General features: G+C 68.2%; 89 protein-coding genes, 1 pseudogene and 1 riboswitch (2 of these 91 running past the window's edge). Of the genes and pseudogenes, 35 read left to right on the top strand and 55 right to left on the bottom strand.

Going from position 1 to position 115,343, the window contains the following annotated elements; all coding sequences use genetic code 11:
• Positions 1-95, bottom strand: partial view of a hypothetical protein gene (locus NUG20_RS15570; RefSeq protein ID WP_263395347.1) — the beginning only. It extends 403 nt beyond the left edge of the window; only the first 95 of its 498 coding nucleotides appear in the window; the start codon lies at positions 93-95; its stop codon lies off the left edge, out of view.
• 61 nt (positions 96-156) lie between these two features.
• Entirely contained in the window at positions 157-1,053 is an 897-nt protein-coding gene (locus NUG20_RS15565; protein ID WP_263395346.1) for a beta propeller repeat protein, read from the bottom strand.
• Positions 1,054-1,596: 543 nt separating this feature from the next.
• Here NUG20_RS15565 and NUG20_RS15560 point away from each other — a divergent pair.
• From NUG20_RS15560 to NUG20_RS15550, 3 genes are all read left to right on the top strand, one after another.
• Entirely contained in the window at positions 1,597-2,337 is a 741-nt protein-coding gene (locus NUG20_RS15560; protein WP_263395345.1) for a hypothetical protein, read from the top strand.
• 315 nt (positions 2,338-2,652) lie between these two features.
• Positions 2,653-3,477, top strand: coding sequence for a DUF5694 domain-containing protein (locus NUG20_RS15555; RefSeq protein WP_263395344.1), 825 nt, complete (start codon positions 2,653-2,655; stop codon positions 3,475-3,477).
• A 257-nt stretch (positions 3,478-3,734) separates the two neighbouring features.
• Positions 3,735-4,874 carry an MGDG synthase family glycosyltransferase gene (locus NUG20_RS15550; protein ID WP_263395343.1) on the top strand — a complete coding sequence of 380 codons (1,140 nt, stop codon included), beginning with the start codon at positions 3,735-3,737 and terminating at the stop codon, positions 4,872-4,874.
• 1,066 nt (positions 4,875-5,940) lie between these two features.
• Here NUG20_RS15550 and NUG20_RS15545 read toward each other — a convergent pair.
• The 18 genes from NUG20_RS15545 to NUG20_RS15460 form a co-directional block, all read right to left on the bottom strand.
• Positions 5,941-6,189, bottom strand: a complete 249-nt coding sequence (locus NUG20_RS15545) for a SymE family type I addiction module toxin (protein ID WP_309917834.1) — start codon at positions 6,187-6,189, stop codon at positions 5,941-5,943.
• 460 nt (positions 6,190-6,649) lie between these two features.
• A complete protein-coding gene (locus tag NUG20_RS15540; RefSeq protein WP_263395341.1) occupies positions 6,650-7,594 on the bottom strand; it encodes a 5'-nucleotidase in 945 nt (314 codons plus the stop codon).
• 70 nt (positions 7,595-7,664) lie between these two features.
• Positions 7,665-8,375, bottom strand: a complete 711-nt coding sequence (locus tag NUG20_RS15535) for a hypothetical protein (protein WP_263395340.1) — start codon at positions 8,373-8,375, stop codon at positions 7,665-7,667.
• 81 nt (positions 8,376-8,456) lie between these two features.
• Entirely contained in the window at positions 8,457-8,870 is a 414-nt protein-coding gene (locus NUG20_RS15530) for a hypothetical protein (protein ID WP_263395339.1), read from the bottom strand.
• Positions 8,871-9,067: 197 nt separating this feature from the next.
• Complete coding sequence (locus tag NUG20_RS15525; RefSeq protein ID WP_263395338.1) at positions 9,068-9,670, bottom strand: hypothetical protein; 603 nt, start codon at positions 9,668-9,670, stop codon at positions 9,068-9,070.
• 85 nt (positions 9,671-9,755) lie between these two features.
• A complete protein-coding gene (locus NUG20_RS15520; protein ID WP_263395337.1) occupies positions 9,756-10,019 on the bottom strand; it encodes a hypothetical protein in 264 nt (87 codons plus the stop codon).
• Between the two features lie 259 nt (positions 10,020-10,278).
• The gene (locus NUG20_RS15515; protein WP_263395336.1) at positions 10,279-10,476 is read right to left on the bottom strand and encodes a hypothetical protein; all 198 of its coding nucleotides are present in this window, start codon (positions 10,474-10,476) and stop codon (positions 10,279-10,281) included.
• 242 nt (positions 10,477-10,718) lie between these two features.
• On the bottom strand, positions 10,719-10,883 hold the full coding sequence (locus tag NUG20_RS15510; RefSeq protein ID WP_263395335.1) for a YodC family protein: 165 nt from the start codon (positions 10,881-10,883) through the stop codon (positions 10,719-10,721).
• 94 nt (positions 10,884-10,977) lie between these two features.
• Entirely contained in the window at positions 10,978-11,241 is a 264-nt protein-coding gene (locus NUG20_RS15505; RefSeq protein WP_263395334.1) for a DUF1652 domain-containing protein, read from the bottom strand.
• Positions 11,242-11,584: 343 nt separating this feature from the next.
• The gene (locus NUG20_RS15500; protein ID WP_263395333.1) at positions 11,585-13,432 is read right to left on the bottom strand and encodes a glycoside hydrolase family 35 protein; all 1,848 of its coding nucleotides are present in this window, start codon (positions 13,430-13,432) and stop codon (positions 11,585-11,587) included.
• A 138-nt stretch (positions 13,433-13,570) separates the two neighbouring features.
• Positions 13,571-15,913, bottom strand: a complete 2,343-nt coding sequence (locus NUG20_RS15495; RefSeq protein WP_263395332.1) for a GH92 family glycosyl hydrolase — start codon at positions 15,911-15,913, stop codon at positions 13,571-13,573.
• Positions 15,914-16,039: 126 nt separating this feature from the next.
• Positions 16,040-17,488 carry a glycoside hydrolase family 125 protein gene (locus NUG20_RS15490; protein WP_263395331.1) on the bottom strand — a complete coding sequence of 483 codons (1,449 nt, stop codon included), beginning with the start codon at positions 17,486-17,488 and terminating at the stop codon, positions 16,040-16,042.
• Between the two features lie 170 nt (positions 17,489-17,658).
• Complete coding sequence (locus NUG20_RS15485; protein ID WP_263398501.1) at positions 17,659-20,268, bottom strand: glycoside hydrolase family 3 C-terminal domain-containing protein; 2,610 nt, start codon at positions 20,266-20,268, stop codon at positions 17,659-17,661.
• 134 nt (positions 20,269-20,402) lie between these two features.
• A complete protein-coding gene (locus NUG20_RS15480; protein ID WP_263395330.1) occupies positions 20,403-23,102 on the bottom strand; it encodes a beta-mannosidase in 2,700 nt (899 codons plus the stop codon).
• 16 nt (positions 23,103-23,118) lie between these two features.
• Entirely contained in the window at positions 23,119-25,602 is a 2,484-nt protein-coding gene (locus NUG20_RS15475; protein WP_263395329.1) for a family 20 glycosylhydrolase, read from the bottom strand.
• Between the two features lie 39 nt (positions 25,603-25,641).
• Positions 25,642-26,697, bottom strand: coding sequence for a glycosyl hydrolase family 18 protein (locus NUG20_RS15470; RefSeq protein WP_263395328.1), 1,056 nt, complete (start codon positions 26,695-26,697; stop codon positions 25,642-25,644).
• A 13-nt stretch (positions 26,698-26,710) separates the two neighbouring features.
• Positions 26,711-28,405 (bottom strand): alpha-L-fucosidase, encoded by a 1,695-nt coding sequence (locus NUG20_RS15465; protein ID WP_263395327.1) that lies wholly within the window; start codon positions 28,403-28,405, stop codon positions 26,711-26,713.
• Positions 28,406-28,601: 196 nt separating this feature from the next.
• Positions 28,602-31,220 carry a TonB-dependent receptor gene (locus tag NUG20_RS15460; protein WP_263395326.1) on the bottom strand — a complete coding sequence of 873 codons (2,619 nt, stop codon included), beginning with the start codon at positions 31,218-31,220 and terminating at the stop codon, positions 28,602-28,604.
• An 875-nt stretch (positions 31,221-32,095) separates the two neighbouring features.
• Here NUG20_RS15460 and NUG20_RS15455 point away from each other — a divergent pair.
• Entirely contained in the window at positions 32,096-33,115 is a 1,020-nt protein-coding gene (locus NUG20_RS15455; protein WP_263395325.1) for a glucokinase family protein, read from the top strand.
• 288 nt (positions 33,116-33,403) lie between these two features.
• Here the strand turns inward: NUG20_RS15455 and NUG20_RS15450 are convergent, their stop codons facing one another.
• The 3 genes from NUG20_RS15450 to bioA all read right to left on the bottom strand — a co-directional run bounded on the left by NUG20_RS15450 (position 33,404) and on the right by bioA (position 38,625).
• Entirely contained in the window at positions 33,404-36,022 is a 2,619-nt protein-coding gene (locus tag NUG20_RS15450; RefSeq protein WP_263395324.1) for a TonB-dependent receptor, read from the bottom strand.
• Positions 36,023-36,511: 489 nt separating this feature from the next.
• The gene (locus NUG20_RS15445; RefSeq protein ID WP_263395323.1) at positions 36,512-37,243 is read right to left on the bottom strand and encodes a 16S rRNA (uracil(1498)-N(3))-methyltransferase; all 732 of its coding nucleotides are present in this window, start codon (positions 37,241-37,243) and stop codon (positions 36,512-36,514) included.
• A complete protein-coding gene (bioA, locus tag NUG20_RS15440; RefSeq protein WP_263395322.1) occupies positions 37,234-38,625 on the bottom strand; it encodes an adenosylmethionine--8-amino-7-oxononanoate transaminase in 1,392 nt (463 codons plus the stop codon). Before bioA ends, NUG20_RS15445 begins: the two co-directional genes overlap by 10 nt.
• A 74-nt stretch (positions 38,626-38,699) precedes the next feature.
• On the opposite strand from bioA, the gene nudE reads away from it, so the two are divergent.
• From nudE to gcvH, 9 genes are all read left to right on the top strand, one after another.
• Positions 38,700-39,254, top strand: a complete 555-nt coding sequence (nudE, locus tag NUG20_RS15435) for an ADP compounds hydrolase NudE (RefSeq protein ID WP_263395321.1) — start codon at positions 38,700-38,702, stop codon at positions 39,252-39,254.
• Positions 39,251-40,051, top strand: a complete 801-nt coding sequence (cysQ, locus tag NUG20_RS15430) for a 3'(2'),5'-bisphosphate nucleotidase CysQ (RefSeq protein ID WP_263395320.1) — start codon at positions 39,251-39,253, stop codon at positions 40,049-40,051. The genes nudE and cysQ overlap by 4 nt, the downstream gene beginning before the upstream one ends.
• A 281-nt stretch (positions 40,052-40,332) precedes the next feature.
• Positions 40,333-41,112: a nucleoside triphosphate pyrophosphohydrolase gene (mazG, locus tag NUG20_RS15425; RefSeq protein ID WP_263398500.1), complete on the top strand. Its 780-nt coding sequence runs from the start codon at positions 40,333-40,335 to the stop codon at positions 41,110-41,112.
• Positions 41,109-41,432 carry a YnfA family protein gene (locus NUG20_RS15420; protein ID WP_263395319.1) on the top strand — a complete coding sequence of 108 codons (324 nt, stop codon included), beginning with the start codon at positions 41,109-41,111 and terminating at the stop codon, positions 41,430-41,432. Before mazG ends, NUG20_RS15420 begins: the two co-directional genes overlap by 4 nt.
• A gap of 245 nt (positions 41,433-41,677) precedes the next feature.
• Complete coding sequence (locus NUG20_RS15415; protein WP_263395318.1) at positions 41,678-41,980, top strand: Mpo1-like protein; 303 nt, start codon at positions 41,678-41,680, stop codon at positions 41,978-41,980.
• A 65-nt stretch (positions 41,981-42,045) separates the two neighbouring features.
• Positions 42,046-43,014, top strand: coding sequence for an SPFH domain-containing protein (locus NUG20_RS15410; protein WP_263395317.1), 969 nt, complete (start codon positions 42,046-42,048; stop codon positions 43,012-43,014).
• A 3-nt stretch (positions 43,015-43,017) separates the two neighbouring features.
• Positions 43,018-43,449, top strand: coding sequence for an NfeD family protein (locus tag NUG20_RS15405; protein WP_263395316.1), 432 nt, complete (start codon positions 43,018-43,020; stop codon positions 43,447-43,449).
• Between the two features lie 362 nt (positions 43,450-43,811).
• Entirely contained in the window at positions 43,812-44,918 is a 1,107-nt protein-coding gene (gene gcvT, locus NUG20_RS15400; RefSeq protein ID WP_263395315.1) for a glycine cleavage system aminomethyltransferase GcvT, read from the top strand.
• Between the two features lie 99 nt (positions 44,919-45,017).
• Complete coding sequence (gene gcvH / locus NUG20_RS15395) at positions 45,018-45,413, top strand: glycine cleavage system protein GcvH (RefSeq protein ID WP_263395314.1); 396 nt, start codon at positions 45,018-45,020, stop codon at positions 45,411-45,413.
• A gap of 1,265 nt (positions 45,414-46,678) precedes the next feature.
• Here the strand turns inward: gcvH and NUG20_RS21865 are convergent.
• Both NUG20_RS21865 and NUG20_RS15385 read right to left on the bottom strand, forming a co-directional pair.
• A pseudogene (locus NUG20_RS21865) lies at positions 46,679-47,086 on the bottom strand (hypothetical protein); the annotation flags it as partial.
• A 1,249-nt stretch (positions 47,087-48,335) separates the two neighbouring features.
• A complete protein-coding gene (locus NUG20_RS15385) occupies positions 48,336-49,724 on the bottom strand; it encodes a serine hydrolase domain-containing protein (RefSeq protein ID WP_263395312.1) in 1,389 nt (462 codons plus the stop codon).
• Positions 49,725-50,004: 280 nt separating this feature from the next.
• Between NUG20_RS15385 and NUG20_RS15380 the strand changes: the two genes are divergently transcribed.
• Positions 50,005-50,901: a DMT family transporter gene (locus tag NUG20_RS15380; protein ID WP_263395311.1), complete on the top strand. Its 897-nt coding sequence runs from the start codon at positions 50,005-50,007 to the stop codon at positions 50,899-50,901.
• Positions 50,902-50,937: 36 nt separating this feature from the next.
• Here the strand turns inward: NUG20_RS15380 and NUG20_RS15375 are convergent, their stop codons facing one another.
• Positions 50,938-52,533 carry a GMC family oxidoreductase gene (locus NUG20_RS15375; RefSeq protein ID WP_263395310.1) on the bottom strand — a complete coding sequence of 532 codons (1,596 nt, stop codon included), beginning with the start codon at positions 52,531-52,533 and terminating at the stop codon, positions 50,938-50,940.
• 122 nt (positions 52,534-52,655) lie between these two features.
• Here NUG20_RS15375 and NUG20_RS15370 point away from each other — a divergent pair, with 122 nt between their 5' ends.
• A complete protein-coding gene (locus tag NUG20_RS15370) occupies positions 52,656-54,020 on the top strand; it encodes an NTP/NDP exchange transporter (RefSeq protein ID WP_263395309.1) in 1,365 nt (454 codons plus the stop codon).
• 90 nt (positions 54,021-54,110) lie between these two features.
• Positions 54,111-54,464, top strand: a complete 354-nt coding sequence (locus tag NUG20_RS15365; protein ID WP_263395308.1) for a DUF1304 domain-containing protein — start codon at positions 54,111-54,113, stop codon at positions 54,462-54,464.
• Between the two features lie 15 nt (positions 54,465-54,479).
• Here the strand turns inward: NUG20_RS15365 and NUG20_RS15360 are convergent, their stop codons facing one another.
• From NUG20_RS15360 to NUG20_RS15350, 3 genes are all read right to left on the bottom strand, one after another.
• Positions 54,480-54,956: a hotdog fold domain-containing protein gene (locus NUG20_RS15360; protein WP_263395307.1), complete on the bottom strand. Its 477-nt coding sequence runs from the start codon at positions 54,954-54,956 to the stop codon at positions 54,480-54,482.
• 115 nt (positions 54,957-55,071) lie between these two features.
• On the bottom strand, positions 55,072-57,552 hold the full coding sequence (locus NUG20_RS15355) for an acyl-CoA dehydrogenase (protein ID WP_263395306.1): 2,481 nt from the start codon (positions 57,550-57,552) through the stop codon (positions 55,072-55,074).
• Entirely contained in the window at positions 57,549-58,406 is an 858-nt protein-coding gene (locus tag NUG20_RS15350) for an alpha/beta fold hydrolase (RefSeq protein ID WP_263398499.1), read from the bottom strand. The genes NUG20_RS15355 and NUG20_RS15350 overlap by 4 nt, the downstream gene beginning before the upstream one ends.
• Before the next feature lie 202 nt (positions 58,407-58,608).
• Here NUG20_RS15350 and NUG20_RS15345 point away from each other — a divergent pair, with 202 nt between their 5' ends.
• Positions 58,609-59,220: a TetR/AcrR family transcriptional regulator gene (locus NUG20_RS15345; protein ID WP_263395305.1), complete on the top strand. Its 612-nt coding sequence runs from the start codon at positions 58,609-58,611 to the stop codon at positions 59,218-59,220.
• Positions 59,220-60,512 (top strand): aspartyl/asparaginyl beta-hydroxylase domain-containing protein, encoded by a 1,293-nt coding sequence (locus NUG20_RS15340; protein WP_263395304.1) that lies wholly within the window; start codon positions 59,220-59,222, stop codon positions 60,510-60,512. Before NUG20_RS15345 ends, NUG20_RS15340 begins: the two co-directional genes overlap by 1 nt.
• 48 nt (positions 60,513-60,560) lie before the next feature.
• On the opposite strand, the gene NUG20_RS15335 is transcribed toward NUG20_RS15340, so the two are convergent.
• The 5 genes from NUG20_RS15335 to NUG20_RS15315 all read right to left on the bottom strand — a co-directional run bounded on the left by NUG20_RS15335 (position 60,561) and on the right by NUG20_RS15315 (position 68,064).
• Positions 60,561-61,127, bottom strand: a complete 567-nt coding sequence (locus tag NUG20_RS15335; protein WP_263395303.1) for a 2OG-Fe(II) oxygenase family protein — start codon at positions 61,125-61,127, stop codon at positions 60,561-60,563.
• Positions 61,124-62,968 (bottom strand): tetratricopeptide repeat-containing sulfotransferase family protein, encoded by a 1,845-nt coding sequence (locus tag NUG20_RS15330; protein WP_263395302.1) that lies wholly within the window; start codon positions 62,966-62,968, stop codon positions 61,124-61,126. The genes NUG20_RS15335 and NUG20_RS15330 overlap by 4 nt, the downstream gene beginning before the upstream one ends.
• 77 nt (positions 62,969-63,045) lie before the next feature.
• Positions 63,046-65,925, bottom strand: a complete 2,880-nt coding sequence (locus tag NUG20_RS15325; protein WP_263395301.1) for a TonB-dependent receptor plug domain-containing protein — start codon at positions 65,923-65,925, stop codon at positions 63,046-63,048.
• 244 nt (positions 65,926-66,169) lie between these two features.
• Positions 66,170-67,033 (bottom strand): XOO1806 family protein, encoded by an 864-nt coding sequence (locus tag NUG20_RS15320; protein WP_263395300.1) that lies wholly within the window; start codon positions 67,031-67,033, stop codon positions 66,170-66,172.
• 116 nt (positions 67,034-67,149) lie between these two features.
• Positions 67,150-68,064, bottom strand: coding sequence for an Hsp33 family molecular chaperone HslO (locus NUG20_RS15315; RefSeq protein ID WP_263395299.1), 915 nt, complete (start codon positions 68,062-68,064; stop codon positions 67,150-67,152).
• Between the two features lie 63 nt (positions 68,065-68,127).
• Between NUG20_RS15315 and mtgA the strand changes: the two genes are divergently transcribed.
• From mtgA to NUG20_RS15300, 3 genes are read left to right on the top strand one after another with little or no spacing between them, the layout of a single operon-like run.
• Positions 68,128-68,865: a monofunctional biosynthetic peptidoglycan transglycosylase gene (mtgA, locus tag NUG20_RS15310; protein ID WP_263395298.1), complete on the top strand. Its 738-nt coding sequence runs from the start codon at positions 68,128-68,130 to the stop codon at positions 68,863-68,865.
• Positions 68,866-68,904: 39 nt separating this feature from the next.
• Positions 68,905-69,930: a glycosyltransferase family 2 protein gene (locus tag NUG20_RS15305; RefSeq protein WP_263395297.1), complete on the top strand. Its 1,026-nt coding sequence runs from the start codon at positions 68,905-68,907 to the stop codon at positions 69,928-69,930.
• Positions 69,890-70,318: a CBS domain-containing protein gene (locus NUG20_RS15300; RefSeq protein WP_184410723.1), complete on the top strand. Its 429-nt coding sequence runs from the start codon at positions 69,890-69,892 to the stop codon at positions 70,316-70,318. The genes NUG20_RS15305 and NUG20_RS15300 overlap by 41 nt, the downstream gene beginning before the upstream one ends.
• A gap of 90 nt (positions 70,319-70,408) precedes the next feature.
• Here NUG20_RS15300 and NUG20_RS15295 read toward each other — a convergent pair whose 3' ends face one another.
• The 4 genes from NUG20_RS15295 to NUG20_RS15280 form a co-directional block, all read right to left on the bottom strand.
• Positions 70,409-72,388 carry an AsmA family protein gene (locus NUG20_RS15295; RefSeq protein WP_263395296.1) on the bottom strand — a complete coding sequence of 660 codons (1,980 nt, stop codon included), beginning with the start codon at positions 72,386-72,388 and terminating at the stop codon, positions 70,409-70,411.
• Between the two features lie 49 nt (positions 72,389-72,437).
• Positions 72,438-73,082, bottom strand: a complete 645-nt coding sequence (locus tag NUG20_RS15290; RefSeq protein ID WP_263398498.1) for a PAQR family membrane homeostasis protein TrhA — start codon at positions 73,080-73,082, stop codon at positions 72,438-72,440.
• 130 nt (positions 73,083-73,212) lie between these two features.
• Positions 73,213-74,817: a peptide chain release factor 3 gene (locus tag NUG20_RS15285; RefSeq protein ID WP_263395295.1), complete on the bottom strand. Its 1,605-nt coding sequence runs from the start codon at positions 74,815-74,817 to the stop codon at positions 73,213-73,215.
• 46 nt (positions 74,818-74,863) lie between these two features.
• Positions 74,864-75,892, bottom strand: coding sequence for a M23 family metallopeptidase (locus tag NUG20_RS15280; RefSeq protein ID WP_263395294.1), 1,029 nt, complete (start codon positions 75,890-75,892; stop codon positions 74,864-74,866).
• A 132-nt stretch (positions 75,893-76,024) separates the two neighbouring features.
• Positions 76,025-76,143, top strand: a riboswitch (SAM riboswitch).
• A 70-nt stretch (positions 76,144-76,213) separates the two neighbouring features.
• On the opposite strand from NUG20_RS15280, the gene NUG20_RS15275 reads away from it, so the two are divergent.
• From NUG20_RS15275 to NUG20_RS15265, 3 genes are read left to right on the top strand one after another with little or no spacing between them, the layout of a single operon-like run.
• A complete protein-coding gene (locus NUG20_RS15275; protein WP_263395293.1) occupies positions 76,214-77,263 on the top strand; it encodes a homoserine O-succinyltransferase MetX in 1,050 nt (349 codons plus the stop codon).
• Positions 77,260-78,477, top strand: a complete 1,218-nt coding sequence (locus tag NUG20_RS15270) for an O-succinylhomoserine (thiol)-lyase (RefSeq protein ID WP_263395292.1) — start codon at positions 77,260-77,262, stop codon at positions 78,475-78,477. The genes NUG20_RS15275 and NUG20_RS15270 overlap by 4 nt, the downstream gene beginning before the upstream one ends.
• A gap of 32 nt (positions 78,478-78,509) precedes the next feature.
• Positions 78,510-79,565 (top strand): homoserine dehydrogenase family protein, encoded by a 1,056-nt coding sequence (locus NUG20_RS15265; protein WP_263398497.1) that lies wholly within the window; start codon positions 78,510-78,512, stop codon positions 79,563-79,565.
• A 105-nt stretch (positions 79,566-79,670) separates the two neighbouring features.
• On the opposite strand, the gene NUG20_RS21860 is transcribed toward NUG20_RS15265, so the two are convergent.
• The 4 genes from NUG20_RS21860 to NUG20_RS15240 all read right to left on the bottom strand — a co-directional run bounded on the left by NUG20_RS21860 (position 79,671) and on the right by NUG20_RS15240 (position 87,877).
• Positions 79,671-81,725 carry a glycosyl hydrolase family 18 protein gene (locus tag NUG20_RS21860; protein WP_317852725.1) on the bottom strand — a complete coding sequence of 685 codons (2,055 nt, stop codon included), beginning with the start codon at positions 81,723-81,725 and terminating at the stop codon, positions 79,671-79,673.
• A gap of 350 nt (positions 81,726-82,075) precedes the next feature.
• Positions 82,076-83,083 (bottom strand): alpha/beta fold hydrolase, encoded by a 1,008-nt coding sequence (locus tag NUG20_RS15250; protein WP_263395291.1) that lies wholly within the window; start codon positions 83,081-83,083, stop codon positions 82,076-82,078.
• A gap of 69 nt (positions 83,084-83,152) precedes the next feature.
• Positions 83,153-86,143 (bottom strand): ligand-binding sensor domain-containing protein, encoded by a 2,991-nt coding sequence (locus NUG20_RS15245; protein WP_263395290.1) that lies wholly within the window; start codon positions 86,141-86,143, stop codon positions 83,153-83,155.
• A 351-nt stretch (positions 86,144-86,494) separates the two neighbouring features.
• Positions 86,495-87,877 (bottom strand): L-serine ammonia-lyase, encoded by a 1,383-nt coding sequence (locus NUG20_RS15240; protein WP_263395289.1) that lies wholly within the window; start codon positions 87,875-87,877, stop codon positions 86,495-86,497.
• A gap of 90 nt (positions 87,878-87,967) precedes the next feature.
• On the opposite strand from NUG20_RS15240, the gene NUG20_RS15235 reads away from it, so the two are divergent.
• Together NUG20_RS15235 and NUG20_RS15230 are read left to right on the top strand one after the other, a co-directional pair.
• Positions 87,968-88,201 (top strand): glutaredoxin family protein, encoded by a 234-nt coding sequence (locus NUG20_RS15235; RefSeq protein WP_263398496.1) that lies wholly within the window; start codon positions 87,968-87,970, stop codon positions 88,199-88,201.
• Positions 88,202-88,277: 76 nt separating this feature from the next.
• The gene (locus tag NUG20_RS15230) at positions 88,278-89,882 is read left to right on the top strand and encodes an amidase family protein (RefSeq protein ID WP_263395288.1); all 1,605 of its coding nucleotides are present in this window, start codon (positions 88,278-88,280) and stop codon (positions 89,880-89,882) included.
• A 74-nt stretch (positions 89,883-89,956) separates the two neighbouring features.
• On the opposite strand, the gene NUG20_RS15225 is transcribed toward NUG20_RS15230, so the two are convergent.
• From NUG20_RS15225 to NUG20_RS15210, 4 genes are all read right to left on the bottom strand, one after another.
• Positions 89,957-90,523 (bottom strand): GNAT family N-acetyltransferase, encoded by a 567-nt coding sequence (locus NUG20_RS15225; protein ID WP_263395287.1) that lies wholly within the window; start codon positions 90,521-90,523, stop codon positions 89,957-89,959.
• A gap of 198 nt (positions 90,524-90,721) precedes the next feature.
• On the bottom strand, positions 90,722-91,288 hold the full coding sequence (locus NUG20_RS15220; RefSeq protein ID WP_263395286.1) for a YceI family protein: 567 nt from the start codon (positions 91,286-91,288) through the stop codon (positions 90,722-90,724).
• Positions 91,289-91,299: 11 nt separating this feature from the next.
• Positions 91,300-91,866 carry a cytochrome b gene (locus NUG20_RS15215; RefSeq protein ID WP_263395285.1) on the bottom strand — a complete coding sequence of 189 codons (567 nt, stop codon included), beginning with the start codon at positions 91,864-91,866 and terminating at the stop codon, positions 91,300-91,302.
• On the bottom strand, positions 91,863-92,522 hold the full coding sequence (locus NUG20_RS15210; protein ID WP_263395284.1) for a YceI family protein: 660 nt from the start codon (positions 92,520-92,522) through the stop codon (positions 91,863-91,865). The genes NUG20_RS15215 and NUG20_RS15210 overlap by 4 nt, the downstream gene beginning before the upstream one ends.
• Positions 92,523-92,760: 238 nt before the next feature.
• On the opposite strand from NUG20_RS15210, the gene NUG20_RS15205 reads away from it, so the two are divergent.
• Together NUG20_RS15205 and NUG20_RS15200 are read left to right on the top strand one after the other, a co-directional pair.
• The gene (locus NUG20_RS15205) at positions 92,761-96,366 is read left to right on the top strand and encodes a hybrid sensor histidine kinase/response regulator (protein WP_263395283.1); all 3,606 of its coding nucleotides are present in this window, start codon (positions 92,761-92,763) and stop codon (positions 96,364-96,366) included.
• Positions 96,367-96,550: 184 nt separating this feature from the next.
• Positions 96,551-100,132, top strand: coding sequence for a hybrid sensor histidine kinase/response regulator (locus tag NUG20_RS15200; RefSeq protein WP_263395282.1), 3,582 nt, complete (start codon positions 96,551-96,553; stop codon positions 100,130-100,132).
• 88 nt (positions 100,133-100,220) lie between these two features.
• Here the strand turns inward: NUG20_RS15200 and mdtD are convergent, their stop codons facing one another.
• From mdtD to NUG20_RS15175, 5 genes are all read right to left on the bottom strand, one after another.
• A complete protein-coding gene (gene mdtD, locus NUG20_RS15195; RefSeq protein ID WP_263395281.1) occupies positions 100,221-101,651 on the bottom strand; it encodes a multidrug transporter subunit MdtD in 1,431 nt (476 codons plus the stop codon).
• Between the two features lie 412 nt (positions 101,652-102,063).
• Positions 102,064-103,134: a uroporphyrinogen decarboxylase gene (gene hemE / locus NUG20_RS15190; protein WP_263395280.1), complete on the bottom strand. Its 1,071-nt coding sequence runs from the start codon at positions 103,132-103,134 to the stop codon at positions 102,064-102,066.
• A 10-nt stretch (positions 103,135-103,144) separates the two neighbouring features.
• Positions 103,145-103,399 (bottom strand): WGR domain-containing protein, encoded by a 255-nt coding sequence (locus NUG20_RS15185; protein WP_179566308.1) that lies wholly within the window; start codon positions 103,397-103,399, stop codon positions 103,145-103,147.
• A gap of 387 nt (positions 103,400-103,786) precedes the next feature.
• Positions 103,787-104,911, bottom strand: coding sequence for a 3-dehydroquinate synthase (gene aroB / locus NUG20_RS15180; protein WP_263395279.1), 1,125 nt, complete (start codon positions 104,909-104,911; stop codon positions 103,787-103,789).
• On the bottom strand, positions 104,908-105,450 hold the full coding sequence (locus NUG20_RS15175) for a shikimate kinase (RefSeq protein ID WP_263395278.1): 543 nt from the start codon (positions 105,448-105,450) through the stop codon (positions 104,908-104,910). The genes aroB and NUG20_RS15175 overlap by 4 nt, the downstream gene beginning before the upstream one ends.
• Positions 105,451-105,559: 109 nt before the next feature.
• Between NUG20_RS15175 and pdxH the strand changes: the two genes are divergently transcribed.
• Genes pdxH through NUG20_RS15160 form a run of 3 tightly spaced genes read left to right on the top strand, consistent with a single transcriptional unit; the run spans position 105,560 to position 107,401 of the window.
• Positions 105,560-106,159 carry a pyridoxamine 5'-phosphate oxidase gene (gene pdxH, locus NUG20_RS15170; RefSeq protein WP_263395277.1) on the top strand — a complete coding sequence of 200 codons (600 nt, stop codon included), beginning with the start codon at positions 105,560-105,562 and terminating at the stop codon, positions 106,157-106,159.
• On the top strand, positions 106,156-106,608 hold the full coding sequence (aac(6'), locus tag NUG20_RS15165; protein WP_263395276.1) for an aminoglycoside 6'-N-acetyltransferase: 453 nt from the start codon (positions 106,156-106,158) through the stop codon (positions 106,606-106,608). The genes pdxH and aac(6') overlap by 4 nt, the downstream gene beginning before the upstream one ends.
• A gap of 1 nt (position 106,609) precedes the next feature.
• Complete coding sequence (locus NUG20_RS15160; protein WP_263395275.1) at positions 106,610-107,401, top strand: cobalamin-binding protein; 792 nt, start codon at positions 106,610-106,612, stop codon at positions 107,399-107,401.
• 8 nt (positions 107,402-107,409) lie between these two features.
• Here the strand turns inward: NUG20_RS15160 and NUG20_RS15155 are convergent, their stop codons facing one another.
• Positions 107,410-108,780 carry an MFS transporter gene (locus NUG20_RS15155; protein WP_263398495.1) on the bottom strand — a complete coding sequence of 457 codons (1,371 nt, stop codon included), beginning with the start codon at positions 108,778-108,780 and terminating at the stop codon, positions 107,410-107,412.
• Positions 108,781-108,934: 154 nt separating this feature from the next.
• Here NUG20_RS15155 and soxR point away from each other — a divergent pair, with 154 nt between their 5' ends.
• On the top strand, positions 108,935-109,372 hold the full coding sequence (gene soxR, locus NUG20_RS15150) for a redox-sensitive transcriptional activator SoxR (RefSeq protein ID WP_263395274.1): 438 nt from the start codon (positions 108,935-108,937) through the stop codon (positions 109,370-109,372).
• Positions 109,373-109,500: 128 nt separating this feature from the next.
• Here soxR and NUG20_RS15145 read toward each other — a convergent pair whose 3' ends face one another.
• The 3 genes from NUG20_RS15145 to NUG20_RS15135 all read right to left on the bottom strand — a co-directional run bounded on the left by NUG20_RS15145 (position 109,501) and on the right by NUG20_RS15135 (position 111,601).
• Positions 109,501-109,956, bottom strand: a complete 456-nt coding sequence (locus NUG20_RS15145) for a DUF4426 domain-containing protein (RefSeq protein ID WP_263395273.1) — start codon at positions 109,954-109,956, stop codon at positions 109,501-109,503.
• A gap of 14 nt (positions 109,957-109,970) precedes the next feature.
• Complete coding sequence (proC, locus tag NUG20_RS15140) at positions 109,971-110,822, bottom strand: pyrroline-5-carboxylate reductase (RefSeq protein WP_263395272.1); 852 nt, start codon at positions 110,820-110,822, stop codon at positions 109,971-109,973.
• Between the two features lie 74 nt (positions 110,823-110,896).
• Positions 110,897-111,601, bottom strand: coding sequence for a YggS family pyridoxal phosphate-dependent enzyme (locus NUG20_RS15135; RefSeq protein WP_263395271.1), 705 nt, complete (start codon positions 111,599-111,601; stop codon positions 110,897-110,899).
• An 88-nt stretch (positions 111,602-111,689) separates the two neighbouring features.
• Here NUG20_RS15135 and NUG20_RS15130 point away from each other — a divergent pair, with 88 nt between their 5' ends.
• From NUG20_RS15130 to NUG20_RS15120, 3 genes are all read left to right on the top strand, one after another.
• Entirely contained in the window at positions 111,690-112,727 is a 1,038-nt protein-coding gene (locus NUG20_RS15130) for a type IV pilus twitching motility protein PilT (RefSeq protein ID WP_185815705.1), read from the top strand.
• 159 nt (positions 112,728-112,886) lie between these two features.
• Complete coding sequence (locus tag NUG20_RS15125; protein ID WP_263112813.1) at positions 112,887-114,017, top strand: PilT/PilU family type 4a pilus ATPase; 1,131 nt, start codon at positions 112,887-112,889, stop codon at positions 114,015-114,017.
• 88 nt (positions 114,018-114,105) lie between these two features.
• Positions 114,106-115,343 carry the 5' portion of a WD40 repeat domain-containing protein gene (locus NUG20_RS15120; RefSeq protein ID WP_263395270.1) on the top strand. Its footprint extends 94 nt past the window's final position, so only the first 1,238 of its 1,332 coding nucleotides appear in the window; it begins with the start codon at positions 114,106-114,108; the stop codon falls past the right edge of the window.

Below are 115,343 nucleotides of genomic sequence, written 5' to 3'. Positions count from 1 at the left end.
CGTCCCTCCGGGAATTGCACCCAACCGAAGGTGGGGTGGTCATGTAAGTCCATGCTCATCGTTCCCTGTCGGACGATCGGAAATTCTGACGTCATGCACCCATTGAAGGCAAGTAGCCTATCGGGGAAGGCCCATTGCTCAAAGCCAGACAGCTGCTCAAACGATCCTCGTCCATTCAGTGCCATCGAAAGACATAAGATCGGACTCGCCATTCGACCACATCACGTCACTGGTGGCGCTCAACTGGTAACAGGACGCTGGACGATCATCGCCGAAGTTCACAGGCTCTAATTGCGATTGTTTCAGCCGATAGACATTCGACATGGTAGAGGCGTAAAGGGTGTCGATAAACCATTCAAGATCCAAGATATCATCGGAGACTGCTATTTGATCGATGACGCTCCACATATCCTTGCGCCCTTGCAGCAGCACCCCGCGGTGGCCCGCTATGTACACCGTTCCATCAGGCGCGCACTTGACCGATGTGAGCGTCACCGCCGTTGGCGATTCGCAAGGGTGCCAGTCATGTCTGTCGAATCGCCATATCGCGCCATCCCGGCCGACTGCATAGATTTCTGTATTTGAAAAGCCATGAATCGCCTGCGCATCGAACGTTTCCGGTAGGCCATCATCGATCCGTATCCAGCGTTTGGGGCCGTCAAAGCGGTACACCATGCCCCTCAGGCCAACCGCAAAGGCTTGTCCGTTGATCGCCGCCACGCTGCGAATACCGCCGGCTCTTGGCGCTTGGGGTGCAGGTGTGCTGTCGTCGAATATGTCGCCGGCAGTGGTGCCGCTTGCCATGATGGCTGAGTAATAGCCGGCGCCAGATATGGCAATGAGTCCTAGCTCAGGCTGAGAAACAATGGCTAACGAATGGGCATCATAGTTGGCCTCACCTCTGGTAAAAGTGCCGTCCTTGTATCTGAACGTAATGGCATGTGGAATCTCATCGGCTTCTTTTTCAAGGTCTACGGCATAGATATAACCAAGGCCGGGTAGACGTACTGCCGCAGTGCGCATGATGAGGCCATTCAACGGTGTTTCAGGCATGTGGAGCTTCCTCGAAAATAAATCTTATAGGGCGGTGGTGCACGCTGTTGTCGCTTGCGCTGCACCGGCACGGCGTACAGCCGCCTGCTGCGAGCCGATCTTCCCGCGGGGGCCAAGATCGCGGCCCTAGGCTCAGGCGGAGCCCTTGACCGAAGGCACGCATATCCAGGGACGTGCGGTGGGCGGTGGGCGCGCCGATCTTGATGGCGCTGCCACAGTGGAAAGCGAGTGTTCGACCTTGGCGTGGTCCAGCCTTGAGCTTGCTCGCATCGTCCATTGGCAGCGGAAGAGTTTTGTATGCCGGTCAGCGGCTTGCCGTCGAGCAGCGAGGGATCGAGCAGCTTAGCGCACCGTCGGTCATAAGCGTAGTTGAGTACACTTCAAGGCAAACGCGCCAATAGATCCGAAGCCCTAGCGATGCGCACCACTACTTACCAGCACCCCCAGAGGCCGACATTTCTTCAGGGCTGCTTCTATTGGAAAGGGCATGGGTACCACTATTCCAACTCCGCACCTGAAGGGATGGTGTCGCCAGATGGATGCTTGAGCGACAATCCCTGGATCGCGCTTGCGTCGATCATGGAGTGTGCGAAGCATGGGGATTACAGTCACGTATCCCAGCTGAAAAAGTGGATAGTGGACAAGGACAACGATCCGACCCTGGTGTCGGCCTGCCTGGGTTTGACCGCCGATTCAGGGCTTGATGCGGACCTGGAGTTCCTCGCCGAACTCATGATCGACGGGCCCCGCTATCTGCGCATCGAGGCCAGCCTAGCGGCGCAATGGTCAGGGGTGCTCTGGTTGATCCCCTTCATGGTCGAAGCCTGGTGTTCGCTTGATCGGCGCGCCGACCGGGACGCCATCGAGGCGAACATATCCAACCTGCTCGATGTCCGTGAAGGCGAGCCAGCGTTCTTCGATACCGGCTTGGGCGAGGCCGACTACAGGCGGGCTGTCGAGGCGCGACTTGCCGCGTTGAGCGATACCCATGGCAGCGACCGAGTTGCAGTCCTGGCGGGCGAGCCCGTCGATATGGAGAAGCAGGTCTGGTTGATGAGAAAGGCGCTTGTTCCCAAAGGCAACGACGAGTGGATCGATTGGAGTGATTTCCTGCTCTGGCGGCGCAAGTTCGAGGTGTATTCGGGCGTCGATTGTTCGGGGTTCTACGGGGAAAGCGCCGAGTTCCTGCCGCGCAATGCGGCCACCATCCTGGACAAGTACATGTCCTCGCCCATGCGTTTCGATGTAGGGAAGCGCTACTTCTTTGGGAACCTGGTTCAATAGCAGGCAGCAAGCGCGCCTGGATGCCTACTAGCGCTAGGTGCCCTGCGGTGGGCACACCTGTGCAAGTGAAGTTTGTGGCTGGGTCGCTGAGCGGCGAGCGCGTGTTCTGTCGCCCTACGGATGCGCTGTGCGTGGGGTGGCAGTCGGCAAAGCGCTGAGTCCTTTGGACGTGGTAGCAGAAGCAGCAGCACAATGGCGAGGTCGTGTGCCGGCTTTTGTCTGCCCAAGCCGGCAATCAGCAACCCCTATGCCCAACGCTCAAACGGGTGCTCTAATGCCGGAGCCGCCATCGGCTTACCGTCCTGGAGCAAAACCTTGAACGCCCATCGTTTTTTTGTCGCAGCTCTGTCCGCTTGCCTGACCACGTTGCCCGGGCTCGCCGCCGCCGCGACGCAGGCGCCCGTCGCGCCGGCGACTGTGATGATGCTTGGCTCGTTCCACTTCGAGAATCCGGGGCGGGACATGGTGAAGTTCAAGGTCTCCGACGTGATGTCGAAAGACAACCAGGCCTACCTTGCGGGCCTTGCCGCACGGATCGCCGCGTTTCGCCCCACCGACGTACTGGTGGAGTGCGAGCCGTCCGAGCAGGCGAACTACGACGCCGCGTTTGCCCGCTACCGCGACGGTCAGTCGACCCTGCCGGCTAACGAAGTCCACCAGATTGGCTTCCGCGTCGCCAAAGCCTCGGGGATTGCGGGAGTGACGTGCTTCGACGAGGGCCAGGTCGGCTGGGAAGCCGATCCGATGTTCGATTTCATCAAGGCGAACGACCCGGCCATGCAGGCGGCGATGGATGCCACGTTCAAGGATCTTTCCGCGCGCGCCGATCGCGAGCAATCGACGTTGCCGCTGCACGAGCTGCTGCGCCTGACGAACGATCCCGCGCGCGACCGCGAAAACAAGAATCTCTACATCCGCACCAATGCCGTGGATGCCGGTGGCAGCTTTGCCGGTGCCGACGCTGCGGCCAGTTGGTGGCACCGCAACTTCCGCATGTATGCCAACGTGCAGAAGGCCGCCCAACCCGGCCACCGCGTGCTGGTGATTGCTGGATCCGGCCACACCGCGATCCTCAAGGACCTGCTGGCGATCGACATGCAGCGCACTGCCGAGGACGTGAGCGGGTATCTGGCGCCGTAAGTCGACCTGGCGTTAAGGGCAATGGTGGGGCTCGACAGTGGGGCCAGAGGAATATGTGCTTGAAACTGATATTTCCTCTGGCCGTTGTTGGCGATCCTCATTGGTGTGGTAACCGTGAAGATCGCGCCATGCGCGCGTTTTGCAGACCAACGCCGCTGCACGATGTTGATTGCCAAGAACTAAAGCTGGGGAAACCTCAAAATCTGCGCCCTGTTTTCCCAATTTAATCCCCCGACGCCAACCACCGACCTCCAGCCATGACCAAAGTTCTGATCCTCAGTGTAAGCGCCGGCAATGGCCACGTGCGCGCAGCGCAGGCGCTCGCTGCCGCCGCACACTCTCTCGCTCCCTCGTGCACGGCTGTACATATCGACGCCATGGCCAATGTGTCAGGGGCGTTCCGCAGTGTCTACGCCGATTGGTACATCCAGCTCGTGAATCGCGCGCCCGAACTCTGGTCGTATCTGCATCAGCGCAGCGACGTCACGCCGCACCACGCGGCGTCGCAGCGCTTGCGCCGCGGCATCGAGCGACTGAGCACCGGCGCGCTGCTGCGCGAGATTCGAAACGCGAAGCCCGATGCCGTGATCTGCACCCATTTCCTGCCGGCCGAGTTGCTGATGCGCGAACGCAGGAACGGTCGCCTCGACTACCCCGTCTGGTTGCAGATCACCGACTACGACCTGCACAACATGTGGCTCGTTCCCGAGATGACCGGCTACCTGGCGGCGAACGAAGAGGTCGCGTTCCGGCTTCGCGCACGCGGCATTCCGGCCGACCGTGTGCACGTCACAGGAATTCCGGTGATGCCGGCATTCTCGAAGCCCGACGCCCCTGCGCTGGAGCGCGACGCTTGCGCGGCCGCCCTGGGGCTGGAGCCATCGCATGCCACGCTTTTGATGGCGTCAGGCGGCGCTGGCGTTGGCGATCTTGCGAGCATGGTCGAACGTGCATTGGGCATGGCAAGCGATTTCCAGGTAATCGCCGTGGCGGGCCGCAATGCCGAAACGCACGCCAGACTGGCGGCGCTGGCGCTTCGCCATCCGGGCCGGATGATTGCGGTGGGCTTCACCGACGAGATGCACAAGCTCATGGCCGCTGCCGATCTGGTCGTCACCAAGCCCGGCGGCCTCACCGTGTCCGAATGCCTGGCGCTGGGCAAGCCGATGCTGCTGATCTCGCCGATCCCTGGCCAAGAAGAACACAACGCAGGCTTCCTGATGGAAGAAGGCGCGGCATGGCTGGCCTACGATGACATTGGCCTCGACTACAAGATCGAACGGTTGATGGCCGATCGGCCGAAATTGCGAACCATGGCCGCGTGCAGCCTTGCGCTCGGCAAGCCCCAGGCCGCAGCGACGGTGCTTCAACGTGTGCTGCAGAGCGTGCCCGCATGATGCGGGCTGCAGATAGAGCGCCCATCCGCCGCACACTGGTCTACCTGGCCTCCGAGGGGGCTGCCATCCCAAGAGAGTTCATCGACACTGGTTGTATCTCAGCCTAGCCGTTGAACCGCCGTATGCCCTCTAGCGCCTGAGTTAAGCCGGCCTGCGAAGCGGGTTCGGCTTGACTGAATTGTTAGGCAGCAGCAGCCCGAAAGCGCCGAGCTGCCCGCTCGAATGCAAACGCCAAACCTGGTTGAAGGTATGGCTTGCTCTCCGCAAACAGCCAAGATGCCAGCAGGTCAGGGGCAAAATCCGGCTCGCCACGTGATGTCAGAGAGAATAGCTGCCTGTGAACGCGATGTTGTATCTCATTGAGGTCGCGGAGCAACCTGGGGTTGGTGACGCCAGGGCCTTGGAACTCGTATGAGGAACGTCCAAGGATGGTGAGTTCGTGACCCAATAGCGTAAGGAATTGGGCTTGCTCTGCAGGCGAGAGGTTCGAAAGAAGCTTTTCACAGGCTTGCTGGGTCATTGCCGATTCTGCCTAACTACTGTTCGACGAAAAAATGTGTGTAAAACGGGCGTGTAATACTTCAACGAATTGTCAGGCACCAAATCCACCCACGAGAGGAGCGGGGAATGGGCCACGGTAGTCGGTGCCCGCAACGGGCTCAGCACGCCACCCGACGAAACCGCTAAGTGCCACGTGCTGAAGTTGAGCGACACATCCTAGGATGGTGCCAGGCTCGTCTGTGTCGTACAGAAACACCAGCATTCGGTCATGGGCATCGATGGCAGCCAGCTTGTCCCGATCCAGTGCGTAGTAGCTCCTGTCTCCGTTGCCCGCCCAGCCACAGGCATTGAAGTCGCACCAGACGAATGGCATTTGCTGGGTTGGTAACTGACCTTCCATTTAGGGCCTACTATTTGACGATAAAATGGTGTGAATCCAGCGGGTCGGGTTAGAGATTGCAGAGCGCATCGTGTGTAGCCTGGCGCCGCCTCTCTAAAAGCCGCGGCATATGCTGGGAGGGTATGTGGCCACACACAACGGGTGCCTCGGCGGGCGGCGGGCGATTCAATCCTTGCCGGCTGCCGTGACCACCAATTGGCCATCGCGCACTGTGATGCGCAGCGTGCTGCCGATGGTGAAGCCCAGTTCCTCCATCCAGCGGCCGCCCAGGCGCAGCGCCGGCGTGCGCTTGCCGTTGACGGAGTGGCCGCAGCCGACGGTGCACTGCTGCGGCGGGCGTGGGCGGCGGGGTGCGCGCGATGCGCGGGCACGATCGGCGGCCTCGGCGGCGGCGACCTGTTCGGGCGTCAGCATGGGGATGAGCGCCGATTCGGCGATCGTCCACTGTGGGCAGTGGCGATGCTTGTGCGACTTGCGCTTGCGGGGAGCGGCGGGGCGGGGTGACGGTTGACGCATGGCACAGCCTCCTTGGCAGACAGGAACCCGCGCCGAACGGCGACGGGATGTCGGGAGGCTAGAAACCGCAGAGAGCCGGCGGGCGTATTCCCCTTGCGGGTGTTGTATTAGCCGCCCTCCCGACGCAGACAGCGCGTCGGCTTGTCCCTGCGAATTGCAGGCACAAAAAACCCACCGGTTTGACGGAGGTGGGTACCGCTCTCTGAGGAGTTTCTAGGCTCCTTGGAGGGAATGGTGCTACTGGATTTTAGGAATGTCAACTGGATTCGAGGCTGTAACGCGAAGACGCGTTTTCAAGGGGGGCTGGCCTCGATATCTCTTTACGTCAGCTTAGACGAATTGTAAGCACGCATACTGCTTACTCGGCCAGCCGCGGCTGGTTAATGACGCCGAATGGTATATGGACAGATGGCACGACCGCGCTCGCTGATTTTAGATGGCCAGACTGATCATCGAAGAATATGTGGGGCTTGAGTACCCCAAGAATCTTGCTTTTCTCGATGCCGCCGAGAAAGAACGCATCGTTTGCCATGACGCCCCACTTCTTTAGCGTATTTAGGGCGCGCTCATGGGACGGCGCGTTTCGAGCCGTGACAATCGAAACGCGAATGCGATTCTCATAGTCTGGGTGAGACGCCTTGTACTTTTCCTCCGCTGACTGAATCTTCGACACCCTGACGAGAAACTCCTTCAATGGACCGGGGTTGTGTGCTTGCATGACGTTCCGAACTTCGTGCGCGTGGAACTCTGTTAGACCAGATTGCTGCATAACAGACTCCGATTCGTCGCCGGCCAAGACACCATCGAAGTCGAACGCGATACGAAGCGTCTTGTCTTCGTCGTCGTCGCTGAACTGCGAATCCAGGACTTGGCCCGCAGGGTGTCCCGCTTTGATAGCAGCGTCTACGTCATTTTTATTGGCGGAAAGGAAGAGCGCAATGTTGAGTGCGGGAATGTATTCGTAAGGAGATCGGCCCTGCATAAAAATGGCCCGTGTCATGCCGAGCCCGTAGTGCTCAATGGTTTTCATGACGCGGAGTCCGGTGTCCGGATCGTTGCGAGACAGTAGCACTACCTCTACAAAGGGGTCTGCTTGGTCGGGACTCAAGTCATTGATCGAAAGCAGCCGTTTGATAAAAGGGAAGGCGATGCCCTTCGGCAAAGCGACGTTGAGATTCTTCTCTTGAAACCTGCGGTATTCCTCTTCTCCGTGGCTCTTAAAAACGGTGTCAGAGTCCCCTAGGTCAAAGACCGCACTCGATGCCACGCCAATCACCAGCCGGTTGTCCAGTTCGTAAGGCATTATAATCTCTGTTCCGTTTGTTTCTGCGCGTTAATGTCTGAGGTGCGCCGCGTGCCGTAGGCACGTCGGGTTAGCCCGCGATCCGCTCAAAGATGAGAGGTAGCCCTTCATGCGACTTCCACATGGCCAGAGCAGATAGTGCCAGTGGAAAGAGCATGTCGAGCAACCAAAGACTGAGAAAGCGTGCCCTCAATCGCCAAGAGAGACGACTAGCCTTTGCTACCGTTAAGCGCCAATGTCCAATCAAAGGGCGCATCTCTTCGTGGAGCTGAGAAGTATGCTCCTGAATGGACGCGAGCTGACCCTTCGTATTTTTAATTGCTTCTTGGAAAGCAACCTGCGACTGCATGTCGCTCTCGATCACTATACTGCCCAACCTACTCGTGGCGTTGGTGACTTGCTCGCCGGTGGAATTCACGTGTGCTTCAAGCATCTTGACGAGTTCCAGGTATGGCGCAACCAAGAACCGCTCGCGTTTGAATTTCCAGGCAGCGTAGTCAACAGATGCATAAAGAACGAATCCAGCGAGAAAGTACAAAACAACGACACAGGCAAGGCCCTTCGTTATTACGACGCCAAGTGTTGAACCGGTAACAGTTTGAAGGCCCAGAAATCCGTTCACCTGCAGGTCGAGTGCAGCGATAAGAAGTGCTCCAAAGCTCGCTGCGACTAGGTTCCTCTTCGCCTTGCGCGCCTCATCACTAAATGGATCTTGAAAAACTACGTCATTGAGGTTGTTGTCGGTGATTGCTTTGTAGACGTCAGCACGAATAAATGACATGAGTTCCCTATGGCGGGTCAACGCCTAAATTAATCCAACTCAACAAAGGGTGCGGAGGAAATATGTGCTTGAAGTGGATGCTTACTCTGGCTGCTTTGTTGGCTGGTTATTAAACAGCCTTCCCAGAATTGAAGATTGAACGCTTGGGTGGAATTCCTCATACATTGTATTGAAGCGAACGTTGTTCTTTTCTTTTGGCTTTGGGATGCGAAATTGCTCGGTGACTAGCCACTTGATGTTGCGACCAGTAGCGACCAGCGGGCTGTTAGTTATAATTATCTCATCCGCGACAACGCCAATCGCTTTAACAAAGATATCAGGACTGGTTGGTGAGAATGACTTCAGATAAACTATATCGCCAACTTTAAGTGATCGGATGAACTGATGTAACTCAGGAGCTTTGGTGCAGTCCCAGCCAGGTCCCGCAATATTGCCTGAAATGAACGAATCGCTTACATCCTCGTCGTAGTAAGCGCCTATTCCAAAGATCGCCATAAGCTCCCATCCCTTCCTTGATTCTAACTTCTTAATTAAGCCGCGCCGCGAAGCGGGTCTGCTCGCATGTATTGTTAAGTGATTGAGTCAAGAAAATATCAGCCCAGCGTCAGTGGTTAGTGGTTCTGATCACGTTCGCGGTATCCTACGTGTAACGGGTCAGGTTCACTTAGGAAGTCAACCTGACCCCGTTTCTGCTAGGGGCGTTGCCCATAACGGCTGGCGACTGTTGAGAGCTCTTTCCAAGAAGCACCAGGCCCAAAGAAACGCGTGGCAATCTTATCTCCCACCTCTTCTACACGAGATAGCACGAACTTGCGTACCTTTGCTACTAGATTCATGAAATTTCGAACGGTTTGTTTGGAGTCGCATAAGAGAACAACTGAAATGGTCGCAAAGCCGTTAATTGAGCCCCCAATTGGAGCATGTAGGTAAATGTGTTCGCCCTCTTCATCGGCCACGGCGTGGGCAAAGAACGTATTGCGGATCGTCCTTATGCCGGCATGGGTCTCTAGGTTGGTGGGAGTTAAGTCGGAAATTGACTCAATGCGAAGGCGGCGATAGCGCCCCGGTGAGAAACAGCGCATATATGTAATTACCGCAAAACAGTAATTGCTTCGCGTAGAAGTGGTGCTTCCAATCCGTGCCACCCTGGAATTGCGAGCACGCCCGAGAGAGCTGTGAACTAGCTTAAGTGCCTGATCCACTTCTCTGAGCCGGTGATCAAGCAACAGCCATTCCTCAAGCTCGCGCTTGTGTGTGTCATCAAACTCGGTAATGGAGTATGGAGGTCGCTTCATACGTACCTAACGTCCAATCGGGGGTGGCTCAGAAATCGGGGCGAATCAACCTGACCTCGTTTTCGCATACTTTTTGCTGATCTTCTCAGTTTTGAATGCAGAGCCTCGACTTTTCAATTGTCTTCTTTAATGTGTATATCGCAATTTCAAATTCAACAGCGCCCTGGTTGATGAACCTTAATGCATCAAGGCTTTCAGATAGCTTAGGAAGGTCTTGTTTAAGTTCCGAACACGTCATTTCATCGAATTCAGCTTGAATTTCCTCTTGGGCTTGAATTAGGTTTGCTTGGTCGTCTGCAAATGCCGGGATGGATATTATAAGGGTTGTGAGAAAAATAATAAGTTTCATGGAATATCCTTTGATGGGGATGGTGAAGATATCACTTGGCGTCTAATTGGTGCCTAACGTTTGACTTAGGCTGGTTGCTATAGGTGGGTCTGCTTGAAGTGGGTGCTTGTCCATCTCTCGCATGCAAGCCAATATTGCTTGGTTATTCATTGTGCTGTTGCTCCGATGGCTTGGCGCCAGGCGGCTCAAAATCCTGATGGCAGAAAAAATTTATTCTGATGACTTAAGCGGACTGCCCTAGGGGCGCTTGAAGCAAGGATTAGTCATCGCCGGGAGGCTCCGGAGTAACAATCGTGAAGGCTTTACTGAGGGGAAAAATGTGCTTTGGAATGTCTGTAGGTTCATCAACAAGGCGAAGCTGGTTAAAGCGTGCACCGAACACTTCATCGATGACCAAAGGAACGAAGGTCTCGGCCTCCACCTCAATCGATTCACCGACTAACGGGGTCAGGTTCACTTATTTATCGGTTGAGTTGGATGATTTGCGCGGGCGGTATGCGGGCTTAATGCCTGCGAAGCACTGGGTTTTGGCTTGGATTCTGTAACTTGTCAGGTTCACTTAGGAAGTCAACCTGATCCCGTTTCTGGCGTGCAATTCTCGTAATCGAGGTTACTAGAGTTTCCCTGATAAGGCCTAACACCCAAGTTAAGCCGCGTCGCGAAGCGGCGTCGGCTTGGACGAATTGTTAGCGCCCGGACTCAGACACGCTCAAGCACGACAAGAGCGTACCGCTGACCGCGTGGCTCGCCCTTTGCATCAAACCACTCGCAGTAGGCGTCACCTTCTTCCACCCAAGCAACGGTCATCTTGGGGCCGCCACTCTTAAGCGACACGATGGATCCCGGAACAATGTCATTCGCCATTTGAAGCTCCTTGGTTGGGTGCAATGAAACTGGAAACGGGGGCTAACGCCTGAGTTAAGCCGACCCGCGAAGCGAGTTCGGCTTGAATGAATTGTTAGGTTGCGAGCAGCTTGATATCGGGCATCTGCCAAGGCTCAAGCTGGGAACCCATATGATGAGATAGATCGTCTCTGAGTCGGTGCAGTAAGGCGCCAAGTCGATCTGAATCGGTGAACTCGTCTTTGGCAATATCAGTCAGTTTGAGCAGACTTTCATCCGCATCATTCACGACGTTTATTCGCATCCTCTCGTCATAGTCATAGATCTCTGCACCGCAATGCAACGGGAAAAAAGCTCGTCGCACAATGTCGAGAGCCATCTGTCCTGATACTTGAGTCACGTCAATCCCTCCCTTGCAACCTAACTACTATTCGACGACAAAATGGTGTGTAAAACGGGTGTGTAGCGCGCCGATACCGTCACCTTTCGGAGCAGCACGCAGCCTGAATTCAATCTTTCGCCAGTTGCACTGCCGCATAATCCCTGCGTCTAACCCCACCGCCATCCCCAGTGCATCCCCGCACCAGGCCGACGCTATCACTTGTTGACGGCCGTCACAAGTTAAAGGCCGCTCGGCGTAACCGCCGGCGGCCCTAATTTGTAGACAAGTTGTTTGATGCCGCGCCACCCAGACTTACCGGATGGCGCATTCCACGAATAACTCAATTACCCGGCGTACTCCAAACCTGCCCCTTAACCCCACGCACCCTCGCATTCGCCGCACTATCCAGATCGAACACAATCACGCTGTTCTCGCCCTTACGCTGCATCGGCGCCGGGAAATACAACGCCCGCTGCGGCCCGATGTTCCAATGCCGCCCCAGGTTATGGCCGTTGGCCCAGGCGAAGCCTTTGCCGAAGGCCTGCATGTCCAGGAAGGTATCGGTGGGCGTGCCGATCTTGACGGTGCCGCGGTGGAAGGCGGGGCCGTCGACCTTGGCGGTGGTCCAGCCGGTGAGCTTGCTTGGGTCGTCCATCGGCAGTGGGAAGGTCTGCCAGCCGGTCAGCGGCTTGCCGTCGAGCAGGACGGGATCGACCAGGCCGGCGCGGCCGTCGGCCAGGTGGGCGCCGTAGTTGATGCGGCCGCCGTTTTCCACCAGCACGTCGATGGTGTGGGGGCCGGCGGGGATGTCCACGTCCACGGCCACCTGCTGCAGGCGGCGCTCGGCGCTGCCGGCCAACTGGCGATCCACGTAGACGCGGGCGTAGTCGCGCACGTCGCCCAGGTACAGGCTGCCCTTGCGCGGGCCGGTGACGGTGGTGCGGTAGAGGATGTAGCCGTAGGCCTGGCCGAAGCGCTCCATCGGTTGCGGGGTGTCGGTGGTGGCGGCCGGCGCGGGCAGGTTGTCCCACAGCGAGGCGGATTCGCGCAGCGGGGTGGCCGGCAGCTCGGCGAAGCGGATCGGCTTGGGCAGGGCGGGCGGTTGTACGCCGGTGACGCGGGCGATGGCGTCGCGGAACAGGGCGAACTTGGGGGTGGGGCGGCCGGCTTCGTCCAGCACGGCGTCGTAGTCGTAGCTGGTGGTCTGCGGGGCGTAGTGGTCGCTGGCGTTCTTCTGGAAGTTGGCGCCGTTCATGAAGCCGAAGCTGGTGCCGCCGACGAACATGTAGAGGTTGGCGGAATGGCCCTGGCGCAGGATCCATTCGAATTCGCTGGCCTGCTTGGCGCCATCGGTGGCGGCGTGCTTGGCGCCCCATTGGTCGAACCAGCCGGCCCAGTATTCGCCCACCATCTGCGGTTGGCCGGGGCGGAACTTGGCCAGGGCGTCGAAGGCGCTCTTGGCTTCGCCCGGGGCGAAATTCACGACGGCGAGGGTGTCGGGCAGGGTGCCGTTGGCGAGTACGTCGGCGCCGTCGGAGGTGAACAGCAGGGCCTGGTCGAAGCCGGCCTTGACGAACATGGCGCGGTTGGCCTGCATGTAGGCGTGGTCGTCGTTGTAGGAGCCGTATTCGTTCTCGACCTGCACGGCGATGATGGGGCCGCCGTTGCGGTTGAGCTTCGGCTTGACCTGCGCGGCGACGGCGTCGAGGTAGGCCTGGCTGGCGGCGAGGAAGCGCGGGTCCTGGCTGCGCACGCGCATGCCCGGTTCGGCGAACAGCCAGGCGGGGTAGCCGCCGGCTTCCCATTCGGCGCAGACGTAGGGGCCGGGGCGCAGGATCACGTTCAGGCCCTGCGCGGCGGCTTCGTCGATGAAGGCGGCGACGTCGTTGTTGCCGCTGAAGTCGAACCGGCCTTGGCGCGGTTCGACCAGGTTCCAGAACACGTAGGTCTCCACGGTGTTCAGGCCCATGGCGCGCGCTTTCTGCAGGCGGTCCTTCCAGTAGGCGCGCGGGATGCGCTGGAAGTGGATGGCACCGGAAATGATCTGGTAGGGCTTGCCGTCGCGGGTGAAGTGCTCGCCTTGGGTGGTGAAGGCGGGCCAGGGCGTGGTTGCGTGCGTCGGCTGTGCGAATGCCGGTAGGGAGAGCAGGAGCGACAGGGCAAGGGCGGACAGGGAGTGGCGCAGCATGTGGGGGTCTCTGGCGGGGGCGTTGGACTTTTGTAGGAGCGGCTCTGGGTGGCCTCGGGCCATTAGCCGCGACAGAGTGCTACCGGAGAGTCTCGGTCGCGGCTGAAGCCGCTCCTACAGGGGCGAGGAGGGTGCGCTTCAAACAAACGACGGCGGCAGGTCTTCCTTGGCGGCGCCGAAGGCGGGATTCGGCTTCGGGCCCATCTCCAGTTCCAGGGTGCCGCCGGCGGCGAGGTCGGCGTGGCGCAGCCAGCTGCGCGTGTACGGCTTGCCGTTCCAGCGGGCGCGCTGGATGTAGACGTTGGTGGCGCTGTTGCCGTGGGCGACGATGCTGAGGGTGCGGCCGTTGCCGACGTCGACGTCGGCGCGCTTGAACAGCGGGCTGCCGAGCACGTAGGTGGCGCTGACCGGGTCCACGGCGTAGAAGCCCAGGGCGCTGAGCACCATCCAGGCGCTCATCTGCCCGCAGTCCTCGTTGCCGGACAGGCCGTTGCGCGCGTCGTGGTATTGCTCGCGCAGCAGCCGCCGCACCATCGCCTGGGTCTTGTACGGTTGCCCGGCGTAGGCGAACAGGTAGGCGACGTGGTGGCTGGGTTCGTTGCCGTGCGCGTACTGGCCGACCAGGCCGTCGATGTCCGGCGGGGCGTCGGCCGGCAGTTCGGAGCTGGTGGAGAACAGTTCGTCGAGCTTGGCGACGAAACCGTCGCGGCCGCCGAACAGTTCCATGTAGCCGTACAGGTCGTGCTGGTTGAGGAAGGTGGCCTGCCAGGCGTTGGATTCGGTGAAGTCGCGCCATTTGGCGATGTGGCCCATCGCGCGTGGATCGAACGGGGCGGCCCAGTCGCCGTTGCTCAGCCGCGGCTGCACGAAGCCGCTGGCGCGGTTGAACACGTTGCGGTAGTTGCGCGAGCGTTCGCGCAAGGCGCTTGCGTCCTTGGCGGCGCCGGCGGCCTGCGCCAGGTGCGCCACCGCCCAGTCGTCGTAGGCGTATTCAAGGGTGCGGCTGACCGCTTCGTCCACCGTGTCGCTGGGAATGTAGCCGAGCTTGCGGTACTCGCCCAGGCCATGCTTGGTGTCGTCCATCGCGCGCTTGCGGTAGGCCGGCCAGGCGGCGGCGTAGTCGATGCCGGTGAAGCCCTTGGCGTGCGCTTCGGCCAGCACCACGGCGGAGTGGTAGCCGATCATGCAGCCGGTCTCCACGCCCTGCAGCGGCCAGATGCCGACGCCGTCCGGGCATTCGTTGGCGCCGCGCACCAGGCACTGCACCAGGTCGGGCACGCGTTCGGGCTGCACCAGGGTCAGCAACGGATGCAGCGCGCGGTAGGTGTCCCACAGCGAGTAGGTGCTGTAGTTGTGGTAGCCGGCGGGCGCCTGGTGCACCTGCAGGTCCATGCCGCGATAGCGGCCGTCGGTGTCGCTGAACAGGGTCGGCGCGAGCAGGCTGTGGTACAGGCCGGTGTAGAAGATGCGGCGTTGCGCGTCGTCATCGGTGTCGATGCGCACCCGCGCCAGTTCCTTCTCCCATGCGGCCACCGCGGCGGCGTGCACGCGCGCGAAATCGAAGTCGGGCAGTTCGGCGTCGAGGTTGGCCAGCGCGTTCTCGGCGCTGACCGCGGAGATGCCGACCTTGGCCAGCAGCGGCGCGTCGGACGCGTCGGGATAGTGCAGCGCCACCTTCAGGTGGGTGCCGTCGGCCTGGCGCGCGGCGGCGGCCAGCGGCTGGTCTTCGGCGTAGAGCTGCGCGTTGGCGAATGGACGCGACAGGCGCATCGCAAAGTAAATGTAGCGGCCCTTCGCCCATTGGTACACGCGGCGCCCGCCGGTGAGGGTGCTGGCGTCGACGATGCGCAGTTGCGCGTCGCTGACCCGGGTGGCGATCTCGGGCTTGTCCTGCATGCCGTGGCACAGGTCCAGCAGCAGGTGCGCCGGCTTGCCCTTGGGGAAGTGGTAGCGGTGCAGGCCGGCGCGCGCGGTGGCGGTTAGCTCGGCGTGCACGCCGCTGTCCTTCAGGCGCACGCGGTAGTAGCCGGGCGAGGCGGCTTCGTCGGCATGGTCGTAGCGCGAGCGGTAGCCGGCGTCGGGATCTTCCAGCGTGCCTGGCACCAGCTTGACGTCGCCGGTGGCGGGGACCACCAGGAAATCGAGCATGTCGCCGATGCCGGTGCCGGACAGATGGGTGTGCGAGAAGCCCATGATCGAGCCGTCGGACTCGTGGTAGCCGGAGCACGAATCCCACACCGCGTTGTAGGTGTCCGGGCTCAGTTGCACCATGCCGAACGGCAGCGTGGCGCCGGGAAAGGTGTGGCCGTGGCCGCCGGTGCCGATGAACACATCGACGTGGCGGGTGAGCGCGGCCTTGGCGCGCGCGTCGGCGGGCAGCGCGTAGCTGCCGGCGCGCGCCTGCGCCAGGCGGGCGATGCCGCTGCTGCCGAACAGGGCCAGGGCGATGGCGCCCTGCAGGAAACCGCGTCGTGTGGCCATGGTGCTGTCCTCGGGGTGTGCAGCGGAGAGGGAGGGTTTTCTGTAGGAGCGGCTTCAGCCGCGACCGTGGCGTTACCGGTAAGACCCGGTCGCGGCTGAAGCCGCTCCTACAGGGGGCGGTGGTGGTCAGGCTTTCAGCAGATGCGGCTTGCGTTGGTGCAGGTCGATGATCAGTTCGCCGAACAAGGTGTTGGCCCAGGCGAACCAGTCGCGGGTGAATTTGCTCGGGTCGTCCTTGTCGAAGGCTTCGTGCATGAAGCCGGTGCCGGCGTCGGTGTTCTTCAGCCAGGCCAGGCATTGGCGGATCTGCGCGTCGTCGTCGCTGGCCAGCGCGTATTGCATGATCGCCATCGGCCAGATCGTGCCCATGCCGCTGTGCGGGCTGCCCACGCCGGTGGCGGCGCGGCCCTGGTAGAAATACGGGTTGCGCTCGCTCCACGCCAGCTGGCGGGTGCGCAGGAACAGCGGGTCGCGGCGATCGCAGCAGCCCAGGTAGGCCAGGCTCAGCAGGCCCGGCGCGTTGGCGTCGTCGATGAACAGCTGGTTGCCGTAGCCGTCCACTTCGTAGGCCCAGAACGCCTGGCCGTCGGTATCGCGCATCTGCCCGAACTTACGCGTGGCGGTCTCCACTTCGTCGGCCAGCGCGCGGCACTCGGCGGCGAGGGCGGCATCGCGGTGCAGCGTCTCGCTCATCGTCGCCAGCTGGCGCAGCGAGGCTACCGCGAACAGATTGGCCGGCACGAACAGCGGATACACGCAGGCATCGTCGGACGGGCGGAACATCGAATGGATCATGCCGTTGGGCTTGGTCGGCTGGCCGTAGCCTTCCAGCACCAGGGTCTCGGTGGCCAGCGGCGAGGGGCGTTGGAAGCTGTAGGGGCCGCGGTCGTGCAGGCGCTGCTGTTCGCGGAAGGTCCTGACCACCACGTGCATCGCCGCGCGCCAGTCGTCGTCGAACGGGGCGGTGTCGCCGCTGGCGCGCCAGTACTCGTGCGCGAGCCGGATCGGATAGCACAGCGAATCGATTTCCCATTTGCGCTCGCCGACGCCGGGCTTCATCTCGGTGATGTCGGCCACCGACCATTTCAGGCGCTGGCTGGTGCCGTCGGGCAGGAACGCATTGGCGTAGGGGTCGAGCTGGATGCAGGCGGCCTGGCGCTGGATCAGGCCATGGAACATGCGCCGCAGCGCCGGGTCGCGCTTGGCGAGCGGGATGTACGGATGCACCTGCGCGGAGGAATCGCGCAGCCACAGCGCCTCGATGTCGCCGGTGATGACGAAGGTGTCCGGCTTGCCGTTGCGGGTGCCGGTGCGCACGGTGGTGTCGAGGGTGTTCGGGTAGCAGTTCTCGAACAGCCAGGCCAGGCGCGGGTCGCCGATGTCGGCCTTGACCGTGCGCAGGTGCTTTTCCACCGCGGCGCTGACGAAGTGGCGTTTCGCCGGCGGCGGGCGCTTGCTGGGCAGCGTGGTCGCCGAGGCGCTGGACGCGGCGGCGAAGCCGGGCACGGCGGTGGCGAGCAGGCCGGCGCCGGCGGTGGTGCCGAGCAACTGGAGAACATCGCGGCGGGAGGGCATGTGGAGCTCCTGTGTGTCGTTGTGCGTGGCGACGTGGCGACGTGGCGGTGGCTGTGCGTTGCGTTGCTTTCTGTAGGAGCGGCTTCAGCCGCGACCGGGTGTTACCGGTAACGCCCGGTCGCGGCTGAAGCCGCTCCTACAGAAGAGCAGTCGCGGCGTGCATCCGCTGGTCAGCGCGGCAGCGGTGCGCTGCCCTGGATCGAGAATGCAGCCTCGCCGCCGGGGGCGTCGGTGCCGGGCTGGCCGCCGCCGACGAACACGCGGTAGTCGCCCGGCTGCACCGTGCGCTGGCCGGCGCGGTCGACGTCGCTCAGCTGCCGAGGGTCGAGCGTGAACTGCACCTCGCGCGTTTCGCCCGGCTGCAGGTGCACGCGCTGGAAGCCGACCAGTGAGCGCAGCGGCGATTGCGGGCGTTGCGGATATTGCAGGTACACCTGCACGACCTCGTCGCCGGCGCGCGTGCCGCTGTTGCGAACCTGCGCGCTTACCTGCAGGTTCGCGCCGGCCTGCAACGCCGTGGTGGACAGTTGCGGCGCGGTGTAGGCGAAGCTGGTGTAGCTCAGCCCGCTGCCGAACGCGAACAGCGGTTCGCCCTTGAAGTAGCGGTAGGTGCGGCCCTTCATGTCGTAGCTGACGTACGCCGGCAGGTCCTTGGTGGAGCGGTAGAAGGTCACCGGCAGGCGGCCGCCGGGGTTGACGTCGCCGGCCAGCACCTGCGCGATCGCGGTGCCGCCGGACTGCCCCGGGTACCACGCCGCGACGATCGCGTCGGCGTGCTGCTTGGCCCAGTTCAGCGCCACCGCGCTGCCGCTCATCAGCACCACCACGAGCGGCTTGCCGCTGGCCTTGGCGCGTTCCAGCAGCGCCTGCTGCGCCGCGGGCAGGGCGAGGTCGTTGCGGTCGCCGCCGTCGAACCCGGGCACGTCGATGCGCAGTTCCTCGCCTTCCACGTCCGGCGACAGGCCGACGAAGGCGACCACCGCATCGGCCTGCGCCACCGCGCGTTCGGCCTCGGCCAGTTGCGGCGCGGCCGGCGCCAGCCATTCCAGGCGCAGGCCCTGGTCCTGGCCGCGGTGCTCCAGTTCCAGGCGGATGCGGCGCGGACGCGTGTCGTCGAAATGCAGCACGGTCTCGACGTTGCGGCCGTCGGCGTTGTGCATGCCGGCCGGCAGGTGCTTGTCCTCGGCGTTGCCGGCGACCACCAGCTTGTCGTCGATGTACAGCCGCACCGGATCGTGGCCGGTGCAGTCGAAGCAGCGCGCCACGCGCACCGCCAGGGTGTAGTCGCCCGGCCCGGGCGGCAGCAGTTCGCCGCTCCAGCGCACCGAGTAGCGGTCCTTGTCCACGCCCTTGGCCGGCGCCACGTGATCCCAGTTGAAACTGACCACGCGATCCTGGCGCTGCGTACGCGGCTTGCCGGCCAGATCGACGTTGTCGAAATACTCGCCACGCAGGCCGGGCTTGCCGTCGCTGCGCAGGGCGGTCTCGGGGATCATGCCCGGCACGCCGGCGGCGAGTGGCGCGCCTTGCGCGTAGCTCACGATCGCGGCGCCGAAGCGCTCGCGCAGGCCCAGCAGCGGCGTCACCGGCGCGGCCGAGGTGCCCTGGTAGTTGGCTTCCAGCGCGGCCAGCGCGTCGGCGTTGGGGCCGAGCACCGCCAGCCGCACGCCCGGCTTCAGCGGCAGCGTGGCGTTGCGGTTCTGCAGCAGCACGATCGACTGCTGCGCGGCCTGCAGCGCCAGCGCGCGGTGCGCGGCGCTGTCCACGTCCTTGGCGCCGAGCCGCGCGTACGGGTCCTTGCGCTGCGGCTGCAGCTCGCCGAGCCGGTAGCGCGCGGCGAACAGGCGCACCAGCGATTGGTCGAGCAGGGCTTCGTCGGCGTCGCCACGTTCGATCGCCTGGCCCAGTTCGCTGTAGGCGTGGCCGCAGTTGAGGTCGTGGCCGGCCTTGAGCGCGGCGGCGGACGAGCCGGCGTTGTCGGCGCGGAAATAATGGAACTGGGTCATGTCGTCGACCGCGTCGCAGTCGGAGACGACGAAGCCCTTGAAGCCCCAGTCGCCGCGCAGGCGGCCGTTGAGCAGCCAGTCGGCGGCGCAGGCCGGGGTGCCGTGCAGCGAGTTGTAGGCGCACATCACCGAGCCGGCGCGGCCGTCGACGATGGCGGCGCGGAACGCGGGGGTGTAGGTCGCTTCCAGGTCGCGCGGCGATACGTCCACGTCGAAGCCATGGCGGCCGGGTTCCGGGCCGCTGTGCACGGCCAGGTGCTTGGGCGTGGCGATGGTGCGCGGGTGGCTGAGGTCGTCGCCTTGCAGGCCGTGGATGAAGCCCACCGCCAGTTGCCCGGTGAGGTAGGGATCCTCGCCGTAGGTCTCCATGCCGCGGCCCCAGCGCGGGTCGCGGAAGATGTTGATGTTCGGCGACCAGATGGTCAACCCGGCGTAGCGCGGGTGGTCCTTGCCGGGGCGGCCGGCGAGGTTGAACTTGGCGCGCGCCTCGGTCGAGGTGACGGTGCCGACCTGCTCGAGCAGGGCGGTGTTCCAGGTCGCGGCCAGGCCGATCGCCTGCGGGAACACGGTGGCGTAGCCGTTGCGGGCGATGCCGTGCAGGCCCTCGCTCCACCATTCGTAGGCCGGTATGTCCAGGCGCGGAATCGCCGGCGCATCGTTCATCGCCTGCGCCACTTTTTCCTCGCGGGTCATCTTCGCCACCAGCGCGGCGGCGCGGTCCTCGGCGTCGTCGGCATGGGCGAGCGGCGCAGCGGCCAGCCCAAGCAGACACAGCCCCTGCGAAATCCCCTGTAGGAGCGGCTTCAGCCGCGACCACCCGCTATCCGCATCGCGCCGCACGCAACCGCTCGCATTCCCACGGATTTCATTGCGCAGCGACGCAGGCCGGCCGATCTTCGCCACCCGCATCACTTCGCCTCCGCCGGTTCGGCCGGCGCGCCGGCCAGCGTGGCGGCCAGGTCGCGGACCTGCAGTGCCGCACGCAACTGCTCCAGCGATGCGCTGCTGCGCACGTGCACGGTCAGCGGTTCGCCCGGCAGCAGGTCGAAGGCGTTGTCGGACAACGTGGCATCCAGGTCGCCGAACCCCAGCCACACCTCGCGCGCCAGCGTGGCGCTGGTCAGGGTGATCGCATAGCCGTCGCCGTCGGCGCGCAGCTCGCTGCGGATGTCGGGGCTGGGCAGCTGCAGGCGCTTGGCCGCGTCGAAGAACACCAGGTTGCGCGACAGCACGCGCGCGCCATCGAGCAGTTCGAACACCGCGAAACTGCGCTTGGGATCGGCGCGGCGCAGCAGCTGCGCATCGCTGAAGCTGCCCACGCGCACGCTGGACAGCGGCGCCAGGGTCACCGGCTTCTCGCTCTTGCTCAGCACCTTGCCGGACACGTCCATCACCCGCATGCGCCAGCGCGCGGCCAGCGGCACGGTGCGGTCGGACACCAGCGACACCTCGGTCTGGCCCTTGTCGTTGCGCAGCGCGGCGATCAGTTCCGGCGCGTAGAAGCGCTTGGCGTGGTAGTGCAGCGCCTTCCAGCGGCCGAAGTAGTCCAGGCTCGACCACGAGGCGCCCGGCCACACGTCGTTGAGCTGCCAGTACAGCGAGCCCATCGACTGCGGCCGCGACGCGCGCAGGTGCTCGGCAGCCAGGGCGATGCCCTCGGCCTGCATCAGCTGGCTCAGGTAGACGAAGCTCTCGAAGTCCTTGGGTTCGCCGAACTCGCGGCGGATGTACAGCAGCAGGCGCTGGTTGCCGTTGCCCTTGTCGAACTTCTGGTGCGCGCGCATCACCGGCGATTCCGGCTGCAGGTCGCCGGGTTCTGCGAACGCGCGGATCGTGCGCATCTCCGGGAACGACTGCAGGCCGTACTCGGACATGAAGCGCGGGGTCACGTTGAGGTATTCGGTGACCGGCAGTGCCGGGCCGCCCCACACCTTCCAGTAGTGCATGTCGCCGTCGTCGGGCTGGTCGGCGCCGCCGTCGAAGTCGGTGCCGGGCGAGGTCGCCCAGTACGGGGTGTCGCTGTCGTACTTGCTCACCGCTTCGCGCAGCACGGTGCCGAACAGGGTGGTCATGCCGCGTTCGATGCGGCTGCGTTCTTCCGGATCGATCGACTGCTTGAACTTGACCCGGTCGCCCCAGTTCTCCCAGCCGGTCTGCACTTCGTTGTTGCCGCACCAGATCACGATGCTGGGGTGATCGCCCAGGCGCTTGACCTGCGCCTCGGCCTCGGCGCGGGTGTTCTCGCGGAACGCCACGTCGTAGGGCGGGATCGCGCCGCCGAACATGAAGTCCTGCCAGATCATGATGCCCAGGCGGTCGGCGTCCTCGTAGAAGCTGTCCGGCTGGTAGTGGCCGCCGCCCCACATGCGCAGCATGTTCATGTTGGCGTCGCGGGTGGACTGCAGGATGCCGCGCATGCGCGCCGCATCGACGCGGCTGGGGAAGCTGTCGAACGGAATCAGGTTGGCGCCCTTGGCGAACACCGGGATGCCGTTGACCACGATCGCCAGGCCCTTGCCCCACTTGTCCTTCTCGCGGCGCAGCTCGACGCTGCGCAGGCCGGTGACGCGCTGGGCGGCGTAGCTGTCGCCGGCGGCGTCGCGGATGCGCGCCTTGAACGTGTAAAGGTCCTGCTTGCCGTAGCCGGCGGGGAACCAGCGCTGCGGCTTGGCGATGCGCACCGGCACGGTCAGGGTGTTGCTGCCGGGATCGAGCACCGCTTTCTGGCTCAGCTGCGCCACGCGCTGGCCGTCGGGGCCGACCACGTCCAGCTCCAGCTGCACCTCGCCGCTGCGGCCGGCCTGCACGTCGAGTTGCGCCAGCAGCTGCGCGGTGTCGGCATCGACGCGCTGCTGGGCGATGTGCAGGCCGTCCACGCGCAACGCGTCCCACGCTTCCACGCGCACGTCCTGCCAGATGCCGGCGGTGACGATGCGCGGGCCCCAGTCCCAGCCGAAGGTGTACGGCGCCTTGCGCACGTAGGTGGAGCTGTGCCGCGCCAGCGGCTCGTCGCCGAACGCCGAGTCGTAGGCGCCGGGCAGCGCGTACGGCTGCTTGGCCAGCCACGGCTGGATCTTCTTGATCGGCGAGAACAGCCGCACCTCCAGCACGTTGTCGCCGCGCTTGAGCAGCGGCTTGGCGTCCACGCGCCACTGCCGGAACATGTTGTCGGCGGTCAGCAGCTTCTTGCCGTTGAGGTAGACCTCGGCGTAGGTGTCCAGGCCGTCGAACACCAGTTCCACGTGCTCGCGTGCGAGCAGTGCGGCATCGGCCTTAAAGCGGGTCTGGTACTGCCAGTCGCTCAGGCCCGCCCACTGGATCTTGGCCTCGTTGTCGCGATAGAACGGATCGGGCACCACGCCGGCGGCGATCAGGTCGGTCTGCACCGTGCCCGGCACCTGCGCCGGCAGCCACTTCGCCGCCTTCGGGAATTCCTTGGCGCGCGCCTCGCCGGGCGCCAGCCGCACCTGCCAGCCTTGTTGCAAGGACAGCGAGGACGGTGGCGCGGCCTGGCCCAGCAGCGGCAGCCCCAGCGCCAGCAACAGCCCGAGCCGGGCGGGGAAGCGCGAGCGCGGCGCGGAACGGGGACGGCGGTGGGGCTGGGTCATGCGGAGGTCTCCAGGGTCAGCGCGTGGCGGCGGGGGGCGCCTGCGCGGTGGTTTCGATCAGATGGACGGCACCGATGGCGTAGTACGGGCCGTCGATGCGTGCGGTGGAGCGCAGGCACAGGTCGTGCGTGCCGCTCTGCTTCGGCAGCGGCGCTTCCAGCGAGAACTGCTCGCCGAGCGCCTTGCCGCCCGGCAGCGGGATCCGCGCCAGCAGCTTGCCCTTGCAGTCGCCCAGGCGCACTTCCAGTTCGCCGTGCGCGGTCTTGGCCGGGTAGCGCTTGACCTTGACCTGGTCGTGCGCCAGCCCGTAGTTGCGCGCCAGCCGCGCCGCATCGATGCGGATACTGCCGATGCCCTCCAGGCGTGCGTCGGCATAGCGCCAGCAGCTGCTGAACAGGTCGATGTTGAACACCGGTGCGTCCTTGCCCGGCAGGTCCGGCAGCAGCGGCACGCGCAGGCCCAGGCTGCCGTCGGCGCAGGAACTCAGGCCCTGGGTGTCGCGGCTGAGCAGGCCGGGGCGGTCGAGGATGCGGGTGCGCGGGGCGGCCAGCAGGCTGCCGTCGTCGGCGAAGGTGGCCACGCGCACGGTGGCAGGCAACGCGACCTCGAACGGCGCGGTGTAGCGCGGCGAATCGGCCTTGGGCTCGCTGCCGTCGGTGGTGTAGCGGAAGCTGCCGAACTTGGCCTGGTTGCCGAGTGCGATGCTGGCCTTGCCGCTGTCCAGCGCGGCGTTGTCGCCGCCCTGGATGACGATGTCCGGCGCGAACGCGCCGTCGCCGTAGTCGATGCCGAGCGCGCGGTAGCGGTTGAGCTGCGCCGGCAGGCGCTGCAGGAAGCCGTCCCAGCTGCGCACCGCCATCGGCGACCACGCCGCCTCGGCCAGCGCGCCCAGGCGCGGGAACAGCGCATGGTCGATGTGCCAGGCCGAGGGGATGTATTCGGCCCACAGCGCGGCCTGCGCGCCGAGCACGTGCTTGGCTTCCTCGGCGCTGAGCGCGGCCGGCACCGGATCGAACTCGTAGACCTTCTGCAGCGGCAGCACCGCCAGGCGGCCGTTGGGCTCGTCGTTGCGTGCGCTTTGCAGGTTGTCCAGGTACAGCCAGCCGGCCGGCACCAGCACCACGTCGTGGCCCTGCTTGGCCGCGGTCACCGCGCCGTCGACGCCGCGCCAGGACATCACCGACGCGCTCGCCGGCAAGCCGCCTTCCAGGATCTCGTCCCAGCCGATCAGGCGCCGATCGTGCTTGGTCAGGTAATCGGACAGCTGCTGGTTGAACCAGCCCTGCATCGCGTGCGCATCCTTGACCCCGAGCTTGCGCATCTGCGCGCGCACCGCCGGCGACCGCTCCCACTGGTCCTTGACCGCCTCGTCGCCGCCGATGTGGATGTATTGCGAGGGGAACAGCGCCAGCACTTCGTCGAGCACGCCCTGGATGAAGGTCATGCTCTTTTCGTCGGTGTCGAACAGGTAGGGATTGACGCCCCAGTCGACCGACACCTTCGGCCGCTGCCGGGTCACGCCGACCAGTTCCGGATACGCCGCCACCGCCGCCTGCGCATGCCCGGGCATGTCCAGCTCGGGCACGATGGTGATGTGCCGCGCGGCGGCGTAGGCCACCAGGTCGCGGATCTGGTCCTGGGTGTAGAAGCCGCCGTAGCTTTCCGGCACGCCTTGCGTGCCGGCGCCGGGCGGGGTGCGCCAGGCGCCGATCTCGGTGAGCTTGGGATAGCGCTTGATCTCGATGCGCCAGCCCTGGTCGTCGGTCAGGTGCAGGTGCAGCACGTTGAGCTTGTGCTCTGCCATCGCGTCGATGACGTGCTTGACCGTGTCCGGGCCGTGGAAGTGGCGGGCCACGTCGAGCAGCAGGCCGCGCCAGCCGAAGCGCGGCCAGTCGCGGATCTTGACCTCCGGCACCTCCACCTCGCCCTTGCCGGCGTCGGGCGTGAGCAGCTGCCAGGCGCTCATCGCGCCGTAGAACAGGCCGCGCTCGTCGCGCGCCTGGATCAGCATGGTGTTGCCGTCCACGTCCAGCGCATAGCCTTCCGGCGCATCCACCCCGGTGTTGGGGTTCATCTGCAGGCGGATGCTGCCGTTGGGCGGAATGGTCTCGGCACGCACTTCCAGCGCCAGGCCGCGGGTGCTTTCCAGCAGCGCGGCCAGCTGCCGGGCCACGCGCATCGCCGCTTCGTCGTCGGTCGGCACCGACAGCGTGCTGCCGGTGCCGATGGTCAGCGTGGCGTCGCCGCGCTTGACCTGCGCCGGCGCCGGGATCAGCGGCAATGGCGCGCTGTTCGCCGGCTTTGGCGCTGCGGGGGCCGGCGCCGCGGCCGGCTTGGCCGCGTCCGCGGTGGCGGGGGCCTCGCGGCCGCAGCCGCTCAGGACGGCAGTGAGTGCGAACAGGGCAAGCCCCAGCCACGTGGTGCGAAAGGCCGCCGCGGCGCCTGCCGGGGCGGTCGTCGGGCGATGTGGCGTGCGCGGGGGTGCACTTGCTGCAGTCATGCGGTCTATCTCGTGCCTGGGGGCCTCTATCGTAGTGGATCAGCGCGAGGCGGTCGGCAGCTCGTCCCACACCTTCGGGTCTTCGGCGCCGAGCACCCAGCAGCTGAAGCCTTCCAGGCCGTACTGCTTGACCATGTCATAGCGCGCCTTGAAGCTGCGCGCGTCCGGACGGAACACCCACTCGCGCATGTCGTCGCGGTAGAAATAGAACCACGACTCCTGCTCCACCGGATCCCACTGCACGGTGGCGTTCTGCTCGATCGCCAGCGGGAAGGATTCGTCGGCGTCGATGTAGGTCGCCGAGATGTTCGACGCTTCGGTGCCGTCTTCCTTCACCGGGTTGCCGGTGTACCAGCGGTAGCCGTAGGTGGCGATGCCCAGCGACAGCTTCTCCTTCGGCACCTGGGTCAGCGCGTAGTCCAGGTGCTTCTTCATCCACACCATGCCGTCGACCGGGCCGGGCGTGGTCCATCGGGTGTGCTGGTCGTAGGTCATGATGCTGACGAGATCCACCGCCTGGCCCAGCGCCTTCAGGTCGTAGGCGCCGCGCCAGTATTCCCACATCCACTTGGAGAACTGGCCGCCCTCGCCATAACCCGGCGCGTTCGGCACCACCGCCACCGACATCTTGAAGCCGGCCTTGTGCAGCGCATCGGCGGTCTGCTTGACCATCAGCGTATAGGCGTCGCGGTCGGTCCAGGCGATGTTCTCGAAATCGAACTGGAAGCCGTAGTAGCCGTGCTTTTTGCCGTGGATCAGCAGCGAGGCGATCATGCGCTTCTTCGCATCCTCGTCGTGCATCAGCTTGTGGAAGCCGTCGCGGCCGGTGGTCATCGACAGGATCGGCATCACCCGCAGCTTCTTCTGCTTGGCGATGTCGTAGATGTACGCATTGGGGGTGCCGTTGACCAGGCCGTTCTGGTCAACGCCGTACCAGGTCGGCACCACCACGTCGATCTTGTCGACGTTGGCCAGGAACGAATTGGTCGATTTCTGCGTGCTCATCAGATAGAACAGCGCGGTCGGGTTCTTGGCCATGGCCGGGGCGCAGACCATGGCCAGGGCAAGCAGCAGCCCTGCGAATCGCTTCATCATCGGGGGATATCCGTCAGCGGGTGGAAGTGGGGGAGGGCAGGTCGATGCGGAACACGTAGGCGTGTTCGCCGGCGGGCTTGGCCGGCAGGGTCAGGTGCAGGCCGTCGGCGCGCTGTACGAACGGCACCTTCTTGCCGGTGGCCAGTAGGGTCACGCCGCGCACGCCGTCGGCGGGGGTGAGCGAACGGATCACCGCCTTGCCGTCGGCCGGCCAGCCCAGCTCGATCGCGTACAGCGCGCCGTGGCCGGTGGTGAAGCGGAAGTCCTCGGCGGTGTAGGGCTTGGTCTTGGTGTCCTGGAAGGTGCCGCCGACCACTTCGGTCGGGCCTTCGCCGTAGGTGCGCCACGGCTGGCTGTCGTAGATCGCCTCGCCGTTGGTCTTCAGCCACTTGCCGATCGACAGCAGGATGTCGCGCTCGGTGTCGGGAATCGAGCCGTCGGCGCGCGGGCCGATGTTGAGCATCAGGTTGCCGTTCTTGCTGACCACGTCCACCAGCATGTGCACGATGAAGGTCGGGGTCTTGTAGGTGTCGTTCTCCACATAGCCCCACGAGGCGTTGCTGACCGAGGTGTCGGTTTGCCAGTGGGTGGGGTGGATGCCGGTGAGCTGGCCGCGCTCGATGTCCAGCGTGCCGGCGCCTTCCGGGAACGCGCCCAGCTTGTAGTTCACCACTACTCCGTCGCCGTGCGCGGCGCCGTGGTTGTAGTAGTACGCCAGCATGGTCGGCAAGGTGCTGCGGAAGGTCGGGTGGGCGATCCACCAGTCGAAATAGATCAGTTCCGGGTCGTAGCGGTCGACCAGTTCGGTGGTGCGCGCCAGCCAGTCGTCCAGCCATGCCTGCGACACCGGCGTCCAGTCGTTGGCCACGTCGGCGTCGTCCTTGCCGCGCAGGCGGATCTGCGCCGGGCCGTATAGGCCGGCGTAGCGCGGGTCGTTGACGTCGGATTCGAACGTGCGGCCGCCGTCGAAGAACCAGTTGTGCTCGGCACGGTGCGAGGACAGGCCGAAATGCAGGCCTTCGGCGCGGATCGCCTTGGACAGCTCGCCGATCACGTCGCGCTTGGGGCCCATCTTGGTCGCGGTCCACTCCGACAGCTGCGAGTCGTACATCGCGAAGCCGTCGTGATGCTCGGCCACCGGCACCACGTAGCGCGCGCCGGCGTCGCGGAACAGCCTGGCCCAGCCCTGCGGGTCGAACTTGGGCGCGGTGAACAGCGGGATCAGGTCCTTGTAGCCGAACGTGGACTGCGGACCGTATTTCTCGCGGTGGTGCGCGTAGTCCTTGCTGTCCTTGGCGTCGGGTTGGTACATGTTGCGCGAGTACCACTCGTTGCCGAACGCCGGCACCGAGAACACGCCCCAGTGGATGAAGATGCCGAACTTGGCGTTGTCGTACCAGCCGGGCGAGCGGTAGTTCTTCAGCGACGTCCAGTCCGGGCGGAACGGCCCCTTGCGCGCGCCGGCAGCGGCTTCGCGGACCAGGCGCGCGCGCTCGGGCGCGTACTTGGCGGTGGCCTGCAGCCACTGTTGGTCGATCTGTTCGGGACTGAGCGTGGTGGCGGTGGGCGCGGTCGGCGACGGCGCATCCGCGGCGCAGGCGGGCACGGCCGCCAGCGCGAGAATCAGGGAGAGGGTACTGGCCAGAGTCTTGCGTACAGCTCCGGCGTGGCGGGATCGGTCCGCGCGCGGGCGGGTCTCGGACGTCATGGAACTGCACTCCTGTGGCGAAGTCGGTACCGGCGCATGGACGCCGGCTCCGGGGATTGCAGGAGAGCGAATCTGCCGCGCCCGGATCATGGGACGCGTTACGCGCGGCTGCGCTCCTGCATGTAGCGGTGTAGCGTTACATCGGACAAAAAAAGGGCGCGCCACCGTGGAGGGTCGGTGGCGCGCCAGTCCTACATCAGAACTTGAAGTTCAGCTGCGCCTGGTAGCCGCGGCCGTTCTTGTACATGCCGATCGGCGCGTACTTGACCTCGTTGTACCAGTAGTACGTGGAGTCGAGCAGGTTGGTGGCGCTGACGCTGACGCTCATCCAGTCGTTGATCTCGTACGAGGCGGTCAGGTCGAGCTGCTTGTACTCGTCGGTGAACACGTTCGAGTCCAGGCGGCCGATCTGGGTGAAGTACTTGGAGCGGTAGCTGTAGTTCACCCGCACCATCCACGGACCGTTTTCCCAGTAGGGGATCACGTTGTAGGTGTTGCGCGACAGGTACGGCAGGTTCAGGCCGTCCTGCGAGCTGGACTCGGCGTAGGTGTAGTTCGCCTGCAGGCCGAAGCCGTAGCCGAACGCCTGCTGGTAGTTCAGCGACGCGCCCTTGACCTTGGCGCCGGTGGCGTTGACCGGACGAGTCACGCTGTACGGCTGGTTGACGATGCCGTTGGTCGGGTCGCTGAGGATCTCGGTGGTCGTGGTGCTGACGATGTAGGAGCCGATGTCGCGGTAGAACAGTTCCGCCGACAGCATGCTGGACGGAGCGAAGTACCACTCGGCGGCCAGATCGTAGTTGGTCGACTCGTACGGCTTCAGGTCCGGGTTGCCGCCGCTGGCGGTCAGGTCGCCGCTGGTGCTGTTGAGCGAGAACGAACCGGCCAGGTCGCCGTAACGCGGACGCGCGATCACCTTCGCGGCCGAGAAGCGCAGCACCTTGGTGTCGTCCAGGTCGTAGGCGATGTTGAAGCTCGGCAGCGGCTTCTTGTACTCGTTGCTGACCTGCTGGAACGCATACGTCGTGCCGCCATCGCTGGTCTGGTAGTACTGCGACTTGTCCTTGGTGTCGGCATAGCGCAGGCCCACGTTGCCGCGGAACTTGCCGGCCTCGAAGTTCATCTGCGCGTACAGGTCGCTGGTGATTTCCTTGACGTCGTAGATCTGGCCGAACTTGGGCGTCAGCGCCGCCTGCGGCAGCCCCTTCAGATAGTCCAGCACCGAGTTGAGGTTGGCGGTCGGCCAGGTGACCAGGTCGCCGCTTGCGCCCAGGCCGTCGTACAGGCCGCCCGGCGTGGTGCCCGGGTTGAAGCCGGTCAGCAGCACGTCCTGGTTGGCGAAGATCGCATTGCCGCGCGAGTTCTGGCCGTTGTTGTGGTTGATGTACTTGTAGCCCACCAGCACCTTGTTGAACGGGCCCCATTCCAGATCGCGGGCCGCATCGAACTGGAAGTACTTTTCCTTGTCCTCGGTGGTGGTGTACTCGACGCCGCCGGCCTGCTGGCCGGACGCCAGGCCCCAGTTGGAGGCGCTGTTGTTGTCGTAGGTGACGCCGGTGTGCGAGCCGTCGTAGTTGAAGTTGTAGCCGCCGTCCTGCAGCAGGAACTTCATCAGGTATTCCGGATTCTTGCCGCCGGTCGCCTTGGTGGTGCCGATCTGGGTGGTGAACACCCAGTTGTCGCCGTACCAGTCGTGGCGCAGGTTCACGCTCTTGGTGGTGACTTCGCTCTCGCGGTAGTTGGTGTCGAGCTGCGCGTAGGGCTGGCCGGCGGCGCCGTCGGTGACGGTGCCGGAGGTGATGTAGCCGTTCTGGACGTTGGCGCTGGTGACCTTCTGCAGATCGCTGTTGCACGCCGGACAGACGTAGCGCGATTCGCTGAAGTTGTTGTACTTGCCCTTGATGTAGATGCCGGTCAGGTTGAACTCGTTCTGCTCGTTCGGCTTCCACTGCAGCGCGCCCTGCAGGCCGTTGCGCTCGCGGGTCTGCTGGAAGTAGGCGCTGTTGATGCCGGCCGGAATCTTGGCAGTAGCAACGTTACCTCCGTCGCCCGAAATGGCGGCAGTGGCGGGGATACCGGCGCCGGTGGTGTAGCCGAAGAACTCGATGCCGGCGCGCGCGATGTCCTGCTTGTCGTGGGTGGCGGAGATCAACGCGCCGAAGGTCTCGTCGTCGTTCTTCCAGCTCCACAGCGCCGAGCCGCGCGGATTGCCCTCTTCCGAACGGTCGTTGTAGTTGTAGCCGACCGAGCCGCGGATGGTGTTCTTCGGCAGGTCCAGCGGCTTGCGGGTATGCACGATCACGGTGCCGCCGATCGAGCCTTCGTCGATGCGCGCCTCGGGGGTCTTGTAGACCTCCATCAGGCCGATGATTTCCGGCGACAGCAGGGTGTAGTTGAAGGTGCGGCCGCTGGTGTCGGACGGGTTGCCGCCCCAGTCGCCGGAGGCGATGGTCTGGCCGTTGAGCAGCACGCGGTTCAGCGCCGGGTCGGTGCCGTTGATGCTGACCTTCTCGCCTTCGCCGAACTGGCGGTCCACGCTGATGCCGGGCAGGTGCGCCAGCGACTCGGCGGCATTGGTGTCCGGGAACTTGCCGATGTCCTCGGCGCTGATCGCGTCGACGATGGAATTGGCCGAGCGCTTGACCGCCTGGCTCTTCTCCAGCGAGGCGCGGTAGCCGGTGACGGTGATCGTGTCCAGCTCCTGGACGTTCTTCGATTCCGCGCCGGAAGCGGGTGCTTCCTGCGCCATTGCGTTACCGGACAGGTACAGCGCGGCCATGATGCTGATGGCTAACGTGGTGGTGCGGCTATTCATTGGCTAAACCTCTGGGTTAGTACATGGGCATGAGGTGCCAACCGATGTTCCGGCGTGCTGGCCGCTGCCCGGCCTGTTGACTGCGCGGCACCTTGCGGTGGCTGCGCGTATCGCGTTTCGGTGCGCGTCGTCCGGTCGTTGACGCGGAAGTAGCCGGCCGGCGGCACCGCGGCGCCGGTCCTTCCTTTGTGTCCTGTTGCAAAACCAAATACAGCAAACAGTGCATGTCCCGATATTTCGTGCTCGCCGGGACGGCCTGGCGGGCAGTGGCGCAAGCGATCCGCTTTCCATTGCGGGCGCGCGCCGTAGGACGGCTTCGGTACGCGCTTGCCATGACGCTGGAACTGCAGTCGGTGCTGGTTCCAGGCCCTAAACGTGCCATGTCGCGAAGCTGTAAAAATTTGTGTGATCCGAGTCTGTAATAGCGCTGACAGCGTTGTCAACACATGCTTCACAGAATTTTGACAAATCTCGGTGCGATAGCGGCCAAGCGCGGCGCAATAGCTTGGAAGTGGTCATTGCCGCTGAACGTAGGTATTTGTCTACGAAGGAAATTATGCCGCGGGCAGAATTGCGGGGTTCATTTGCTGACACATTTGCAATGACGCGCTAATTGTGGTCGTCAGCACACTTTCCATGTAAATTTGTGCATTGCGGCGAGCTTTTTGCGACAACTGTTTACTGGTGCACAGCCCTGAATGGCATGGTTGTGACCCATTGAGCAGGACGACGAAGACGCCACGATGCCGTGGTGAAGGAATGAGAAAGAGCGAGACTGGACGAATTCATCTTGACAACGTTGTCAAGGTGGTCTGAAACTCGATCGGTCAACAGGCCCATCGGCGTGCGCCCAGTCGGGCGCAACGGGAGAATACGTGTCTGCAAGCAGTTCACCAGTGGTAGCGGCCGCGTCGCGCGCCGAACCTTTCATTGCCGCCGACGTCGGCGGCACGCATGTCCGCATCGGCCTGGTGGCGCGCGGGGATGCGACTGATGCCGCGCCGGTCAAGGTGCTGGACTATCGCAAGTACCGCTGTGCCGACTACCCGGGGCTGACCGAGATCATCGGCGAGTTCCTGTCCGGCGTGAGCGGCCCGGCGCCGACCCGTGGCGTGATCGCCAGCGCCGGCTACGCGCTGGAGGACGGCAGGGTGATCACCACCAATTTGCCGTGGAGCCTGTCGCCGCCGGAGATCCGCGAGCGGCTGGGCCTGCAGGCGCTGCACCTGGTCAACGATTTCGAGGCGGTGGCGTACGCGGCCTCGTCGATGGATGCCAGCGAAGTGCTGCACCTGGCCGGCCCGCGCAAGGCGCAGCGCGGACCGGCGCTGGTGATCGGGCCGGGCACCGGGCTTGGCGCGGCGGTGTGGATTCCGGCCAACGGCGGCGCCGTCGTGCTGGCTACCGAGGCCGGCCATGCCGCCTTGCCGGTCGGCAGCGAACTGGAAATGGCCATGGCGCAGCGGCTGCTGCGCACGCGCAGCTACGTGCCGGTCGAACACCTGCTGTCCGGCCCTGGCCTGCTCAATCTCTATAAGGTGTTGTGCGAGTTGCGCGATGCCGCGCCGGCGCACGCCACGCCCAGCGAGGTCACCGCGGCGGCGTTGGCCGGGCACGATCCGCTGGCGCGCGAGGCGCTGTCGGCGTTCTGCGGCCTGCTCGGCAGCGTGGTCGGCGACATGGCGCTGCTGTACGGCATCCAGAGCGGGATCTACCTGGCCGGTGGCTTCCTGCCGCAGATCGGCGAGTTCCTGGCCGCCAGCGACTTCGTCGCGCGCTACTTGAACAAGGGCGCGATGCGTCCGGCGCTGGAGCAGATCCCGGTGAAGCTGGTCGAGCATGGCCAGCTCGGGGTGATCGGCGCGGCGAACTGGTTTCTGCAGCAGCAGCGATAGCGTATTCGCGACGCGGGTGTTTTCGCGGGTGGCGCAGTGGCGTCGGGCGCGACAGCTGTGTCGGCAAGGCCCGTCGCGACTGAAGTCGCTCCCACAGGTCGCCATGTCGGATGGGGGCGGGGCCTGGGCGGTCCGTCGCGACAGGCTCCATCTGCGTCGCGACAGGCTTTGCCTATGTAGCGGCGTCTGTCCGACCGCAACCACTTTTGCAGCGACGCCTTGCACGCCGGTGGCGACGCGGTCGCGCCTGCGATGCGGCGGCCTGCGCGGCCGCCGCCGTTGCCGCGGCTACAGGGTGAAGTGCACGCTGAGCATGTAGCCGCGCCCGTTCTTGTACAGATAGTAGGGCTGGCTCTCCTGGCCGACGTAGCTGTAGTAGGTCTCGTCGAGCAGGTTGCTGCCTTCCAGCTGTAGCTTGACCTTGTCGGTGATCGCGTAGGACACCGACGCATCGAGTTGGGTGAAGGCATCGGTCATCTGGTTCGCGCCCAGGCGCCCGATCTGGGTGAAGTAGGCCGAGCGCCAGCCCAGGGTCAGCCGCGCCTCCCACGGTCCCTTCTCGAAGTAGGGGCTGAGGTTGTAGCTGTTCTTGGAGTTGTAGGGCAGGTTGTAGTCGCCCTGGGTGTCGGCCTTGGAGTAGGTGTAGTTCGCCGCCACGCCGAAGCCGCCGCCCAATTCCTGCTGGTAGCTCAGCGATACGCCCTTGACCTTGGCCGCGCCGGAGTTCTGCGGCAGGGTCACCTCGTAGATGTCCTCGCGGTCGTAGGTGTTGTTGTGCAGCGGCCGCTGCACCAGGGTCTGCAGGATGTAGTTGGAGATGTCGCGGTAGAACAGTTCGCCGGCCAACACGCTGTTGGGCGCGAAATACCATTCCAGCGATGCGCCGTAGTTGGTGGAGCGGTACGGATCCAGCGCCGGATTGCCGCTGCTGGCGGTGAGCTTGTTGTCGTCGGCGTTGACGTAGGGCGTGAGGTCGGCATAGCGCGGCCGCGCGATCACCTTGGCCGCGGCCACGCGCAGGATCAGCGCGTCGGACAGGTCGTAGGCGAAGTTCAGCGACGGCAGCCACTCGCCGTAGGACTTGTTGTAGCGCACCGGCGCATAGGCGCTGCCGTCGTACTGGTAGCCGCCGATCGCGTCGCGGGTGTTGACGTAGCGCACGCCGATGTTGCCGCGGTAGTTGTAGCCGGAGAAATCTGCCTGCAGGTAGGCGGCGCGGTTGCGCTCGACCACGTCGAAGGTGCTGCCGTAGCTCGGCGCGAGGATATCGCTGCCGGGCAGGCCGCTGACGTAGTCGATCAGCGCGCCCGGGCTCTGCCGCGGCCAATGGCGCATGTCGTCGCTGACCGACAGGCCGTCCAGGTAGCCGCCGGGCGTGTCGCCGCCGTAGACCGCGCCCAACGTCGTGTTCGGATCGGCCGGGAAGCTGTCGTAGTACATGTCCTGCGCGGTGCTGTGGCGGGTGGCCTTGACCCCGAGCCGCAGCTTGGTGATCGGCCCCCAGGCCACGTCGTGGTCGAAGTCCAGCTGCGCGTAGCGCTCCTTGTCCAGGTTCGGATAGCGGTTCACGGTGGCGCCGATCACCGACATCGTGTCCAGCGCCGACGGCGGCACCGCGTAGTCCACGCCGACCCTGCGGTGATCGATGGCGTAGTCGTAGCCGCCGTTGCCGCGGAAGGTGAGGCCGTAGATGCGGTCGGCGCCGCCGGCCGAGCGGGTCGCGCCGACCTGGCCGGAGACGTTCCAGCCGTCGCCGTGCCAGTCGCCGCGCAAGGTGTTGCTGCTGGTCTTGACCGTGGTGTTGCGCACGTAGGAATCGAGGATGGTCTCGGCGTTGCCGCCGTAGGCGCCCGACGTGGCGACGCCGTCGGTCACGTCCAGTGCGGTGGCGTTGGCCGGGACGAAGTTGGCGTAGCGGCTCTGGTTGACGTTGTCGAACGTCTCCTCGACGTACAGGCCGGTGTAGGTCAGTTCGAACGCGTCGTTGGGCTTCCACTGCAGCGAGCCGGTGACGCCGTCGCGCTTGCGCGTCTGCGTGAACAGCGCACTGTTGATCGCGGTGGGGTAGACGCCCTGCTTGCCGGCGGCGACGGCGTCGGGAAACCCGGCGCCCTGGATGTCGCTGTAGCCGAAGATCTCCACGCCGTCGCGGCGCAGCGAGCGCTCCGAATGCATCACCGAGCCGAGCACGCCGAGCGTGCCGGCATCGTTCTTCCAGTTGTACAGCAGCGAGGCGTTGGGCTTGCCGTCCTCGGAGCGGTCGTTGTAGCCGTAGCTGACGCTGCCGGTCAGCAGGTTCTTGTCCAGTTCCAGCGGCTTGCGCGTGTGCAGGATCACGGTGCCGCCGAGGCTGCCTTCGTCGATGCTGGGCTGCGGGCTCTTGTACACCTCGGCGCTGCCGATCACTTCCGGCGCCAGCAGCGAATAGTTGAACGAGCGGCTATCAGGATTGTTCGGATCGCCGCCCCAACTGGTGGAGGCGATGCTCTGGCCGTTGAGCAGGACCCGGTTCAAGGCCGGGTCGGTGCCCAGGATCGAGACCTTCTCGCCTTCGCCGAACTGGCGGTCGACGCTGACACCGGGCAGGTGCGACAGCGATTCGGCGACGTTGGCGGCGGGAAACTTGCCCACGTCCTCGGCCGAGATCGCATCGACGATCGCATCGGCGTTGCGCTTTATGTTGAGCGATTTCTGCAGGCTGGCGCGGTAGCCGGTGACCTTGACCGCATCCAGTTCCTGCACCGCTGGCGAGGCCTGGGCGTTGTCCGTCGCGGCCGCACCGTCGGTCGTGGGCGGCGCTGCGGCGTCGCGCGGTTGTTCGGGAAGTTGCTGGGCGAAGGCGCTGGCGGGCGTTGCCAGGATGGCGGCGACGGCGAAGGCCAGGGGAGCGAGGCGGATGCGGTTCACGTGGGCGGTCTCCGAAAGTGGCACAGGGCACGAAAGACCCGCCGGCGTGCCGGCGGGCAAGCGACGCCATCGGCCCGGATGCGGCGCGATGAGCGAATCGAAAAGGGCGGCAATGCGCGCATGCCGCCGAGCGGCGGATGCGGGGTGTGGAATGCGGCGGCGCTGCGTACGGGCAAGCGCACGCGATGCATGGGCGCGCTGGTTGCGGAGCGCGCGCGTCGCGCCGCATGCGGACGTCGTTGGGTTAGGCGACCGCACGCCGACGATGCTGCGTCGCGGGGTTTTGATCGATCCAAACCGGAGGTATCCGTGTTGGCTCAGGAGCGCCGACTGTGTCGCGCTTGTCCTTCGTTGTCAACGCGTGTGCGGCTGGCGATTCCCTTCAAAAACCGCTGTTTTTCAGGGCAATGCGCCGGCACGAGGCGCTCTGCGGCGCCGTTCGGGACGGTCCCTTCCGTAGCCGATGTCTACGCGATTGTGTGCATCAGTTCACAGGTCGCCGCCATGCGCCTGCAGTGCCGCGATCGCGGCCAGGCCCGCGGTCTCGGTGCGCAGGATGCGCGGCCCCAGGCGCAGGCCGGCGAAGCCGGCGGCCTGCAGGGTGGCGCGGTCGCGTGGCGACCAGCCGCCTTCCGGGCCGATCGCGATCGTCGCGGCCTGGCCGTCGATCTCCAGCGTGCGCAGACGGTGCTCGCCCTGCGGGTCGAGGGTGAGCTTGAGTTGCGTGGCGGCGACGCTGCGCGCTGCATCGGCCAGCGCCAGCGGCGCGGCCAGGTCGGGCACGCGCGCACGGCCGGACTGCTCGCAGGCCGCGACCACGACGCTGCGCCAGTGCGCCACGCGCTTGTCCACGCGCGCGGCATCCAGCTTCACTTCGGTGCGCTCGGCCCACACCGGCACGATTGCGGCCACGCCCAGCTCGGTCGCCTTCTGCAGGATCAGGTCCATCTTTTCGCCGCGGGCCACGCCCTGCAGCAGGGTGATCGCCAGCGGCGATTCGTTGTCCGCCGGCCGCGCCGCGCCGATCCGCGCGCTGGCGCCGCGCTTGCCGACCTGCAGCAGTTCGGCGTCGTAGTCGCAGCCGTCGCCGTTGAACAGCACGCAGCGGTCGCCCTCGCGCAACCGCAGCACGCGCAGCAGGTGCCCGGCGACGTCCTCGGGGAGGATCAGGTCGTCGCCGGCGCGCAGCGGCACATCGACATGGCAGCGGGTCAGGCGCATGCGACGGCCTCGTCGATCGCGGCCAGGGTGGTCTCGGCCAGCAGCGCCAACTGCTCGTTGTCCACGCAGTACGGCGGCATCCAGTACAGCACGTCGCCGAGCGGGCGCAGCACCACGCCGCGCTGCAGGGCGGCGCGGTACGCGCACAGGCCTACCCGCGCACCGGCCGCGAACGGCGTGCGCTTGTCGCCGTCGCGGCTCAGTTCGAACGCGACCACCATCCCGGCCTGGCGCACGTCGGCCACGTGCGGATGGTCGTTGAACGGCGCCGACAGCGCGCGCATGGTCTCGGCGGTGCCGCGGTTGCGCACGATCACGTCGTCCTGCTGGAAGATCCGCAGGCACGCCAGCGCGGCGGCGCAGGCCAGCGGATTGCCGGTGTAGCTGTGCGAATGCAGGAAGGCGCGCTCGCGGCTGTCGTCGAGGAAGGCGTCATATAAGTGTTGCGTGGCCAGCACCGCCGACAGCGGCAGGAAGCCGCCGGTCAGCCCCTTGGACAGGCACAGCAGGTCCGGCATCACCCCGGCCTGCTCGCAGGCGAACAGGGTGCCGGTGCGGCCGAAGCCGGTGGCGATCTCGTCGGCGATCAGGAACGCGCCGTTGGCGTCGCACAGTTCGCGCGCGCGGCGCAGATAGGCGGGGTCGTGCATGCGCATGCCGCCGGCGCACTGCAGGCGCGGCTCCAGGATCACCGCGCAGATCTCGCCCGGATGGCGGTCGAACAGGTCGGCCAGCGCATCGGCGGCGGCGTCGGCGCGCTCGCGCACGGTCTGCCCGGGCGCGGCCAGGTAGGCGTCGGGCGAGGGCGCGAACAGCGCCTCGGCCAGCAGCGGCGCATACACCCGCCGGTACAGCGGGATGTCGCCGACCGCCAGCGCGCCGATGGTCTCGCCGTGGTAGCCGTTCTCCAGCGCGACGAAGCGGGTGCGCCGGGTCTCGCCGCGGTTGTGGAAATAGTGGAAGGCCATCTTCAGCGCCACTTCGACCCCGGCCGAGCCGTTGTCGGCATAGAACACCTTGGCCAGCGGCGCGCGCCCGTCCTGGCGCGGCGCCAGCGCCAGCAGCTGCTCGGCCAGTTCCACCGCCGGGGCGTGACTGAAGCCGGCCAGCATCACCTGTTCCAGCTGCGTGGCCTGCGCGGCGATGGCCGCGGCGATGCGCGGCTCGCTGTGGCCGAACAGATTGGTCCACCAGCTGCTCACCGCGTCCAGGTAGCGGTTGCCCTCGTGATCGATCAGCCAGGCGCCTTCGCCGCGCGCGATCGGCAGCAGCGGCAGGGTGTCCGGGTGCTCGCGCATCTGCGTGCAGGGATGCCACAGCACCGCCAGGTCGCGTTGCCGCCAGGTTGCGGCAGTCTGTGATGCGGTCAGGTCTGTTAGCATTTCGCGCTCATGAACAGGTTCTTCGCTCCGTGCATTCTATCGGCCGATGCCGCGCCGCGCCGCGGGGCGGCAGCGTGAGCCGTCCGTTGCCGATCATCCATGCGCTGCGCGAGCGCAGCGAGTCCGCCGCCGAGCGCAAGGTCGAGGAACTGGACCTGGAGTTCAGCAACGGCGAACGGCGCGTGTTCCACCGGCTCAAATCCCCCGGCCACGGCGCGGTGGTGGTGGTGCCGATGCTGGACGCGCAGACCGTGCTGCTGGTGCGCGAGTACGCCGCCGGCGTGCACCGCTACGAGCTGGGCCTGGTCAAAGGCCGTATCGATGCAGGCGAGACGCCGCTGCAGGCGGCCGACCGCGAACTCAAGGAAGAGGCCGGCTACGGCGCCCGGCAGCTGCAGGTGCTGCGCGCGATGACCCTGGCGCCGACCTACATGAGCCACCAATCGTGGCTGGTGCTGGCGCAAGACCTCTATCCCGAAAAACTGGCCGGCGACGAGCCGGAGGAACTTGAAGTGGTGCCTTGGAAACTGGCTGAGCTGGATCAACTGATGTTGCGTGAGGATTTTTCCGAAGGGCGTTCGCTGGCGGCGCTGTTCATCGCCCGCGAGTGGTTGGGTCGCGCCGGATGATCCGCATCACCGCAGACCTGCGCGAAACCGTCATCGCCATCGCCATCGACGCCGCCGCGGCGATCATGGCCGTCTACGCCACCGGCTTCGAGGTCGAGCACAAGGCCGACGCCAGCCCGCTGACCCAGGCCGACCTGGCCGCGCACCGGATCATCGTCGAAGGCCTGGAGCGGCTGACCCCGGACCTGCCGGTGCTGTCCGAGGAGTCGGCGCACATTCCGTGGGAGGTGCGCGAGCACTGGACCAGCTACTGGCTGGTGGACCCGCTCGACGGCACCCGCGAATTCGTCAAGCGCAACGGCGAGTTCAGCGTCAACATCGCGCTGATCCACCAGGGCGCACCGGTGTTCGGCGTGGTCCAGGCGCCGGTCGACGGCCGCGTCTGGCACGCGGTGCGCGGCGAGCAGGCGTACCGCCGCGAAGGCTTCCGCGACACCGCCCTGGCCACGCGGCGCCCGGCCAGCGCGCCGCTGCGGGTGGCCGCCAGCCGCTCGCACCGCGATCCGCGCACCGATGCGTTGCTGCTGCGCATGGGCGAGATCGAGACGGTCGCGCAGGGCTCGTCGCTGAAGTTCTGCCGCATCGCCGACGGCGAGCTGGACGTGTACCCGCGCTTCGGCCCGACCTCCGAATGGGACACCGCGGCCGGCCAGTGCGTGCTGCAGTCCGCCGGCGGCGCGCTGCTCGCCGCCGCCACCGGCAAGCCGTTCCGCTACAACCGCCGCGAATCGCTGCTCAACGGCGACTTCATGGCGCTGGGCGATCCGGCGCTGCCGTGGCGCAACTGGCTGGGCTGAGCGGGCGCTGCCGCCGCAGGCGGTCGCGGTACGGACGTCGCCGCTGCGGCTGGCGCGCGGCGACGCGCGCCAGCGGCCGGCAAACGCCATGACGAAGATGCGCGGACAACGGCGCCGGGCCTCGCGTGCGGCGAACGCCGCGCGCCGCCAGGTGCCGTGCCGCGTGGCGCCCGCCGCGCCGGCCGCTCTGCCAAACTAACCGCCTGGCGGCGCCGTGGCCGTCGCATTGGAACGACCCTGTGACCGCAGCCCGCTACGACCTTCCCGCCCTGCTCGAGATCATGGCGCGCCTGCGCGACCGCGAGCACGGCTGCCCCTGGGACCTGGAGCAGGATTTTGCCAGCATCGCCGCGTACACGATCGAAGAAGCGTACGAGGTGGCCGACGCGATTGACCGCAACGACCTGGGCGAACTGAAGGACGAACTCGGCGACCTGCTGCTGCAGGTGGTGTTCCATGCGCAGATGGCGCGCGAGCAGGGCGCCTTCGGCTTCGACGACGTGGTCGCGGCGATCTGCGACAAGATGGTGCGCCGGCATCCGCACGTGTTTGGCGACAGCCAGGTCGCCGACGCCGAGCAGCAGACGCTGAACTGGGAACAGATCAAGCGCGACGAGCGCGCCGCGGCCGGCAAGACCGACGGTTCGGCGCTGGCCGGGATCGCGCGCGGCCTGCCGGAATGGCAGCGTGCGGTGAAGCTGCAGGCGCGCGCGGCGCGGGTCGGCTTCGACTGGCCTGGCCCCGACCCGGTGCTGGACAAGCTGCAGGAAGAACTGGAAGAGGTACGCGTGGAGTTCGCGCGCGGCGCGGTGCAGGACAACCAGGCGCGGCTGCAGGACGAGATCGGCGACCTGCTGTTCGTCTGCGCCAATCTGGCGCGCCACGCGCAGGTCGATGTCGGTGCTGCGCTGCGCCATGCCAACCAGAAGTTCGAACGCCGCTTCCGCGCGATGGAACGGCTGGCGCAGCACGACGGCGGCGCGCTGGACGGGCTGTCGCTGGAGCAGCAGGAAGCGTACTGGCAACGCGCCAAGCGCCAGGAACGCGACGCGGCGCAGTGAAGACGCTGCTGCTGTTCGTGCTGACCGCGCTGGCCGAGATCGTCGGCTGCTATCTGCCGTACCTGTGGCTGCGCGAGCAGCGCAGCGCGTGGCTGTTGCTGCCGGCGGCCGCCAGCCTGGCCGCATTCGTCTGGCTGCTGAGCGTGCATCCGCAAGCCAGCGGCCGCGTCTATGCCGCCTACGGCGGCGTCTACATCGCGGTGGCGCTGCTGTGGCTGTGGGCGGTGGAATCGATCCGGCCCACGCGCTGGGACCTGCTCGGCGCCGGCCTGTGCCTGCTCGGCATGGCGGTGATCATGTTCGCGCCGCGGCAGGGCTGACGCACGTGCGGCGCGCGGGATCGGCGCCTGCCGTGCGCCGCGATCTTCGGCGCGATGGCGGTGGGCTGTGGCGAGGCGGCGCTCCGTATTCGCAGGCGCGCTCGACGCTGCTGCGTGCGTGACCGCACTGGGGGGGGGCGCTGCCGGCGGTGGCCGGCTACGCCGGGCGCCGATACTCTCTTCTTTAATGTAGGCGCCAGCGCGGCGTATGCTGGCTGCCTGCGTTGCCTCGGGAGGGCCACCGCATGCGGCGTTTCGCCAGCTTCCGCGAGTTCTATCCGTTCTATTTGAGCGAGCACCGGCATCCGCTGTCGCGCCGCCTGCATTTCGTCGGCAGCGCCGCGGTCCTGCTGGCGGTGCTCTTGGCGATCTGCACCGGGCGGCCGCGTTGGCTGTGGGCCGCGCCGCTGTGCGGCTACGGCTGCGCCTGGATCGGGCATTTCTTCTTCGAGAAGAACCGCCCGGCCACCTTCCGCCACCCGCTGTACTCGTTCGCCGGCGACTGGGTCATGTTCAAGGACATGCTGCTCGGGCGCATCCGCTGGTAGCCGGTGCGTCCTGGGCGCTCGCTATACTCGCCGGATAGACCCTTTCGGTTACATGGAGCAAATCGATGCCGTCCACCTATTTCCTCGCGCTGGTGATCCTGGTCGCGGGCGTGATCGTGCTGTTCAAGACCGTGCGCATGGTGCCGCAGGGTTTCCAGTGGACGGTGGAGCGCTTCGGCCGCTACACCCATACCTTGTCGCCGGGCCTGCACTTCCTGATCCCGGTGGTCTACGGCGTGGGCCGCAAGGTCAACATGATGGAGCAGGTGCTGGACGTGCCCAGCCAGGACGTGATCACCAAGGACAACGCGGTGGTGCGCGTGGACGGGGTGGTGTTCTTCCAGGTGCTGGACGCGGCCAAGGCCGCCTATGAAGTGTCGAACCTGGAGATCGCGACCATCGCGCTGGTGCAGACCAACATCCGCACCGTGATCGGCTCGATGGACCTGGACGAATCGCTGAGCCAGCGCGAGACCATCAACGCGCAGCTGCTCAGCGTGGTCGACCATGCGACCAACCCGTGGGGGATCAAGGTCACCCGCATCGAGATCCGCGACATCCAGCCGCCGCGCGACCTGATCGATTCGATGGCGCGGCAGATGAAGGCCGAGCGCGAGAAGCGCGCGCAGATCCTCGAAGCGGAGGGTTCGCGGCAGTCGGAGATCCTGCGCGCCGAGGGCGAGAAGCAGGCGGCGGTGCTGGAGGCCGAAGGCCGCAAGGAGGCCGCGTTCCGCGACGCCGAGGCGCGCGAGCGCCTGGCCGAGGCCGAAGCGCGCGCCACCACGATGGTGTCCAAGGCGATCGCCGAGGGCGACGTGCAGGCGATCAACTACTTCATCGCGCAGAAGTACGTGGAGGCGTTCAAGGAACTGGCCACCGCGCCGAACCAGAAGTTCGTGCTGATGCCGATGGAGTCCAGCGGCATCATCGGCTCGATCGCCGGCATCGGCGAACTGGCGCGCGAGGCGCTGAGCAAGCAGCAGTCCGCGCCGCCGGCGGTGCCGCGCGGCATGCCGCCGCGCAGCGGAGTCTGAGCCATGCGCGCGGAGGTGGTGGCGTGGGGCGCGCTGACCTTGCTGCTGTTCGCGGCCGAGGCGCTGGCGCCGGGCGCGTTCATGCTGTGGATGGGCTTCGCCGCCGCGGCGGTGTTCGTCGCCGTGCTGGTCCTGCCGGATGTCTCGCTGCTGCTGCAGATCGGCGCGTTCGTGGTGCTCAGCTTCGTCTCGATCCAGGTGTACCGCACCTGGTTCCGCGGCCGCGACCGGGCCAGCGACCGGCCGTTGCTCAACCGCCGCGCCGAGCAACTGATCGGCCGCGTGGTGACCCTGGATCAGCCGATCCAGGCCGGCCGCGGCCGCGCCAAGGTCGACGACGCGTTCTGGGTGGTCGGCGGCCCCGACCTGCCGGCCGGCAGCGCGGTACGCATCGTCGGGGTGGATGGGATGACGTTGTTGGTGCAGGCGGAGTGAGGCTCGGGACTCGGGACTCGGGACTCGGGATTTTCGCAAGTTCGCCGCATTTGCGCGTTTCTGTAGGAGGGGCTTCAGCCCCGACGCGTTACCGGTAAGGCGTCGGGGCTGAAGCCCCTCCTACAGAAAAGCGGCTGCGCCAGAGTTGCAAAAAAGGGGGCGCTTTTTTCTAAGAGAAAGCGGCCTTTTTGCATCAAATCGCTTGACAGCGATTTACCCTCGGACAGCATCCTGCCGTCCCGAGTCCCGAGTCCCGAGTCCCGAGTCCCGAGTCCCGAGTCCCGAGTCCCGAGTCCCGAGTCCCATTCCTTATCCCCCGCACGGCCGGCGATAATGGGCGACTTTACTCACGGACCCGCGCCATGACCCAGAAGACCATCCTCAACGACAGCCATCGCGCCCTCGGCGCCAAGATGGTCGACTTCGGCGGCTGGGACATGCCGATCCACTACGGCTCGCAGATCGACGAACACCACCAGGTGCGCAGCGACGCGGGCATGTTCGACGTCAGCCACATGACCGTGGTCGACCTGCACGGCAGCCAGGTACGCGGCTTCCTGCGCCACCTGCTGGCCAACTCGGTGGACAAGCTGAAGCAGCCGGGCAAGGCGTTGTACACCTGCATGCTCAACCCGCAGGGCGGGGTGATCGACGACCTGATCGTCTATTACATGTCCGACACGTTCTTCCGCCTGGTGGTCAACGCCGCCACCCGGGTCAAGGACCTGGCCTGGATCGGCGAGCAGGCGCAGGCGTTTGGCGTGGAGGTGCGCGAGCGCGAGGACTTCGCGATGATCGCGGTGCAGGGTCCCAACGCGCGCGCCAAGGTGATCGGCCTGCTGCGCGAGGACGATCGCGCCGCGGTGCAGAAGCTGGGCCGCTTCGCCGCGTTCGAGGCGACCTCGGCCGACAGCGTGGCGCTGTTCGTCGCGCGCACCGGCTACACCGGCGAGGACGGCTTCGAGATCGTGCTGCCGCAGCAGCAGGCCGTGGCGTTCTGGGACGCGCTGCTGCAGGCGGGGGTCAAGCCGGCCGGCCTGGGCGCGCGCGACACGCTGCGCCTGGAGGCCGGCATGAACCTGTATGGGCAGGACATGGACGAGACCGTGTCGCCGTACGAAGCGGCGCTGGCCTGGACCGTGACGCTGGACGAGGGTCGCGTGTTCATCGGCCGCGACGTGCTCGAAGCGCACAAGGCCAACGGTGCGCCGCGGCAGATGATCGGCCTGGTGATGGACGACAAGGGCGTGTTGCGCCACGGCCAGAAGGTGCTCACCGCGCAGGGCGAGGGCGAGATCCTGTCCGGCACGTTCTCGCCGACGCTGGGCAAGGCGATCGCGTTCGCGCGCGTGCCGGCCGGTGCGCCGGGCGAGGTGCGGGTGGACATCCGCGGCAAGGAGGTGCCGGTGCGCGTGGTCAAGTTCCCGTTCGTGCGCGAAGGCCAGGTCCAGCCCGGCATTCTCGGCTGAGCCGCCGGTCGCCGCGATGCGCCCGCGACGTCGTTGCGGGGCATCCGGTTCGCTACACTAGCCACCCATCCCCGACATCGTCTTTTCCGGAGCAGCCCCATGAGCGAGATCCCTGGCGACCTCAAATTCCTCAAGTCCCATGAATGGGCGCGCGTCGAAGGCAACGGTCGCGTCACCATCGGCATTTCCGACCATGCCCAGGGCCTGCTCGGCGACCTGGTCTACGTCGAGCTGCCCAACGTCGGCGACGACGTCGTCGCCGGCAACGGCGTGGCCGTGGTCGAGTCGGTCAAGGCCGCATCGGACGTGTACAGCCCGCTCACCGGCAAGGTGGTCGAGGTCAACGCCGCGCTCAGCGACAAGCCGGAGACGATCAACGAGGACGCCTACGGCGAAGGCTGGATCTTCGTGCTGGAGATCGCCGACCAGGAGCAGTTGAACGAGCTGCTGACCCCCGACGACTACGCCGAACTGCTCGAGGAAGACGGCCACTGAGCCGAGCCCCCTCGTCGCGACAGCCGAACCGGCCGCCTTGTGCGGCCGGTTTTCGTTTGGGGCGGCGGAACGGGGCGGTGGCGTATCACGGAGCGGGCGATGCTCTCGACGGCTGGCGGATCGGCGCGTCGCGAACGACGCACGCGGCGCACAGTGGAAGGCCGACTTGGCGCAGGCGACCGCAGGCGCGACGCGCGCTTCGCTGCGTCCGCCGCCGTCGCCACCGGTCGAGGCGATGCCGCGGGACGACGCGGCGAGACGAGCGGATGTCGCGTCGGATTTTTGGCGGTGATGCGCGCCGCAGCGCATCGCACTCGGGAGGCGCGCGCAGAGCATCTCCGGACGACGATCGCATCCGGTGCAGTCCGAGCAGTCGGCAGAGATGCCGCGTTCGTCTGATCGGAACGTGTTCGCCGCGGCGACGCGCATGCGGCATGCAGCGGTGCCGACGCTGCGACGGCGCGCTCGGCAGCGGACGCGATGGCGCGATGGAACACGACGCGCCGGCCGCGTGCGCGTGACGCGATGGTGAGGAACGCAGCGCGGCGAGCGGACGTCGCAGCGGCATCGCGCGCCGCCGCGATGCGCTGCGTGGCGACGCACGCAACGCGCCGACAAGCGCCGAACAGCGCGAAAAAGTTTGCGCAGTTTTGCGCATTTGCTCTTGTGCGATGCCGGAACGGCGCATGCCGCGAAAAGTTTTTTTCAGCTTGCGGACAGGCTCGCGCGCTCGCGCTTCGCTGCCGCCCACGCTCGGCATGGCCGCGCGCCAAACTGCCGCTCGCGTTGGCCTGTTGCAAAAAAGCACGGGAATTACCGCTGTTTTTGTTTGCGCCGAAGATTCGCTGCGGGTTTGGCGGCTGCGGTTGTCGAGGTCGGAGGGCTGCCGATCGCGGCGATCGGCATGGTCGCGGCACGCGACGCCTGAAAAAAAATTGCGTAGAACTGTTGACAGTAAAAAAAAGCGTGATTAGGTTTCGCCCAGCAGACGTTGCTGCGAAAGCGAGTGAATCGGATCGACATCAAACCGCGAAGCACAACTTGGACATCCGCCAGGAACCCGATGATGGTGGATCAGGTGTCGCTTCCCTCCGAGAAACGCAACGTCTCCCCCGGCACGGCACCCGTATCGAGTTTCGGTACGGGTGTTTCTGTATCCGACCCGGCCCGCACTACGCGCCGGCGGATCCTGCAGGCGGACCATCGCCGCGGGTTTGCTTTAACTGGGCGTTTTCAATCCATAGTTCACTGACGAGGAGCCATCCCATGGCCACGAAAAAAGCTGCGAAAAAGAAGCCGGCCGCTAAGAAAGCGGTCAAGAAGACTGCCGCCAAGAAGCCGGCAGCGAAGAAGATCTCGGTAAAGAAGGCGGTCAAGAAGGCTGCCAAGAAAGTCGCCAAGAAGGTCGCCAAGGTGAAGAAGGCCGTCAAGAAGGCCACCACCAAGAAGACCACCGCCAAGAAGGCGGTAAAGAAGACCGCGAAGAAGGCAGCGACCAAGAAGACCGCCGCCAAGAAGACCGCGAAGAAGGCTACCGCGAAGAAGGCGGTAAAGAAGACCGCGAAGAAGGCCACGGCGAAGAAGGCGGTCAAGAAGTCGGCTGCCAAGAAGCCGGCCGCGAAGAAGGCTGTCGCCAAGAAGGCCGTCGCGAAGAAGAAGCCGGCTGCCCGCAAGAAGAAGACCGCTCCGGTCGCACTGCCGGCAACGCCCGCGCCGCTGATCTGATCTGATACATCCCGATAGCCGTACCTAAGCTCTCTCCCCGGTGCCCAGCGGGGAGGGAGCTTTTTTATGGGCGACCGGTTGCCGTCGCCGCGGCGAGCTGCTTGCCAGGACGTCGATGTGCCGCTGACGTGTCATCCGCCTACCTGCCACCGACGCGTTGCCTGCACCGTGGCCAGTCCCGAGCTGACGCTGTTGGCCGCCGTCGCATTCCGTCGCCGCCTGATGCGTGCCCGAACTGCACCGAATTCGGACTTCTTTCCCCGGCAGTGACGATGCCGCGCGTCCGCCAAGCGGCTGCTTCGCTGTCGCAGGCGAGGTTCGCCGGTTCGTTCGGCTTCTCCTTGGTTTGCGCAATGGCATTCCGACAGTGCTGCCATGCCGGCGCTGCAGCCTTGGCGTTTTAGACCAGCCGCGCCATGTTCCATGCGCCGCTTGCCGCGCTCGATGCGCTCGATGCGCGGAGCGTGCGAGCGTGGAAAAGCCGGCGCTGGCGTACAGGCAAAACCATCGCGGCAGAGTCGACCTGCTGCCTTGCCTGACTGACTGATCTCCATTCGTGGCGACCTGGGTCGGAATTGAACCGGCGTCCCCGGATTTGCAGTCCGCTGCATAACCACTCTGCCACCTCGCCCGTCGGGACCAGCACCCCTTTTCGGGGAACGGTGGCGCGAAGCTCCGGATGAGGAGGCGTGCGTAGCGCGGGTTATGCAGCGAGGCGATGTGCATCGCCAGGCGCACTCGCTGACGGGAGGCTTCACCCCGATCCTCACAGCAACCTCTTGCCGCGAGGCTTCGCCCGGACCCTCACCCCAACCCCTCTCCCGGCGGGAGAGGGGCTTATCCGCTTGAGGGGACATCTGCTCCGCTTGAGGGGACATCTGCGCGAGTGTCCGCAGCGGCGGTGGTGGCGACACACGATGGCCGACGCAGTCAAGGCGTTTCAGCCGACGGCTTCAAACGCTTCCGGGTGGCCGAGCCTGTGCCGCGCGCTGCTCCTCTGTAGGAGCGGCTTCAGCCGCGACCGTATCCCAGCGGTTTCATCAAGGCCCGATCAGGCGAAGTCGCCGGCTTGCGTCGCCATCGGATCTCGTCGCGGTGAAGCCGCTCCTGCCGTGCATCTCCCGCGAAGGCAGCGCGCAGACAGCAGAAAGGCGGCTCGCGCCGCCTTCCACCGAATCCATCAGGAGACCGTCTGCGTCAGTGCGGCGAGGCGACCGACTTGGACGCGGACGCGCCCTTCTTGTCCTTCGGATCCGGGCGCTCGGCCATCATGTTGTCGCTGCCGAAGTCGGTATCCACGTCCAGCCAGCGCTGCGTCGGCAGGCCGATCGCGCGGTCGAGGATGGTCGGCAGCAGGCCGGAAGGCAGGCCGCTCTCGCCGTTCCACAGGATCGCCACGCCCAGGTCGCGTTCCGGCACCAGCGCGACCAGGCCGCGATAGCCCTGCACGGCGCCGGCATGGAACACCACCTGGTGGCCCGAGTAATCGAACACGCGCCAGCCCAGCGCGTAGCTGGCCGAGTTGACCCGCTCGCGGCGCCAGCCCGAGCGCATCTCGCCGGGGGTGAGGATCAGCGGCGCGTGCAGCGTCGCCAGCAGCGGCGCAGGCAGCACGTCCGGACGATGCCCGGTCTGCGCGATCAGCCACTGCGCCATGTCGCTGATGCTGGCGTTGACGCCGGCGGCCGGGGCCAGCCGGTAGTAGGTGGGCTTGGGCATCAGCGACACCCAGCCGTTGCGGCTGCGCACGTGCGGGCGCGCCCAGCGCGGGCTGGCCTGGATGCCGGCCAGGCCCATGCTGGCGTCGTTCATGCCCAGCGGCTTGAAGATGCGGCGCTCCACCGACTGCTCGTAGAAGCTGCCGGAGGCGGCGAACACCACGTCGCCGATCAGGCTGAAGGCGACGTTCTGGTAGGCGTAGCACTCGCCCGGCGCGCACTTGAGCGGGGCGTAGGCGAGCTTGTGGCTGAGCGTGTAGTAGTCGGCGTTGGATTCGACGTCGCGGTCGTAGGCGTTGTAGGTCAGGCCGACGCGATGGCTGAGCAGGTCGGCCACGTTCAACTGGCGGGTGGCGACCGGATCGCTGAGCTGGAAGCCGGGCACGTAGTCGGTGACCTTGCTGTCCCAGCGCAGGGTGCCGTCGTTGACCAGCAGGCCGGCCATGGTGCCGGCGAAGGCCTTGGACAGCGAGGCCAGGCGGAACACGGTGTGCGCATCGACCGGCTCGGGGCGGTTGACGTCGGTGACGCCGTAGCCGCGCGCGCTGACCACCTGGCCGTTGTGCACGATCGCCACCGCCAGGCCGGGCACGCGCTCGCCGTAGGTGAGCTGCTCGGCCATCGCTTCCAGGCTGGCGACATCGAAGTCCGTGGCCAGCGGCATCACCTTGCTGTCCGGCAGCGAGGCGCGGTACGGCAGCGGCTGGGTCGGCGAGGTGTAGCGCGTGGCTTCGGTGTAGATCGGCGGCGGCAGCGGCTGCGACGGCGCCGGCGTCTGCGCGGTGGAGGACATCGCAAAGGGCAGCAATGCCCCGAGCAACCCGGTTGCCACCGGTCGAAGGAGCCGGTGCCTGCTGTTCTGTTTCATCGCGCGTGTGGCCTGTGAGGTACTGCCGAAACCGATTCTAGCGCCGCTTTTCGCCATTGCACAAACCGGGAGAAGATGAATGGGCATCGTCTTGATCCTGCTGGTGATTTTGCCGGGCCGACACGGCCGGCAGTGCGCCGTCCGCAGCGGCTGCCGCGACGGCGTAACGTATGCCTGGAAACGCATGCAACCGATGTGCCGAAGCCGCTGCGACCGCCCGCGGGCCTGGCTGAACCGTTGCCCACAGTGACGTCGCCGCGCGGCTGCGGGATCATGCCGCATGCCCGATCCCGACCTTCCCCCGATCCCCACCGCGCGTGCGGCGCCCGCCGCCGCGACCTGGCTGGGCCTGGCCTTCGTGCTGGTCTGGTGTACCGGCTACATCGCCGGCAAGCAGGTGGTGGCGCATGCCGCGCCGTTCACCGCGCTGCTGTGGCGCTTCGGCCTCACCGCGGTGTGCTTCGCGCTGGCCGCCGGCCCCACGCGCTTGCGGGCGCTGCCGCGGCAGGAGCTGGCACGCAGCGCGGTGGCCGGGGTGTTGATGCTGGCCTTGCAGTTCGGCGGGGTGTACGCGGCGTTCGCGCTGGGCACCGGCTCGGGCGTGGCCGCGCTGGTGATCGGGGCGATGCCGTTGCTGGTGGCCTGGGCCAGCCCGTGGTGGGGCGGCCAGCGGCTGCGCGCCGCGCAGTGGCTGGGCATGGCGCTGGGCTTCGCCGGCGTCACCACGGTCGCCGCCGACCGCATCGACGGCGCCACCCCGTGGGGCGGCTGGCTGGCGTTGCTGGTGGGCCTGTTCGGCATCGCGGCCGGCACCCTGTACCAGAAGCGGCATGCCGCGCAGCTCGACCTGCGCGTCGGGCTGGCGGTGCAGAACGCGGCCGCGACGCTGGTGCTGCTGCCGCTGGCGGCGTGGGAAGGCTTCCGCTTCCAGGCCAGCGACGGCTTCGTCGCGGCGATGGCATGGCTGGTGCTGGTCAATTCGATCGGCGGCTTCGCGCTGCTGTTCCTGCTGCTGCGGCGCGGTGCGGCCACGCAGGTGGCGAGCCTGTTCTTCCTGATGCCGCCGGTGACCGCGGTGTTCGGCCATGTGCTGCTCGGCGAGCACCTGACCGCGCTGAAGCTGTGCGGCTTCGCGCTGGCGGCGCTGGGCGTGTGGCTGGCCGGGCGCGCGCGCTGAAACGCGGCCGGCGGCAGCGCGCGCCGGCGCGGCGGCTCAGTCGCGCAGCGCGCTGCGGCCGCGGATCAGGTCCGCGGCGCGTTCGGCGATCATCATCGTCGGGCCGTTGGTGTTGCCGCTGACCAGGCGCGGCATCACCGACGCGTCGACCACGCGCACGCCTTCCAGCCCGCGCAGGCGCAGCTGCGGATCGACCACCGCCTGCGCATCGTTGCCCATCCGGCAGGTGCCGATCGGGTGGTAGATGGTCTCGGCCTTGGCGCGGATGTAGGCGATCAGGCCGGCCTCGTCCAGGTCCTCGCGCGCCGGCAGCAGCGGCGCGCCGCGCCAGGGATCGAACGCCGGCTGCTGCAGGATGCGCCGCGCCAGGCGCGCGCATTCCACCAGCATGCGCAGGTCGAAGCCGTCGGGATCGCTGAGGTAGTTCGCCTGCAGCCGTGCCGGCGTGCGCGGGTCGGCGTCGTTGAGCGACAGGCGGCCACGGCTGCGCGGCTGCAGGTGGCAGGCGTGCAGGGTGAAGCCGTCGCCGGGCAGGCGGTTGCGGCCGTGGTCGTCGAGCATCGCCGGCACGAAATGCAGCTGGATGTCGGCGCGCGCGTCCGGCGCCAGCGGCGAGCGGATGAAGCCGCCGGCCTCGGCGATGTTGCTGCTGCCGGCGCCGCGGTGGCCGCGCAGGAAATAGTCGAAGGCGATCTTCAGCTGGTTGCGGCGGTCGTAGCTGATGCCCGGGCGGGTGCGGTACAGCGTGCACACGTCCAGGTGGTCCTGCAGGTTGGCGCCGACCTGCGGCTGGTCCAGGCGCACCGCGATGCCGTGGCGTCGCAGTTCGTCGGCCGGGCCGATGCCCGACAGCATCAGCAACTGCGGCGAGTTCACCGCGCCGGCGCTGAGCAGCACCTCGCGCGCGGCGCGCGCATGCACCTCGCTGCCGCGCTGCGCATAGGCCACGCCGACCACGCGCTCGCCCTCGACCAGCAGGCGCAGCACCAGCGCGTCGGTGATCACCTGCAGGTTGTCGCGCGCCTGCGCCGGGGCCAGGTAGGCGACCGCCGCCGAGCAGCGCGCGCCGTTCTTCTGGGTGACCTGGTACAGGCCCACGCCCTGTTGCTGCGGTCCGTTGAAATCGGGGTTGTGGGCGAAGCCGGCCTGCTGCCCGGCGGCGATGAACACGTCCGAGAGCGGGTTGTGGTAGCGCAGATCGGACACGTGCAGCGGCCCGTCGCCGCCGTGCAGCGCATCGCCGCCGCGGCTGTTGCGTTCGCTGCGCCGGAAATAGGGCAGCACGCCGCGCCAGTCCCAGCCCTCGGCGCCGTCGGCGGCCCAGTCGTCGTAGTCGGCCGCCACGCCGCGCACGTAGCACATCGCGTTGATCGAACTGGAGCCGCCCAGCACCTTGCCGCGCGGCCACCACAGGCGCCGGTCGTTCAAGGCCGGCTCCGGCGCGGTGAGGTAGTTCCAGTTGATGCGGCGGTTGCCGGCCAGTCGCGCCAGGCCCGCCGGCATGTGGATGAAGGGATTGCGATCGCGTGGCCCGGCCTCGATCAGCAGCACCTTGCAGTCGCGATCCTCGCTGAGCCGGTTGGCCAGCACGCAGCCCGCCGAGCCTGCGCCGATGATGATGTAGTCGTACACCCGCGGTTCCCCTGTTTCGTGGCGCCGACGCTAGACGCCGCGGATAGAGCATATGCTCGGCGCGCCGCAACGTGCATGCGGCGCCGCGGCGCCGGGCCTGCGCGCGGGCCGCAGCGCTGGCGATGTTGCAGTGCATCGGCTACCGTGCGCGCAACCACACGGCGAACGGCGAGCCGATGCAAGCGGAAAACAAGCGCGTCCAGACCGGCGAGCTGCGCGCGGTGCTGCTGTCCTTCGTCTATTTCTTCTGCGTGCTGTCGGCGTACTACGTGATCCGGCCGGTACGCGAACAGCTGTCCGCGGCGGTCGGCTCGACCCAGCTGCCCTGGTTCTTCATGGCCACCTTCGTCGCCACGCTGCTGCTGACCCCGCTGTTCGCGTGGATGGCGGCGCGCTGGCCGCGGCGGATCGTGGTGCCGGCGGTGTACGTGTTCTTCGCGCTGTGCCTGCTCGGCTTCGTGCCGCTGTTCAGCGGCCATGGCGGGCTCAGCCCGCGCGCGCTGGGCATCGTGTTCTTCGTCTGGGTCAGCGTGTTCAACCTGTTCGTGGTGTCGGTGTTCTGGAGCTTCATGGCCGACATCTGGAGCAACGAACAGGCGCGGCGGCTGTTCCCGCTGATCGGACTGGGCGGCACCGCCGGCGCGGTGGCCGGCCCGCTGCTGACCCGCGGGCTGGTCGGGGTGATCGGCGTGGCGCCATTGCTGGTGGTGTCTGCGGCGCTGCTCGGCGTCGCGCTGGTGTGCGTGATCCTGCTCGGACGCTGGGCGCGGGTGCATGGCGCGCGCCGCCACGACGCCGGCCACGAGGCGGCGGTCGGCGGCGGCATGTTCGACGGCCTCAAGCAGATCCTGGCCAATCCGTTCATGCGCGGCATGGCGCTGCTGATGCTGCTGGGCGATTGCATCGGCACGGTCGGCTACGCGCTGATGACCGATTATTCCGGCGCCACCTTCCACAACGCGGTCGAGCGCACCCAGTTCGCCGCCAACATCGACATGCTGACCAACGCGCTGCAGATCGTCGTGCAGATCACCCTGACCCGCTGGCTGCTGGTGAAGAAGGGCGCAGGCGCGGTGATCGCGCTATGGGCGCTGATCAGCGTGGGCACGCTGGTCGCGACCGCGTTGTCGCCCGATCCCTATGCCCTGGCGGTGTGGATCGTGCCCTGGGTGGTGCTGCCGCTGGTGATCACCCGTTCGCTGGCCTACGGCATGGTCGGCCCGGCGCGGGAATCGCTGTACACGCGCGTGCCGCGGCAACTGCGCTACCAGGGCAAGAACGCGGTGGACACCGCGGTCTGGCGTGCCGGCGACGTGGCGGTCGCCTCGGCGATGAACGGCCTGCGCGCGCTGGGCATGGGCGTACCCGGTTTCGCCGCGCTGGCCGCAATTGCGGCCACGCTCTCGGGCGTCATCGGCTGGCGCCTGGCGCGTGCCGTCGAAAGCGCCGCGCCCACCGCGGCAGAGACGCCGCCGCCAACGCGCTGATCCGCGCCGACATGCGTTGCTGGGCCGCGATGCCCGCCGCAGCGCCAGCGGCTATGCTGTGCGTCTTCTCTTTTGCCGACGGACGCGCGCATGACCCTGCTGGCCTCGATCCTGGTGTGCCTGGTGGCGCTGCTGCACCTGTATTTCCTGGTGTTGGAGATGTTCCTGTGGACCCGGCCGCTGGGCATGAAGGTGTTCCGCAACACGCCGGAAAAGGCGCAGCTGACCAAGGTGCTCGCGGCCAACCAGGGCCTGTACAACGGCTTTCTCGCCGCGGGCCTCGGCTGGGGCGTGGCGGCGCAGCGGGTGGACGTGATGCTGTTCTTCCTCGGCTGCGTGGTCGTGGCCGGCCTGTACGGCGCTTGGAGCGTCAGCCGCCGGATCCTCTACGTGCAGGCGCTGCCGGCGGCGCTGGCGATCGCGGCGCTATTGCTGGCGTCTTGAGCGCCGCGCAGCTGCCTAGCCCTTCGCCTTCGTGCGCGGCGACACCCACATGGCGATGCTGGCGAAGAACACGACCTGATCGCCTTCGTCGCGGATCTCCACGCTGACCGGCATTTCGTAGCCGCTGTCGGCGGCCACGATCGCCACGTCCGGCGTCGCCACCGCGTGCATCGTGCCGCGGGCCTTGCTGCGGTATTCCACGCGCATGCCTTTCGGGATCCAGCGCATCGACGGCGGCAGGCTGGCATCGACCATGACCCCGCCGGCTAGTTCGGCCAGGTTGCACAGCGCGATCGCATGCACCGTGCCCAGGTGGTTGCTGACCCGCCGCCGATGCGCGAAGCGCGCCTCGCAGCGGCCCGGCTGCAGCACCGTGATACGCGGGGCGATGCTGGCGAAATAGGGTGCCTTGAAGCACACCGCGCGCGAGAACAGCCATTGCCCAGCCGGCCAGCGTTGCATGCGTTGATAGAGCGACAGCAGTTGGCTCATGGTGTGCGTCTCCAAATGACGACGGCGGACCGAAGTCCGCCGTCGTGGTGAGCGTGTCGCCGGCGTGGATGTTGCCGGTTTTGAAGCAGGCCGGTGTGGAACTGGCCGGTTTGGATCAGGCCGCTTCGCGCGAATGGTCGTCGCCGGCCGTGGCGCGGTGGTAGTAGCTGGCCGAGCGCAGTTCGTCGGCGTCGAAGTCGTCCACGCTGATCGTGTCCATGGTGATCTCGCGCAGTTCCTCCAGCTGGCGGCGCTCGTCGGCCGACAGCACGCCTTCGCGCACCGCCTCGTCCAGCTGCGAAGCGAAGTCCAGCGCCTCGATGCCCTTGCTCTTGAGCGCCTTCAGGAACTTGCGCTCGACCGGCTCGGCCAGCACCGCCTTGGTCAGATAGCTGGCGATGCGCCCGCCCGGGTTGTTCTCGCACGGGGTCAGGAACACGCCCTGGCCCAACCGGTCGCGGGCTTCGTTCGGGGTCATCAGCAGCGCGGCGACGCGGTGGCCCAGGCGGTCGCCCGGCGCTTCGGCGCGGCGGCCCCAGGGGAAGATCAGCGCCCACATCAGCCAGCCCACCGGGCGGATCGGGAAGTTGCGCAGCGCAGCCGACAGCGCCAGCTCGATCTTGTGCACGCTGTCGTGGAACGCCCACGCCAGCAGCGGCTGGTCGGTCGCCGGCGCGCCGTCGTCGTGGTAACGCTTGAGCATCGCGCTGGTCATGTAGATGTGGCTCAGCACGTCGCCCAGGCGGCCGGACAGCGATTCCTTGAACTTCAGCTTGCCGCCGAGCATCAGCATCGACACGTCGGCCATCAGTGCCAGGTTCGCCGAGTAGCGGTCCAGCTTGCGGAAGAAGCGGCGGGTGTAGGCGTCGCCCGGGGCGGCGCCGATGCGCGCGGCGGTCAGGCCGAACCACAGCGAGCGCACCGCGTTGGAGATGGCAAAGCCGATGTGACCGAACAGGTTGCGGTCGAACTCGTCGACGCCGGCCTTGTGGTCCGGATTGCCGGCGGCCTTCATCTCCTTCATCACCCACGGATGGCACAGGATCGCGCCCTGGCCGAAGATCAGCAGGCTGCGGGTCATGATGTTGGCGCCTTCCACGGTGATCGCGATCGGCGCCGCCTGCCAGCTGCGGCCGGCGAAGTTGCGCGGCCCCAGGATGATGCCCTTGCCGCCGACCACGTCCATCACGTCGCTGATGACTTCGCGGCTCATCGAGGTGCAGTGGTACTTGGCGATCGCCGACGGCACCGACGGCACGTCGCCGCGATCCACCGCCGCGGCGGTGGCCTGAGACAGCGCGCTGATCGCGTACGCCTTGCCGCCGATCCGCGCCAGCGCCTCTTCCACACCCTCGAAGCGGCCGACCGACAGGCCGAACTGCTTGCGGATGCGCGCGTAGGCGCCGGTGACGATGGCGCCGTACTTGGCGCCGCCGCTGGCGGTGGAGGGCAGGGTGATCGAGCGGCCCACGGCCAGGCACTCGTTGAGCATGTTCCAGCCCTTGCCGACCATGTCCACGCCGCCGATCAGCTGGCTGAGCGGGATGAACACCTCGCGGCCATGGATCGGGCCGTTCTGGAACGGCGAGTTCAGCGGGAAGTGGCGGCGGCCGATCTCGACCCCCGGAGTCTCGCGCGGCAGCAGCGCCAGGGTGATGCCGATGTCCTTGGTGTCGCCGATCAGGCCGTCCGGGTCGTACATGCGGAACGCCAGGCCGACCAGCGTCGCCACCGGCGCCAGGGTGATGTAGCGCTTGTCGAAGGTCAGCTTGACGCCGAGCACGTTGGCGCCGTTCCACTCGCCCTTGCAGACGATGCCGTAGTCGGGGATCGAGGTCGCGTCGGAGCCGGCGAACGGACCGGTCAGGCCGAAGCACGGCACTTCCTGGCCCACCGCCAGGCGCGGCAGGTAGTAGTCCTTCTGCTCCTTGGAACCGTAGTGCAGCAGCAGCTCGCCCGGGCCCAGCGAGTTCGGCACGCCGACCGTGGAGCTGACCACGCTCGACACCGAGGCGATCTTCTGGATCACCTTGTGGTGGGCCAGCGCGGAGAAGCCCAGGCCGCCGTATTCCTTGGGAATGATCATGCCGAAGAACTTGTGCTTCTTGACGAAACTCCACAGTTCCGGCGGCAGGTCGGCATGGACGTGGGTAATTTCCCAGTCGTTGGTCATGCGGCACAGCTCTTCTACCGGGCCGTCGAGGAACGCCTGCTCCTCGGCGGTCAGCTGCGGCTTGGGATAGTCGAGCAGCTTCTGCCAGTCCGGGTCGCCGGTGAACAGTTCGCCCTCGAACCCGACCGAGCCGGTTTCCAGCGCGATGCGCTCGGTCTGCGACAGCGGCGGCAGCACCTTGCGGAACACCTTCAGCATCGGCGCGGTGAGCAGCGGCTTGCGCACGAACGGCAACAGCAGCGGCACCGCGACCAGTGCCAGCAGCACCGCGGCGACGATGGTGGCGGTGTGGTTGGCGCCTAGCAGCCAGCACGCGACCAGCAGCGTGGCGCTCAGCGCGGCCCAGACGGCGAGTCGCATGCGGTGATAGGCGGCGAAAGCGCCTGCCAACAACAACACGAGGAAGGGTGCGACGATGCTCATGGGCTTGCTCCGGGGACATGCTCGGTGACGGCGGACGGTGCGGCGGCGCTAGCCGGTGGCAGTGCGTCCAGATAATGCAACACAGTGGCGGTAAATGCGGCGTTGTCGTCGCCGGCCAGCATATGCGTGGCCTCGGGCAGGTGCGCATGTTGCGCATGCGGCACCAACGACAGGAAGTCTTCGATGGTCTGCGGCGTGACCAGGTCGCTGCGCCCGCCGCTGACCAGCAGCAGCGGGCACTGCACCTTGCTGGCGGCCTGCGCGATCGCATCCTGGTGCTGGTCGCTGTCGCGCGCCAGTTCCTCGACCAGGCGCGGATCCCAGTGCCAGTACCAGCGGCCGTCGGCGTGCCGGCGCAGGACGCTGCGCAGCGCCTCCGGCGACTTGCGCGCGCGCTGCGGCAGATAGGCGGCGATCGCGTCGCCGGCCTCGTCCAGGGTGGCGAAGCCGTGCGGATGCGCGCTCATGAAGGCGAGGATGCGCTCGACCCCGGCCGGCTGCCAGCGCGGAGTGATGTCGACCAGCACCATCGCGCGGAACAGGCCCGGCCAGCGTGCCTCGGCCATCAGCCCGAACAGCCCGCCCATCGAGGCGGCCACCAGCACCGGCGCCGGCGCCATTTCGCCGGCGACCACGATCAGGTCGTCGGTGAACTGTTCGCCGCGGTAGGCCAGGGTGGCGGGATTGCGGGTGGAGTCGCCATGGCCGCGCGCGTCGTAGGCGACGCTGCGATAGCCATGCGCCTGCAACGCCGCAGCGCTGGTCATCCAGGCGTGCCGGGTCTGGCCGAAGCCGTGCGCGAACAGCACGCTGCCGGCGTCGCCGGAGTCCATGACGGTCGCCGCCAGGCGCATGTCGTCCGCGCCGGAAAGCACGGCGGAGGCGGCAGTGGGCGCGGTGGAGGGAGAGGAAACCATACCGGCTAGTATGGAGCAGTGCGCGGCGATGTCAATACGATGCAGTATGGAGGCGAAAAGCCAACGCTGCCGGGCATTTGCGCTCGATTCATGGAGCACACATACTGCAACCGACTTCCCCGTATGGTTAAATCGCCGGATGAACAATGCTTCCGCGCCAAGCACCGACGATGCCGCCGCTCCGAGCGGCGGCCGCAACAACCGACTCAGCGCCGAAGACTGGGCGCAGGCCGCACTGGACCTGATCGCCGAGCAAGGCGTCAACGCGGTGGCGGTGGAGCCGCTGGCGCGCCGGCTCGGCGTGACCAAAGGCAGCTTCTACTGGCATTTCCCCTCGCGCGATGCGCTGCTGCAGGCGGCGCTGGAGCGTTGGGAACTGGTCGAGCAGCAACAGGTGTTCGGCAGCCTGGAAGAGGTGCCGGATCCGCGCACCCGCCTGCGCGCGCTGTTCCAGCTGGTCGCGCACGAGGTCAAGCCGCACATCATCTATAGCGAATTGCTGAAGGCGCTGGACCATCCGGCGGTGCGTCCGGTCATCGACCGGGTCTCGCAACGGCGCATGGAGTACCTGATCGCCTCGTTCCGCCAGGCCGGACTCAGCCGCACCGATGCCCAGCACCGCGCCCGGTTGGCGTATGCCGCCTATGTCGGCTTCCTGCAGTTGTCGCTGCAGCTGCACCAGCCAAAGCAGGCGCGCGAGGAGTTCGAGGCCTACGTCGAACACGTCATCGTGACCCTGATCCCGGGCTGATGTTTCAGGAACTGACGCGCGCTAGCGTGCACGAGGAGGTGCGCCGCCATCTCGCCCAGGGCGACTATCGGCGTGCCGATGCGCTGTGCGAGCAGGTCCTGGCCAAGGCGGCGGACGATGTGACGCTGCGGCGTATGCACGCGACGCTGTTGACGGAGAGCGGCCAGCTTGCGCGCGCGGCGCAGGCATGGACCCTGGTGGCCGCCGCCGAGCCGACCCTGGAGGCGTGGAGCCGGCTGGGCATGTGCCTGGCCCATCTGGGCGAGCATGCGCAGGCGCTGCCGGCGTTCGAGCAGGCCTTGCAGCTGGCGCCGGACGCGTTCCTGGTGCGGCTGTGCTACGCCGAGAGCCTGGATGCGGCGGGGCGTGGCGATGACGCCTTGCCGATGTACTTCGCCGCGGTGCATGCCGCGCAGGCCAAGGGCCGCTGGCTCGACCAGCGCAGCACGGCGCCGGAGCTGCAGCCGCGGGTGCTCGCGGCGATGGCGCGGATCGACCGGGGTCGGCACGCCCTGCTCGCGGCCGCGGTGCAGCCGCTGATCGAGCGCTTCGGCGAAGCGGCGCTGCGCCGGGTGACGGCGGCGCTGCGCATCTATCTGGGGGTGCAGCCGCGCCCGGCCGACGATGGCCAACGCCCGACCTTTCTGTATGTGCCCGACCTGGATCCTTCGCCGTATCTGGGTGCCGAGCGCTTCCCCTGGTACGCGCGGCTGCAGGGCGCCACCGAGGGCATCTGCAACGAAGTGCGGCAGGTCCTGGCTTCGCGCCAGGCGGTGCAGCCGTTCCTGGATTTCAGCAATGGCGCCACGCCGCAGGACTATCTCAGCGCCAAGCAGGGCGATGGCGCCTGGGACGCGTACTTCTTCTATCGGCATGGCGTGGCGCACGCCGAGAACCTGCAGCGTTGCCCGATCACCGCGGCGGCGCTGGCGCACGTCCCGTTGACCCGAATCGACCTGCACGCGCCGGAGGTGCTGTTCTCGATCCTGGCGCCCGGCACCACGATCAAGCCGCACTATGGCGTCAGTAATTCGCGGGTGGTCACGCATCTGCCGCTGATCGTGCCGCCGGACTGCGCGCTGGAGGTGGCCGGCATCGCCCACGCCTGGCAGGTCGGGCAACCGGTCACCTTCAACGACAGCTGCCTGCACCAGGCCTGGAACCATAGCGACCAGGTGCGGGTGGTGATGATCCTGGATACCTGGCACCCGGACCTGGAAGAGGCCGAGACGCTGGCGCTGCGGCAGTTGATCGAGTCGATCGGCGCGTTCAACCTGCGCGCGGGCCTGTAGCCAAGCGGCCGCGTTCGCACGGCCGGGCCGGCGCGCGCGGCACGCTGCTCAGCGTTTGAACATCAGGTAGGTGGACAGGATGTACTTGGCGTTGGAGACCGGCGGATTGCCGACGTGCTGGTACATCCAGTACGGCGGGAACATCAGCAGCCTGCCGGCGCGCGGCGCGGTTTCCACGTCCAGGTCGCAGAAGCGCGTGGTGCCGCCCTCGGCCACGTCGTTGAGATACCACAGGAACACCAGGTAGCGCTCGGACACCTCGTCGATCGAATCGAAGTGCGGCTGGAACCGGTCGCCGCCGCCGACCTCGTATTTCTTCAGGATCAGCCGGTCGATGGTCGGGCGGTAGGGAATCGACAGGGTCAGCCCGAGATCCTGGTTGTAGCGCGCCAGGTAGTGCTCGATCTTGTCCAGGAAGAATCCCAGGAACGCCGGGTCGGCGAGCTTGCCGACATCCAGTTCGGTCCAGTTGCTGTCGCCGAGCACCGCGCGGCTGTTGCTGCCGTTGCGCTGGTGATGCGCGCGCGAGGCCTCGAAGCCATCGATCAGCTGGCGGCAGAACGCCTCGGGCAGCGCGTCGTCGTAGCTGCGGATGTAGTCGCTGAGCGCTTTCATGGCGCAGGCATCTCCAGGTCGTAGTCCCAATGCGCGGCCACCGGCTGCAGGATCGGCAGCGCGCTGGCCAGCCACGGTGCGTACGCATGCCAGCGATCCACCGCGCGCCGGTTCACCGGCTCCACCACCTGCGAATAGCTGGGCGTGCTGATATAGCCCTTGCGCGCGGCGTGCTGGCTGAAGCCGGCCAGGAATTCGGGTTGCGCGATACCGAGGAAACCGCCGATGCGCTGCACCTGTGCCGGGAAATCGGCCACCGTCTCCTCGTACTTGAGGACCAGCAGGTCCGGCTGCAGCAATGCCTGGTGGTGGATCCAGAACCGCATCGCGTTGACGTAGCTCTTGGCCAGGCGCTCCAGGCTGGAACACAGCACCATGAACGCCGGAGAGCGGAAGTTCTGCATGTAGCAGCTCAGCAGCACGTCGCAGGGATGGCGCAAGGCGAGGATGATCCTGGCGTTCGGGAACAGGCGCATGATCATCGGCAGGCGCAGCATGTTGAGCGGATTTTTGTCGACCAGCTGCTGGCCCGGTGCCAGCGCGATGACCTTGGCGATCTCCGACCAGTACACCTGGCGCATCGCCTCGACCTGCGCCTCGTCCAGCTCGCCGAGATCGTAGGGATAGTGCTTGCCCTGCGCCTCCATCCATTCGATGCAACGCTGCAGAATCGCGCGTTCGTCCATCGACGCGTAGCCCGGGTGCGCATCGAGCATCTGCTCGAGCATGGTGGTGCCCGAGCGCGGGAAGCCGACGATGAATACCGGCGAGGCGTCGCTCCCGGGCGCAGCGTCGCGCGCCTGTGCATAGCGCGCCTGCGCCTCGTCCAGCCACAGGCTCGAAACCTTCAACGGTTCTTCGTTGGAGTGCGCGATTTCCGGCACGGTATCGGCGGCAAGCTTGAAATGGATGGCATGCGCCTTCTCCAGCATCGCCATCGCGGCGGCGGGATGGCGTTGCTTGTCTTCGATACCGGCCAGTGCGAAGTAGGCGTTGGCCTGGGCCTGGATCTGCGGCTGCAGCGCGAGCAGGGTCTCGGCGGCGCTGCGTGCGGACGCGTAGTTCTTGCGCCGCAGTGACAGCGAAGTTTCCAGCTGCAGCACGTCGACGCGTGTCTGCCGGTCGTGTTGCTGCGGCATCGATGCCGCTTGCGCAAGCAAGGCTTCGGCCTGCTCGACGCGATTGGTGCGCTCGTAGAGCTGCGCCAGGCGGATGAGGTTGGACAGCGACGGGCTTTGCCCCGGCCGGTTCTGCGACAGCAGCGCCTCGGCTTCGTCGGTGCGGCCGACCTGGATCAATGCGGTCGCCAGTTCCTCGCGTAGGTTGTCCGGAAGCTGCGGCCAGACCGCTGGTGGCGGCAGCAACGTCGCTGCGCGCTGCGCGTCGCCGCACTCGAAGCAGGCGATGGAGGCATAGATGCGCGCCTCGGCCTGGGAGGGGTCCAGGTCCACGGCATCCAGGAAGCGGTGGCGGGCATGGGCGATGTCGCCCTTGTCCAGCAGCAGCAGGCCGTAATCGACCAGGAAGTGGTAGGTGCGTGGCGCCAGCGACAGCGCTCGCTGATAGGCGTGCTCGGCCGGGGCATGCTCGCCGAGCGTGCGCAGGGTCAGGCCGAGGTTGGCCCAGTGCGCGGACTCGTGCGGTTGCAGTTCGGTCAGGCGTTGGTAGATGGCGGCGGCGCCAGCGGTGTCGCCGGCATGCTGCAGCGACATCGCCAGCAAGGTGTTCCAGGACGGGTCGCCTGGAACGCCCGCCAGCGCCTGTCGGCACAGATCGGCTGCGGCTGCGGCCTGACCTTGTTCGATCAGCTGGATGGCGTAGTGCAGTTGCGGTGAATTCATTTGAGTCTGCCAATGAAAAGGGCCGCGCGAATCGTTCGCGCGGCCCCGTCTTCAAACAAAGAGCGTCGTTGCCGTGCTCAGAAGTTCATGCTGTAGCGAGCCCACAGGTAGCGGCCCACGGTGTCGAAGCTGTTGACGTCCGTGTTCGCGTTGAGCACGTTGTTCTGATACAGCATGGGCGGCTGCTTGTCGAACACGTTGTCCAGGCCGACTTCGATCTTCGAATTGAACCACGGCAGCGCGTAGCTGGCGCTGACGCTGTGCATGAAGTAGGAACCGTACTCGGAGACCACCGTCGGGAAGCCGGCATCGGAGCTGAAGTTCTGCGACGGATCGGCGCTGCCCACGTCGAACGGACCGATGTACCGCACGCGCCAGCTGGCGGCCAGGTCGCCCTTCTGCCAGTTGACGAACAGGCGGCCACGGACCCGCGAGTACAGGCCGTAGGTCTTGTTGTAGGTGCCGGCAACGTGGGTCACGACGCCATCCGGATCGGCCGGATTGGTCTTGTTGTCGTAGCGCGCGATGTAGGTGCCGTCCAGGCCGAAGGTGTAGCTGCCCCACGCGGTATCCGGCAGGCGGTAGCGCAGCGCCAGATCCCAGCCCTTGGTGTCGAGGCGGCCCAGGTTGACGATCGGTTCGCGGATGAAGTTGACCTGGCCATCCGAGTAGCGGTTGATGAAGCCGCAGAACGGGCTGCTTTCGTCTTCGTAGCAGATATTGGCCACGGTCTGCGCATCGGCACGGTTGATCGTGTCGTTGAGGTACAGGCGCCAGTAGTCCAGGCTGGCCGAGAAGCCCGGCAGCCATTCCGGGTCGTATACCACGCCCCAGTCGAACGACTTGCCCTGTTCCGGCTTCAGCTCGAAACCAGCCGCGACCGAGCCCGACCACACGCCCGTGGTCTGCGACAGGCCACTCGGCGTGATGCCGGTGACGGGAATGGCAGTCGCGCCTGAGCCCGCGCCGCACGCGGCTTCGTGATCACGCGGACCACCGGGAGCGCCGTAACCGATACACGGGTCGGTGAAGTTCGGCGCATCGCCGGTCGCACCGCTGTACAGGTTGTCGATGGTCGGCGCACGGAATACCTCGGCGACCGTGCCGCGCAGCAGCAGGTTCTCGATCGGGCGCCATTCCAGCTGGATCTTGCTGTTGGTGGTGTCGCCGAAGGTGTTGTAGTCGGAATAGCGCGAACCCAGGGTGACCGCCAGCAGGTGCGCGAACGGGACTTCCGACAGCAGCGGGACGTACAGTTCGCCGTAGAGTTCCTTGACGTTGTACTTGCCGCTCAGCGGGGTGCCGCAGGCTTCCTGCGAGATGAAGCAGTTGCCGTCCGGGTCGGCGATGGCGATGTAGTCGACCGAGTTCTTCTGGTACTCCTCGCGCCAGGAGAGGCCCACGGCCAGCTGCGCGGCACCGGCCGGCAGCGTGAACAGCTCGCCGTTGGCATTGGCTTCGAAGCTGCGCATCTGGTACGTGGTGGAGTAGGTCGGACGCGCTTCGTAGTCTTCCAGGGTGGAGATCGTCTGCGGGTCGTTGATGTTGAAGATGTTGAGCGGGGTGCAACCGGAGATCACGTTGCCGGCGCTGCCGCACTTGACCACGCCGTCGGTGTCCTGGAACGACGGGCCCAGCGCGTCGCGCAGGCCGGCGTAGTACACGTAGCCGTAGCTGGTGTTCTCGCGGGTGTAGTGGCCGTAGTTCATCGCCGCGTCCCACTTCCAGGACGTGTCGCCGACGAAGCCTTCCAGGCCGGCGACGACCTGGTCGGTGACGGTGCTGTAGTACGAGCGGCGCTGGCCCAGCGAGGTGAAGCGGGTCAGGAACTGGTTGTACTGGTTGCCGGCGACGTCCGCGCCGAAATCCACGCCGAACGGGTTGTAGAAATTGTCGGCGGAGATGACCACCTTGTCGCCGCGGGCATCGAACGGCAGCGCGGCGATGGCGAAGTTCGAACTGGTCTTGTTGTGGTAGACCTGGGCGAACGCGTTGATGCTGTCGGTGATCTGGTAGTTGGCCAGGAAGAACGCGTTGGTGCGTTCCTGCGGCGTCATGATCAGGTTGGTGGCCTGATAGTTGAAGGAGTCGCGCGCGCCGGAGTAGCAGCGGTAGTCGGCCTGCGAGGCGCCGCTGGCGCCCGGGGTCAGGGTGACCGTGCCGCAGCCGTACTGCGTGGCCAGGTTGGCCGGCATGGTGATGCGGCCGCCCGGCGTACGGCTGGACCCGAGGATGGTCACGTAGCCGCTGTACAGGTAGGTCGCGTCCTTGGAGTACTTGCGGTCGGCCGAGGAAATGCCGTCGAACTTGTTGTAGTTCAGGCCCGCCATGATGTTGCCGCGATCGCCGACCTGACCGAAGGTCACCGAGCCGCCGTTGCGCGCGCCATCGCTCAGGTGGGTCGCCTGGCCGTAGTCGACGCTGACCGCCAGGCCTTCGAAATCCTTGCGCAGGATGAAGTTGACCACACCGGCGACGGCGTCGGAGCCGTACACGGCCGAGGCGCCGCTGGTCAGCACTTCGATGCGCTCCACCGCGGTGGCGGGGATCGAGTTGACGTCGTTGTTGGCGACGCGGCGGCCGTTGACCAGCAGCAGCGTGCGCTCATCGCCCAGGCCGCGCAGGTCGACCGAGGACTTGCCGTCGCCGCCGCCGTTGTTGACCGCCGGGGTGGACGGCGCGCCGGACATCGCCGGCAGCTCCTGCACCAGGTCGCCCAGGGTCAGCTTGCCGGTCTGCTCGATCGCCGCGCGATCGATCACCACTACCGGGCTGGCGGTCTCGGTCTCGACGCGGGCAACGCGCGAACCGGTGACCTGGATCGTGTCCAGGGTCTTGGAGGGGTCGCTGGAAGTGCTGTCCTGGGCAACCGCCGCGCCCGTGCTGAGCAGGGCGGTGGTGCCAGCGGCGAGCGCGAACGTGATGGCGTCGCGCAGGCGGTGGGTCTTGCAATTCATTGGCTCTCTCTCCGAATGAGGTGTGGTGGCAACTGAAGGTTGTCCGGCGGTGGTGTCGAAATGCGACGCCAAAATCCGCAGGGTGAACCGATAGTAACTGCCTCTTCCTGGAAATTAAAGAGTTGTTAATAATATCCGCAAAAGTGTGGTGTAAGTCACAATATTTGACTTGCTCAGGGCAAAAAAAAGCCCCTCGAAGGGGCTTTTCTTGCAGAAATTCTTTTTCGAAACAGGAGGTTGGCTTTTACAAGTCCTGTTCGTAGCGCACGTATGGGATGGTGCCTTCCTCGGTGCTGATGTTGTTCGGGGCGAACGGGTTCTTGCCGCGGGTGATCACGTTCTCGGCGCCGACGGTCAGCTGGCCGCTCCACGGAGTACGCCAGGTCAGGCCCACGCCGAGGCCGGACCACTTGCCGGGCTGGCCCGGCGCATCGACCACGCGGCCGATGACGTTGGCGCTGAAGGAACCGTAGCCGCCGCCGATGCTCAGGCTCTTGCTGTCCCACTGGTTGACCAGGGCTTCGGAGGCATCGGCGATCGGCACCAGGCGCGCACGCGCATAGGTGCCGCCGATCGAGACGAAGCCTTCGCGGCCGATGTTCTGCTGCGCGAACACGGTCAGATCGTTCTGCTCCATGCGCAGCGCAGGGGTCTTGGTGGCCCCCGCCAGCCACGCCGGCATGTTCTCACGGCCGGTACCGGCCGACAGCGAGAGGCGCCCGCCGGGACGATTGAAGGTGGTGGTCGCGGCGACGTGGTGGCCGCCGGCATCGCCGTCGTCGTCGCCCAGGCTGGCGAGCATGCAATGGCTGGCCAAGCCGCTGATGCTGCTGCCGCTGGCGCTGTTGCACAGCAGGCCCAGCGAGTCGCCGGAGGACAGGCCGAAGGCGGCGTCGAGCGAATTGCGGCCGAAGTGCCAGCGTGCGCCGGCCGCCTGCTCGCCGGTCGGTTCCAGGTACAGCAAGGCCTCGACCTTGCCGCTGCCCTTGTTCCAGATCGGCAGGACGGTGCGGTCCCGGTCGCTGGCGGGCTTGCTTTGCGCATGCGCGCCCGTGGCCGCCGCAAGGGCGATCAGCAGGGCAAGTGGCAGGCGCAGTAAGGCTCGCATCGCGGTTTGGGACTCTCGCGCAGGAACTAAAGTTCCCGCCGGGCAGGGTGGATGATGCTAGTGGGTTTATGTTTCTTTAACAAGCCAGACTCCCCGGTCCTAAAGCTCGTTCCCGGCTATTGCAAGCGCTCTGGTGGCGCCGGTTCAGCCGGGGTTACAGCGAACAATACGCCGAATTCCGTCAAGGGGAAGTCATAGTGCCGGCCGCAGAACTCGCAGCGGATCTCGACCTGGCCGGTCGCCTCGGCGGCGGCACGGGCTTCTTCCTCGCCCAGCGAGCGCAACATGGCCGCCACCCGCTCGCGCGAGCAGGAGCAGCCGAAGCGCAGCGGCTTGGTGCCAAGCAGCTGTGCCGCCTCCTCGTGGAACAGCCGGTGCAGCAGGGTTTCGGCCGGCAGCGCCAGTAGCTCCGATTCGTCTACGGTTTCGAACAAAGCGCCGGCGCGGTTCCAGCCGTCCTCGTCGCCAGCGTCGCCGGGCAGTTTCTGCAGCAGCAGCCCGGCCGCCTGCTGGCCGTCGGCAGCCAGGATCAGGCGGGTCGGTAGTTGCTCGGACTGGCGGAAATAGTCCTCGAAGGCTTCGCCCAGTTCGGCCGCCGACAGCGCCACCAGGCTCTGGTAGCGCTGCGGTTCGCGCGGGTCCAGGCCGGGGTTCTCGATGGTGATCGCCAGCAGCGCGCCGTCGCCGAGCGCGCGCAGGTCGCGCGGCGCATCGCTGCCCTCGCTGAGCTGGACGATGCCGCGCAGCGTGCCGGCCGCGGTGCATTCGGCGAACAGGGTGCGCAGCGCGCCCTGGCTGCGCAGCTGCACCGACAGGCGGCCGTCGACCTTGGTGTGGCCGGTGAACAGCGCCGCGGCCACGCACGCCTCGCCCAGCAGTTCGGTCGCCGCGGCGGTATAGCTGGCCGGCGCGAGGATCTCGCGCCAGGCCGATTCCAGGCGCACGTGCACGCCGCGCACGCCGGCGCCGGGCAGCAGGAAGCGGGTCAGGTGATCGTGATCGGAAGAACTCATCGCGGCCTCGCTGCGCATGGGAAGATGGCGACCGCAGGATAGTGGGTCATCTCGGTGGACAAAGTCGAAGAACGCATAGCAATGGGGGCGGCGCGGGGCGTTGCAAGTGGCGTGGCCGCGCCGCGGCGGCGGCGCTGGCTGCGTTGGCTGTTGATGGCGCCGCTGGTGTTCGTGCTGGCCAGCGTCTCGCAGGTGCTGGCGCTGCGCTTCGTCGACCCGCCGTTCTCGGCGATGATGCTCGAGCGCCAGCTCGGCGCCTGGGGCGAGGGCGACTGGTCGTTCCGCGTCGCCTACGACTGGCGCGACACCGCGCAGATCGCCCCGAGCCTGCCGATCTCGCTGGTGGCCGCCGAGGACCAGCGTTTCCCCAGCCACCATGGCTTCGACCTGGAGGCGATCGAGAAGGCGCGCGACCACAACGCGCGCGGCGGCCGCCTGCGCGGCGCCAGCACGATCAGCCAGCAGGTGGCCAAGAACGTGTTCCTGTGGCAGGGCCGCAGTTGGCTGCGCAAGGGGCTGGAGGCCTGGTACACGGTGCTGATCGAGGTGTTGTGGCCGAAGCGGCGGATCCTGGAGGTCTATGCCAACGTCGCCGAGTTCGGCGACGGGGTCTACGGCGCGCAGGCTGCGGCGCGCAGCTTCTGGGGCAAGGATGCGGCGCAGCTGAGTCCTGGGCAGAGCGCGCTGCTGGCGGCGGTGTTGCCGTCGCCGCAACGCTACAATGCCGCGCGTCCGGGTCCCTACGTGCAGCGCCGCGCCAACTGGATCCAGCGGCAGGCGCGGCAGCTGGGCGGGCCGGCCTATCTGCAGGCGCCGTAGCCGCTGGTGAACGCGCGGGCCGCTCCGTACCATCGGTGCATGGAATCCGAACGCCTTACCGTCGTCGTCACCGCCTTCAACGAGGCGCAGACCCTGCCGCTGCTGCATCCGCGCATCCTCGCCGCGCTCGATGGCCTGGACGGCATGGAAGGGCGGGTGCTGTACGTGGACGATGGCAGCCGCGATGCGACCTGGGAGGTGATCCTGGCGCTGGCCGCGACCGATCCGCGGGTCGGGGCGCTGCGCCTGTCGCGCAATTTCGGCAAGGAGCTGGCGCTGACCGCGGGGCTGGATTTCGTCGAGCATGGCGCGGCGATGCTGCTGGATGCCGATGGCCAGGATCCGCCGGAGCTGATCGGGGAATTCGTCGCGCACTGGCGCGCCGGCTACGACGACATCTACGGCACCCGCATCGCGCGCGATGGCGAGAGCTGGCTCAAGCGCAGCACCGCGTCGCTGTTCTACCGGGTGATCGGACGCCTGTCGAAGACGCCGATCCCGGCCGACACCGGCGATTTCCGCCTGTTGTCGCCGCGCGCGCTGGCGGCGTTGGGGCAGTTGCGCGAGCGCCACCGGTTCATGAAGGGTCTGTTCGGCTGGGTTGGCTTCCGCCAGTTGGCGCTGCCGTACCGACGTGCGCCACGCCTGGCCGGGCGCAGCAAGTTCGGCCTGTGGCGGTTATGGAATTTCGCGCTGGAAGGCATCACCAGCTTTTCCACCGCGCCGCTGCGGGCGGCGACCTACCTGGGCCTGGCGACGGCGGTGGGCGCATTCCTGTTCGCGGCCTGGATCGTGATCAAGGCCGCGCTGTGGGGCGACCCGGTCGCCGGCTGGCCGACGATGATGACGGCGATCCTGTTCCTGGGCGGCGCGCAGCTGATCGCGCTGGGCCTGATCGGCGAATACCTGGGCCGGTTGTACGAGGAATCCAAGCAGCGCCCGCTGTATCTGATCGACACCTGGCGTGCACCGGGTGGAGGAGTATCCTCGGCCGTGCGATCCAGCGAACCGGGAGGCAGCAGCGATGCGTACGGTACGACAGTTGTTGGGCGACAAGGGCGGTGAGATCCACGCGGTGTCGCCGGATGCGGCGGTGGTCGATGCGCTGCGGCTGATGGCCGAGAAGGGCATCGGCGCGGTGCTGGTGATGCAGGACGGGCGTCTGGCCGGGATCCTGTCCGAGCGCGACTACGCGCGCAAGGTGGTGCTGCAGGACCGCTCCTCGGCGACCACGCCGGTGCGCGACATCATGAGCGCGAAGGTGTACACGGTGGACCCGTCGCAGAGCGTGCAGCAGTGCATGGAGCTGATGACCGGCCAGCGCATCCGCCATCTGCCGGTGGTGCAGGCCGGCGCGGTGGTCGGCGTGATCTCGATCGGCGACCTGGTCAAGGCGGTGATCGAGGAGCAGCAGCAGGAATTGGATCAGCTGCAGCGCTATATCACGAGCTAGCCGAGATTCGGGATTTGGGATTTGGAAAAGTCAAAAGCACATTGGCGCGCTTCTGCTTTTGCATCCCGAATCCCGAATCCCCAATCCCGGCTACTTCGCGTAACTGCCGCCGCAATCGCTGTCCTTGCCCGGGCCGGTTTCCAGCGTCGCCAGCAGGGCGGCCGGCGGGGCGATGCTGCCCAGCGCGAGGGCGATCGCGCCACGCATGCCCAGTGCCTTGAAGTCTGGGCGGAAGGTCGGATCCTTGAAGCTGCCGCCGACGCGCAGCGGCGAGCGCAGCGACAGGATGCTGCGATCCTTCGGGCGCGCCTTCAGCAGCAGGTCCAGTTTCTCCTCGCCCAGGTCGACGGTGCCGCTGCCGACGAGCAGCGTGTCGGTGCTGTCGAAGGCCAATGCGCGCGAGTCCATCACGCCGTCCCTGACCGCGAAATCGCCGAACGCGCAGCGCACCGGAATCTCGCGATCCTTGGTGACCAGGAACTTCAGCGACTCGGCGATGTCCAGTCCGGCCAGTTCCATGATCAGGTTGCTGATGTGGCCCTTGCCCATGCCGACGGCGACGGTGCCGTCGGCGCTGCCGAGCATCTGCGCGATCGAGTTGCCGGTGCCGGCCAGCGCGATCTCGCCGCCGATCGCGCCGGATGCCTCCTTGGCCAATTGCCCGTCCGGGAACAGCTTGCCCAACTGCATGCCGCGCACCGAGATCTGCGCGCGGGTGGCGATGGTCGGCTTGCGCGCGTCCATACGGATGTCCGAGCGGATGTTGCCGCCGGCCGCGCCGAAGTCGAGCGGTTGCAGCAGCAGGACGCCGTCGTTGAGTTTCAGGTGCGCGTCCATGTCGTCCAGCGGCAGTTTCTGCGCATTGATCCGCTGCGCCTTCCAGCGCACATCGGCATCCATGGCGCGCAGCTTGCCGAGGTTGTACGGGGTGGAGGGCAACACCTTGGCCTCGGCCGCGAGTTCGGCGGCCTGCGCCTTCTGCTGCGCGTTGGCGGTTTCGCCGGCGCCGGTGCGCGGCGGCGCGCCGACGAAGCCGGCCAGGTCGTCGAAGTCCAGGCGCCGCGAGCGCAGGTCCGCGCGCAGGAATGGACGTTCGCCGGCGGTGTCGATCTGCACGCTGCCCGCCAGATCGCTGTCGCCGGCGCGGCCGTTGAAGTCGTCGTAGTGCCAGATTTCGCCGTTGCGCTTGAGCCGGCCGTCCAACTGGTACGGCGGCGTGGACGGCATGGCGATGCCGAGCAGCGGGTACAGGTGCGCCATGTCCGCGCCGGCCAGGTTCAGCTGCAGGTCGAACACGCGCAGCTGGAATGGATTGGTCAGGGTGCCGCGCATGTGCGCGCGGGTGCTGCCGGCGTTGCCGCGCAGGTCGACCTTGAACGGGTGATCGCTTTCGCTCAGTTCCAGCGGCGAGGCGGTGCTGCCCTTGAGCGTGAACGGATTGCCGCGCCAGCGGCCGTCGCCGGCGACCGCGATCGGCGGCGCGGCATCGCCGCGGCTGCGCTGCGAGGTCAGGCTGTCGACGCTGACGTCGATGTCGGTGCGACCGGGGACGTCCTGGAATTTGAGCCGCCCCTGCTGCACCAGCAGGCGCCCGAGTACGACCTGCGAGCCGCCGTCGTTGCTGCCGAAACTCCAGTTGCCGGGACGCCCGTCCGGCCCTGTTTCCAGCAGCAGGTTCGGCTGGGTCAGGCGGATCTCGGGGATGCGCACCTTGCCGCGCAGCAGCGGCCAGATCGCCAGGTCGATCTCGGCGCGTTGCGCGCTGGCCATCTGCGGCTGCTTCGACCACCCGGCATTGGCGAAGCGCAGGCCATCGCCGCGGATCGTGGTGGTGCCGCCGAGGTCGACGTCGAGGTTGCCGTCGATGTGGAATTCGCGGCCGGTCTTGGCCTGCACCGCGCGCTCGACCGGGCCCTTGAACCAGTTCCAGTCGAAGATCAGGATGACGATCAGCAGCACCAGCACCAGCGCGCCCAGCACGAACGGCCAGCGCCGCAGGCGGCCATCGGGGCGGCGCCAGGGCCAGGAGCGGGGCCGGTCTCGTGCTGCAGGAGTGGGTTCGCGATCCATCCGGCCATACTAGGCGGCGGGCGTGCAGGTGACGCGAAAGTGCGTGGCGCTAGAGCACCTGTGCGGTGACCGCGACGAAGTGGCAGACGCTGCCGGCGAGCACGAACAGGTGCCAGATCGCATGGAAGTAGCGCACCGTGTCGCGTTGGTAGAAGTAGGTGCCGAGCGTGTAGAACAGGCCGCCGGCCAGCAGCCAGCACAGGGTCGGGACATCCACCGAGTGCAGCAGCGGCTCGATCGCGACCACGATCAGCCAGCCCATGGCCAGGTACAGGATGGTCGACAGCAGCCGGAAGCGGCCGGTGAAGAACAGCTTGAAGATCACGCCGGCCAGGGCGATGGTCCAGATCGCCGCGAACAGGCCCCAGCCCCAGGGACCGCGCAGGCCGACCAGGGTGAACGGGGTGTAGGTGCCGGCGATCAGCACGTAGATCGCGCAGTGGTCCAGCACCTGCAGCCGCGCCTTGGCGCCGGGATGCGGGATGGCGTGATACAGCGTGGAGGCGGTGTACAGCAGCAGCAACGCGACCCCGAACACGATCGCACCGGCCAGTTGCCAGCCGTCGCCGTAGATCGCGGCGAGGGTGATCAGCACCGAGCTGCCGGCCAGTGCGGCGACCGCGCCCAGACCGTGGGTCAGGGCGCTGGCGAGTTCGTCGCGCCAGTCCGTAGAAGGCGGCGCGTCGGCGTGCATGAGCGAAGACGGCTGGTCGGCTTCCATGGCCGCAAACGGTACCGCACTTGCGAGCGATTCGCATCCGTTGCGGCGCAGCAATTGGCGCGCGGTTCACGCCCGCGCGCCGTGCAGCGTCGGCCCGGCGCGATCAGTCCAGCGCGACGCTGTGTGCGTGCTCGCGGGTCGCGGCGAAGCGCACGTCCGGCGCGCGTTCCTGCGCCAGTTGCAGGTTGACCCGGGTCGGTGCCAGGTAGACCAGTTCGCCGGCGCCGTCGATGCCCAGGTTCATCGCGTTCTTCTCGCGGAACTCCTCCAGCTTCTTGGCGTTGTCGCAATGCACCCAGCGCGCGGTCACCACGCCAACCGGTTCGAAGCTGGCGTCCACGCCGTATTCGTCCTTGAGCCGGTAGGCGACCACTTCGAACTGCAACACGCCGACCGCGCCCAGGATCAGGTCGTTGCTCATCAGCGGGCGGAAGAACTGGGTGGCGCCTTCCTCGGACAACTGCGCCAGGCCCTTCTGCAACTGCTTGAGCTTGAGCGGGTCGCGCAGCCGCGCGCGGCGGAACAGTTCCGGGGCGAAGTTGGGGATGCCGGTGAACGACAGCGCCTCGCCTTCGGTGAAGGTGTCGCCGATGGAGATGGTGCCGTGGTTGTGGATGCCGATGACGTCGCCGGGATAGGCCTCGGCGGCGATCTCGCGGTCGCTGGCCATGAAGGTCAGCGCGTTGGCCAGCTTGGTGTCCTTGCCGGTGCGCACGTGCAGGGTCTTCATGCCGGCGCTGAAGCGGCCCGAGCAGATGCGCATGAACGCGACCCGGTCGCGGTGCTGCGGATCCATGTTGGCCTGGATCTTGAACACGAAGCCGGTCAGCTTTTCCTCGGTCGGCTGCACCGGACGGCCGGTGGTGGCGTGCGGCTGCGGCGGCGGCGCATGTTCGGCGAAGAAATCCAGCAGCGGCTGCACGCCGAAGTTGTTGACGCCCGAGCCGAAGAACACCGGGGTCTGCTTGCCGGCGCGGTAGGCGTCCAGGTCGAACGCATGGCTGGCGCCCTGCACCAGTTCCAGCTCGTCGCGCAGTTCGGCCAGCATCTGCTCGCCGATGCGTTCGGCCAGGCCGGGCGCGTCCAGCGACGGGAAGATGGTCGAGTCCTGGCGGGTGAAGTTGCGGCCCTGCTCGTACAGGTGCACTTCGCCGCTGATCAGGTGCACAACGCCCTTCAGGCGCTGGCCCATGCCGATCGGCCAGGTTACCGGCGCGCACTGGATGCCGAGCACGGTCTCCACTTCGTCCAGCAGGTCGATCGGGTCCTTGCCTTCGCGGTCGAGCTTGTTGATGAAGGTCATGATCGGCGTGTCGCGCAGCCGGCACACCTCCATCAGCTTGATGGTGCGTTCTTCCACGCCCTTGGCTACGTCGATCACCATCAGCGCCGAGTCCACCGCGGTGAGCACGCGGTAGGTGTCCTCGCCGAAGTCGGCGTGGCCGGGGGTGTCGAGCAGGTTGATGATCTTGCCTTCGTACGGGAACTGCATCACCGACGAGGTCACCGAGATGCCGCGCTCCTTCTCCAGCGCCATCCAGTCGGAGGTCGCGTGGCGCGCGGCCTTGCGGCCCTTGACCGAGCCGGCCATCTGGATCGCGCCGCCGAACAGCAGCAGCTTTTCGGTCAGCGTGGTCTTGCCGGCGTCGGGGTGGGAAATGATGGCGAAGGTGCGGCGGCGCGCAGCTTCCTGGGCAACATCGGACATGGCAACGGCGCCCACTGGGCGATCACGGCTACAGGGAAGGGCGGAATTATAGCGCCGCGGCGCCGGCCACGGGTTGCGCGGCTTCTTCGCTGCGCGGCAGCTTGAGTTCGCCGAGCGCCCCGGCCATGCGGAACGGGATCGACTCCAGGCGCATGCCGCGGTTGGCCTGCACGGCGAAGTGCAGGTGCGGCGCGGTGCTCAGGCCGGTGTTGCCGGACAGCGCCAGCCGTTCGCCGGCGGCGACGCGCTGGCCCGCATGCACCGCCACGCCCTGCGGCGCCAGGTGCGCGTACAGCGCCATGCTGCCGTCGGCGTGCACGATGCGCACGAAGTTGGCGCGACCGCCGAAGGTCTCGCGGTCCAGCCCGGCCTCGGCGAAGCCGGTTTCCACCTGCATCACCGTGCCGGCACGCGCGGCCAGCACCGGAGTGCCTTCGGCCAGGGCGAAATCCAGCGCGTAGTAGTTCTGCGCGTCGTGGTGGCTGAAGCGGCCGCCCACGCCCTGGTCCACCCGCACCGGGACGCCGTCGAACGGCAGCCGGTACAGGGCGTCCTGCGGCTTGGCGGCCGGATCGCCGGGGACGGCCTCCAGGACCAGGTCGAACTGGCTGGCGTAGCGCGGGTCGCTGGCGTACAGCCGCGACAGCAGCGCGCTGCCGCGGGCCGGCAGCACCGTGCGCAGTGGCAGCGCCGGGACCGCGGCGACGTTGTCCACGTGGCGGTAGCGCAGGTGCACCTGCACCGGGCCGTCCAGACGGTTGTCGGCCCAGGCCTGCTGGCGCGGGGCCTGGCCGTCCAGGCGCAGTCGCGCCAGGGCGGTCTGGGCGGCCGAAGGACGCGTCGGCGGAGGTGGTCCGGATGCCGCTTCGCGCTGCGGATCGGCGACGTGGTCGCCGTAATGGGCGACGCCGTCGGCATCCTTCCAGGCATACAGGGTCGCCGCCGCACCCAGTCCAGGCACCGCGGCCAGCAGCGACCAGGCGATGCACAGCCGCCAACGCGGCGCGGCGCGGCGGCGCTGCGGGAACGCGGAAGCTTCTCGGGCGGTGGCGGGGGCCTGGCACTGGCCGGGCATCGGGGCTCCTGGCGCCGGCGTGGGGAGCGCCGTGGCAGCGCGGAGTATGCGGTAGCCGCGGCCACGGCCTCTTATATCTCTCCATCCGAATAAAGAGATTTGACATTGCCGAAAAACGCTGGCATCGTGGCTCCACCATCGAGACCGGCGGAGGGACAGGCCCTTTGATGCCGGGGCAGCCAGCGGACGCGCAAGCGACCGTGTAGGTGCCAAATCCTGCGGGGACCACCGCGTCCGCCGAAAGATGGTTCGATTCGTGCCTTCCGCACGTCGAACGCGAGCTCCGCGAAGCTCGATGGCCGTTCCTCCCCGGATATCGCCATGAGCCTCGTGAATACGCCCAACCGCCCCCTTGCCGTGAATGCGCCGTTCGACCGTCCTGCCGCTGCCGTCGCGCCGGCCGCCGATGGCGTGCTCGCGCTGCGCAGCGAAGTCGCGGTGGCGCTGCCGCTGCGTCATGCCGGCGTGCAGTTGCTGCGCCTGCGCTACGAACTCACCGGCCCGGCGCAGGCGCCGGTGGTGTTCGTCGCCGGCGGCATCTCCGCGCACCGCCACCTGGCCGCTAATGCCAGCTTTCCCGAGAAGGGCTGGGCCGAGGGCCTGGTTGCTGCCGGCCGTGCGCTGGACCCGAGCCAGCGGCGGCTGCTGGCGTTCGACTTCGTCGGTGCCGACGGCAGCCTGGACGCGCCGATCGACAGCGCCGACCAGGCCGATGCGATCGCCGCGCTGCTCGACGCGCTGGGCATCGACCGCTTGCACGGTTTCGTCGGCTATTCCTACGGCGCGCTGGTCGGCCTGCAGCTGGCGGTGCGGCATCCGCAGCGCCTGGACAAGCTGGTCGCGGTCAGCGGCGCGCACCGCGCGCATCCGTATGCCGCGGCGTGGCGCGCGCTGCAGCGCCGCGCGGTGGCGCTGGGCCAGCTGCAGTGCGCCGAAAGCCATGGGCTGTCGCTGGCGCGACAGTTCGCGATGCTCAGCTACCGCACCCCGGAAGAGTTCGGCGAGCGCTTCAATGCGCCGCCGGAAGTGATCAACGGCCGTGTCCGCGTCGCCGCCGAGGACTACCTGGATGCTGCCGGCGCGCAGTACGTGGCGCGCACCCAGGTCAACGCCTACCTGCGCCTGTCCGAATCCATCGACCTGCACCGCATCGATCCGGCCGCCGTCGCCGTGCCGACCGTGGTGGTCGCGGTCGAAGGCGACCGCCTGGTGCCACTGGCCGACCTGGTCACCCTGGTCGAAGGGCTGGGCCCGCGCGGCAGCCTGCGCGTGCTGCGCTCGCCGTACGGCCACGACGCCTTCCTGAAAGAAACCGACCGCATCGACGCGATCCTCGTCACCGCCCTTCGCCCCACCGGAGCTACCGCATGAGCACTGCCCACGACAACGATCTGCCCTGTAGCGCCGCCACCGCCGCGGTGCGCGCCGGCATCGACCGCGATACCGCCTACGGCGCGGTGACCCCGCCGATCGTGCTGTCGTCGAACTTCAGCTTCGACGGCTTCGGCAACAAGCGCCAGTACGACTACACGCGCAGCGGCAACCCGACCCGCGACCTGCTCGGCGAAGCGCTGGCGGAACTGGAAGGCGGCGCCGGCGGCGTCATCACTGCCACCGGGATGGGCGCGATCAACCTGGTGCTCAACGCGCTGCTGCAGCCGGGCGACAAGCTGGTGGTGCCGCACGATGCGTACGGCGGCAGCTGGCGGCTGTTCAACGCGCTGGCCAAGAAGGGCCATTTCGACCTGATCACCGCCGACCTGACCGATCCGCGCTCGCTGGCCGAGGCGCTGGCGCAGGCGCCGAAGCTGGTGCTGATCGAGACCCCGTCCAACCCGCTGTTGCGCATCACCGACCTGCGCTTCGTCATCGATGCCGCGCACAAGGCCGGCGCGCTGGCGGTGGTCGACAACACCTTCCTGTCGCCGGCGCTGCAGAAGCCGATCGCGTTCGGCGCCGACGTCGTCATCCACTCCACCACCAAGTACGTCAACGGCCACAGCGACGTGGTCGGCGGCGCGGTGATCGCCGCCGATGCCGAGCTGCACCAGCAGCTGGTGTGGTGGGCGAACGCGCTGGGCCTGACCGGTTCGCCGTTCGATGCGTTCCTGACCCTGCGCGGCCTGCGCACGCTGGATGCGCGCCTGCGCGTGCACCAGGAGAACGCGCAGGCGGTGGTGGCGCTGCTGGACGGGCACGCGGCGGTCAGCCAGGTCTACTACCCGGGCCTGGCCACGCATCCGGGCCACGCGGTCGCGGCGCGGCAGCAGCAGGGCTTCGGCGCGATGATCAGCTTCGAGCTGGCCGGCGGCGAAGCCGAGGTGCGCGCCTTCGTCGATGGCCTGCGCTATTTCACCCTGGCCGAATCGCTGGGCGGGGTCGAGAGCCTGGTGGCGCATCCGGCGTCGATGACGCATGCGGCGATGACCGCCGAGGCGCGCGCCAATGCCGGCATCGGCGACGGCCTGCTGCGCCTGTCGGTGGGCATCGAGTCCAGTGCGGACCTGGTCGCCGACCTGCAGGCCGGTCTGCTGCGCGCGCAGCAGGCCAGCGAGGCGGTGGCGCGCAAACGGGTGGACGCGTGAGCCGCCTCGCCGACGACGCGCTTGCGCCGCGGTTGCGCGCCGAGTCGGCGCCGCATGCGCCGCAGCTGGCCTTGCTCGGCACCGGCACCGTCGGCCGCGCCTTCGTCGCGCGCTACCAGGCCTTGCAGCAGCGGCGTGCGGGCCTGCCGGCCTTCGCCTGGCTGGCCAATTCGCGCACGCGCCAGGCGTGCCTGCCCAATGCCAGCGCGCACGCGCTGGACGCGGCCAACGCCGCGCCGCGCGGCACGCGAGCGCACGACCTCGCGGCGGACGAGCTGCGCCGTGGCGACGTGCTGGTCGACGCCACCGCCAGCGACGCGGTCGCGCAGCGGCATGCGCAGTGGCTGGCGCGCGGCGTGCACGTGGTCACCGCGAACAAGCTCGGGCGCGGCGCGGCGCTGGAGCGCGCGCAACAGATCGAGGCGGCGCGGCATGCAGGCGCCACCCACTACGGCGACAGCGCCACGGTCGGCGCCGGCCTGCCGCTGCTGAGCAGCCTGCGCGCGCTGGTCGCCGGCGGCGACCATATCCATGCGGTGGAGGGCGTGCTGTCGGGGTCGCTGGCGTGGCTGTTCCATCGTTACGACGGCACACAGGCGTTTTCGGACTGCGTGCGCGAAGCGGCGGCGGCCGGCTATACCGAGCCGGATCCGCGCGAGGATCTGTCCGGCGAGGACGTGCGCCGCAAGCTGCTGATCCTGGCGCGCGCTGCCGGGCTGCCGCTGCGCGCCGAGCAGGTGCAGGTGGAGTCGCTGCTGCCGCCGGCGCTGGCCGCGGCTGCGCCGAGCGAGCTGGACGCGGCGCTGTCGGCGCTGGATGCGCCGTTGGCCGCGCGCCTGGCGCAGGCCAGCGCGAACGGCGCCTGCCTGCGCTTCGTCGGCCGTTTCGATGCGCACGGCGCGTCGGTGGCGTTGCGCGCATTGCCGCTGGACCATCCGCTGGCCAGCGGCGCCGGCACCGACAACCGCGTCGCGCTGCACAGCGACCGCTACCTGCAGCAGCCGTTGTTGATCCAGGGCCCGGGTGCCGGCGCCGAGGTGACCGCGGCCGCATTGCTCGACGACGTGTTGCGCATCGCCGCCGACTGAGCGATTGCGTGCACCGCGACGGCGTCCGGCCCCGTGTCGGGACGCGCAAAGAGAAACGCCGGCTTGCGCCGGCGTTTCGTTTGCTGGATGGCGTCGCTGCGCCGCCTATTGCAGGCCGTTGCTGACCGCCTTGACCAGTTCCGCCTGCGGCGCGTCGCCGCTGAACTCCCAGAAGAAGGCACCACCCAGGCCCTGCGCCTTCACGTAGCCCATCTTCTGGGTGATCACGCCGGGCGTGTCGTAGCTCCAGAAGGTGCTGCCGTTGTACTTCCAGTGCGCGCCGGCGGCACTGTCGGTATGCGAGGTGCCGGCCGCGTTCTTCAGGACCTTGTAGTCCTCGATGCCGGCCTCGTAGGTGCCGGGCGCCGGGCTGCCGCTCTGGTACAGGCCGTTGTTGACGTTGGGCACGTTGCTCCAGCCGCGCCCGTAGAAGCCGATGCCGAGGTTGAGCTTGGCCGCGGGCACGCCGGCATCCAGGAACGCCTGCATCGCGTCGTTGCTGTTGTAGTAGCGCTGATCGCCGGTGGACGGGTCGGCCGGCGAATCGAACAGCGCCGAGTGGTGGTTGGTGGTCGGCTCGAACGCGCCATGGAAGTCGTAGGTCATGACGTTGATGTAGTCCAGCGACGGGTGGTACTGCGCCGGATCGGTCGCGCGGATCTTGTCCACGCCGGCGCCGACCGCCACGGTCAGCAGCAGGCCGGAGCGGACCTCGTTGAGCTGGCGCCGGAACTCGGCCAGCAGCGCGGTGAAGTTCTGCCGATCCTCGGCGCTGCCGCAGCTGAGGCCGCAGGCGTTGGGATATTCCCAGTCGATGTCGATGCCGTCGAACACGCCGGCCGCGGCCGCCGCGCCGCCTGCGCCGTCGGTGACCGGCAGGTTGCCGCGGATGTAGGCGTCGATGCACGAGGCCACGAAGGCCTGGCGGTTCTCCGGACGTGCGGCGCTGGCGAAACCGCGCGACCAGGTCCAGCCGCCGAGCGAGATCAGCACCTTCAGGCCCGGATGCTTGGCCTTGAGCTTCTTCAGCTGGTTCCAGTTGCCGCGCAGCGGTTGGTCCCAGGTATCGGCCACGCCATCGACGCTCTGCGCGGCCGCGAACGCCTTGGTGTAGTCGGCGAACGCGTCGCCGCCGGCGCCGGTGTTGGGATCGGACGGCTGCACCACGCCCACTTCGCAGCGGTTGTTGCGCACGTTGCCGAAGGCGTAGTTGATGTGGGTCATGTAGTTGGCCGAGCCGCTCTTCTCGATGTCGGCGACCTGGTAGTTGCGGCCGTAGATGCCCCACTGCACGAAGTAGCCGATGACGCGCTTGCCGCCGCCATTGCCGGCCGGCCTGGTGCGTACGCTCAGCGCCGCGCTGTTGGCCGAGGCGTTGCCGGCGTTGTCGCGTGCGGCGACCTGGTAGCTGTAGCTGGTGTCGGCGGCCAGCGCCGAGTCGGTGTAGGCGGTGCCGGTGGGCGAGCCGACCAGCGTGCCGTTGCGGTACACGCGGTAGCCGGCGATGCCGCTGCCGCCGGCGTTGTCGCTGGCCGCGTTCCACGACAGGGTGACGCTGCTGCTGGTCTGCGTGGCCGAGGCCAGGCCGGTCGGCACACTCGGTGCGGTGGTGTCGGTGGGCGGGGTGCCGGTGACGGTGATGCCGCGGGCCGCGGAGGTGGCGGTCGCACCCTGGTTGTCGGTCGCCACGGCGGTGAGCTGGTGGCTGCCGGCGCTGGCGTTGTTCCAGGTGACGCTGTACGGCGAACTGGCGTCGCTGCCCAGCGAGGTGCCGCCGCGGAAGAACTCGACCTTGGCGATGCTGCCATCGGCATCCGCGGCATTCGCCGATACGGTGATCGCGGCGCCGCTGGCGAAGCTGGCGCCGCTGGCCGGCGCGCTCAGGGCCACGCTCGGCGGTTGGTTGGCGGTGGTGCTGCAGGTGCCCAGTTCCTGGTACCAGCCGCAGCTGGTGCAATAGGTGGGCGCGGCGTTCCATATCTGCGTGGTGGCCTGGTACAGCTTGCCCTGAAACACCAGCTTGTCGCCGCTCTGGTAGATCTTGGCCGCGTCCCAGGCGGCGATTCCGCTGCACGACACCGACTGCGCGCGTAGCTGGGGCGCGAATCCGACGAGGGCGGTACAGCACAACAGCCACGGTAGAGCGAATTTCACGTTCATGGTGAAACCTCCTGTCCTGTGCGATGTGGTTCCTGCGTTTCCGGGGCAGCCGGACCTTTCCCCCTGTACGCGCTGCTTTCCAGCACGCCTGGGCGCGACCGGGGTCGTGCGGACGTGCTGGAGAACGGACCGTCGGATGCGGTGATAACGTTGTCAATTCCCCGCGCTGAACAATCGGGGTGGCTATCTCAGTAATGGGTGACAACGTTGGTTCCGCGGGCTCGCGCAGGCAGTCGATGGCGCCTGCCATGCTGCAGGGCGCAAGCGCTGTGCGCCGCTGGGTCGGACGACGCAGCGGCGCATGGCATGGAATGGGCGGATCCGTGCAGCGGCCCGGCGGGCCGCACGGGTCAGTGCGACAGCGCGTCCAGCAATGCGGCGTTGAAGCGCTGCGGGTCTTGCACCTGCGGCGAATGGCCCAGTTCGGCGAATTCGATCAGCCTGGCGCCGGGGATTGCCGCCGCTGCACGTTTGCCGAGGGCGGGGTAGTCGCCGAGCTGCGCCTTCACCGCCTCCGGCGCCAGCGCCTTGCCGATCGCGGTGGTGTCCTTCTGGCCGATCAGCAGCGTGGTGGCGACCTTCAGTTGCGGCAGTTCGTAGACCACCGGCTGGTTGAACACCATGTCGTAGGTCAGCGCCTGGTTCCAGGCCACCGCCTGCTTGCCGGGGCCGGCATACATGCCGGCCTGCATGCGCGCCCAGCGTTCGAATTCGGGTTTCCACTGGCCCGCGTAGTAGGTGCGCAGCTGGTAGTTCTTGATGCTGTCGAAGTCGGTCTTCAGTTCGCTTCGGTACCACGCGTCCACGCTTTGCCAGGGCACGCCGAGCGCCTTCCAGTCTTCCAGCCCGATCGGATTGACCAGGGCCAGGTGGTCGGTGGCCTGCGGATACATCAGCGCATAGCGGATCGCCAGCATGCCGCCCATCGAGTGCCCGACCACCACCGCGCGGGCGATGCCGAGGTGCTCCAGCAGCGCGTGCGTGTTGGCCGCCAACTGCGCGAACGAGAACTGGTAGGCCGCCGGCTTGCTCGACTTGCAGAAGCCGATCTGGTCCGGCGCGATCACCCGGTAGCCGTGCGCGCTCAGCGCCGCGATGGTGTCTTCCCAGGTCGCGGCGCAGAAGTTCTTGCCGTGCAGCAGGACCGCGGTACGGCCATTGGGCGTGCCGGTCGGCGCCACGTCCAGGTAGGCCATCTGCAGGGACTGACCTTGCGAGACGAGGGCGTAGTGCGCGACCTTCGAGGGATAGTCGAAGCCTTCCAACTGCGGGCCATAGCGCGCCGGGGTGGCGGCATGGCATGGCAGCAACAGGGAGGCGGCGGCGAGCGCGGCGAGGAACGAAAGGGGTCGGCGCATGCGGTGGGAGAACCTGCGGGGGACGCGGCGACTCTAGCCCACGCCGCGCACGCGGGGCGTCAACGCGGCTCAGCAGTTGCCGTGCACCAGGCTCAGGCAGGCGTGGTGCTGCATGCGCTCGGCCGGCTCCTGCAACGCCGCCAGCACCTGCTCGGCCTGCGTGCCCAGCGCCGGCCGGTACGCGGCCCAGCCGTTGCGGCCCTTGGCCTTGGCCTGGTACAGCGCGCGGTCGGCGAGGATCAGCAACTGTTCCCAGCCCAGGCGGCTGTCGGGATCGTGCACGAACGGGAATTCGGCCAGGCCGATCGAGCAGGTGACCTGACCCTGGCGGCCGTGATCGAGGGTGAAGCGGTGTGCGGCGATCGCCCGGCACAGGCGCTCGGCGGCCACGGTCAGGTTCTCGCGCGGCGCCGAGCGCAGCACCAGCAGGAATTCCTCGCCGCCCCAGCGCACCACGTAGTCGCTTTCGCGGGTCAGCTTGACCAGCAGCTGCGCCATCTGCTGCAGCACCGCATCGCCGGTGTGGTGGCCGCCGCTGTCGTTGATCGCCTTGAAATGGTCGATGTCGATCAGCGCGAACAGCATGCCCGAGGACAGCATGTCCTGGTCATTGGCGGCCATGCGCCGGTACAGCGCGATGTCGCTGGGAATGTGCAGCGACAGGTAGCGGCGGTTGCGCAGCTGGGTCAGGTCGTCGGTGAAGCTGGCTTCCTGCAGGCGCTGGTTGGCCGCCTGCAGCGCTTCGGTGCGCTTGTGCACCTGCCGTTCCAGCTGTGCGCGCTGACGCTGGTTGACCAGGCGCGCCATGCGGATGCCGAGCAGCAGCAGCGCCAGCAGGCCCAGCCCCAGCAGCAGCTTGTAGGACAGCGTCTCCTGGAAACGCAGCCGGATGCGCAGCGGCAGCCGCGCCGGGGCCTGCGCCCAGATGCCGGCGTTGTTGCTGCCGGTGACTTCGAACACGTAATCGCCGCCGGGCAGGTTGGTATAGGTCGCCACGCGCTGGCGGAGGTCGTCGAGGGTGCGCCAGCGGGTGTCGTAGCCGAGCAGGCGGTAGCGCAGTTCCACGTTCTCCGGGGCCTGGAACGAGGCGGCGGTGAATTCGAAATCCAGGTCGCGCGCCTGCGCCGGCAGCGGCGCCTCGCGCAGCGCCTGCGGCGCCAGCCAGCGGCCCTGCGCGCGGACGCGTTCCACCACCGGCTGCGGCGCCACCGGATTCTTGACGATGCCGGCGGTGTCCATGCTCACCACGCCGTCGCGGCTGGGCAGCCACAGCGTGCCGTTGTCGATGAAGCCCTTGCCGTTGCCGGCGCCGTTGCAGCACAGGCCCTGCACGCCGCCATGGCGCTCGCCGCGCTCGTTGAGCAGCAGCTCGGCCTGCAACGGCGTGGCCGGCACCTCGATGCGCTTGAGCAGGCTCGCCAACGGCATCCGGTAGACGCCGCGCAGGCCCGCCACCCACAGGCTGCCGTGGCCGTCGTCGGCGATGAAGAACGCGGCGTTGTCGGGCAGCCCGTCGCGTTCGTCGAACATGGTCCAGCGCTTGCCGTCGAACACCCACAGCTGTTCCGACAGCGTGCCGACCACCCACTGCCCGCCGGGCAATTCGTGCACGGCGGTGACGTCGGCGTCGGCCAGCGCCGAGCCGGCGTCGGCCAGCGACACCAGGCGCTCGCCGCGCAATTCGTACAGGCCGGCCTGGGTGCCGACCAGCAGGCGGCCGTCGCCGGTCTCGTGGACCAGGCGGATGCGCGGGTCGCGCAGGCCATCGCTGGTGCCGTAGCGATGCAGGCGGCTGCCGTCGCTGCGGAACAGGCCGTCGCTGCTGGCGAACCACAGGCGCTGCGCGCGGTCGCGGACGATGCCGCTGATCTGCAGTTCGCGCAGCGGCGCCAGCAGCGGCGGCAGCGTGGCGCGCCCGTTGCGGTACAGCACGGCGCCGCGGCGGGTGCCGATCCACAGCTGGCCGGGTTCGGCCAGCAAGGTGTAGGGGACATCGGCGGGCAGCTGTTCGCGGCTCAGGACCTGCTGGTAGCGGCCATCGCGCAGCCGCGCCAGGCCGCTGCCGGTGCCGACCCACAGCGACCCGTCGGGATCGCGCGCCAGGGTCCACACCAGTGGGTCGGCCAGGCCTTCGTAACTGCTGTAGCGGCGCGTCCAGCCGTTCCACAGGCGGGTCGCGCCCTTCCAGCGGCTGCCCAGCCACAGGTTGCGCTCGCGATCTTCGAAGATCGCGCTGGCGCCGGCGTCCTGGTTGCCTTCGGCGTACTGCTCGACGATGCCGCCGTCGCGCACGCGCAGCAGGTAGCCGGGCAGGCCCACCCACAGGTTGCCGTCGCTGTCCTGGAACAGCGCTTCCACCGCGCGCCGGGTCAGCGCCGGGTCGCCGGGCAGGCGCTGCCAGCGGCCATCGCGGCGGAACAGCAGGCCGTCGCGGCTGCCCGCCCACAGCCGTCCCTGCGCGTCCAGCAACTGCCGTACCGGCGACTCGCGCGCGTCCGCCGGCAGCGGCAGCGGCGCGTCGTCGTCATCGGCGGCGAAACGCAGCACGGCGCCGCGCGTGCCGACCCACAGCTCGCGGCCGCGTGGCAGCAGGGCATAGGCACCGTCGGCGATGCGATGGCGCAGGCGCAGGCGGTCGCCGACCACGGCGTAGACGCCGTCCTGCGCCGCGACCAGCACCGTGCCCTGCGCGTCGACCGCGATCGCTTCGATGTTCAATAGCGGCGACTGCGGATCCTGCGGCAGCAGGTTGCTGAAGCGCCCGTCGCGGTAGCGCGCCAACCCGCGGTAGGTCCCGATCCACAGGTCGCCACTGGGATCCACGTGCAAGGCCTTGATCATCGGGCCGGGCAGGTGCGCCGGCGCCTTCTCGCCGAAGGTGGTCATGCGCACGCCGTCGAAGCGCGCCAGCCCGCTCATCGTGCCGATCCACAGGTAGCCCTGCCGGTCCTGCGCGAAGGCCTGCACGCTCAGCTGCGGCAGCCCCTGTTCCAGGCCCCAGCGTTGGCTTTCGTAGTGGTTGAACTGCTTGTCCGGCTGCAGGGCGGCCGCCGTCGGCACGAGCGAGCACCACGCTCCCAGGAGCATGGCCAGCTGCAGCGCACGGGTGCAGCAGGAAGCGGGGTGGGACTGCAAGAGCATTCCAGTGCCGAATCGGCGGGTCGTCACAGTCGCTATCGGCGCTGGTGCGCGGATCTTTATCCGCACTGCAGCAAACGCCTGCGCCGTGGCGATCGCGACCGCCGCGGCGAGGCGATTCATCCGCGCAGGCCTGGCGCGGGGGACGCGGTCGTGCGCGCTAGGGGGCGCGCCGATGCCGTGGACTGGACGCCGCCGGCGCCGGCTTGCCGCGTTCGCAGGTACGCCCCGCGCGCCCCGCTGGTGCATGCAGGCCGCGCCGCGGGCATCAGCTCAGCACTCGATCACGTTCACCGCGAGCCCGCCGCGGCTGGTTTCCTTGTACTTGTCCTGCATGTCGCGGCCGGTGTCGCGCATGGTGCGGATCACCTTGTCCAGCGACACCTTGTGCTTGCCATCGCCGCGCATGGCCATGCGGCTGGCGTTGATCGCCTTCACCGCGCCCATCGCGTTGCGCTCGATGCACGGGATCTGCACCAGCCCGCCGATCGGGTCGCAGGTCAGGCCGAGATTGTGTTCCATGCCGATCTCGGCGGCGTTCTCGATCTGCCCCGGCTTGCCGCCGAGCGCGGCAACCAGGCCGCCGGCGGCCATCGAGCAGGCCACGCCGACCTCGCCCTGGCAACCGACCTCGGCGCCGGAGATGGAGGCGTTTTCCTTGTACAGGATGCCGATCGCCGCGGCGGTCAGCAGGAAGTCGAAGATGCGCTGCTCGTCGCTGCCCGGGCAGAAGCGGTCGAAGTAGTGCAGCACCGCCGGGATGATCCCGGCCGCGCCGTTGGTCGGCGCGGTGACCACGCGCCCGCCGGCGGCGTTCTCCTCGTTGACCGCCAGCGCGTACAGGTTGACCCAGTCCAGCGTGGTCAGCGGATCGCGCATCGCCGCCTCCGGCTTGGACGACAGCTCGCGGTACAGCGCCGGCGCGCGCCGCGACACGTGCAGGCCGCCGGGCAGGGTGCCTTCCTCGCGGATGCCGCGCGCCACGCAGGCCTGCATCGCGTTCCACAGCTCGCGCAGGCCGGCGCGGATCTCGTCCTCGCTGCGCCAGCATTTCTCGTTCTCGAACATCAGCGCGGCGATGCTCAGGCCGCTGCGCGCGGCCTGCGCCAGCAGTTCGTCGCCGCTCTTGAACGGGTAGGGCAGCGGGGTCTCGTCGGCGACGATGCGGTCGTCGGCGGCGTCGTCCTGGTTGACCACGAAGCCGCCGCCGACCGAGTAATAGTCGCGCGTGGCGATCACCTGCTCGTCAGCGGCGTAGGCGGTGAAGCGCATGCCGTTGGTGTGGTACGGCAGCTTCTGGCGCTTGTTCAGCGCCAGGTCGCGCTTCTCGTCGAAGGCGATGCTGTGCTGGCCCATCAGGTTGATGCGCTTGCTGCTGCGGATGCGTTCGAGCGTGCTCGGGATGATGTCCGGGTCGATCAGGTTCGGGCGCTGCCCTTCCAGTCCGAGCAGCACCGCCTTGTCGGTGCCGTGGCCGCGCCCGGTCAGCGCCAGCGAGCCGAACACCTCGGCACGGATCCGCACCACCTCGTGCAGTCGGCCCGGATCCAGCAGCCAGCGGTGCACGAAGCGCTCGGCCGCGCGCATCGGCCCCACGGTATGCGAGGAGCTCGGCCCGATGCCGATCTTGAACAGGTCGAAGGTGCTGACAGCCATGCGTGCCGGAGAGGTGGTAGGCCAAAGACCGTCTATTCTATGCCCCTGGCCTGCTGCGGACGCCCGCAGCGCAGCATCGGAGCCGCCGCGCTGTCCCTGACCCTGTACCAGCGCGACGATTGCCACCTGTGCGACCTGGCACTGACGGTCCTGGCGCAGGCGCGCGCCGGCGACCTGGAAAGCGTGTTCATCGACGGCGACGCGGCGCTGGAAGCGCGCTACGGCGAGCGGGTGCCGGTGCTGCGCGATGCGGCGGGTCGCGAACTGCAGTGGCCGTTCGATCTCGCGCAGCTCACGGCCTGGCTGGCGGCCGGGCAACAATAGCGGCAGGTCGCGACGCCTGGCGCGGCATCGCACAACAGGTCATTCCGAGCATGGCGACAAACGCAGAGGCGGCGAAATGAGGCTTTCCTACCGTGTCGGCCTGGCGGCGCTCGCGCTGCTGTGGAGCGTCGCCGCGGCGCACGACCAGGCGCCGCGCCGGTTCGACCTGCAGACGGCGAGCATCGCCGAGATCAACCGCGCGATCGACAGCGGCGCCTTGAGTTCGGAGCGGCTGGTCGCGCTGTCGCTGGCGCGGATCCAGGCCTACGATCCGCAACTGCATGCGGTCATCAGCCTCAACCCGCACGCGCTGGAGCAGGCCCGCGCGCTGGATGCCGAGCGCCGCGCCAGCGGACGCCGCTCGCCGCTGCACGGCATTCCGGTGCTGCTCAAGGACAACATCAACACCGGCGATCTCCCCACCACGCTCGGCTTCTACGGCCTTCGCGGCGCGGTGCCGTATGCGGACGCGGCGGTGGTCGCGCGGCTGCGCGAGGCGGGCGCCATCATCCTGGCGAAGGTCAACCTGAGCGAGCTGGCCTCGGGGCCGGCGCTGAGTTCGCTGGGCGGGCAGACGCGCAATCCGCACAACCTCGCCTACAGCCCGGCCGGCTCGTCCAGCGGCACCGCCGTCGGTGTCGCGGCCGGCTACGCGCCGGTGGGGATCGCGACCGACACCACCGGCTCGGCGCGCTGGCCCGCCGCGACCAACGGCGTGGTCGGCCTGCGTCCGACCACCGGCGCGATCGGCTATGCGGGCATCCAGCCGAATGCGCCCACGCTCGACGCGGTCGGCCCCATCGCGCGCTCCGTCGCCGATGCCGCGCTGGTCCTGAGCGTACTGCAGGAGGCGGATCGGCGGCCGGCGGCGGCGCGCGATGCGAGCGGTCGCGATCCCGCCGATGCCATGCTCGGGTTGCGTGCCGATGCGCTGCGCGGTGCGCGCATCGGCTTTCCGCGGCGCGACTTTTCCGGCGACGACCCACAGGTGGATGCGGCGATGCAGGCAGCGCTCGCCGCGTTGCGGGCCAGCGGCGCGTCGGTGGTGGAGATCGAACTGCCGCCGTGGCTGCTGCGCCTGAGCGGCGAACTGCAGGCGATCATCGTGCGCACCGAAGCCGCACCCAGCCTCGATGCGTATCTGCCGGCGTCGTTCCCGCCGCGGTATCCGCAACGCCATGCCGACATCCTGGCGTTGAGCGAGGCGCTCAACGCGTCGACCCCGGCCGGCGCCTTCCCCAATCCGGGGCGCCGCGACGGCTACCGCGAGGAAGCCGCGGCGCTGCCGCCGACCGACGCGTCCTATCTGGCCGCCCGCGAGCAGGGCCGCCAGTTCGTCAAGGCGTCGATGCAGGCGCTGCTGACCCGCGACCGCCTTGACGCGATCGTCTATCCGACCCAGACCATGCGCATCAACCGCATCGGAGAACCCGCGCAGCGCAATGCGCGCGGCTTGTTCGGCAACTTCGGCCCGGGCCTGGCGAGCGTGGCGGGCTGGCCCGAGCTGACCGTGCCGGCGGGGTTCAGCGCCGACGGCCTGCCGGTGGGGGTGTCGTTCCTGGGCCCGGAGTTCAGCGAGCAGCGGCTGCTGGGATACGGTTTCGCCTTCGAGCAACGCACGCATGCGCTGCGCCAGCCGGCGGCGACACCGCCGCTGGCGGGCGAGCGTTTCGACTACTGAGGGCGAAGCGCTACAGGCGGCGGTGCGCTAGGCGGCGAATTCGGTCCGCTGTGGTCCCAGACTGCGTCGCGCGTTCATTCCGCTGCCGAGGTGGCTGGAAGCGCGGCGCCGTGCTCGCTTGCCGGCGGCGTGGCCGCCTGCCACACGAAACAGCAGATGCGCGTGCCGTCCGCGTCCGTGCGGGTCGGCGCCGGCTGCATGCCGGCCTTGCGCAGCACGCGCAGCGAGGCCAGGTTCTGCGGATACGCAGTGGCGATCGCGTGCCGCAGGCCCAGTTCCCCGCACGCATAGGCCAGCATCGCCCGCGCCGCTTCGGTCGCCAGCCCGCGCCCCCAATGCTCGCGCCTGAACGCGTATTTCAGTTCGGCCTCGGCCTGGCCGGCCGGATGTACCAGCCCGCAGAAGCCGACGGTCTGGCCACTGGCCCGCTCCACCAGCGCGGACATGCCGTAGCCGCGCGTGCGGTAGTTGCGCTCGGACACGGCCACCCACTCCACGCACTGCGCGCGATCCAGCGGTTCGCCGTCGCCGACCCAACGCATGGCTTCGGCATCGGCGTAGACCGCGACCAGGGCATCGACGTCGGACAGGCGCAGGTGTCTGCCGGTCAGGCGCGCGGTCTTGAAGATCTCCGTTTCCATGCCGCAAGTGTGGCATGGGCGGCGCGGCGCGCTGTCGGCCGGCCTCGGCACGCGGGCGCGCAGCGCACGCGGCCTGGCATCGCTGGCAAGACGGTCGGCAATACCCCTCGCCGTGCCGGTGCGGGCACAAAAAAAGCGGCGGACCCGACGAGGGAATCCGCCGCCCAGTGGCCGCGTGCCGCTGCGGCCGGTGGCGACTCACTTCGCCTTGAACACGACCTTGGTGCTGATCGCGGTTTCGTTGGGGATGGTCTTGGTGTCGGCCCAGTCGCCGCCGCCGACGCCGAAATCCAGGCGTTTGACCGTGGCCTTGCCGGCCAGCACCGGCTGCGCGCCCGGGGTCCAGGTGAAGGTCAGGGTCACTGGCTTGGTCACGCCGCGCAGCTCAAGGGTGCCGTCGGCGGCGTACTGGTTGTTGCCCAGCGCGCGGAACTTGTCGGCGCGGTAGTGCGCGGTGGCGAACTTGGCGACGTTGAAGAAGTCGGCACCCTGCAAGGTCGAGTCGCGGTCGGCATTGCCGCTCTTGGCGCCGGCCAGCGGGATCGCCACATCGAGCTTGCTGGCGGCCAGGTTGGCCGGGTCGAAGCTGAGCTTGGTGTCGAAGCCGGGGAACTGGCCGGTGAACACTTCGCCGTCGTACTTGCTGGCGAACACCAGGCTCGAACCGGGCGCCTGCACGTAGTCGGCAGCGAACGCGGGGGCGGCGGCGAGCATCGCCACCAGGCTGGCGGCGACGGCGGCGGGGGAGGCGAAACGGGACGACATGCTGGAACTCCTCAGGATTTGGGGCTCAGCCAACCGCGCGGCAACATCCGCGCCAGGGTGGCATCGCGTTGGAACAGGTGGTGGTAGAAGGCGGCGCCGGCATGCGCCAGCACCACCGCGATCAGGATCCAGAAGCCCCATTCGTGCACCGCGTGCGACAGGTCGCGCAGGCGCTCGTCAGGGGCGCTGAGCTTGGGCACGGCGACCAGGCCGAACCAGCGGAATGGGCGCAGGCCGCTGGTCGAGTCGTACAGCCAGCCGGACAGCGGCATGGCGAAGATCAGCACGTAAAGCAGCGCGTGGGTGGCGCTGGCGATGCGTTCCTGCCAGTTCGGCGTGCCCGGCACCGGCTTGGGCGCGCCGGCGTACAGGCGCCAGCCCAGCCGCGCGATCACCAGCGCCAGCACGGTCAGTCCGAGCGACTTGTGCGCGGTGTAGACCCAGAAATACTTGGGCGTCTTCGGCAATTCGCCCATGGTCAGGCCGACCACGCCGAGCAGCAGGATCAGGGCGGCGATCAGCCAATGCAGGGTCTGGCTGACGCCGCCCCAACGCTCGGCGGTGTTCTTGGCGGTCATGGCGTGGCGTCCTGGTTGGCGCTGGGCGGGGTGTCGGGATCGGTGGTGGGCGTGGTGGCTGGCGCCGGCTCGGCGTCGGCGCCGCCGTTGCGGGTGGCCTCGGCCTCGATGCGCAGTTCGACCGCGGCGCCGATCACCGACGGCCAGGCGTCGATGCCGAAGTCGGCGCGCTGCAGCGTGGCGGTGGCGGAAAAGCCCACGGTGCGGCGGAACGGCGGCAGCGGATGCCGCTTGAGCGCGTTGAGGGTGACGTCCAGCGCGATCTCGCGGCTGACGCCGTGCAGGGTCAGCGTGCCGAACACCTTGGCATGGGTGGCATCGATCGGCTCGATCCGGGTGGAGACGAAGTGCGCCTCGGGATAGCGCTCGCCGTCGACCAGGTTGCGCGCCAGCGCGGCGCGGTTCCATTTTTCGTCGCCCAGGTCGAGCCGTTGCAGCGGCACCCGCGCATCCAGCCGCGCGCTGCGCCAGTCGTCCGGGTCGAACAGCAGGGTGCCGGTGCTGCCGGACACGGTGCCCAGCGCCTTGGAGAAGCCGGCGTGCTCGATCGCGAACAGCACGCGGGTGTGCACCGGGTCCAGGGCGTACTGCGCCGGGGCCGCCAGCGCGGCGGTCGGGCAGATCAGCAGCAGGGCGGTGAGACAGCGCTGGAGCATGGGTGGGCCAGGCGAGGGAGTAGGCCGGATTCTAGGCGCAGTCCGCACCGCCTGCGCCTGCGCTGTGCGCAATGGTTCGTTGCAGGGCGCGCCGGGTGTGATTTTTTGGGTGCCGCGGGGTATAAGAACGCTGCCGCGCAAGGGCGGCACGGAGCGGCCGCGCTGTGCGCGGCCGGCCCCGGCAGTGCGCCGGTGTTCATCCGCCGCCGATCGTTCACTGCCGCTGGAGCCGATGTCGATGCAAATCCCCCGTCCTCGACGCCAGCGGCGCGCCTGGACGCTCGCCTGGCTGCTGGTGCTGGCCGGCTGCTGCGCCAGCGCCCTGGCGGCCGTGCCGGAGCTGCCGCGGTTCCGCGTGCTGGGCGCCGAGCATGGGCTGCCGTCCAGCGAGATCTCGCGGCTGGGGCTGGATCGCGACGGCTACCTGTGGGTCGCCAGCGGCGACGGCCTGGCCCGCTACGACGGCCGCGAGTTCCGCGTCTGGCGCCACGACCCGGCCGACCCGCAGTCCCTGCGCTGCAATTACGTGCAGGAACTGCACGTCGATGCGCGCAACCGGGTCTGGGTCGCCTGCGAAGGCGGCGGCCTGAGCGTGCTCGATGCCGGGCGCCGCGGCTTCCGCCATTTCAACACGGCCACGCAACCGGCGCTGCGCAGCGACGACGTGTTCGCGATCGCCAGCCGCGGCGACGAGGTGGTGTTCGGCACCTATGCCGGCGGCCTGTATCGGCTGCCCGCGGACGGGCGCGTGCAGCGCATCCAGGCCGGCGACAGCGAGATCGACGCGATGCTCGACAGCGCGGTGGTGGGTCTGGCGTTCGATGCGACCGGGGTGCTGTGGGTCGGCACCATCAGGGGCCTGGTGCGCTACGACGGCACGCGCGCCAGCGCCTACCGGCTCCCCGACGCCACCGACGCGCGGCAGAAGGTGGCGGCGGTGATCGCGTTGTCCGACGGCCTGTGGGTCAGCGCCAACGGCAATCTATACCGGCTCGGCGCCGACGGGCGCTGGCAGCGCGCGGACTGGACCGGCGCGTTGCAGCGCGGGGTGCTGTCCATGGCCGAGGACGGCAGCGGCGGCTACTGGCTCGGCAACGGCCAGGGCCTGTGGCACAAGCCGGCCGATGGGCCGTTGCGCCACATCGGCGCGGGCGAAGCGGCGGTGTCCAGCAGCAACGTGGTGGTGGGCATGTTGCGCGACAAGGAAGGCGGACTGTGGGTGTCGTTGCCGACCCGCGGCCTGGGCTACCTGCGCCCGGATTGGCGGCGGCTGGCGGTGCTGGGGCCGGCGCACGGACTGGCGCCGGATCTGTATTCCGGGCTGGCGCCGTCCCGCGACGGTGGCGTGTGGCTGGCCGGCAACGGCGGCAACGTCTACAAGCTGCAGCCGTCCAGCGGGGTGCTCAGCGCGCCGGTGTGGACGACCCGCCTGCCCAGCTTGCGCCTGTTGTCGATCCTGGAGGACGGCAGCGGCGAGCTGTGGCTCGGCAGCAGCGCCATGCTGCTGCGCGGGTCGGCCGGCGGCGGCGCGCTGACCGGCTGGGGCCGCAGTTCGGCGGCCGACGCTACCCCCGAGATCGGCATCAACACCTGGATGCGCCAGCGTGCCGACGGCAGCCTGTGGGTGGCCGCCCCCGGCTTCGGCGTGCAGGTGCGCGCGCTCGCCGACGGCCGCGTGCTGGACAACATCGCCGGCCCGCAGCGCGGCCTGGCCGCGGCGGCCGATATCGCCGCGTTCGATCTGGCCCCGGACGGCACGCCATGGCTGGCCGCCGAGCGTCTGCACTACTGGGATGCGGCGACCGGGCAGTTCCGCGCGCCGCCGGAGTTCGCCGGCGAACGGGTGCAGGCGTTCGCCTTCGCCGATGCGCAGACCCTGTGGGTGCACCGGCTGTCCGGATTGGAACTGTGGCGGCGCGAGGGCGGGCATTGGCGGCAGGCGCACCGTTACGCGGCGGCCGAGGGCGTGCCGGCGACCGAGTCGCAGGGCCTGGTCGTCGATCAACAGGGCCGCGCCTGGCTGGGCATGCGCCGCGGCCTGTTCCGGGTCGACCCGAGGCATGCGCCAGCGGTCCGCGCGTTCGGCGCGCGCGATGGATTGAGCAGCCAGGAGGTGGTCGCGCGCGGGCTGACGATGGCCGCCGACGGGGTGCTGGTGGCGGCCACGGCCGACGGCAGCGTGGCGTTGCTGGACACGCGCCTGCCGGATCCGCCGTCGGTGCCGCTGGCGCTGAGCCTGGAGAGCGTGCAGGTGCGCCGCGGCGAGCGGCTGTTGGCGCTGCCGGTGGCGGGCGGCTTCGCCCTGCAGCCGGACGACCGCGACCTGCGGGTGGTGGCGCGGCTGCTGTCGTTCGTCGATCCCGAGGGAATCGGTTACCGCTTCCGCCTGCCCGGCTACGACCGCACCTGGGTCGCAGTCGGCGCCAGCGGTGAGCGCACGCTGCCGCAGCTGCCGGCCGGCGAACACGTGCTCGAGGTGCAGGCGCGCACCCGCAACGGCGCCTGGTCGCCGACGTTGCGGCTGCCGTTCCGGGTCTATCCGCCGTGGTGGCGCAGCGTCTGGGGCATCGCTGGGCTGCTCGCCGCCGCCGCGCTGCTGCTGCTGGTCTCGCTGCGCGCCTACCGCCGCCGCCTGCGCCGCCAGCACGCCTGGCAACTGGCCTTGCACAAGCAGGAAGTGGCCGAGCAGGCGTCGCTGGCCAAGACCCGCTTCCTGGCCACCCTCGGGCACGAGGTGCGGACGCCGATGACCGGCGTGCTGGGGATGAGCGAACTGCTGCTGGCCACGCCGCTGGACCCCAAACAACGCGGCTATACCGAATCGATCCGCCGCGCCGGCACGCATCTGCTGCACCTGGTCAACGACGCGCTGGACCTGGCGCGGATCGAGGCCGGGCGCCTGCAGCTGGACCTGCAGCCGTTCGCGCTGCAGGCGCTGATCGCCGACGTGGTCAACCTGATGGCGCCGCTGGCGCAGGCGCGCGGATTGCGCTTCGAGTGCCACGACACGCTGCCGGGGGCGGTCACCGTCAACGGCGATGCGGTGCGGGTGCGGCAGATCCTGCTCAACCTGGTCGGCAACGCGATCAAGTTCACCGCCAGCGGCTCGGTGACGCTGCATGTGTCGCCGCTGCGCAGCGGCCACGGGCTGTGCGTGGAAGTCGCCGACACCGGCCCGGGCATCAGCGCCGAGCAGCAGGCGCGGCTGTTCCAGCGCTTCGAGCAGGGCGAAGGCCCGCGCACCGCCGCACGCTACGGCGGTAGCGGGCTGGGCCTGGCGATCAGCCAAGAGCTGGCGACGGCGATGGGCGGGCGCATCCAGGTCGACAGCCGGCTCGGGCATGGCGCGCGCTTCCGGGTGACGCTGCCGTTGCGCTGGCGGCCGCAGCCGGCCGAGGCCGCGGTGCCGCTGCCGTTGCCGGTGGTGGCGCAGGCGCAGGCGCCGTTGCGCATCCTGCTGGTCGAGGACGAACCCACCGTGGCCCAGGTGATGGCCGAACTGCTGCAAGGCCGCGGCCACCACGTGGTGTGCGCCGCGCACGGCCTGGAGGCGCTGACCGAACTGACCCAGGCCAGCTTCGATCTGGGCCTGCTGGACCTGGACCTGCCGGCGCTCGATGGCCTGGCGCTGGCGCGGCAGCTGCGCGCGTTCGGCTACGAGTTTCCGTTGATCGCGGTCACTGCGCGGTCGGACGGCGAGGCCGAGGCCGCGGCAAAGGCGGCCGGTTTCGCCTGCTTCGTGCGTAAACCGGTCACCGGCGACATGCTGGCCGAGGCGATCAGGGCAGCGATGGAGGTTGAAGCCGGGACTCGGGACTCGGGACCCGGGACCCGGACGACGTAGGCCTCGCCGCATGGCGCTGCGCATTGGCGAATAGTGCATGCGACGCTTTCCGAGTCCCGAGTCCCGAGTCCCGAGTCCCGCTCCATCTGTTGCCAGCGGCGGCGCTTATCGCCGACGATGGCGAAGGGCATGGGCGACAACGCAGCCCACGCACAGGGAGACGACGATGCGGTCGAGAAGGATCTTGGGGTGGCTGCTGTTGCTGTGGTCGGCGGCGGCCGCCGCGGCGGTGCCGCCGACGCCGCAGCCGCGCCAGCTGACCGTGGCCGACGGCTTGCCGTCCAACAGCATCAACGGCTTCGCCGAAGACAGGCTCGGCTACCTGTGGCTGGCCAGCAGCGACGGCCTGGCGCGGTTCGACGGCCGCGGCTACCGCATCTGGCGGGTCGAGGACGGGCTGCGCGACAACAAGATCTGGACCGTGCACGTCGACGCGCAGAACCGGGTCTGGTTCGGCACCCAGAATGCCGGCATGGGCATGCTCTCGGCGGACCGGCGCACGTTCCGCTACTACGACCGCAGCAACTATCCGCAGATCGGCGGCGGCACGGTGTGGGCGATCGCCTCCACGCCCGACGGCAGCATCTGGTTCGGCACCGCCAACGGCGGCCTGGACCGGCTGCGCGCGGACGGCACGCTGAGCCGCTACATGCCGATGCCGGGCGACGAGCGCAGCCTGCCGTCGCCGGCGGTGATCTCCCTGGCGACCACGCCTGACGGCACGCTGTGGGTGGGCACCCGCGGCGGCGTGGCGCGCTGGACCGGGCACGACTTCGAACGGCTGCCGGCCTCGGCGCTGCCGCGGCCCGAGGTGCTGGGCCTGACCCCCGAGCGCGACGGCACGCTGTGGGTGGCCAGCCAGGGCGGTGCGCGCCTGCTGCGCGCCGACGGCAGCGTGGTGGCGCCGTACTGGAGCAACATGCCCAGCGAGAGCGTGCTGGGCATGCTGGTCCACGACCGCCACGGCAATCGCTGGTTCGACACCCTCGACGGCCTGGGCCGCGAGAGCGACGCCGGGCAGATCCACAACGTGCCGCTGTACAGCAACTCCGCGCACGGCCTGGTCAAGCCCAACTGGTCGCTGGCGTTCGAGGACCGCGAAGGCGATCTGTGGTTCGCCAGCTTCAACGCCGGCCTGTGGTACCTGCCGGCCAACTGGCGGCAGTTCTCGGTGCTGTCGCATCGGGTGGACGACCCGGACTCGATGGGCAATCCCTACGTCATCGCGACCGCCGCCTCGCGCGATGGCGGGGTGTGGCTGGCGGGCACGCGCGGCATGCTGGACAAGCTGGATCCTGCCACGGGGACGGTGCGCCACCACATCACCGCGCTGTTCGGGCGCGACTGGTCGCGGGCGCTGGTCGAGGACGGCCAGGGCCGGGTCTGGGCGGCGGCGTCGACGGGGGTGCTGCGTTACGACCCGGCCAGCGGCGAGGTGCGGCGCTGGGGCAAGCAGGACGGCGCCGACGCGCCGATGCCCGGCGAGGTCGACCGGATGATGCTCAGCGGCGACGGCCGCGTGTGGTTGTTCGGCGAGATCGGTGGCGCCCAGGTCCGCGACCTGGACGGACACGTGCTGCGCAACATCGCCCCGGGCGCCGACGGGCTGCCGGCGGAGCTGACCGTGGACGATGCCCGGCCCGGCCCGCTGGGCCAGCCCTGGCTGCTCGGCCAGCACGGCGTGCTGGCCTGGGATGCGACCAGCGAGCGTTTCGCGCCGGTGCCGGGCGCGCCGGCGCGGGCGCTGAGCGCCTTCACCATCACCGACGGCAATGTGGTCTGGCTGGCCAGCCTCGGCCGCCTGGAACGCTATCTGTGGGACGGCGCGCGGCTCAGCCTGCTCGACCGCATCGACGCCGAGCAGGAGTTTCCGTCGCTGGCGCCGAACGGCGTGGTGGTCGATGCCAGCGGCGTGGCCTGGTTGAGCAGCGTGCGCGGGCTGATCCGGGTCGATCCGGCGAGCAAGGCGATCCGCTCCTACAGCGTGCACGACGGCCTGCCCAACCAGGAATTCCGCCCGCAGACCCTGACCCAGGCGCGCAGCGGACAGATCCTCGGCGGCACCCCGGATGGGGTGGTGCTGTTCGAGCCGACCCAGGTGGTGCCGTCGCGGCGGCAGCCGCCGCTGGTGATCGAGCGCATCGGCGTGCGCCGCGGCGAGCGCGCGCTGGATTTGCTGCATGCCGGCAGCATCGCGCTGCAGGAAGGCGACCGCGACCTGCACGTCGTGGCCCGCCTGCTGTCGTTCTCCGACACCGACGCCAACACCTACCGGTTCCGGCTCAGCGGCTACGACCCGGACTGGGTCGACGTCGGCGCCAGCGGCGAGCGCCTGTTCTCGCGCCTGCCGTCCGGCCACTACACCCTGGAGATGCAGGCGCGCACCGCCGACAAGGTGTGGTCGAAGGTCACCACGCTGCGCTTCCGCGTGCTGCCGCCGTGGTGGCGCAGCCCCTGGGGCATGGCCGGGCTGGCGGTGCTGGCGCTGCTGGCGCTGTGGCTGGCGTCGTACCTGTACCGGCGGCGCCTGCGCCGGCGCAACGCCTGGCAACTGGCGCTGCACAAGCAGGAGCTGGCCGAGCAGGCATCGCTGGCCAAGACCCGCTTCCTGGCCACGCTCGGGCACGAGGTGCGCACGCCGATGACCGGCGTGCTGGGCATGAGCGAACTGTTGCTGGCCACGCCGCTGGATCCCAAGCAGCGCGGCTACACCGAATCGATCCGCGGCGCCGGCGCGCACCTGCTGCGCCTGGTCAACGACGCGCTGGACCTGGCGCGGATCGAGGCCGGGCGCCTGGAACTGGACCAGCAACCGTTCGACCTGGGACGGCTGATCGCCGAACTGGAGGCGATGATGGCGCCGATGGCGCACAGCCGCGGCCTGGCGTTCGCGCTGGACAACGCGATGCCGGCCGAGGTCACCGCCAGCGGCGATGCGACCCGGGTGCGGCAGATCCTGCTGAACCTGCTCAACAACGCGATCAAGTTCACCGATCACGGCAGCGTGACCTTGCGCGTGGCGCCGCTGCACGACAACCAGGGCGTGCGCTTCGAGGTCGCCGACACCGGCCCGGGCATCAATGCCGAACAGCAGGCGCGGCTGTTCCAGCGCTTCGAGCAGGCCGACGGCCCGCGCACCGCCGCGCGCTACGGCGGCAGCGGCCTGGGCCTGGCGATCTGCCAGGAGCTGGCGGTGGCGATGGGCGGGCGCGTCGAACTGCACAGCAAGCTCGGCGTCGGCACCCGCTTCATCGTCGACCTGCCGCTGCCGTGGATCCCGGAACCGCTGCAGGCCGGCACCCGCGGCGGGCGCGAGACCCAGGCCGCGACCCGGCCGCTGCGCATCCTGCTGGTCGAGGACGACCCCACCGTCGCCGAGGTCGTCAGCGGCCTGCTGAGCGCGCGCGGCCACCACATCACCCACGCCGCGCACGCACTGGCGGCACTGACCGAAGTGGCCGGCGGCAGCTTCGACGTGGCCTTGCTGGACCTGGACCTGCCCGGCCTGGACGGCCTGGCGCTGGCGCGGCAACTGCGCGTGTTCGGCTACGAGATGCCGCTGATCGCGGTCACCGCCCGCGCCGACGCCGACGCCGAACCGCAGGCGCGCGCGGCCAGCTTCGACGGCTTCCTGCGCAAGCCGGTCACCGGCGACATGCTGGCCGAGGCGATCGAGGCGGCGGTGAAGCCGGGACCGGGGACCGGGGACCAGGGACCCGGAACGGCGGCGGAACCAGGCGAGGGCCGGGGATCCGGAGAAGCTTGATGCTCCGTCTGATCGCTTCGTTGGCCGCGTAAGACCTGCCGCCACAGGATTTCCCCCCGGGTCCCTGGTCCCCGGTCCCCGGTCCCGACTACTCAGCCACCTCTTCCACCTGCTTGGGATGCGGCCGGGTATCGGGCAGTTGCCAGAAGATCAGCGTCGAGGTCAGGGTGATCGCGCCGACGCAGACGAAGGTCGCGTGCAGCGCCGCGGTGGCGCCGTGGGTGTCGCCGAGGTGGGTGTTGAAGGCCGCCAGCAGGCTGCCCGCGGCCGCGGCGCCGAAGCCGGTGGCCAGCATCATCACCATCGACAGCAGCCCGTTGCCGGCACTGGCCTGGTCGCTGTCCAGGTCGCGTAGGGTCACCGTGTTCATGACGGTGAACTGCAGCGAGTTGACCGCGCCGAACAGCGCCAGCTGCAGCAACCGCCAGCCCAGCGCCTGGCCGGCGTCGAACAGCACGAAGCTGGCCATCGCCACGCCGACCAGCACGGTGTTGGTCATCAGCACCCGCCGGTAGCCGTAGCGCTCCACCAGCTTCACCGCCGCGCGCTTGGCGGCCATGCCGGCCAGCGCCACCGGCACCATCATCAGCCCCGCGCGCATCGGGCTCATGCCCAGGCCAACTTGCAGCAGCAGCGGGATCAGGAACGGCATGCTGCCGCTGCCCACGCGCGCGAACAGGTTGCCGAGGATGCCGATGCGGAAGCTCACCACCTTGAACAGGTGCAGCGGGAACAGCGGCGCGGTGGCGCTGGCCGCGTGCAGCCAGTAGCCGATCAGCGCGGCCAGGCCGGCGATCGCCAGCAGCATCACGAACGCATGGCGCAGGCCCAGCTCGGAGATGCCATCCAGCGCCAGCGACAGCGCGACCATGCCGAAGGCCAGCATCGCGTAGCCGATCAGGTCGAAGCGGGTGCGCTGCTCGCCGTGGAAATCCGGCATCACCTTCAGCGCCGCGACGAAGCCGATCGCGCCGATCGGCAGGTTGATCAGGAACACCCAGTGCCACGACGCCACCTGCACCAGCCAGCCGCCGAGCGTCGGCCCGATCAATGGCCCGATCAGCGCCGGGATCGCGATGAAGCTCATCGCGCTCAGGAACTGCTCGCGCGACACCGAACGCATCACCGCCAGCCGCCCGACCGGCAGCAGCATCGCCCCGCCGATGCCCTGCAGCACGCGCGCGGCGACCAGATAGGGCAGTCGCGGCGCGGCGGCGCACAGCAGCGAGCCGAGGGTGAACAGCACGATCGCGGCCAGGAACGTGCGGCGCGTGCCGTAGCGGTCGGCGATCCAGCCCGAGGCGGGGATGAACATCGCCACCGCCAGCGCGTAGCTGAACACCACCGACTGCATCTGCAGCGGGCTCTCGCCCAGGCTGCGCGCCATCGCCGGCAGCGCGGTGTTGACGATGGTCGCGTCCAGCATCTGCATGAAGATGGCCAGCGACACCAGCCACAGCAGCGGGCGGAAGCTGCGGTAGTTCGGAACGGAGATCGGATCGGGGGAGGGCGCGGACATCGGTACGCACGGCAACGCGGGGGGTGCATAGGATCGCGCAGATCGCGTGGCGGCGTCGTGCAGCAGCGGGCGGTTGTGGCGCGAGGTGAACAGTGCAGCGCTGCTGCGATGGTGGATCGAGGCGCGTCGCGCGGCGTGCTGTCTTCGGGCTGTACGGGGCTTCGTGCCGAAGCTGTCCGAAGCCGTCGGGTCCGCCGCTTCGTTCGTCGCGGCTGAAGCCGCTCCTACAGGGAGCTTGCGCCAAGCTGGCCGGGTGCACTGTAGGAGGGGCTTCAGCCCCGACCGATGCCTGCAGTCGTTGGGTCCGCAGCTTCGTTCGTCGCGGCTGAAGCCGCTCCTGCAGGGCACACGCAGCAAGCCGGCCGGGTGCACTGTGGGAGGGACTTCAGTCCCGACTGCAAAATGGCGGACGCTACGCCTGCGCGCGGCGGCTGTGCCGCTGCACCGCGGCGACCAGCGCGCCTACGTGCTCGGGCTGCATGTCCGGCGACAGGCCATGGCCGAGGTTGAACACATGGCCGTCCGCCGAGCCGTTGCCGTCGGCGTAGCTGTGCAGCACGCGCTGCACCTCGCGTTCGATCGCCGCCGGAGAGCCGTACAGCGTGGCCGGGTCGAGGTTGCCCTGCAGCGCCACGCGGCCGCCGGTGCGGCGCGCGGCCTCGGCCAGGTCCACGGTCCAGTCCACGCCCAGGCCTTCGGCGCCGGAGGCAGCCAACTCTTCCAGGTACGGCGCGTTGCCCTTGCCGAACAGGATCAGCGGGGTGCGCTGCTCGCCGTCGCCGCGCGGCAGTTCGCGGGCGATGCGCTGCAGGTAGGGCAGCGAGAATTCGCGGTACATCGCCGGGCTGAGCACGCCGCCCCAGGTGTCGAACACCTGCAGCGCCTGCGCGCCGGCCGCGCGCTGCGCGGCCAGGTAGGCGATCACCGCATCGGTGTTGACCGACAGCAACTGGTGCAGCGCCGCCGGCTCGTTCAGGGCCATGGCCTTGATCCGCGCGTAGTTGTCGCTGCCGCCGCCCTCGACCATGTAGCAGGCCAGCGTCCATGGGCTGCCGGAGAAGCCGATCAGCGGCACGCTGCCGTCCAGTTCGCGGCGGATCACCCGCACCGCGTCCATCACGTAGCGCAGTTCGGTCTCCATGTCCGGCACGCCGAGCCGGGCGATCGCCGCCGCATCGCGCACCGGGTGCTTGAACTTGGGGCCTTCGCCTTCGACGAAATACAGCTCCAGGCCCATCGCATCGGGGATGGTGAGGATGTCGGAGAACAGGATCGCCGCGTCCAGCGGGAACCGCGCCAGCGGCTGCAGGGTCACCTCGCAGGCCAGGTCCGGGGTCTTGGCCATGGCCAGGAAGCTGCCGGCGCGGGCGCGGGTGGCGCGGTACTCGGGCAGGTAGCGCCCGGCCTGGCGCATCAGCCACACGGGGGTCTGGTCCACGGGCTCGCGGCGCAGCGCGCGCAGCAGGCGGTCGTTCTTGAGCATGGGGGTTTCCTTAGCGCGGGGCGTCGGCGCCGCGGGTGAACATGACCTGGAAGCCGCGCTTGATTTGCGCATCGCGGGCTTTCTCGAAGGCGGCGTGGGCCTCGTCCTGCAGCAGGTATTGCTCGCGCTTGAGCTGCGCGCGGCCGCCGATCTGGCCGCTCTCGCGCAACAGCTCCCAGCTGCCGAATAGGTCCGGTTGCAGGGTCAGCTGGATGTAGCGGGGCGGCTCGTTGCCGCCGGGGCGTTGCTGTAGGAAGACGCGCATGCCGCCGATTGTACCGATAGCCGGTCGCCGCGGCGTCGGCGCCGGCCGCGCGTTGGGGGACGGGTAGGGAAGCGGGGAGGACGTCCGTGCCGCGGGCGTCGGGCGGCCGCGGCAGCCGGCCGGCGCGATGCGTGCATGTGCCGGCGCGCTCAACCAATGGACGATGCGCGACATCCCGGGGCGAGCGCGTCTTGGTGCAGGCCTGCGCCCCGGGCGCCGTGAGGGCACGCGCGCATGCTGGCTGGATGCTCTGGGAGGGACTTCGGTCCCGGCGCTGTCCGGCGGCGTAAGGCCCACGCTTCGCTCGTCGCGACTGAAGTCGCTCCCACAGGGAGGTGCGGCGAGCCGGCCGCGAGGCCGATGGATGCCTCGGCGCGGCAGGCTGCGCTACGCCGCGGCCCGCACCGCGGCGTCCAGCACCGCCAGCACCGCCGCCTCGTCCACGTCCGGGACCACCTCGGCATGGCCGATGCCGCGCCACAGCACCAGCCGCAGGCGCCCGGCAATGTTCTTCTTGTCCAGCCGCATCCGTTCCAGCAGCGCCTGCGGCGCCAGTCCGGCCGGCAGCGAGGTGGGCAGCTCGAAGTCGGCCAGCAGCGCGCGCAGCCGCGCGCTGTCCTGCGCCGTGGCCATGCCCAGCTGCGCCGACAGTTCCGCCGCCAGTACCATGCCCACCGCCACCGCTTCGCCGTGGTTGAGGTTGTCGTTGCCAGGCGCGCCGTAACCCTGTTCGGTCTCGATCGCGTGGCCGAAGGTGTGGCCGAGGTTGAGCAGGGCGCGCTCGCCCTTCTCCAGCGGGTCGCGGGCCACGATCTCGGCCTTGTGCTCGCAGCTGCGCGCGATCGCCTGCGCCAGCGCGGCCGGCTCGGCGTCCAGCAGTGCGCGACGCTCGGCGTGCAGCCATTCGAAGAACAGCGGGTCGCGGATCGCGCCGTATTTGATCACCTCGGCCAGGCCGGCGCGCAGTTCGCGCGGCGGCAGGCTGCGCAGCGCGGCGGTATCGGCCAGCACCGCGCGCGGCGGGTGGAACGCGCCGACCAGGTTTTTGCCCTGTGCGATGTCCACCGCGGTCTTGCCACCGACCGAGGAATCGACCATCGCCAGCAGCGTGGTCGGCAGCTGCACGCAGTCCACCCCGCGCATCCAGCAGGCCGCGGCGAAGCCGGCCAGGTCGCCGACCACGCCGCCGCCCAACGCCAGCACGCAGGCGTCGCGGGTGGCGCCGAGTTCGGCCAGCGCGGCGATCGCCGCGCCGAAGCTGTCCAGGGTCTTGGAGGCCTCGCCGGCCGGGATCACCAGCGCGCCGATCTTCAGCTCCGGGCGCGCCGCCAGCAGCGCGCCGCGCACCTGCGCGGCATACAGCGGGGCGACGTTGCTGTCGCTGAGCAGCAGCACGTGGCGGCCGCGCACGTGTTCGGCCAGGCGGCTGCCGTCGTCGAGCAGGCCGGGGCCGATGTGGATGGTGTAGGCCGGGTCGCCATCGACCTGGACCGTGCGCAGGGAAACAGTCATGCAGTGGGTTCCGGAAGCTTCCACGACGCGGCCAGGCGCACGACCAGCTGCGCGGTGGCTTCGGCGGGATTGAGGTGGTCGGTGTCCAGGATCAGGTCGGCGACTTCGCGGTACAGCGGCTCGCGCACCGCGTGCAGCTCGTGCAGCACCCGTTCGCGGTCGCCGCGCTGCAGCAGCGGCCGGCTGCGGTCGCGCTGCAGGCGCTGCAGCTGCGAGGCCACGCTGACCCGCAGGTACACCACGAACCCGTGTTCGCGCATCTCGCGGCGGCTGTCGGCGTCGAGCACCGCGCCGCCGCCGGTGGAGATGAGATGGCCGGGCGTGCTCAGCACGCTTTCCAGCACCGCGCGCTCGTGTTCGCGGAAGCCGGCTTCGCCGGCATGCTCGAACAGCGAGGCGATGCTGGCGCCGGTGCGTTCGACGATGGCCTGGTCGCTGTCGACGAAGACGAGGCTGAAGCGCTCGGCCAGGCGCCGGCCGATGACGCTCTTGCCGGCTCCCATCGGGCCGACCAGCACGAGATTGGGGGCGGGATTCATCCGCCGATGCTAGCAGAGACGCCATCGGCGCAGGCCGGCCGCGGCGGCACGTGCGTCGCGCCGTGCATGGCGCGACAATGGCGCATCGTCCGCCGAGTGCCTTGTCGCCATGCCCGATCTCTACGCCGAAGCCCTGTCCACGTTCGCCGACCTGTTCGCCGAGGCGCGCGGCAGCGACGAGGCCGAATACAACGCGATGGTCGTCGCCTCGGCCACGCTGGAGGCGCGGCCGTCCTCGCGGGTGGTGCTGCTGAAGTCCTACGACGCGCGCGGCTTCGTGTTCTACACCCACCTGGACAGCCAGAAGGGCCGCGAGTTGCAGGCCAATCCGCAGGCTTCGCTGTTGTTCCTGTGGCGGCGCATGCGCGAGGACGGCGTGCAGGTGCGCATCGACGGCGAGGTGCAACTGGTCGCCGCCGCCGAGGCCGATGCGTACTTCGCCTCGCGTCCGCGCATGAGCCAGATCGGCGCGTGGGCCTCGGCGCAGTCGCGGACCCTGCAGTCGCGCGAGGAATTCGAGGAGCGCGTGGCCAAGGCCGAAGCCAGCTTCGAGGGCCGCGAGGTGCCGCGCCCGGACGGCTGGAGCGGCTTCCGCGTGGTGCCGCGCAGTTTCGAGTTCTGGTACGGCGGCAAGTTCCGCCTGCATGAGCGCTGGCGCTACGATGCCGACGCCGCCGGCTACTGGTCCAAGCGGATGCTGTTCCCGTGAGCGATGCCTTTTCGGTACGCGCCGCCGGTGCCGCCGACCTGCGCGTGTGGGCGGCGCTGCGGATGGCGTTGTGGCCGGACGAGAGCGACGCGTTCGGCGGCGTGGCCGAAGCCTTGCAGCGCGAGGATGCGGCCAACTTCCTGGCCTTCGACGGCAACGGCCAGGCGATCGGCTTCGCCGACGCCACCCTGCGCCAGGACTACGTCAACGGCACCGACAGTTCGCCGGTGGGCTTTCTGGAAGGCTGGTACGTGGCGCCGCAATGGCGCGGCCGCGGCGTCGGCCGCGCGCTGTTGCGCGAAGTGCTGGACTGGACCCGCGCGCAGGGCTGCAGCGAACTGGCCTCCGATGCGCTGATCGACGACGCCGCGGCGCAGGCCGCGCACCGCGCCTGCGGTTTCGAGGAAACCGAGCGCGTGGTGTATTTCCGCATGCCGGTGGTGGACTGAGATGGGCCCGCGGCGCATCGTCTGCCTGACCGAGGAACCCACCGAGACGCTGTACGCGCTCGGCGAGCAGGACCGCATCGTCGGCATCAGCGGCTTCACCGTGCGCCCGCCGCAGGCGCGGCGCGACAAGCCCAAGGTCAGCGCCTTCACCAGCGCCAAGATCGGCGAGATCCTGAAACTGCAGCCGGACCTGGCGATCGGCTTTTCCGACATCCAGGCCGAGATCGCCGCCGAGCTGATCCGCAATGGCGTGGAGGTGTGGATCGCCAACCACCGCAGCGTCGACGGCATCCTCGACTACATCCGCCGGCTCGGCGCGCTGGTCGGCGCCGGCGCGCGTGCGCAGGCCTACGCCGACGACCTTGAGCGCGGGCTGGCTGCGATCGCCGCGCAGGCCGACGCGCTGCCGCGGCGGCCGAAGGTGTACTTCGAGGAATGGGACGAGCCGATCATCACCGGCATCCGCTGGGTCGCCGAACTGGTGCGCATCGCCGGCGGCGACGACGTGTTCCCGGAACTGTCGGCCGAGCCGCTGGCCAAGGCGCGGATCCTGGCCAACGGCGACGAGGTGGTGCGGCGCGCGCCGGACATCATCCTCGGCTCGTGGTGCGGCAAGCGCTTCCGTCCCGAGCGCGTGGCCGCGCGGCCGGGCTGGGCGACGATCCCGGCGGTGCGCGACGGCCAGCTGTTCGAGATCAAGTCGCCGCTGATCATGCAGCCCGGCCCGGCGGCATTGACCGACGGCGTGCGCGCGATCGCGGCCATCGTGCAGGCCTGGGCGCAGCGCCAGTAACGCCGGCGCTAGCGCGGCGCCGCCGCCTGGGTGCGGCCGGCGATGCCCAGCCCGAGCAGCGCCAGCAGCGCGGCCACCGCGAAGGTGGACAGGTAGGCCGCCGTCACCGACTGCGCCAGCAGCGCGGCGAACAGCGAGCCGCCGATCGCCAGCGTGGTCGCCACCGCGATCGCCTCGCTCAATTGCAGCGCCGAACTGTTGGCGCCCTGCTGCGCCGGCGGCGACAGGGTCAGGGTCAGCACCGACAGGGTCGGGTAGATCAGGCCCATGCCCAGGCCGGTGGCGGTCCAGCCGCCGATCGCCACGGCGGCGGGCACCGCCGGCAGCAGCGCCAGCGCGGTGACCGCCACGCCCAGCGTCATCAGAGCGCTGCCCACGCGCAGCCCGCGCAGCCGCGTGCCGTCGCGGCCGTGATGGCCCTGGTGCCAGGAGCCGGCGAACCAGCCCAGCGCGCCCACGCTCAGCGCCACGCCGGCCCAGGTCGGCGACAGGCCGCGCTCGCGCGACAGCAGCAGCGGCAGGAACGCTTCGCAGCCGAAGAAGGCCGAGGCGGCGATACCGCGCAGCGCGATCACGCTGGGCAGCCCGCGCGCGGCGCGCAAGGTGCCGCGCGGCAGCAGCCGCCACGCGCAGGTCAGCAGCAGCGCCAAGGCCGGCAGCACCGTGGCCGCCGCCGCAACGCCCTGTTGCTGGCCGCCCAGGTACAGCAGGCAGACGCCAGCTGCGGCGCCGATCGACCACAGCAGCGGCGCCGAACCGGAGCGCGCCGCCGTCGGCGGCGGCGACAGACGCCGCAGCGCCGGCAGCAACAGCGCCGCCGACGGCAGCGCCAGCAGCGGCACCGCCAGGAACACCCAGCGCCAGCCGACGTGCTCGACGATCAGGCCGCTGATGCTCGGCCCGATCAGCGACGGCACCACCCAGCCGGCGGAGAACGCGGCGAAGATGCGAGGCCGGATCGCCTGCGGATACATGCGTGCGACCAGCACGTACAGCGCCACCGAGATCGCGCCGGCGCCCAGGCCCTGCACCAGCCGCCCGGCCAGCAGCATCGGCATCGACGCGGCGAAGCCGGCCAGCAGCAGCCCGCAGACGAAGCACAGCAGGCCCGTCCACAACGGCGCCGCCGGACCGCGCAGGTCGCTCCAGCGCCCGGCCACGGTCATGCCGATCACGCTGGTGGCCAGGGTGCCGCCGAACGCCAGCGCGTACAGCCGCAGCCCGTCCAGTTCGCGCGCCACGGTCGGCATCGCGGTCGCCACCGCCAGCGCCTCGAAGGCGATCAGCGACACCAGCGCGACCATGCCCAGCGTGGTGGCGCGGTAGCGCGGCGAAAGGACCGAATCGGAAGTGGCGGGAGCGGTGCGGACGGATGCCATCGCCGGCAGTGTGCCGTCGCGGCGGTCGCCTGCGGGTGAAGCGTGCTGGTTCATCGGTGCGACCTCAAGACGGAATGCTCGCCTGCCGGCGCGGTGTTGCGCGGCAGGCGATGGGCGCGCAGCATGCAACCTCAACCTAACTCGAGGTCAACCGATGCACCAGGAACTGAGCGTGGGCCAGGTCGCCGAACGCAGTGGGGTGGCGGTGTCCGCGCTGCATTTCTACGAGAAGAAGGGCCTGATCCACAGCCTGCGCACCGCCGGCAACCAGCGCCGCTATGCGCGCGACGTGCTGCGCCGGCTGGCGGTGATCCGCGTCGCGCAGCGCGTGGGCGTGCCGCTGGAGAGCATCAAGGCCGCGTTCGCACAGCTGCCCGACGCGCGTACGCCCACGCGTGCGGAATGGGCGCGGATGTCGGCGGCATGGCGGCAGGAACTGGACGCGCGCATCCTGCAGCTGACCCAGTTGCGCCACCAGCTCACCGACTGCATCGGCTGCGGCTGCCTGTCGCTGCGCCGCTGCCGCCTGAGCAATCCCGCCGACGCGCTGGGCGCGCAAGGCGAAGGCGCGCAGCGCTGGACAGCGCCCTGAGCATCAGGAAAAAGCGCAGGACATTGTAGGGGCGGCTTCAGCCGCGACAGGCGTTGCCGGTAACGCCTGTCGCGGCTGAAGCCGCTCCTACAAGGGGCAGCGGCGGCAACCCAGGGAGCGGCGACGCGCTAGAACGTGCGGGCGAAGCGCACCGTACCCGCGCCGTCGGCGCCGCGCACATCCACCTGGAAATTCAGCTGGTCGTGCTCGCTGATGCGCACCGTGCCGACATAGTCGGTATAGGCGTCGGTGACCGCTTCGCGCAAGGCGATGGGTTGCCGGCGTCCGCTCAGGTCGGTCGCGACGGCGCTGACCTGGCCACTGGCCGGCAGTTCTTCGCCGCCCTGCACGCGGCGCAGCGCGATCATCACCAGCGCGGTGTCGGCGTCGCGTTCGATGCCGTAGCGCCGCGCCACCGTCTCGCTCATCGCCAGTGTCGGCAGCGCGTTGTAGTGCACGCGCAGCGCGCCGAAGTCGGTTTGCGCCGGCGCGGGCGCCATCGGTGCGGCCGGACGTGGCGTTTCCTGTGCCGAGCAGGCGGCCAGGGCGAGGCAGAGCAGCAGGGCGACAGGCAGGCAGCGCATCGGTGGCTCCAAGATCAGTCGTTGGCGGCGGACAGTGCGCGGCCGCGCCTGGCCGCGGCGGCGATGGCGGCGGCGGTCAGGGCTTCGAAGCCGCCGGCCTGGAACGTCTCGATCGCGGCCTGGGTGGTGCCGTTGGGCGAGGTCACCCGCCGCCGCAATTCGCTCGGCGCCTCGCCGGATTCGGTGAGCATGCGCGCCGCGCCGAGCACGGTCTGCAGCACCAGCGTGCGCGCCGCCTCGGCCGGCAGGCCCTGCGCGATGCCGGCCGCTTCCATCGCTTCGGCGAGCAGGAACACATAGGCCGGGCCGCTGCCGGAGACCGCGGTGACCGCATCGATCAGCGCCTCGTCCTCGACCCACACCGTGACCCCGGCGGCGGCCAGCAGCTGTTCGGCCTGGCGCCGCTGCGCGGCGCCGGTCTGCGCGTTGGCGAACAGGCCGGTGACCCCGGCGCCGAGCAGCGCCGGCGTGTTCGGCATCGCCCGCACCAGCGCGTGCCCACCGCCGAGCCAGCGGTCCAGCTGGCCGGCGGTGATGCCGGCGGCGATGGACAGCAGCAGCGGCCGCTGCTGCTGCGCCAGCGCGGCCAGGTCGTCGCACACACTGCGCAGCACCTGCGGCTTGACCGCGAACACCCACACCGCCGCGCCGTCGGCCGCTTCCGCCGCGGCGGCGACGGCGTGCACGCCGTAGTCGGCGGCCAGCGCCTCGCGCAGCGCCTGCACCGGCTCGGCGACACGGATCGCGTCCGGCGCGACGCCCTGGCCGACCAGCCCGGCGATCAGGCTGCGCGCCATGTTGCCGCCACCGATGAAGGCGATGGGGCCGGGACTGGGGACTCGGGACTCGGGGCTCGGTGGGGTCATGGCGGCTGGCGGTTACGGGGGATGGGAAGCGAAAGATAGCAACTGCACGAGCTGTGGATGCCCGACGCCCGCTTTTATCGCGTCCCGAGTCCCGAGTCCCCAGTCCCGACGCCTCGCGCCCCGAACAACGCCGTCCCCACCCGCACCATCGTCGCGCCCTCGGCGATGGCCAGCGCGAAGTCGCCGCTCATGCCCATCGACAGCGTGTCGGCATCCGGGTACCGCGTATTCAGGCCGTCGAGCAGGGCGCGCATGCGCTGGAACGCGGCGCGCCGCAACGCCTCTTCGGGGAACGGGGCCGGGATCGCCATCAGCCCGCGCAGGCGCAGCGTCGGCTGCGCGGCGATGGCCTCCGCCAGCGCGTCCACCTCGCCGGGCGCGCAGCCGTGCTTGCTGGTCTCGTCGTCGATGTTGACCTGGATCAGCACGTTCAGCGGCGGCCGCTGCGCCGGGCGATGCCGGGCCAACGCGTCCACCAGCTTGCGCCGGTCCACCGTCTGCACCCAGTCGAACAGCGCGGCCGCCTGCTCGGCCTTGTTCGACTGCAGGTGGCCGATCAGGTGCCATTCCAGCGCCAGCGGCTTGAGCTCGGCGATCTTGCCCGCCGCTTCCTGCACGTAGTTCTCGCCGAAGGCGTGTTGCCCCTGCGCGGCCAGGGCCGCGATCGCCGCGGCCGGCTGGGTCTTGGACACCGCCAGCAGGCGGGCGTGGGGACGCTGCGCGGACGCCGCGGCGCGGTCCATGTCCAGGCGGATCTGCTGCAGGGAAGAGAGGGGCACGGGCGGCGCTTCTGGCAACGGGGAAGGGCGCTATACTGCCGCCCGGGGAATCATCCTTCCAGTCGCAGCCCAAGGGGAAAAGCAGCGTATGGATATCGCTGAACTATTGGCGTTCTCGGTCAAGAACAAAGCGTCCGACCTGCACCTGTCCGCCGGCCTGCCGCCGATGATCCGGGTCGATGGCGACGTGCGCCGCATCAACATCCCGGCGCTGGACCACAAGCAGGTGCACGCGCTGGTGTACGACATCATGTCGGACAAGCAGCGCCGCGACTACGAAGAGTTCCTGGAAGTCGACTTCTCGTTCGAGATTCCCAGCCTGGCGCGCTTCCGCGTCAACGCGTTCAACCAGAACCGTGGCGCCGGCGCGGTGTTCCGCACCATTCCCTCGGAAGTGCTGACCCTGGAAGACCTGGGCTGCCCGCCGATCTTCCGCCAGCTGATCGACCAGCCGCAGGGCCTGATCCTGGTCACCGGGCCGACCGGCTCGGGCAAGTCGACCACGCTCGCCGGCATGATCGACTACATCAACAAGAACGAATACGGCCACATCCTCACCGTCGAGGATCCGATCGAATTCGTGCACACCTCGCAGAAGTGCCTGATCAACCAGCGCGAAGTGCACCGCGACACGCACGGCTTCAACGAGGCGCTGCGCTCGGCGCTGCGCGAGGACCCGGACATCATCCTGGTCGGCGAGTTGCGCGACCTGGAAACCATCCGCCTGGCGCTGACCGCCGCGGAAACCGGCCACCTGGTGTTCGGCACCCTGCATACCAGTTCGGCGGCCAAGACCATCGACCGCATCATCGACGTGTTCCCGGCCGGCGAAAAGCCCATGGTGCGCTCGATGCTGTCCGAATCGCTGCGCGCGGTGATCTCGCAGGCGCTGCTGAAGAAGGTCGGCGGGGGCCGCACCGCGGCGTGGGAAATCATGGTCGGCACCCCGGCGATCCGCAACCTGATCCGCGAGGACAAGGTGGCGCAGATGTATTCGGCGATCCAGACCGGCCAGCAGACCGGCATGCAGACCTTGGACCAGCACCTGCAGGACCTGGTCAAGCGCAGCCTGATCACCCGCAACCAGGCCCGCGAGTACGCCAAGGACAAGCGGGTCTTCGAGTGAAGCGGGGACCGGGGACCAGGGACCGGGGACCCGGAAGCAACAGCGACGCGACGTGATTTTCCACTGAGTGGATCGTGGAAGACTCGGGTGGCGGGAAGGGGGCAGCCGCGGCTGTTCCCGGTCCCCGGTCCCCGGTCCCCGGTCCCGGAGCCTCAAACCATGAGCACCATCGACTTCACCTCGTTCCTGAAACTGATGGCGCACCAGAAGGCGTCGGATCTGTTCATCACCTCGGGCATGCCGCCGGCGATCAAGGTGCACGGCAAGATCACTCCGATCACGCAGACGCCGCTGACCTCGCAGCAGAGCCGCGACCTGGTGCTGAACGTGATGACGCCGGCGCAGCGCGAGGAGTTCGAGAAGACCCACGAGTGCAACTTCGCCATCGGCGTGGCCGGGGTGGGGCGCTTCCGCGTCAGCTGCTTCTACCAGCGCAACCAGGTCGGCATGGTGCTGCGCCGGATCGAGACGCGCATCCCCACCGTCGACGAGCTGAACCTGCCGCCGGTGATCAAGACCCTGGCGATGACCAAGCGCGGCATCATCATCTTCGTCGGCGCCACCGGCACCGGCAAGTCGACCTCGCTGGCGGCGATGATCGGCTACCGCAACCAGAATTCCACCGGCCACATCATCACCATCGAAGACCCGATCGAGTTCGTGCACAAGCACGAGGGCTGCATCATCACCCAGCGCGAGGTCGGCATCGATACCGACAGCTGGGAGAACGCGCTGAAGAACACCCTGCGCCAGGCGCCGGACGTGATCATGATCGGCGAGGTGCGCACCCGCGAAGGCATGGACCACGCGATCTCCTTCGCCGAAACCGGCCACTTGGTGCTGTGCACCCTGCACGCCAACAACGCCAACCAGGCGATGGACCGCATCATCAACTTCTTCCCCGAGGACCGCCGCGGCCAGTTGCTGATGGACCTGTCGCTGAACCTGCGCGGCGTGGTCGCCCAGCAGCTGATCCCGACCCCCGACGGCAAGGGCCGCCGCGTGGCGATGGAGATCATGCTCGGCACGCCGCTGGTGCAGGACTACATCCGCGAGGGCGAGATCCACAAGCTCAAGGACGTGATGAAGGAATCCACCAACTTGGGCATGAAGACTTTCGACCAGAGCCTGTTCGAGCTGTACCAGGCCGGCGAGATCAGCTACGAGGACGCGCTGCGCCACGCCGACTCGCAGAACGAAGTGCGCCTGCGCATCAAGCTGGCCCAGGGCGGCGATGCCAAGACCCTGGCGCAGGGCATGGACGGAGTGGAGATCGCCGAGGTGCGTTGAGCCGGCCTGGCCGGCGATCGCCGGGGCAGGCGCAGGGCACGATGACACGGAATCGACGTGATCCCGGTTATATCCAGTTCGTCAACCGGTGTCGTGTTTTCAGCCACATGCTCGCAGGGTCCATCGAGGACGCTTCAACCGAAGGGAGAAAGTCTGCGTGAACGACGCGCCTGAAGTGCTCTGGTCCACGCAGCCGCACGCCGGCTATTACATCAATTCGGTGGCGGTGTCCGACGATGGCGATGTCATCGCCGCCGGTACCTTCTTCCACGACTATGGCGGCGTGTCGCAGATCGCCGGGCTGGACGCCGTGCCCGTCGACCAGCACAAGATCTTCGAACGCTTGGCGCCTGCTGCCACGCGCAGCGACGTGCGCGACAACCAGGACGGGTGCTTCGGCACCTACGTCTGGGATCGTGCCGGCAAGCCGCTGCTGGCGAAGGAATTCGACGGCTGGCAGGGCGTGTACTGGGTCGATGTCGCGGCGGACGGGGGCACCGTGGCGAGCTGCGGCTGGAAGAGCCAGGATCCGTATGCGGGCTTCATCGGGGCCTGGACGGTCCCGGGCGGCGAGGAGCTGCTGTCGTTTCCGCTTCCAGGCCGCGGCAACATGGTTTCGCTGGATGGCTGCGGGCGGACCTTGCTGGCCGGTGCCGAGCAGGGCTATCTGTTCTGCCGCGATGGCGACGCGGCCTTCGCCGCGCCTGCGTGCATTGTGCTGAGCGCCGCGGGCGACACCGTGGTCGCCACCGGCATCGCCGCCGACGGCGCCACCGGGCTGGTGGCCAGCTATCACGGCGAGATCATCCTGTTCTCGATCGCGTCCGGACACCCGGCGGCGCTGGCACGCTGGCAGTTGCCCAACGGCGCCTACACGCATGGCGCGGTGCTGTCCGCCGATGGGCGCAGGGCCTATGCCGGCGCCAGCGACGGCACGCTGTACGCCTTCGACGTGGCCGCGTTCCAGAGTATGCCCGCGCCGGTCTGGAGCGTGCCGATGCCCGGTGGCGCCAAGACCATCTACGGGCTGGCCTGCGATCGCGTCGGAGACAAGGTCGCGATCGCCGGCAATCTCGCGCAGGGCGGCGTCGTCGCAGTGTTCGCCGATGCCGGTAGCGCGGCACAGCTGCAGTGGACGTCACCCAGCCAGCACTCGCCCAACTGCCTGGCGTTCGACCCCGGCGGGCGCTGGTTGGGGCTGGCCGATGGCCACCCCGACGGCACGCCCGGCGGGTTCACCCTCTGGGATGCGAGTGACGGCACCGAGCAATGGAACTGGGCCGCGGGTAACATGAGCTGGCCGATCCGTCTGTGCGCCGATGCGTC

The organism is Xanthomonas sp. CFBP 8443, from assembly GCF_025666195.1.
In the GTDB taxonomy this organism is placed as follows: domain Bacteria; phylum Pseudomonadota; class Gammaproteobacteria; order Xanthomonadales; family Xanthomonadaceae; genus Xanthomonas_A.
This window is presented reverse-complemented; position numbering and strand designations above follow the sequence as displayed.

Bases quoted from the DNA above. Each gene is read 5' to 3' on its own strand.
- NUG20_RS15305 (WP_263395297.1), top strand. From the start codon at position 68,905: ATGGAATCCGAACGCCTTACCGTCGTCGTCACCGCCTTCAACGAGGCG.
- soxR (WP_263395274.1), top strand. From the start codon at position 108,935: ATGCACCAGGAACTGAGCGTGGGCCAGGTCGCCGAACGCAGTGGGGTG.
- NUG20_RS15290 (WP_263398498.1), bottom strand. From the start codon at position 73,082: ATGCACGCCGACGCGCCGCCTTCTACGGACTGGCGCGACGAACTCGCC.
- NUG20_RS15565 (WP_263395346.1), bottom strand. From the start codon at position 1,053: ATGCCTGAAACACCGTTGAATGGCCTCATCATGCGCACTGCGGCAGTA.
- NUG20_RS15380 (WP_263395311.1), top strand. From the start codon at position 50,005: ATGCCCGATCCCGACCTTCCCCCGATCCCCACCGCGCGTGCGGCGCCC.
- NUG20_RS15270 (WP_263395292.1), top strand. From the start codon at position 77,260: ATGAGCACTGCCCACGACAACGATCTGCCCTGTAGCGCCGCCACCGCC.
- mdtD (WP_263395281.1), bottom strand. From the start codon at position 101,651: ATGTCCGCGCCCTCCCCCGATCCGATCTCCGTTCCGAACTACCGCAGC.
- NUG20_RS15410 (WP_263395317.1), top strand. From the start codon at position 42,046: ATGCCGTCCACCTATTTCCTCGCGCTGGTGATCCTGGTCGCGGGCGTG.
- NUG20_RS15405 (WP_263395316.1), top strand. From the start codon at position 43,018: ATGCGCGCGGAGGTGGTGGCGTGGGGCGCGCTGACCTTGCTGCTGTTC.
- NUG20_RS15530 (WP_263395339.1), bottom strand. From the start codon at position 8,870: ATGGCGATCTTTGGAATAGGCGCTTACTACGACGAGGATGTAAGCGAT.
- NUG20_RS15350 (WP_263398499.1), bottom strand. From the start codon at position 58,406: ATGCGCCTGGCGGCGACCGTCATGGACTCCGGCGACGCCGGCAGCGTG.
- NUG20_RS15145 (WP_263395273.1), bottom strand. From the start codon at position 109,956: ATGCGCTGCCTGCCTGTCGCCCTGCTGCTCTGCCTCGCCCTGGCCGCC.
- NUG20_RS15155 (WP_263398495.1), bottom strand. From the start codon at position 108,780: ATGGCATCCGTCCGCACCGCTCCCGCCACTTCCGATTCGGTCCTTTCG.
- NUG20_RS15330 (WP_263395302.1), bottom strand. From the start codon at position 62,968: ATGAATTCACCGCAACTGCACTACGCCATCCAGCTGATCGAACAAGGT.
- cysQ (WP_263395320.1), top strand. From the start codon at position 39,251: ATGATCCGCATCACCGCAGACCTGCGCGAAACCGTCATCGCCATCGCC.
- NUG20_RS15125 (WP_263112813.1), top strand. From the start codon at position 112,887: ATGAGCACCATCGACTTCACCTCGTTCCTGAAACTGATGGCGCACCAG.
- mtgA (WP_263395298.1), top strand. From the start codon at position 68,128: ATGGGGGCGGCGCGGGGCGTTGCAAGTGGCGTGGCCGCGCCGCGGCGG.
- NUG20_RS15285 (WP_263395295.1), bottom strand. From the start codon at position 74,817: ATGTCCGATGTTGCCCAGGAAGCTGCGCGCCGCCGCACCTTCGCCATC.
- NUG20_RS15240 (WP_263395289.1), bottom strand. From the start codon at position 87,877: ATGGCTGTCAGCACCTTCGACCTGTTCAAGATCGGCATCGGGCCGAGC.
- NUG20_RS15160 (WP_263395275.1), top strand. From the start codon at position 106,610: ATGGGCCCGCGGCGCATCGTCTGCCTGACCGAGGAACCCACCGAGACG.
- NUG20_RS15315 (WP_263395299.1), bottom strand. From the start codon at position 68,064: ATGCGCAGCGAGGCCGCGATGAGTTCTTCCGATCACGATCACCTGACC.
- NUG20_RS15220 (WP_263395286.1), bottom strand. From the start codon at position 91,288: ATGTCGTCCCGTTTCGCCTCCCCCGCCGCCGTCGCCGCCAGCCTGGTG.
- NUG20_RS15360 (WP_263395307.1), bottom strand. From the start codon at position 54,956: ATGAGCCAACTGCTGTCGCTCTATCAACGCATGCAACGCTGGCCGGCT.
- NUG20_RS15415 (WP_263395318.1), top strand. From the start codon at position 41,678: ATGCGGCGTTTCGCCAGCTTCCGCGAGTTCTATCCGTTCTATTTGAGC.
- bioA (WP_263395322.1), bottom strand. From the start codon at position 38,625: ATGCTAACAGACCTGACCGCATCACAGACTGCCGCAACCTGGCGGCAA.
- NUG20_RS15275 (WP_263395293.1), top strand. From the start codon at position 76,214: ATGAGCCTCGTGAATACGCCCAACCGCCCCCTTGCCGTGAATGCGCCG.
- NUG20_RS15345 (WP_263395305.1), top strand. From the start codon at position 58,609: ATGAACAATGCTTCCGCGCCAAGCACCGACGATGCCGCCGCTCCGAGC.
- NUG20_RS15480 (WP_263395330.1), bottom strand. From the start codon at position 23,102: ATGACCCAGCCCCACCGCCGTCCCCGTTCCGCGCCGCGCTCGCGCTTC.
- NUG20_RS15250 (WP_263395291.1), bottom strand. From the start codon at position 83,083: ATGCGCCGACCCCTTTCGTTCCTCGCCGCGCTCGCCGCCGCCTCCCTG.
- NUG20_RS15370 (WP_263395309.1), top strand. From the start codon at position 52,656: ATGTTGCAGTGCATCGGCTACCGTGCGCGCAACCACACGGCGAACGGC.
- NUG20_RS15320 (WP_263395300.1), bottom strand. From the start codon at position 67,033: ATGCGAGCCTTACTGCGCCTGCCACTTGCCCTGCTGATCGCCCTTGCG.
- NUG20_RS15185 (WP_179566308.1), bottom strand. From the start codon at position 103,399: ATGCGCGTCTTCCTACAGCAACGCCCCGGCGGCAACGAGCCGCCCCGC.
- NUG20_RS15460 (WP_263395326.1), bottom strand. From the start codon at position 31,220: ATGAATAGCCGCACCACCACGTTAGCCATCAGCATCATGGCCGCGCTG.
- NUG20_RS15175 (WP_263395278.1), bottom strand. From the start codon at position 105,450: ATGAATCCCGCCCCCAATCTCGTGCTGGTCGGCCCGATGGGAGCCGGC.
- NUG20_RS15520 (WP_263395337.1), bottom strand. From the start codon at position 10,019: ATGAAACTTATTATTTTTCTCACAACCCTTATAATATCCATCCCGGCA.
- NUG20_RS15540 (WP_263395341.1), bottom strand. From the start codon at position 7,594: ATGCCTTACGAACTGGACAACCGGCTGGTGATTGGCGTGGCATCGAGT.
- NUG20_RS15300 (WP_184410723.1), top strand. From the start codon at position 69,890: ATGCGTACGGTACGACAGTTGTTGGGCGACAAGGGCGGTGAGATCCAC.
- NUG20_RS15230 (WP_263395288.1), top strand. From the start codon at position 88,278: ATGAGGCTTTCCTACCGTGTCGGCCTGGCGGCGCTCGCGCTGCTGTGG.
- NUG20_RS15325 (WP_263395301.1), bottom strand. From the start codon at position 65,925: ATGAATTGCAAGACCCACCGCCTGCGCGACGCCATCACGTTCGCGCTC.
- NUG20_RS15550 (WP_263395343.1), top strand. From the start codon at position 3,735: ATGACCAAAGTTCTGATCCTCAGTGTAAGCGCCGGCAATGGCCACGTG.
- NUG20_RS15545 (WP_309917834.1), bottom strand. From the start codon at position 6,189: ATGCTGACGCCCGAACAGGTCGCCGCCGCCGAGGCCGCCGATCGTGCC.
- NUG20_RS15465 (WP_263395327.1), bottom strand. From the start codon at position 28,405: ATGACGTCCGAGACCCGCCCGCGCGCGGACCGATCCCGCCACGCCGGA.
- gcvT (WP_263395315.1), top strand. From the start codon at position 43,812: ATGACCCAGAAGACCATCCTCAACGACAGCCATCGCGCCCTCGGCGCC.
- NUG20_RS21860 (WP_317852725.1), bottom strand. From the start codon at position 81,725: ATGAACGTGAAATTCGCTCTACCGTGGCTGTTGTGCTGTACCGCCCTC.
- NUG20_RS15355 (WP_263395306.1), bottom strand. From the start codon at position 57,552: ATGAGCATCGTCGCACCCTTCCTCGTGTTGTTGTTGGCAGGCGCTTTC.
- NUG20_RS15280 (WP_263395294.1), bottom strand. From the start codon at position 75,892: ATGCCCGGCCAGTGCCAGGCCCCCGCCACCGCCCGAGAAGCTTCCGCG.
- NUG20_RS15385 (WP_263395312.1), bottom strand. From the start codon at position 49,724: ATGAAACAGAACAGCAGGCACCGGCTCCTTCGACCGGTGGCAACCGGG.
- NUG20_RS15470 (WP_263395328.1), bottom strand. From the start codon at position 26,697: ATGATGAAGCGATTCGCAGGGCTGCTGCTTGCCCTGGCCATGGTCTGC.
- NUG20_RS15130 (WP_185815705.1), top strand. From the start codon at position 111,690: ATGGATATCGCTGAACTATTGGCGTTCTCGGTCAAGAACAAAGCGTCC.
- NUG20_RS15510 (WP_263395335.1), bottom strand. From the start codon at position 10,883: ATGGCGAATGACATTGTTCCGGGATCCATCGTGTCGCTTAAGAGTGGC.
- NUG20_RS15490 (WP_263395331.1), bottom strand. From the start codon at position 17,488: ATGCCCTCCCGCCGCGATGTTCTCCAGTTGCTCGGCACCACCGCCGGC.
- NUG20_RS15500 (WP_263395333.1), bottom strand. From the start codon at position 13,432: ATGCTGCGCCACTCCCTGTCCGCCCTTGCCCTGTCGCTCCTGCTCTCC.
- proC (WP_263395272.1), bottom strand. From the start codon at position 110,822: ATGACCCCACCGAGCCCCGAGTCCCGAGTCCCCAGTCCCGGCCCCATC.
- aroB (WP_263395279.1), bottom strand. From the start codon at position 104,911: ATGACTGTTTCCCTGCGCACGGTCCAGGTCGATGGCGACCCGGCCTAC.
- NUG20_RS15335 (WP_263395303.1), bottom strand. From the start codon at position 61,127: ATGAAAGCGCTCAGCGACTACATCCGCAGCTACGACGACGCGCTGCCC.
- NUG20_RS15340 (WP_263395304.1), top strand. From the start codon at position 59,220: ATGTTTCAGGAACTGACGCGCGCTAGCGTGCACGAGGAGGTGCGCCGC.
- mazG (WP_263398500.1), top strand. From the start codon at position 40,333: ATGGCGCGCCTGCGCGACCGCGAGCACGGCTGCCCCTGGGACCTGGAG.
- pdxH (WP_263395277.1), top strand. From the start codon at position 105,560: ATGCCCGATCTCTACGCCGAAGCCCTGTCCACGTTCGCCGACCTGTTC.
- NUG20_RS15295 (WP_263395296.1), bottom strand. From the start codon at position 72,388: ATGGATCGCGAACCCACTCCTGCAGCACGAGACCGGCCCCGCTCCTGG.
- NUG20_RS15215 (WP_263395285.1), bottom strand. From the start codon at position 91,866: ATGACCGCCAAGAACACCGCCGAGCGTTGGGGCGGCGTCAGCCAGACC.
- NUG20_RS15525 (WP_263395338.1), bottom strand. From the start codon at position 9,670: ATGAAGCGACCTCCATACTCCATTACCGAGTTTGATGACACACACAAG.
- hemE (WP_263395280.1), bottom strand. From the start codon at position 103,134: ATGCTCAAGAACGACCGCCTGCTGCGCGCGCTGCGCCGCGAGCCCGTG.
- NUG20_RS15205 (WP_263395283.1), top strand. From the start codon at position 92,761: ATGCAAATCCCCCGTCCTCGACGCCAGCGGCGCGCCTGGACGCTCGCC.
- NUG20_RS15225 (WP_263395287.1), bottom strand. From the start codon at position 90,523: ATGGAAACGGAGATCTTCAAGACCGCGCGCCTGACCGGCAGACACCTG.
- NUG20_RS15210 (WP_263395284.1), bottom strand. From the start codon at position 92,522: ATGCTCCAGCGCTGTCTCACCGCCCTGCTGCTGATCTGCCCGACCGCC.
- NUG20_RS15475 (WP_263395329.1), bottom strand. From the start codon at position 25,602: ATGACTGCAGCAAGTGCACCCCCGCGCACGCCACATCGCCCGACGACC.
- NUG20_RS15365 (WP_263395308.1), top strand. From the start codon at position 54,111: ATGACCCTGCTGGCCTCGATCCTGGTGTGCCTGGTGGCGCTGCTGCAC.
- NUG20_RS15505 (WP_263395334.1), bottom strand. From the start codon at position 11,241: ATGGCTCTCGACATTGTGCGACGAGCTTTTTTCCCGTTGCATTGCGGT.
- NUG20_RS15495 (WP_263395332.1), bottom strand. From the start codon at position 15,913: ATGGCCACACGACGCGGTTTCCTGCAGGGCGCCATCGCCCTGGCCCTG.
- gcvH (WP_263395314.1), top strand. From the start codon at position 45,018: ATGAGCGAGATCCCTGGCGACCTCAAATTCCTCAAGTCCCATGAATGG.
- NUG20_RS15445 (WP_263395323.1), bottom strand. From the start codon at position 37,243: ATGCGCCTGACCCGCTGCCATGTCGATGTGCCGCTGCGCGCCGGCGAC.
- NUG20_RS15535 (WP_263395340.1), bottom strand. From the start codon at position 8,375: ATGTCATTTATTCGTGCTGACGTCTACAAAGCAATCACCGACAACAAC.